The organism is Achromobacter sp. E1, from assembly GCF_037039475.1.
In the GTDB taxonomy this organism is placed as follows: domain Bacteria; phylum Pseudomonadota; class Gammaproteobacteria; order Burkholderiales; family Burkholderiaceae_B; genus Achromobacter; species Achromobacter mucicolens.
Genome location: NZ_CP146253.1, coordinates 4,697,342 through 4,809,101 on the forward strand (window position 1 = coordinate 4,697,342; position 111,760 = coordinate 4,809,101).

Sequence of the window (111,760 nt, forward strand, 5' to 3'; positions counted from 1 at the left end):
GTGCCGCTGTTTCACGGCGACGTCGTCGTGTGGGGCGGCGTGGACCGCCTGCGGTTTCATGGCGTGATGCCGCTGAAGGACCTGCCGCATCCGCGGCTGGGCAGCCAGCGCATCAACTTCACGATCCGCAAGGCGGGTTAGGCGCGCGGCGGCCATGACGTGGCCGCACGCCTTGCTGCGATGTGGCAGGATGCGCATGCTGGCCGTCCGATGCCTGCAACATGAGGGTTCACCATGTCTGGCGGCGGCTGCGCGGCGGCCCTACTATGGCGCACCCTCTGGCCCAACCGTCGGACACCCATGCGTACCCGCACCGCCATCGCCCTCTTCTGCACCCTGACCTGCGCGCCCGTTCTGGCGGCCACGCCGCCGGACATCATCGAGAACTCGCTGGGCATGACGTTCGTGCGCGTACCGGCGGGCACGTTCCAGATGGGCAGCGACGAAGACCCCCGCACGCTGGCCGCCGCCTATCCGCAGTATCCGCCGGAGCGTCACGCCCAGCTCTTTGACGAAGCGCCGGTGCACACCGTCCGCATCACGCGGCCGTTCTACCTGGAACGCACCGAAGTCACGGTGGGCCAGTTCCGCCGGTTCATCGAAGCGTCCGGCTACGTGCCGGAGTCCGAGGCCGACGGCACGGGCGGCTATGGCTACAACGCCGCCTACGACCCGGAAACGTCTGCCTCGGGCGACGCCTTCGAAGGCCGCGACCGCCGGTATTCGTGGCGCAACCCCGGTTTCGCGCAGGGCGACGATCACCCGGTCGTGAACATCAGCTGGAACGACGCCACCGCGCTGGCGCAGTGGCTGACGAAGACGGAGGGCCGCGTGTACCGCCTGCCCACCGAGGCCGAATGGGAATACGCCTGCCGCGCCGGCACGCGCACCCGCTACCAGAACGGCGACGACCCGGCCGCGATGCCGGACGTGGGCAACGGCTTCGATGCCGACGCCAGCCCGCTGTGGCCGAAATGGCAGGCCTTCGCCTCGCCGCGCCACGACGGCAACACCTTCACCGCGCCCGTCGCCAGCTACGCGCCCAATGCATTCGGCCTGTACGACATGCACGGCAACGCGTGGGAATGGGTGGCGGACTGGTACGGCGAGGACTACTACGCAAAGTCCCCCACGGACGACCCGCAGGGTCCGGACACCGGCAACGTGCGCGTGCGGCGCGGCGGCTCCTGGCACACCTGGGCGCTGTACACGCGCGCGTCGTACCGCAACTGGAACACGCAGGAAACGCGCTATCCGCTGGTCGGCGTGCGCCTCGTGCGCGAAGCCCACGCCGCCGACTGAAGAAAAAGACCGCCTGGTGGGTTAGCATGGCCGCACGATCCATTTGAAGAGAATCCTGACATGCACACGCTGGGCCGTCTCGTCCTGCTTGTAAACGACTACGACACCGCCATCGCCTTCTACCGGGACAAGCTCGGGATGGAGGTGTCTGTCGACATGCCTGTCGGCCAGCAGCGCTATGTGCACCTGCGCCTGCACGATCAGCCTTCGGTAGGCGTGTGGCTGCTGCAAGCCCAGACGCAGGCGCAGCGCGATCGCGTAGGCGACCAGACCGGCGGCCAGCCGGTCGGCGTGTTCTACACGGACGACTTGCTGCGCGATCATGCGCACTTCGCGGCCAAGGGCGTGCGCTTTACCCGCGAGCCCGTGCACGAGGAAACCGCCGCCTACGCGCACTTCATCGACCTGTACGGCAACGAGTTCGTGCTGGTGCAGTTGAAACAGCCGGCCTGAGCACGGACCCGCAGCCATGCCCCGCCATGCGCGCTGCAACGACTGGATCCGGCGCGCCGCGCCGACCAGCCGCCTCGAGCGCATCGAAGCGTATTTCGGGGGGCATGGCTACGACATGCACCGCCACGACACCTACGCCATCGGCCGCACGCTCGCCGGGGTGCAGAGCTTTCACTATCGGCGCGGGATGCAGCACAGCCTGCCGGGCGGCACCATCGTGCTGCATCCGGACGAGGCCCACGACGGCCAGGCGGGCACGGACGCGGGCTTTCACTACCGCATGATCTACGTCGAGCCGGCGCTCATCCAGCAGATCCTGGGCGGGCAAGCCCTGCCGTTCATTCGCGACGGCATCAGCGCCGATCCGCGGCTATACGCCGCAAGCGGCGCGCTGCTGCAGGCCACGGGCCAGGCCATCGATCCGCTGCAGGAAGACGACGCGCTGTTTGAACTGGCGCACGCATTGTGCGCCGCCGCGGGGCGCAGGACGGGCAGGCGCGCGCCTGACTACATTGCCGCCGAGCGCGCGCGGCATTACATCCTTGCGTCGCTGGACCAGCCGATCACCCTGGATGATCTGGCGCGCGCCGCGGACACGGACCGCTGGAGTCTGTCGCGCGATTTCCGCGCCCTGTTCGGCACCAGCCCGTACCGCTACGTGATGCTGCGTCGCCTGGACCTCGCGCGGCGGCTCATTGCCGCGGGCCATCCGCTGGCGCAGGCGGCCATCGACGCCGGGTTCACCGACCAAAGCCATCTGACGCGCCGCCACGTACAGGCCTACGGCATGGCGCCCGACCGCTGGCGGCGGATGCTGCACGCCTGAGGCGCGGCGTCGGCAGTAACCCGGCAAACCTGCTCGATCGTACAAGACGAGATGCCCGGCCCCGCCGTATCGTGGGGCTTTCCCATCCCGAGGCAACGCCATGTCCGCTCCCGCCCCCATCAATCTGGCCGCCAAGCTGGCCCTCATCGACGACCACTGGATGCCCAAGGTCATCGCCGAGATGAACGACTACCAGTTCAAGCTCGTCAAGCTGAAGGGCGACTTCGTCTGGCACGCGCACGCCGACACGGACGAGACGTTCATCGTCATCGCCGGCCGGCTGCGGATCGCGCTGCGGGACGGCGAGATCGACCTGGGCCCTGGCGAAATGACGGTGATACCCAAGGGCGTCGAGCACAAACCCTGTGCGCCGGACGAAGCACAAGTCATGCTGATCGAGCCGCGCGGGGTGGCCAACACGGGCGACGCGGGAGAGGAACGCCGCGCGCCCAACGACGTATGGATCTGAGCGTCCGGCTTTGCTAACGTGATGCCCCAACAGGAGGAAACCATGTCCAAAGTCATGCTGGTCACCGGCGGCAGCCGCGGCATCGGCGCCGCCATCGCCAAACTGGCCGCCCGCCGCGGCTACGCCGTCGGCGTCAACTACCACGCCAATGCCGATGCGGCGCAAGCCGTGGTGGACGATATCGCGCGCGGCGGCGGCAAGGCGGTTGCCATCCAGGCAGACGTGGCCGACGAAGATCAGGTGGTGCGCATGTTCCGCACGCTGGACGAGCGCCTGGGCCGCATCGGCGCGCTGGTCAACAACGCCGGCATCCTGGAAAAGCAGATGCGCGTCGAAGACATGGACGCCGCCCGGCTGCACCGGGTGCTGTCCACCAACGTGGTCGGGGCCTTCCTGTGCGCGCGCGAAGCGGTGCGGCGGATGTCGCCGCGCCACGGCGGCCAAGGCGGCGCCATCGTCAACGTGTCCTCGGCCGCGGCCCGTCTGGGATCGCCCAACGAATACGTGGACTACGCCGCGTCCAAGGGCGCGATGGACACGCTGACCATCGGCCTGTCCAAGGAAGTCGCCCCCGAAGGCATCCGTGTGAATGGGGTGCGGCCGGGCACGATCTACACCGAGATGCACGCCAGCGGCGGCGAACCGGGCCGCGTGGACCGCCTGAAAAGCGTCATTCCGCTGCGCCGCGGCGGCACGGTGGAAGAAGTGGCCGGGGCGGTGATGTGGCTATTTTCGGACGAGGCGGGCTATACCAGCGGATCGTTCATCGAGGTGTCGGGCGGCAGCTAGCGCGCCGCCCGGCAAGCTTGTGCCGGGCCGGCACCGGCATCCCGCGCGGCCTGCTATGCGGGACGGCTACTTGTCGTCCGTGGAAATCACGGACTTTGCCTGGCTTTCGGAAATGCGCGCTTCGACGCGCCGCAGCACGGCCAGCACGAAGAGCGCCATCAAGGTGCTGACGACAGCCGTGGCCTCGCGTCCCATGCCCGCCGCCACGCCGATGGCGGCCGTCATCCAGATGCTGGCCGACGTGGTGAGACCGTGGATTTCTCGCTCGGCGCCCAGCTTGATGATGGCGCCCGCCCCCAGAAAGCCGATGCCCGCGATCACGCCTTGCAGCACGCGGCTCAGGTCGCCGACGTCCATGCCGCCCTGCAACGGCACCAGCACGAAAATGGCCGCGCCCAGCGCGACCAGCATATGCGTGCGCAGGCCGGCCGCCTTGCCGCTGCGTTCCCGTTCGTAACCCAGCAGGCCGCCCAACAGGACGGCCATGCTCAAGCGCAGCACAATGCGCGTTGCCTCTGCCGCATCAGGAATATCGGCAAATTCAGTGCGCACGGCAGTCCAGATTTCCAGCCAGATTTGCGACATCGACGAGTCCTTGGATCCGAGGAGAAACCGAGCATAGCAGGCGGCGGGCAGTCCGCCACGCCCGGACGCGCGTGCGGCGCGGCCGTTGCGTATCAGGCGGCGGCTTGCCAACCCGCCAGCAGCGCCGGCAGCGCGCGCATGTCGGTAAAGACGTGCGCCACGCCCACGCTGCGCAGCGCCTGTGCGCCGCTGTGGCCGGGTTCGCCCGGGCTGTACCCGAACACGGTGGCCCCGGCGGCCACGCCCGCCGTGGCGCCGGTGACGGTGTCTTCCACGATCGCGCAACGCTTCGGATCCACGCCAAGCGCCTGCGCGGCCGCCAGGTATACATCCGGGAAGGGTTTGCTGCGCGGCATTTCATGACCGCTGAAGACGCGGCCCTCGAAGCAGTCGGCAATCCCGACCTTGACCAGTTGCAGCTCGACCTTGCGCCGGTCCGCCCCCGAGGCCACGGCAATGCGTCCGCTCAGCGCCTCGTGCAGCGCGCGCACGGCATGCGGCGCGCCGGGAATCTCGACCAGGTCGCGGTCCAGCGCGTCGTTGCGGCGCTGGCGGAACTGGTCGAACCACGCTGGCGTGATCGTGGCGCCGGTACGCGCCTGGATCAGGGGCAGTTCGTCCTTGACCGCCTTGCCCGTGAAGATCTCCATCGTCTCGGCGTGCGTGATGCCCCAGCCCAGCTCATTGAGCATCTCGGTCAGCACGCGGCTGGTGATGGGTTCGGAATCGACCAGCACGCCGTCACAGTCGAACAGCACGGCGTCAAAGGGAAAATCAGTCATTGGGGGCAGCGAAGGGAGTGTCCATGAAGCGGGTAAGCATACTGCACGGCCACTGCCGCCCCGGGCGGGCGGGGCGGCCACGCAGCAAGCCGCGGAGTGCCCGGGCGGGCGGGAGTGGCTAAGCTGTCGCTTCGACCTGCCCGCCAACTGACCATGACCACGCCCGATTCCCGGCCGCTCGGCCACTACGACTGGACTTACGTTGCCCAGGACCTGAACGCACAGGGCTGGACGATGCTGCCCGGGCTTTACGCGCCGGACGACGCCCGCGCGCTGGCTCAGGCTTTCCCGCAGTCCGGCCCCCTGCCCGACCCCTTGCCCGCGCCGCTTGCCCGCCTGCGCGCCGGCCTCTACGACCGCCTGCTTCCCATCGCGCGAGCCTGGGCTGCGGCGCTGGACCCGGACGCCTCGTACCCCGACGCGCTGGCCGCCTACACGCAAATGAACCGCCGGGCTGGCCAATCGCGCAGCCTGTCCGCCCTCCAGCGCATCCCCACGGACGGCTACCAGCCGCTGCTGCAGCACGCCGACGGAACCTGCGTATTTCCGCTCCGGCTGATTGTCCTGCTGTCCGAGCCCGGTGTTGACCACACGGGCGGCGAACTGGTCATGACCGAGCAGCGCCCTCGGATGCAGTCACGTCCCCTGGTGCTGCCGATGGGAATGGGCGACGCGGCGGTGATCGCGACGTCGCACCGGCCCGTGCAGGGCGCGCAGGGCATCTACCGCGTCACCGCGCGCCAGGCCATCAGCCGCGTGCGCAGCGGCGAACACGTCAGCCTGAGTCTGATGCTGCACGACGCGCCGTAGCGGCAGTCACCCATTGCACAGGGTGTTCGCCGGCCCCTAGAAGTCCATCGACGCCGACAGCATCACGGTGCGCGGCACGCCTTGCGAGATCGTGCCGTACGACGCCACGCCGGACCAGTACGCGCGGTTGAACACGTTGACCACATTGGCGCGCAGCGTGACGTCCCGGCCCTGCACCTTCAGCGCATACCGCGCGCCCAGGTCGAACGTGGTCCAAGACGGCACGGACTGCGTGTTGGCCTGGTTGATGTATTCGCGGCCGGTATAGACCATGCCGCCCGTCAAGGTCAGCCCGGTCACCCATGGCGTGTCCCACTCGGCGCCCAGATTGACCGCGACGGTCGGCACGCCCACCGGCCGGTTGCCCTGCGTGGCCGCGCTGCTGGTGCGCGTCAGCTCGGCATCCAGCAGCGTCACGCCGCCCAGGAGGCGCAGGCCGCGCAACGGCTCGCCGGACACATTCAGCTCCAGCCCGCGGTTGCGCTGCTCGCTGTCGGCGGCATACACCCCGTTCGTGAGCTGCCCGCTGGGCTTGGTGATCTCGAAGGCGCTCAGCGTCACCATCGCGCTGTCCAGCTCCACCTTGACGCCCACTTCCTTCTGCTTGGCCTTGTAGGGCTTGAAGACCTCTCCCGAATTGATGGCGGTGGCGGGCGCCACGTCGCCCTTGCTCAGGCCTTCGATGTAGTTGGCGTAAAGCGACACGTTTTGCCAGGGCTTGACGACCAGGCCCGCCAGCGGCGTGGTCGCGCTTTCGTCGTAGCTGACGGTGCGCGCGCCCGTCGCGCCATTGAAGTTGCGCGACTCGATGCGCTGGTGGCGCAGGCCCAGCGTCAGCTGCGCGCGCTCGTCCAGGATGCTGAGCGTGTCGGCCAGCGCCAGCCCGGACAGATCGGACGAGGACACCTTGGGCACGTTGGCCGGCGCGGGAATATGCTGCTCGGGACGGGTGATCGGACGGTAGATGTTGGACGTGAGCGGCGTGCCGTTCACGCTGGCCTGGCTGTTGCGGTCGCTGTACAGACTGCCCATGAAGCTGACGGCGTGGCGCACCGGCCCCGTGTCCAGTTTGGCGCGCAACCCGGCGTTGTAGGTGCTGCGGTCGACCTGGAAGCGGAAATTGTTGGGCGTCACCACCGTGTCGCCGGCCTCGTTCACGATGGTGGGCGTCTGGTCCGACAGGCGCGAGACGGCGGTGTCCGAACCGCCCGCGTCCGCAAAGACGGTCAGCCGGTCGCTGATGTCGTATTCCACGCGCAAGAGCGCCGACTGGCCGTCGGACTTCCACCATCCCCACGGCTGCGTGGCATTGCGGCGGCCGTCCGCCGCGCGGGGCACGGCAATGCCGGGCGCCACCAGGAACGGCCGCGTCGGGGCGTCGATCTTCTCGTGCTGCGTCAGCAGGTCCAGCGAGGCGCGCAGCCGTTCGCCCTGGTAATCCAGCGACAGCGCGCCGATCGTCGTGCGCGATGTCATGTTGTCCAGCGGCGTGTCGCCCTGCCGTTGCATGCCGTTGACTCGCACACCCCACTCGCCCGCCTCGCCAAACCGGCGGCTCAGGTCGACCCGGGCGCCGAACTGCGAGTCGCCGACGTAATCGGCCGACACGCGGGTCAGGTCCTCGGGCAGCGCGCGTTTGGGCACCATGTTGATCACGCCGCCCACGCCGCTGTTGGGCGACATGCCGTACAGCAGCGCCGCGGGCCCTTTCAACACTTCCACCCGTTCGATGTAGTCGGTGAAGACGTGGTAGTTGGGCGCCACGCCATAGACGCCGTCGAAGGCTATTTCACCGAGGTTGCCTTCCCCGATTGGAAAGCCGCGGATGTAGAACGAGTCGGTCACGCCGCCGATCTGGCCGGTAAAGCGCACCGACGGTTCGACGGTCAGCGCATCGGCCAGCGTCACGGCCTGGCGGTTCGCCAGCAATTCCGACGTATAGCTGGAGACATTGAACGGCGTATCCATCACGTCGCGATTGCCCAGAAGGCCCAGACGCGCCCCGCGCGCCACCTGGCCGCCCGCAAATTCGGCGGGCAGCGCGGACGGGCTCACGCCTGCCCCGGCGACGGTCACCGCGGGCAGCACGGTGGTCTCGCCAGCGGCCACCGGCAGCTTGCGCAGCGAGTACGCGCCGCCGCCTTGTTCCGACAGGGCATAGCCGGTTCCCGACAGCAGGCGGGCGAACCCTTCGCGCACGGTGTACGCGCCCAGCAGGCCGTCGCTATGCTGGCCCGCCACCAAGGCGGGATCGAACGACAGCGGCACCCCTGCGGTGGCGGCAAACTGCGCCAGCACGTCGCCCAGCGGTCCAGCCGCGATGGCGTAGGACTTGCGCGCGGCGGCAGCGGCGGGCTCGGCCGCGTACGCCGGCGCCAGCGTTCCCGTGGCCGCAATCAGCGCCAGCCCGAGGCCGGCGGCCCGGACCAGCGACGCCGCCGGCGATAGAACGGCAAGGCCGCGCGGCAGGCGGGGCGGACGGGAGAGTCGGGAAACCATCAAGCGATCCTTCGTGGGTATGGGGTGGCGCGCATGTCGCGGCGGTTCACCCGGTACACCGGACGAAGCGGAAAAAAGTGTCAGCCGTTCGGCGATTAATGTGTAACGGCGGCGCGCGGCGCGACCGTGATCCACCACGGCGTCACCTGACTCACCCGCACCGGCAGCGTCTTTTCCAGCAGGCGCAGGCTGGCGTCGATGTCGTTCAACGGGAACGCCCCCGACACCCGCAGGCCGGCCACCGCAGGATCGCAGCGCAGCACGCCGTGGCGGTATCGGCCCAGCTCGGCCACCAGATCGGCCAGCCGCCAGTTGCGCGCGGCCAGCATCCCGTCCGCCCACGATGCCGCCAGCGGATCGGCAGAGACGGGCGCGGCGGGCCCCTCAGCGGAAAAGACGGTCTGTTCGCCCGCGGCCAGCACCAACGGGTTTTCGCCTTCCCGGGCAGGCCGGACCTGGACCGCGCCCTCGTACACCGCCACGCGGACGCGGGCGCCCTCGTCGCGCACCATGAAGCGCGTTCCCAGCGCACGCAGCACACCCTGGGTCGTCTGCACAAGGAAGGGGCGCCGCACGGGCGCGGGATCCTGCCCCGTGGTGAGCAGGATTTCTCCCGCGCGCAGCCACAGCACGCGTTGGGCAGGGGTGTAGTCGACGTCCACGGCGCTGGCCGTGTTCAGCACCAGTTGCGTGCCGTCGGCCAGCGCGATGCGGCGCTGCTCGCCCCTGGCCGTGCGCAGGTCCGCGCGCCATTCGCGCCAGGGCAGTTCGCGCGCGCCCATCCAGGCCGCCGGTCCCAGCACCAGCAACCCGGCCAGCGCCCGCACGGCCTGCCGGCGCCCGGCGCGGTGCGCCTGGCGCAACGTCTGCCCGCCGATGTGCGGCGGGACCTGGCCGAAACTGCGCAACATCGTCTCGGCGCGTTGCCACGCGGCTTCGTGATCGGCGCTGCGGGCCCGCCAACGGTCCAGCGCCGCGCTATCGGCCGCCGACAGCGTCTCGGACTGCACGCGCACCAGCCAGCCGGCCGCCTCTTTAAGGATGGCGGGGTCGATGACCGCGTTCATGCCGCATCCGCCTGGTAGGCGATCAGGCAGGCGGCAAAAGCAGCCTGCATATGGCGCTTTACGGTCGAGAGCGACACGCGAAGCTGCCGGGCGATCTCGTCATAGCCCATGCCGTCGAACTGCGACAGCAGGAAGACCTCGCGAGTGCGGGACGGTAGCGCATGCAGGGCGGCGTCGATGGCGTGCAACGTTTCCAGGATCAGTGCGCGCGCCTCCGGCGAGGGGGCTTCGGCGGGCGGCACTTGCGCCACCGCGGCCAGGTAGGCGTCTTCGACCGACCGGCGGCGCCAGTGGTCCGCCACCAGGCCCTTGGCGATGTGGGCCAGCAGCGCGCGCGGCTCGGCGCCGGTGTCTTCCCGGCGCCGGCCGGCCATCAGCCGCACGAACGTGTCGTGCGCCAGGTCCGCGGCATCGAAGGAACTGCCCAGCTTCTTGCGCAGCCATGCCGAGAGCCAGCCGTGGTGTTCGCGATAGAGCTTCGTGACGTTGTCGGCGGATGGAATTAGCGGCGCAGGCAAGGCGCACCTCGGCTTTCATGCAAATAGGAATTGTTTTTATTCTATACGAGCCGTCCGCACCCGCGCGTGCTTCGGGGTGGTGCGATAGAATCGGACACCTTCCCGCCACAGCCACGAGTGCCATGCCGAACGACCCGTCCATGCCTCAGTTCCTTGCCAGCGGCGGGCAAATGGGCGCCCGGGTCGCCAGCCATGACTGGTCGGCCACCCCGCTCGGCCCCCTCTCCAACTGGTCCCCCTCCCTGCGCATCGCCGTCAGCATGGTGCTGTCGTCCCGGTTTCCGGCCTGTCTGGTGTGGGGCCCGGACCTGATTTCCATCTACAACGACGCTTTTGTGCCCATCCTGGGCGCCAAGCCCGATGCATTGGGCCGCCCGTTCAGTGATGTCTGGCGCGAAGCCTGGTCCCAGATCGGCCCCATCGCCGAACGCGCCTTTGCCGGCGAGGCCACCTTCATCGAGGACTATCCCGTCGAGCTCGCGCGGTACGGCCGCCTGGAGCTGGCGCACTTCACGTTCTGCTATAGCCCGGTGCGCGACGAACATGGCAAGGTCGTCGGCATGATCGACACCGTCATCGAGACCACCGCGCGGGTCGAGGCCGAAAAGGCCCAGGCCGAGGCGCTGCGCCTGACGGAAGAGGCCCTGCGGCAAAGCCAGAAAATGGAAGCCATCGGCCAGATGACCGGCGGCGTCGCGCACGACTTCAACAACCTGCTGACGGGGATTTCAGGCAGCCTGGAACTGCTTTCGCAACGTCTTGCGCGCGGCCACACCGAAGACCTCGACCGCCACATCGCCGTGGCAAAAAGCGGCGCCGAAAAGGCGGCCGTCCTGACGCGGCGCCTGCTGACCTTCTCGCGCACCCACCCGCTCGAGCGCACGGTGGTGGACATCAATGGCGTCATCGCCGGCATGGAAGCATTGATCGCGCGCAGCGCCGGATCCGCCGTCACGCTGGAAATGGACTGCGCGCCCCGGCTGTGGCCCGTATGGGTCGACTCGCACCAGCTCGAGAACGCCCTTCTGAACCTGTGCCTGAACGCGCGCGACGCCCTCGATGCGTGCGGCGTCTTGCGCATCGAAACGCGCAACGTCACGCTGGACGCGCAAGCCGCGCGCGACCGTGGCCTGCAGGCCGGCGACCACGTGCTGCTGCGCGTTTCCGACACGGGCTGCGGCATGACGGCCGAAACCGTGCAACGCATGTTCGAGCCCTTCTACACCACCAAGCCGGCCGACCGCGGTACGGGCCTGGGCCTGGCGCTGGTGCACGATTTCGTCCGGCAATCTGGCGGGCACGTGCAGGTGCGCTCCCAACCGGGCCAGGGCACCGACATCGACCTGTTTTTCCCGCGCCACGGCGGCGCCGACATTGACATGGCATCGGCCGTCGCGGCGGCGGCCCAGCCGCCCCGCGTCCTGCAAGGGGGCACTGTCCTGTTGGCCGAGGACGACCCGGCGGTACGCGAAGTCACGGCCGAAGTGCTCAGGGAAATGGGCTACGACGTGATCGAGGCCACCGATGGCGCCAGCGCCCTGCGGCAACTGACCGCCCTGCCGCGGATCGATCTGCTGGTCTGCGACCTGGCGCTGCCGGGCGGCGTGAACGGCCGGCGCGTGGCGGACACCGGCCGCGCGATGCGGCCCGGCATGAAGGTGCTGTTCATCACCGGCTACGGCGAAAGCGCCGAAGGCGCCAATGTTCCGGCCAGCGACGCGCCGGTACTGCTCAAACCCTTCATGCTCGATGACCTATCGAGCCAGGTGCATGCGTTAATGCGCTGACGGGCCGGTGCTCAGGGCTGCCGGCCGCGCGTCGTGCGGATCCAGAACAGGCCGGCCCCCGACAACAGCATGGCGCACAGCAGATACGCAAAGCAGATCAGCAGGCCGAAGAAATAGTAGCGGTCGTAGACGCTGGCGGCCCACCATGCCGTGCCGCCATACACGGCCATCACGATGAACGGCAGCCACAGCACCACGATGCCTGCGCGGCGCCAGCCCGGCGTGTTCAGACGGGGAAACCTGCCGGCCTTTGCGCGCAGCACCAGGGCCAGCGCCGACAGCGCCGGCAACAGGAAGGCCAGCACCGCCAGCACCAGCAGGCCCGCATCCAGGAACGTCGCCACAAACTCGCGCAAGATGTTCTCCCGAGGGCGCCCGACACGGGCGCCGGTTGGGACGTTATACACGAGCGCTACAACCGGCAGCCGCGGCCGGTCCTAGTAATCCATCGGCACGTGGCTCTGCGCGGCGCGGATCTCCTGCAGATGCCGTTCGGCCTCCTGGCGCTCGACGGCGGGGGGCAAGGCGCGCCAGCTCACCAGGTTGCCCGGTGTCTTCACGGGCATCCACCCCAATACGCTGTACAGCGAAATCGCGGTGCCGCCCGTGTCCAGCCGCGTCTCGTAATAACCCTGACGATCCGGCACGGTATCGCCGGGCGTCCAATCCAACTGAGACATCCAGGTCTCCTCCTGGTGAAGCGTGTGCGCTAGGCGCCGCCGTCTACGAAAGAGCGGCGTTCCTCCGATCGTATAGCGTCCGGCCAGACTTGTCCCCGGTCAAAAAGCCGGGACAACGCATTATTGACAGAGGGGAATCCCTAAGCCGACCGCATTTTTTTGGATTGCTAAAGCCCGAATTCAGGCGCTAGCATGCGGCAACGGATTTTTACCCGCCGGACGGACACGGGCCGCCCGCTCCCCCTGCGCCCCTACGACGGCAATGCCGAAATCGATCTTCCCGCAGTACCCGAGGGATCGGCTGGCCGCTTTGGCAAGCGCCAATTCCCTGCGCGCCATCCGCGAAGGCCTGCTTTGGGCCATGCCCTGCCTGCTGGTGTCCGCGCTGTTCCTGGTGCTGTCCGTCTGCGCCCGGCTGCTGGGTCTGCCGGGCGGCATTGCCGACGCCCTGGCCGATCTGCACGGCGCGCTGTCCGCCGTCATGCCCCTTCTGGCCGGCACGGCCATCGGCTACATGCTGTCGATCCGCCACCGGCTGCCGCACCTGCCCACCGCGTTGCTGTGCCTGTGCCTCGTGGTCATCGCCGAACGCCTGCTGGCGCCCTACCCGCGCGCGGCGTCCACGCTCACCCTGTTCATCGCGATCGTGATCCCGATCGCGGCCGTGCCGCTGATGGCCTGGCTGCACCGGCGCCGCTGGACGCAGCTTGCGCCGGACGGACTTATCGGCGAGAACGTGCGCGACTCGCTGAACATGATCGTCCCAGGCCTGCTGACCGCCGGCCTGGTGATGGCGGCGTTGTCCGCGGCGCTCTCGATCCCGGCGGTGGCGCAGGTCGACATCCCGCTCAGCATGGCGTCTCTGGACAGTCCGTACAGCGCGGGCGCGATCGTGGCCGCGTTGAATTCGATGTTCTGGTTTTTCGGCATCCACGGCGCGCACGCCCTGGCGCCGATCATGGACGTGCTGGACCAGGCCACGCGGCTCAACGCCACGAGCGTCGCCGCCGGCTACGAAGGCGTCTATGCGCTGAACGGCACGCTGCTGGGCGCCTTCGTCTTCATTGGCGGCTCGGGTGCGACGTTGTCGCTGGTGGTGGCGATCCTGCTGTTCTCGCGCAGCGATTCGCTGCGGGTCCTGGCGCTGGCGAGCATTCCCGTATCGCTCCTGAACATCAACGAGATCCTGCTGTTCGGCCTGCCCCTCATCCTGAACCCGCGGCTTCTGCTGCCTTTCGTGCTCACGCCCGTCATCAACGTGCTGATGGCGCTGGCAGCGGTGCAACTGGGTTGGCTTGCGCCCGCCACCGTGGCACTGCCGTTGACGTCGCCCGTGCTATTTAACGCCTATCTGGGCGCGGGCGAACAGGTGGCGGGGATCGCGTTGCAATGCGCGCTGGTGGCGTTGGGCGCGTGCATCTACGCGCCCTTTCTGATCGCGCTGGAGCGGCAGCGCAAGGCCGATTCCACCGTGTATTTCAAATCGCTGGACGCGACGTTTCCGCAACTGCAGGAAGAATCGCTGCTGTACGCGCACGACCCCGTCGCGTCCACCTACGCCACGCGCGCACGGCGCCGCGCCGAGGTCTCACGCATCCGCGCCATCAGCGAATACGACTTCTACCTGGAATACCAGCCGCAGGTCTCGCTGCGCACGGGCCTGTGCACCGGCTGCGAGGCGCTGCTGCGCGCCACCGGCCCCGAAGGCACGCAACAGGCGCCGCTGGAATTCCTGCGATGGCTGGCGCAAGCTGGCCTGATGGGCGAAGTGGATCTCTGGGTAGCGCGGCAAGCGGTGCGGCAATGCCTGGCTTGGCGCGCGCAGGGCTTCTCGCTGCCCATGACGATCAACGTCACGGGCGCCACGCTGACCTCGCCGGCTTACCTTGACCGGTTGATCAAGGTGCTGGACCAGACGCGGGGCCAGGTCTCGGTGGAGCTCACGGAAGATGCGCTGGTCGAGGACGCGCAGGCGCTGCACACCGCCTTCGACCGGCTCCACGGCATCGGCGCCCGAGTCTACATCGACGACTTCGGCACGGGTTATTCCGCGTTGAGCTACCTGCACCAGTTCCAGATCGATGCGGTCAAGATCGACCGCAGCTTCGTGATGGCGCAAAGCCATGACCGGGGCGCGCTGGTGATGAGCGGCCTCTTGCGGTTCTGCGAGGCATTGAACCTGCAGATCATTGTCGAGGGCGTGGAAACCGATGGTCAGTTGTCCGCGCTGGCGTCCAGCGCGGAGATCGTCGTGCAGGGCTGGTACTACAGCAAGGCGGTGTCGGGCGAGCTTGTCGTGGACTTCGCGCGCCGGCGTCAGGAAGGGCCCGCCCTGCCGGCGAACCTGCCCGAAGCAAAGGCTATTTGATGCCGATGAACGGCAGCGCCGCGCCCGGCACCTGGGTGGACGGCAGCACGCCATCCCATTTTTCCACGGCGTTCAGGCTGACGAGGTTGGTGTTGGCGGCCAGCGCCTCGGCCTTGGCGCGGATCGAGGCCGCCTCGGCTTCGCCGCGCATGCGGATGCCGTCGGCTTCCGCGGTGAACTGCTGACGGCGCGCGTCGGCTTCGGCCTTGGCCTTGACCACCTGGATCTCGGCGTTGATCATCGCCGTTTCCTTTTGCTGGCGCGTGGTTTCGATCTGCACCTGGGCCAGCATGCGCTGTTCGATCGAATGCTCGTAGGCCTGCGAGAAACCCACTTCCTCGATCTGAACGCCCACCACCTGGACCGGCGCGCCTTCCATCGTCTTGAGCACGGCGTTGTTCACATCCAGGCCAAGCTTCTGGCGTTCCTGGATGGCGCGCACGGCCGTGTACTGGCCAAATACGTTCTTCACCGCGTCCGGCGTCTTGCGCTCCAGCACGCGCATCTGCAGATTGGCGATGGTGCCGTATTCGGAATAGAGCTCTGCGACGTGCTCGGCCGGCACGCGGTAGGTCACCGACACGCGCAGCGTGGCCGGCTGCTGGTCATAGCTGTAGGCCTCGAGCTTTTCGAACACGAAGGTGTGGTCGCGCACGGACACCGTCATCACGTTGTCGATGAACGGCGTTTTGAAATCCAGGCCGGGTTCGGCCACGCGCACCAGCTTGCCGTTGCGCAGCACCACGCCGCGCTCGCCCTGATCCACCTGGAACCACGAGCCGAACGCGATGAACAGGATCAGCAGAAAGATCAGTGCGGTGCCAATGGCGAATGTCAGTTTGCGCGGCTTGACCGCGCCGATCGTCTTGACCATCTGGATATCTGTCGGCTTCACTTTCACTTCCAATCCCTGTCTGTTCTTTTGCGTTTACGGTCCGAGAGCACCGCTGCGATGCCGCGCGCGAGCAGATAGGCGATGACCGCCGCCCCCACCAAGATCAGGAAATACCGCATCGAGCGTCCCCCCCGGGAAAGAAGGACGGGATTCTAGCCCGCAGCGAGCGCGCTGCCGCAAGCGGGTGTCAACGTAATGTGGCGATACGTTTCTGAACGTTTCACCGGCCGCGATTTCGGCGGATTTACGCCCCGTACCAGCGCAATCCCAACCGGGAGAGCGGATCGGGATAGTCCCAGAACGCGTGGTCCAGCCTCTCCATCCCTTCCTGCTCCGCCTCGGTCATCGCCCCGTAGATATCGTTGAGCTGCACCACCTCGGGCGAGGCCTCGAAGCGGTCGATCAGCGCGCGCATGCGCGAGAGCACGTCCAGCATGTGCACGGCCCCGATCTTGCGCAGCGCCTGCAAGGCAAGCTGGCAGGTCTCGTCGCCCCAGTTGCACAGAAACTGCATGAAGCCGCCATTGTTGATGTCGGCCTCCATGCGCCACAGCGCAACCAGCTCCTGGTCGGTGGGCGACAAGCGGTCAAGCTTCCATCCGGCTGCCTGCAACGCCGCCATGGCCTGCTCGTATCGCAAGTCCCACAGCAGATCGTGCACATTGAGCATGCCTTGCGGCACCGGCGCGGCCAGCGCGGGCCACACGACGCCGTGCCCGTCATCCACCAGTTGCCACGCCTGCCGCGCCTCGGGCGTGGCCTCATGCAGGCGGATATGCCGCCGGATCGGCTCGCTGACCTCGCGGCCGTCTGCAAGCGTCAACAGCACGTGCGTATCGGTCAACGTCAGGGCAGTGATGCGGTAGTCGGGAGTCGGCATTGCAAGGGTCCGGCATGACAGGAAAGCGCAAGACCCTACCGGATCGGCGCGGCGCTGTCGAGGCGAGCCCGTTGCCGGGGCGCATCGCGCCGCATCCTGTTACGGCTCCCTGTTCACCCATCTGCTACGTTAAACAGGACCGCGCCGGGGTCCCATCCAGCGCGCTTGTCGGAGATCGACCATGCCCCGCCCTTCCGAGTCCGCTCCCCTCATCGGAGTGGTCCCGCCATACATGCTGGACCGGCTTGCGCAGCACACCGATGCGCGCGTCAGCATGCCTGCCGTCAAGACGATGATCATCGATCAGCAGCAGCGCAGCCTGCGCGAGATGGCGGGACAGCCGCCTCGCGCAACGCTCGCGCCGGCGCGCCAGGTGGCGCCGGCGGGCACGCCCGACCGCGCCGTGCACGACGCCGGCAACGGCACCACGCTGCCCGGAAAGCTGGTTCGCGCCGAAGGCGCACGACCCAGCGGCGACCCCGCGGTGGACGAGGCCTACGCGCATCTGGGCTCGACCTACAAGCTTTTCTGGAATGTGTACAAGCGGCACTCCATCGACGCGCATGGCCTGCCGCTGATCGGCACGGTGCATTACGGCGAGGACTACGAAAACGCCTTCTGGAACGGCGCGCAGATGGTGTTCGGCGATGGCGACGGCGAGATCTTCAACCGCTTCACCGTCGCGGTCGACATCATCGGCCACGAGCTCACCCATGGCGTGATCGACACCGAGGCCGCCCTCCTCTACCAAGGCCAGCCCGGCGCGCTGAACGAATCGCTGTGCGACGTGTTCGGCGCGCTGGTCAAGCAGTATTCGCTGGGGCAGACGGCCCGGGAGGCGGACTGGCTGGTCGGGCAGGGTCTCTTCACGGAAAACGTGCAAGCGCGCGCGCTGCGCTCGATGGCCGAGCCGGGCACCGCGTACGACGATCCCGTGCTGGGCACGGACCCGCAGCCCGCGCACATGCGGGACTACGTCGATACGCCGCGCGACAACGGCGGCGTGCACATCAACTCGGGGATTCCAAACCGCGCGTTTTATCTGGCCGCCACGGCGCTGGACGGCAATGCGTGGAACGGCGCGGGGCACGTCTGGTACGACACGCTGTGCGACAAGCGCCTGCGCCACGATGCCGCGTTCAAGGATTTTGCAGGCCTGACGCTGCTGGTCGCCGGCGAAAAACACGGAGCGGACGTGCGCCGCGCCATCGACGAAGCCTGGAAGGCCGTGGGCGTGCTGCCATGATCGAACTGCCGCCCCTCGACCTTGCCCAGCTCGTGCGCCTTAGCCGCGAGGGCGGCCTGGCATACCTGCCCGGCCTTGCCCAGCCGCGCCGTATCGACATGGCCACCTGCCCGCCTGGCGTGCGGCAGGAGGTCTGCGATGCGATCCTGCATGCCGCCCCGAAAGCCATGCCCGGCAGCGCCGGCGCGGGCGGCGATCAGCGCTACTTTCACGTGGAAGTGGAATTCGAAGGCGCGGATACCGCGCGGGTCACTTTTGACGTGCCGGAGGCCGATGCGCCGGAAACGCTGGTGCGTCTTTGGAAGCGCCCGCCCGGCCAATCTGAATAGCGCGCCCCGCATACAGCCCGGTCACCGCCATGACGGCGCACAACGCCGCGCACACGCCCAACGCGGCGCCCCACCCGCCCAGCTTGTCATGCAAGCCGCCCACCAGCGCGGGGCCGGTCGCGGCGAACAGGTAGCCGGCACACTGCGCCATGCCCGACAGCGCCGCGGCCTGCTGCGCATGGCTGGCGCGCAATCCCACGAACGCCAGGCCCAGGATGATGCCCGCGCCGGTGCCCAGGCCCAGCAGCGCGATCCACAACGCGCCCCACGTGGGCGCCGCGATCAGGCCCGCGAACGCGACGCACGACGCGCCCGCCGCGCAGAACGCCGCGACCCGCTGGTCCCTCAACCGGCGCAGTAGCGGCGCCATGAACAACGCGGGCGCCGCGGACGCGAGCTGCATGAATCCATGCAACGATCCGGCGCGTTCGGCCGAGTAACCCGCGTCGCGCAAAATGGCGGGCAGCCAGCTCACCGCCACATAGAACACGAAAGAATTGATGCCCAGGAACACGGTGACCTGCCAGGCCAGCGGCGAACGCCACAGGCGCACGCCGTGCGGCGCGTGGGCGGTGGTCGCGGCGGGCGGCGTGTGGCCCGCAAGCTGGGGCAGCCACAACAGCAGGCTGACCAGCGGCAGCGCCAACATGCACAGTGTCGAAAACCGCCAACCGCCCAGGGGCAGATTGGCAAGCGGAATCGCAATGGCCGAGGCCAGTCCCGCCGCAAGACCCATCGTCAGCACGTAGGCCGACGTCAGCCCCGCCAGGCGCTGCGGGAAGTCACGCTTCAACAGGCTGGGCAGCAGCACGTTGCCCAACGCAATGCCCGCGCCGATGATGGCCGTGCCTGCGTACAGCCCCGCCGCCGCGCCCATCGTGCGGATCACGATACCGCCAGCGACGAGCAGCATCGCCGCAAAGAGCGTGCGCTCCAGGCCAAACCGGCGCGCAAGCCCGGCGGCGAACAGCGACACCACCGCGAAGGCCAGCAGCGGCAGCGTGATGAGCATGCCGGCCGCCGCGGACGACAGGTCCAGCTCGGCGCGGATCAGGCCGATCAGCGGCGGCACGCCGGTGAACGGCGCGCGCAGGGCCATCGCAATGCAGAGAATGCCCAGGATCAGCAGCGCCGGGCGGCTGGGTGGCGTCGAAGGACGGGATACGTGCATGGTCACTCGGGCGTAGGCAAAGGGAAACGGAAAGGCCACCAGCTTACGCGCCGCGCGCCTTACCGAATTTCGAGATAATGACAACCTTTCCCCCAATTCGGCCACATTCGTCTTTGCAGCGCCGACGCCCATGCGCACGCCCGACACGCCGCCCGCCCCCTTCGATCCGGATTCCGCCACGCAATGGGCGTTCGCCATGCCCGTGCATGCGGCCGAGCAGGACAACGAATCGCCGACGCACCGGCATCACATGGGCCAGCTTGTCCTGGCGCTGCGCGGCGGCGTTACCTGCTCGGTGCCGCAAGGCCTGTGGATGGTGCCGCCGCAGTGCGCCGTCTGGATCCCCGGCGGCGTGCCGCACAGCAACCGGGTCACGGCCAATGGCCGCGTCTGCTTCCTGTTCGTGCCGGCCGACGCGCCGCGCCTGCCCACGGCATGCTGCACGCTGGCAATCACCCCGCTGGTGCGCGAACTGGTCGTGCACCTGGCCAACCTGGCGCCTGCCGATGCGGCGGCGCCCGCCAACCGCAGACTGGCCGACGTGCTGATGGACCAGCTGTCGCAGATGCCCACCGAGCACCTGCACCTGCCCATCTCGGATCATCCGCGCCTGCGCGAAATCGCCGGCGCGTTGAACGCGGATCCGGCGGACCGCAGCACCGTCGCACAGTGGGGCAAGCGCGTCGCCATGAGCGAACGCACGCTGGCGCGGCTGGTACAGCAGGAGGTCGGCATGAGCTTCGGCCGCTGGCGCCAGCAGCTGCACATCATCCTGGCGCTGCAACGGCTGTCGGCGGGCGTGTCGGTGCAGCGCACGGCCGAAGACCTGGGCTACGAGTCGGTCAGCGCCTTCATCACGATGTTCAAGAAAACGCTGGGCAAGACACCCGCGCGTTACTTCGCGGACAAGAGCGACCCGCAGGCCACGCCGCCATGAACGCGCGCGCGGGTCACGCCTGTCTGGAACCGGCCACGATGAAAAGGCGCGGAAACGGCAGCAGCACGGTGCCATCGGCCAGCGCCGGATAGGCCTGCTCGATCAACGACTGATAGCGCGCCAGAAAACTGGCCTGCTCGGCGGCATCCAGCTTGTCCAGATAGGGCCGCAAGGCCGTCCCCTTGAACCACTCGACCACGGCGGCGGCGCCCGCGATCGGATGGTGGTAGGTCGTGCGCCAGACGTCCAGCGTGCCGCAATGGGGTTTGAGAAGTTCGTAATACCAGGCCGCGCTGTGACGCGGCGGATGCTTGACGCCGCCAATCTTGGCCGCCCAGGGCGCCTCGCCGGCCACCTGCCTGGCCAGGCGATGCGCGGGTTCTTCCAGGTTGTCGGGCGTTTGTACCGCCAGGCTGCCGCCCGGGGCCAGCTTGGCCACCAGCGCGGGGTACAGCGTCTCGTGGTCGGGCACCCATTGCAGCGCGGCGTTGGCAAGGATCACGTCATAGCGCTGCGGCGGATTCCAGGTGGCGATGTCGGCCAGTTCGAACGACAGCGCCGGCAAGCGCTTGCGCGCCGCATCGATCATGTCCTGCGAGCTGTCCATGCCCGAGATCTCAGCGTCCGGATAGCGGCTGGCCAGCACTTCGGTGGAGTTGCCCGGCCCGCAGCCCAGGTCCACGGCGCGCTTGACGAGCAGATTGGGCAGGGCCGCCACCAGGTCCCGCACCGGGCGGGTACGTTCGTTTTCAAAGGCGGAATACTGCTTGGCGGACCAGCTGTTCATGATCGTTCCTTGCGTGGCGATGGGGGTAGCGCCGACTGTACGCCTCGCCTTTTCCGCTGACAAATTCACGATGGCGCCGCTTGCCATATCGGCTGCATATGGACTGCACTAAAAGGCCGCCATAAAAAAGCCCGCCGGTTGTCGCCGGCGGGCGGTTGGAAGGCGGGACGCCAGGGTTATTGCGGCTTCAGTTCATCCGAGCGGGTTTTCCACAGCGAGAACAGCACGCCGCCCAGGATCAGGCTGAAGGTCACGCCCAGCGAAATCGCGGGAGGCACCTTGCCGATGAAACCGACCAGGAAGATCTTCGTGCCGATGAACACCAGGACCAGAGCCAGCGCGTACTTCAGGTAATGGAAGCGGTGGATCATCGCCGCCAGGGCAAAGTACAGCGCACGCAGGCCCAGGATCGCGAAGATGTTGCTCGTGTACACGATGAACGGATCGGTCGTGATGGCGAAGATCGCGGGCACCGAGTCCACGGCAAACACCAGGTCGACAAACTCGATCAGCACCAGCGCCAGCAGTAGCGGCGTCGCATAACGCACCTTCTTGGACGTGGCCGGGTCAACCTCGGTCACCATGAACGCGTTGCCGCGCAGGTCGTCCGTGACACGCATGTGACGCTTGAGGAACTTCAGGATCGGATTCGTGGCGATGTCAGGCGTCTGGTCCGCGATCATCCACATCTTGATGCCCGTGAACACCAGGAACGCGCCAAACAGATACAGCAGCCAGCCGAAGTTGCTGACCAGGGCGGCGCCCAGGCCGATCATGGTGGCACGCAGCACGATCACACCCAGGATGCCCCAGAACAGCACCCGGTGCTGGTACTGGCGCGGGATCGCAAAGAAGCTGAAGATAAGCGCGATCACGAACACGTTGTCCATGGACAGCGATTTTTCGATCATGAAGCCCGTGTAGTAGGCCATGCCGCTTTCCGCGCCCATGTTCCACCAGACCCAGCCGCCGAACAGCACGGCCGCGGTGATGTAGCCGGCAGACAGCAACAGGCTTTCGCGCACGCCGATCTCGCGGTCTTCCTTGTGCAGCACGCCCAGGTCAAAGGCCAGGAGGCTGACGACGATACCGACAAAGAGCAGCCAGCTCCACGCCGGCGTGCCGAGAAAATCGGCGTTGAAGAAGGTGATCAGAGTGTCCATGGTTGACCCCGCTAGATTCGAAGGTGCCCATGATCCCGCTGTGCCTGGAATGGAGAAATCAGCCTGAAAGTGAGTTAAGGTTCGAAAAAACCGAAGTGAGCCGACACCCATGCTGAACTACCGCCACCTGTATTACTTCTGGATGGTTGCCAAGGAGGGCGGGTTTTCCCGCGCCGCCGAGCGCCTGGACATGGCCATCCAGACGATCAGCGCCCAGGTCCGCGAACTGGAAAAAAACCTGGGCCATCAGTTGCTCAAGCCAGCCGGGCGTGGCGTGGCGCTGACCGACGCCGGCCAGGCGGCGTTCGCCCGCGCCGAGGAGATCTTCCAGATCGGGCAAGTGCTGCCGCAGGAAGTGCGCGCGGCCGCCACCAAGCCCGTCGTGCGGCTGTCGGTGGGCCTGTCGGACGGCATCTCCAAGCTGGCGGCCCACGCCTTGCTGGGCCCCGTGCTGCACACGCCCGATCTGCACCTGACCTGCCATGAAGGCGAAGTGGAGGAGCTGCTGGGCGAGCTGGCGCGGCATCACCTGGATCTGGTGCTGGCCGGCCAGGGCGCCCCCGCCAACCCCAACCTGCGGCTGACCAGCGACCGCCTGGTGTCCTCGCCAGTGGACTGGTACGGCCCCGCCAAGCTGGTGCGCAAGTCGGACACGCTGGATTTTCCGCGCTGCCTGGAGCGGCTGCCGGTGCTGCTGCCCACGGGTCACTCGGTGCTGCGACAGACGCTGGACCGCTGGTTTGCCGAACAGAACGTGTATCCGAACGTGGTCGGCGAATTCGAGGACAGCGCGCTCATGTCGGTATTCGCGGCCCGCGGCCTGGGGGTGTTTCCCCTGAGCCGCCTGGGCGGGGACGACGTCGCGCTGTTGCGCGGCCTGCGGCCGCTGGCGCGCTGCGAGGACGTGCACGAGGAAATCCACGCCATCCGCAACCGCCGCGGCCAGCACCATCCCCTGGTCCGCGAGATTCTTTCCCAGGCCAAGACTTCGGTTTTATCTTAATGTTTCTCACATCCACTCTGGTTTTTCGGAAATAGAATCCCCGCTATCGTGGCGGTTCTTTTTGAGTCATCGGAGTACCACATCAATGAAGAAAATCATCTGGCTCGCTTTTGCCGTCCTCGCGGCGCTCTGGACCGGGCTGGTGGCGCTGACCCTGCAACTGACCGACTGGGTGCTGGCCACCATTGCCACGACGCAGGTGCCCGGCGCCGCCGTCGACACCTCGCAATGGGTTGCGCCGGCCTGGGCGGCCCCCTGGGTGGATCCGGCATGGCTGGAATCGCTGCAGGGCGGCCTGGTCTGGGCCGCGCAGGGTCTTAACCAGGTGCTGCCGTTCGCAGGCAGCCTCGGCACGCTGATCTCCGTGCTCGGCTGGATCTTCTGGGGCTTCATCATGGCCGGCCTGCTGGTGGTTGCCCTGATCCTGCACTGGCTGGCTGGCAAGCGCGAGCAGCAGGCCCCGGGGCGGCAAGTGGTGTAAAAAGGGGGCAGGCAACGCGCCGCCCGGTACGCTGCCCTTACCCGGAGCGTGCCGTGCTGTCTCGATCTACCCGCTGCCTGACCCTGCCGTTTTCGGCGCTGCTGGCCTGCGCCGGCGCGGCATCCGCCCAGGCAGCGTCTCCCCACGGCGTCGCGGTCTGCACCGTGACGGGAACATCGGGGCAGTACAGCGTGCGGGTGCGCAACACCAGCGACAGGACGCTCTCGCACGCCGACGTGGTGGGCGTGCACCTGGATGCCGCCGGCCAGGGCGGCGCGCAGGTCACCGTCAACCTGCAGGACGTGCCGCCCGGCAAATACAAGACCGCCGTGCTGGCGCGCCCTGGCGAATCCGCGGCGCTGGTCAGCATCGCCACCTACCAGACCATCGACGGCGTCGACACCCCCCAACAGGAACTCTACGCAGGCAAGGTCGCCCACGTCGCGCATGGCTCGGCCCTGCAATACACGTTGGCGCCGCTGGCCTTGCGCGGCTGGACGGTGGCCTATGGCACGGCGCAGAGTCCCAAGCTGGAACCCGGCAGCGCCGTGCTGCTGATCTATCCCGCCCGCACGGGCAAGACACGCGACGTCACGCGGCCCGACGCCGGGCGCGCGCCGGCGGACGTGGTGCCGCTTGCGCCCTGCCCCGCCGTTCGCGGGAACTGACTGCGGTCCTTGACCGCGATCACGTGCCGCTCAAGAGGTCGCGCTCGTTCAGGAGCGCATAGACGATCTCGGGCCGGTTATCGAAACCGCGCCGGATCGCGGCGGGCAGCGACGCCCGCGTCTTGCGGCACAGGCCGGGCAATTCTTCCAATTGAATCGAGATGCCGCGTGAGGTGCGCACCTCGTTTTCGCTGGGCGTGATGTGGATCACGATGCCAAGCTGAGCCTGGATGCGCCCCTGCATGGCCCGCAGGTCGTCCAGGCTGGTGATGTTTTCCAGCCGCGCGACCAGGCGTTTTTCTTCTTCCCGGGTCAGCCGCAGGACGCGCAGGTCGGAGGCCGGATTGGCCAGCAACCGGTCCCGGTCGCACACACAGGCGCCGGGAGGACATTCTTGGCGGATGGGAAACGGCAGGTTCATGGGGGACGGTGCGCCAGCCACGACGGCGCGGGGCGGTATCTTCCGGATTCTAACCAGGATGAACGACCGCCCGCCCACGCGCACTGCTCGTTTACCCGCAAGCGCGGGCCGCACCCGCCCCTTTTCCTCTACCAGTAATAGTTCATGCTCAGCATCGCCTCGCGCTCCATGCCGCGGAACGTGTAGGTGTAGTAACGCTTGTCGAATACGTTGTTCACGTTCAGGGCGATGCGGTAGCGCGGCGTTTCATAGGCGATGGCAACGTCGGCCAGCGTGAAGGCCGGGTTGTATTGCGTGGTGCCGTCCGCCGCGGTGTTCAGCGGCGCCTTGCCGCGATAGCGCAACCCGCCACCCAGCATCAGGCCCTGAACCTGCTGCGGCCGGTAATCCAGCCACAGGCTTGCCGTCTGACGCGCGGTCTGCGTGAGTTGGCGGCCCACGTCCTGCAGGCGGTTGCTCTTGGTCGTGCGCGGGTCGATGTAGGTGTAGCCGGCCATCACGCTGAGTTCACGCGAGAGCGGAAACTTGGCCTCCAGTTCGACGCCGGTGGAACGCACCTCGCCCGTCTGCACGCTGAATCGCGGATGGTCCGGATCCTGCGTTGTCACATTGGTCTGGCGGATGTCGAAGACGGCTGCGGTCAACAGCGCATCCGTGCCGGGCGGCTGGTACTTCACGCCGACTTCATACTGCTTGCCCTCGCGCGGCTTGAACGCCGTGCCGTCGAACTGCTTGCCCGTGATCGGATCGAACGCCGTCGAATAGCTGACGTACGGCGCCACCCCGTTGTCAAAGAGATAGAGCAGGCCCACGCTGCCGGTGGTGGCCGAGTCGCTGATGCGCGGTTGCGTGGTGCTGGTCTGGGTGGTGCGCACAAAGTCGCGGCGCAGGCTGACGTTGCCGACCCAATTGTTCCACTTGAGCTGGTTCAGCGTGTAGATGCCGGTCTGCTTCAGGTCCGTGCGCGACGGGTCCAACTCGGGATAATCGATGTTCTGGCCATAGACCGGCGCATAGATGTCCAGGTTGGGCACGTCCCAGCCAAAGCCCAGCGCATCGTTCTCCTTGTAGCGCAGGTAGTCCACGCCCAGCGCAAAGGTGTGCTGCAGGCCGCCCCACTTGAAGTCGCGAGACGCGCGGCTGTCCACGGCGAACGTCTTGCCGTTGGTGCGTTGGGCGAGGCTGCCGCGCGTGACCGTGCGCCGGTCATCCAGCAGGTCCATCGCGTAGATGTGCCGGTAGTCGATGTCGATCTCGGAATAGCGCAGGTTCTGGCGCAGACGCCAGCCGTTGTCCGTGTCGTGCTCGAAGGCGTAGCCGATGGACTTCGTGTCGCGGTCGAAGCGGTCGAAATCCGGATCACCCGCGGTGCGGCTGAGCGGCAGGTCGCCGATCTCCGGATAGGTATACAGATTGGGCCACCAGCTCTTGGGCGTCGCACGCTCCTTGGAGTATGTGCCCAGCAGGGTCACCCGGGTCTGGTTCGTGATGTTCCACAGGATCGAAGGCGCCACGGATATCCGGTCGTCGCGCGAACCGTCCGTACGGCCGTCGCTGTCGCGGCCCAGCACGTTCAGGCGATACAGCACCTTTCCTTCGCCGTCGAAAGCACCACCCAGGTCTGCCGTGAGCTGACGGCGGTTGTACGTGCCGTAGCTGGCGCCGACGCTGTTGACGTGATCCGCGGAGGGCCGCTTGGAGACCACGTTGATGACACCGCCCGGCCGCCCCTGGCCGAACAGCACCGACGCGGGCCCCTTCAGCACTTCGATGCTGTCGAGCTCTTCGATGTTGTCGTTCCAGGACGCATAGGTGCCGGTCGACAGCTGCTTCAAGCCGTCCTTGAAATAGGCGCTGCCGTCGCTGAAGCCGCGAATGACGGCGCCCGTCATCCGCGCATCGCTCGAGCCCGACACCTCCGTCTGCACGCCGGGCGTGTAGGCCAGCGCGCTTTCCAGGTTGCGCGGCGCCTGCACCTTCAACTGCTCCTGCGTCACGATCGACACCGAACGCGGCGTCTCGATCAGCGGCACGTCCAGCTTGCTGCTCTGGCTGGACAGGGCGACGTAGCTGTCCGCCGTTCCCACCGCCACGCCATGCACCGTCACCGGCTCGAGTTGCGCGGAGCCGCCGGACGGCGCGGTCAGGGATACATTGCGGCCATCCCGCTGGAAGGCAATGCCGGTGCCCGCGAGCAACCGGCGCAGCGCCTCGTCCGGCGTCAACTGTCCCGCTACCGCCGGCGCGGTGCGGCCGCGCACGGTCTCGGGCAGATAGAAGATCACCAGCGACGCCTGCTCGCCCAACTGCAGCAGGGCATCGCCCAGCGGCTGCGCCGTGATGCTGATCTGCACCGGCGCGGTCTGCGCCACCGCATCGTTGGGCATGGCACCCCACGCCAATGCCAGGGAAATCGCCAGCGCGCCGCCCGCGCCGTGCGCACCGCGCCTTGCGGCCTTACGCGCCGCTGCGCGCTGCTTAACTTGCTTGTCCATCATCAGAAGAAAATTCCGGTACAACTGCCCGCGCCGTGAGCGCCCGACACCCTTGGCCAAAGGTTGCTTCCAGGGTCGATCGGCCTCTCGCGTACGACCCCTTTCATCGGATAGACGCCGCAAGCCGGAAAAAACCGGAATGATTCTCGATAGAATATTTGAAACAAAATAATTCTGAACAGCGACGATCGCCCTTCCGCTTCTGAAAGCGGGAGTGGCCAGCAGCGGCGCTAGCGCGGCGCCAGGACTGCGCCGCCCCCCGCCGGATACAGCACGATCACCGGGGCGATGTGAGGCAGCACGTCCAGCACCGATTCGGGCTCGTCGATAGGCAGGGTGCCAGCCACGCGCAGCTGCGCAAGCTTGCGGTCGTCGATCCGCAACGGATTACGCAGATACCGGTTCAGCTCCGCCACCACCTGTGCCAGCGGCGTATCGCGGAACACGAGCCGGCCGCGCTGCCAGGCCGTGATCGCCGCCACGTTTTCCTGGTGCGGCGCATCCAGGGGCCCGCCGGGCGCGTAGCGCGCGGCGTAGCCTGCCGTCAGGTGGCGTGTGGTCCTGTTCCACCATGCGCCAGCGGATAACGCCACGCTGCCCTCGTCCACCGCCAGCGCCACGGCATCGCCCTCGCGCCGCACATTGAAACGCGTACCCGTTACCCGCACCTGTGCCGCCCCTGCTTTCACCGTAAAGGGCCGCGCCGCGTCCGGACTGACCGTGAACAACGCCTCGCCCGCCAGCAGTTCGACCTCGCGCCGGTCCGCGTACAGCGTCACCTGCAATTGCGTGTCGGTGTTCAGCTCCACCAGGGAGCCATCGGGCAAGGCCACGCGCTTGCGCTCGCCCCGCGCGGTCGCCAGCGATTGCGAGAAATCGGGCGACGGCGACCACAGCCGCGGGGCAATCACACCGGCAGCAAGCGTCAAGGCACAGGCCGCCGACAGCCCCGCGGCGAACCTGCGGCGGCCCGGCCGGGCGGACGCCTCGTCGGACCGCGCCAGGATCTCGCGCATCTCGTCTTGCGGCAGGCTATCCGCGACCCGCCACACGGCCAGCATCGCGCGGTACTGGCGCGCGTGTTCCGGGTCCGCCGCCAGCCACGCGTCGAACGCCCGACGTTCTGCCCCATCCAGCGCGCCCAGTCGCTCGCGCGCGAACCAGTGCGCCGCCTGGTCGCGCGGCGTCGCAGGCGTGCGGGAGGCGTCCGCGCGGGAATCAGTGCGGGGCATGATCTTGCAACCGGTCATGGATATGGGTCAGCGCGCGCTTCATGTGTTTTTCGACCATGCTCTGCGTCAACCCGAGTTTCTCGGCGATTTCGGCGTGGGTAAAGCCTTCGAGCTTGTTCCACAGGAACACCTGCTGGCATTTGAGGGGCAGCTCGGCCAGCGCCGACTTTAGCGCATCGGCAAGCTGCGCCGCGCGTATCGAGGACTCCGGATCCGCCTGGACGGGATGCTCGGCATCCGACAATGCATCCAGGCTCAGCACCTCGCGCCGCGACTGGCGGCGGAACTCGCCATTCAGACGGTTCTGGCTGGCGCCATACAGGTAGGCCTTCGGGTCCAGCACGGCGGATTCGCCATTGCGCAGCATGTTGGCCACGACGTCCTGCGCGGCATCCTCCGCGTCGTGCCGGCTCGTGCTGCGCCGTGTCCACGTCCCGATCAGCTCGCGGTAATGCGCGAGCCAACCTTTTTCGGAGGGCGGTGGACGGGACATGGAGAGCAGCAGAAAATCGCAGGCGGAAAGGGTCGCATTATCAATCATGATTCTCATTACGACAAATGAGACCTCGACGCCCTTTGCCGTAAGCTCCTGCCCTCGCCTTCTCTCCGGCATACGCCATGACATTTTCGATCTACCGATTTGCGACCCGCGCCGTGACGATTCTGGCCGCGCTGGTGCTGCTGGCGGCCTTTGCCCTGGCCGCGATTGGCCTGATGACCGGCGCACGCCACGCGGACGTGGCCGTCGTGCTGGGCAACAAGGTCGAACCCGGCGGCCAGCCTTCGCCGCGCCTGGCCGCGCGGCTGGACCGCGCCTACGACTGCTATGCCGCGTCGCAATGCCGCATTCTGTTCGTCAGCGGCGGCGTGGATCCGGCCGGCACGGACGAAGCCGCCGCCATGCGCGACTACCTGCTGGCGCGCGGCGTGCCCGCGGACCAAATCGTCGTCGACAGTGCGGGCGTGGACACGTGGGCCACCGCCCGTCACGCCAGCGCCTACATGCGCGAACACGGCTACACACGGGCCCTGGCCGTGACGCAGTATTTCCATGTGCCGCGCACGATGCTCGCGCTCAAGCGCCAGGGCGTGGCCGAGGTCAGCGGCGCTTATCCCGCATTTTTCGAAATGCGCGACCTCTATTCCGTTTTCCGTGAACTGCCCGCCGTGGCGCTGTATATTTTCCGGCCGCTATAAGGGCGAACCATCAGGGCGCATCCGCCCGCCTGATCCATCCAGGACTTCCCATCGTGCTGATCTTCCACAACCCCGTTCACAACAAACACAGCGGCCGCCACGAAATGTTCCGCGGCAAACTGGTGCCCTGCCATGAAACGCCGGCAAGGCTGGCGTTCGTGCTGGACGCGCTGCGCCAGCGCGGCATCGGCGAACTGCGCGTGCCCGGCAACCCGGACATGGATCTCATCAAACGGGTGCACACGCCGCGTTATGTGGATTTTCTGGCAAGCGCCTGGAACGAATGGGTGGCGCTGGATCCGGCCAATGCCGATATCGACGTGCTGCCGTCGATCTGGCCGGTGCGCGGATTTCGCCACGACATCGAGCCCACCAATTTCGCGGCGCGCGTGGGCCTGTTCTCATTCGATAGCGGCTGTCCGCTGACGGCCGGCACCTGGGAGGCAGCCACCGCGGGCGCCGCCTGCGCCATCGACGCCGCGCGCGCCGTATCCGCAGGCCAGGGCCCGCGCGCGGCGATGGCGTTGACCCGGCCGCCCGGCCATCACGCCGGCCCGGACTTCTTTGGCGGCTATTGCTTCCTGAACAACGCGGCCCTGGCGGCGCAGGCGCTGCGCGACGCGGGGGCACAACGCGTCGCGGTGCTGGACGTGGATTATCACCATGGCAATGGCACGCAAAGCATCTTCTATGACCGCAGCGACGTGCTCACCGTGTCGGTCCACGGCGATCCGACCACCGAGTATCCGTTCTATCTCGGCTACGCCGACGAACGCGGCGAAGGCGCGGGGCAAGGCTGCAACCTGAACCTGCCGCTGCCCGCCGGCAGCGACTTCGGGGCCTGGACGGCCGCCTTGCAGCAGGGGATAGACGCCGCGCGCGCGTTCAAGGCCGACGCGCTGGTCGTCGCGCTGGGCGTGGACACCTACGAAGGCGATCCGATTTCGAAGTTCAAGCTGAAAAGCGCCGACTATCTGCAGGTCGGTCAGATGCTGGCTGGGCTGGGGTTGCCCGTGGTGTTCACGATGGAGGGCGGCTATGCGGTCGCGGACGTGGGTGTCAACGTGGCGAATGTGCTGGAAGGGTATCTGGGCTGATTCGCCTGTAGGGTGTCCACCGCCTGTAAGGTGTCTGACACCCTATGCACACCGCGGCAAACCCGAGTCCATCTCCCCAGGGTGTCAGACACCGGTGAGAGACCGTCTGGAAGGTGTCTGACACCCTATGCACACCGCGGCAAACCCGAGACCGTCTCCCCAGGGCGTCAGACACCGCCGCAAAACCGCAGCACCCTTTTAATCGCGCGTCTCAAGCACCTTGTTGATCCGCAGCGCCAGCAGCGTGCACGCCACTCCCGACAGCAGGTACACGCTGACCGCCACCAGCCCGAATCGCGCGGACAGGCCCAACGCCACCACCGGCGCGAAGGCCGCCCCGACCAGCCATGCCATGTCGGACGTCAGCGCCGCGCCGGTATAGCGGAACCGGCGCGTGAAGTTGGCGGTGACCGTGCCCGACGCCTGGCCGTAGGACAGTCCCAGCAGCGCGAAGCCGATCAGAATGAACGCGTCCTGCGCCTTCGGCCCGCCGCCCAGCAGCCAGGGCGACACCACCGCAAATACGCCAATCAGCATGGCCAGCAGCCCCAGCGTCGTGCGCCGGCCGATGCGATCGGCCAGCCATCCGGAGGCGATCGTGCCCAGGATGCCGATCGCCGATCCAATGATCTGTACGATCAGCACATCCGAAATCTGTTGCGTGCCGCTGACAGCGATCCACGACAGCGGGAAAACGGTGACGAGGTGAAACAGTGCATAGCTGGCCAACGCGGCGAAGGCGCCGATGAAGAGGTTGTAGCCTTGCTGGCTGACGATTTCGCGGATGCTGATGGGTTCGAGTTCGCCCTCTTCAAGCAGCTGCGTGTATTCCTCGGTCACGACCAGCCGCAGCCGCGCGAACAGCGCCACCACGTTGATGGCAAACGCCACGAAGAACGGATAGCGCCAGCCCCACTCCAGAAAGTCCGACTGCGTGAGCGTCACGTGCAGATAAAGAAAAAGCGCGCTGGCCACCATGAACCCGACCGGCGCGCCCAGCTGTCCCATCATCGAATACCAGCCGCGGCGATTGGGCGGCGCGTTCAGCGCCAGCAGGGAAGGCAGGCCGTCCCACGATCCGCCGAACGCCAGCCCCTGCAGGCAGCGGAAGACGGCAAGCAAGGTGATCGCATGCACGCCGATGGATTCATAGCCCGGCAGAAACGCCATGCCCACGGTCGCGGTGCCCAATACGAACAAGGCAACGGTCAGCTTGGTGGCGCGGCCCCATCGGCGCTGAATCGCCATCGACACGGCCGTGCCGATGGGACGCATGATGAAGGCAAAGGAGAAGATGACGAAGGCCCAGAGCGTGCCTTCCAGCGGCGCTTCGAAGGGAAAGAACACCTTCGGAAAAACCAGAACGCAGGCGATGCCGAATACGAAGAAGTCGAAGTATTCCGAGGCGCGTCCCACCACCACGCCCACGGCGATCTCACCAGGCGCCACCTTGGCGTGGCTGGTCCCGCCGCTGATCGCCCCAGGTCCGGAAACGGGAGAGGGATGACCAGGATATTGCGTGGTGGTCGACATGGATTCGCTCGCAAAAAAAGGATCTGAATACGCCTTGTCTACGATCTTGCAACACACCTGCATGACAGTACGCGCATCATGCCGCACGCCGCAAGCCTTACGGCCCAGGACGGCTCCGCATGCGCGGCCGTGCATACTTTTGCTCTTTTTACCCTAGATTTTTCGCGGCTTCCAGCGTAGTGTTTCGTTTACTTCGCACGGTTACGTTTCGGGGTATGACTATGTCGTCCTTCGCAAGGCTTCGCGGATTGATCCTGTTTGCCGCCCTGCCGCTGCTTGCCGGGTGCAATGCGGTCTTGCTCTCGCCGTCGGGCGACGTGGCCGTGCAACAACGCAACCTGATCATCATCTCCACCGGCCTGATGCTTATCATCATCGTGCCGGTGATCATCCTGACCTTGCTGTTCGCATGGCGCTATCGCGCCAGCAACAAGGACGCGGCCTACGATCCCGACTGGAACCACTCCACCATGCTGGAGCTTCTGATCTGGGCCGCGCCGCTGCTCATCATCATCGCGCTCGGCGCCCTCACGTGGGTCAGCACCCATCAACTCGATCCCTACCGCCCGCTGGCGCGCCTGTCCGAAGGCCGCGAGGTGCCGCCCAACACCAAGCCTCTGGTCGTCGAAGTAGTGGCGCTGGACTGGAAGTGGCTGTTCCTCTATCCCGAGCAAGGCGTGGCGGCGGTAAACGAAATGGCCGCACCGGTGGATCGTCCCATCCAGTTCAAGATCACCTCGTCATCGGTCATGAATTCGTTCTTCGTGCCCGCGTTGGCCGGCCAGATCTACGCGATGCCCGGCATGCAGACCACGCTGCACGCGGTCATCAATCACCCCGGTGAATACGAGGGCCTGTCCGCCAACTACAGCGGATCGGGGTTTTCCGGCATGCGCTTTCGCTTCCATGGCCTGGACCAGAAAGGCTTTGACGACTGGGTCGGGCAGGCGCGCAAGTCGCAAGCCACGCTGGACCGCGCGGCGTACCTGAAACTTGAACAACCCAGCGAGCGCAACCCGGTGCAGCTTTACGCCACCGTTGCGCCGGGCCTGTTCGACGCCATCGTGAACCGCTGCGTCGAGCCCAACCGCATGTGCATGCGCGACGCGATGGCGATCGACGCGCAAGGCGGCGCCGGCATTCCGGGCGCGCATAACCTGACCACCCTGGATCCCCAGACGCGCGAGCGCCTGGGGCTCACGGACACGCCGCCGCGCAAGTACGTGGGCGCCATGTGCACGGCCTCCGAAGGTCTGGTGCTGTAGCGCGGCAGGTTTTTCGGCACGGCACGTGCGCCATGTAAACGCGGTCTTTTTGCTGGAATCGAGATGCCTGATCAACCTGACCTCACCAAGCTGATCTTTGGCCGTCTGACCTGGGACGCCATTCCTTTCCACGATCCCATCCTGCTGGGCACGTTCTTCGTGGTGGCGATTGGCGGCATCGTCGTGCTGGGCTCCGTCACTTACTACAAAAAGTGGGGATATCTGTGGCACGAATGGTTCACCAGCATCGACCACAAGAAAATCGGGATCATGTACGTGATTCTGGGCATCGTGATGCTGCTGCGAGGCTTTGCCGACGCCATCATGATGCGGGCGCAGCAGGCCGTGGCCTTTGGCGATTCCACCGGCTACCTGCCGCCGCACCACTACGACCAGATCTTCACGGCGCACGGCGTCATCATGATCTTCTTCGTGGCGATGCCGCTGGTCACGGGGTTGATGAACTACATCGTGCCGCTGCAGATCGGGGCGCGCGACGTCGCGTTTCCGTTCCTGAACAACTTCAGCTTCTGGATGACCGCTGGCGGCGTGATCCTCGTGATGATGTCGCTGTTCGTCGGGGAATTTGCCCGCACCGGATGGCTGGCGTATCCGCCTTTATCGGGGATACTGCACAGTCCGGATGTAGGCGTGGACTATTACATATGGGCCTTGCAGATAGCGGGCGTGGGAACACTGCTATCCGGGGTGAACCTGCTGGTCACCATCGTGAAGATGCGCGCGCCCGGCATGAAGATGATGCGCATGCCCATCTTCACATGGACGGCGCTGTGCACCAACGTGCTGATCGTGGCGGCCTTTCCGGTGCTGACGGCGGTGCTGGCCCTTCTGTCCATGGACCGCTATGTCGGCACCAATTTCTTCACGGCGGACTTTGGCGGCAACGCCATGATGTACGTGAACCTGATCTGGATCTGGGGCCACCCCGAGGTCTACATCCTGATCCTGCCGGCGTTCGGCATCTTCTCCGAGGTGGTGTCCACCTATTGCCGCAAGCGTCTCTTCGGCTATGCGTCCATGGTGTACGCCACGGTCGTGATCACCGTGCTGTCGTACCTGGTGTGGCTGCACCACTTCTTCACCATGGGGTCCGGCGCCAGCGTGAACTCGTTCTTCGGGATCACGACAATGATCATCTCGATCCCGACCGGCGCCAAGATCTTCAACTGGCTGTTCACCATGTATCGCGGGCGCATCCGCTTCGAAGTGCCGATGCTGTGGACGCTGGGGTTCATGGTCACCTTCGTGATCGGCGGCATGACGGGCGTGCTGCTGGCCGTGCCGCCCGCCGACTTTGCGCTGCACAACAGCCTGTTCCTGATTGCGCACTTTCACAACGTGATCATCGGCGGCGTGCTGTTCGGACTGATGGCCGGCATCACCTACTGGTTCCCCAAGGCGTTCGGCTACAAGCTAGATCCGTTCTGGGGCAAATGCTCGTTCTGGTTCTGGCTGGTTGGCTTTTACGTGGCCTTCATGCCGCTTTACGTGCTGGGCCTGATGGGCGTGACGCGCCGCGTGAACCACTTCGAGGACATGTCGCTGCAGATCTGGTTCCAGATCGCGGCCTTTGGCGCGCTGCTGATCGCGTGCGGCATCGCCAGCTTCATCATCCAGCTCGTGGTCAGCTATCGCCGCCGCGACCAGTTGCGCGACACCACCGGCGATCCGTGGGATGGCCGCACGCTCGAATGGTCCACGTCGTCGCCCCCGCCCGTGTACAACTTTGCGTTCACGCCGCGGGTGCATGACCTGGACGCCTGGTGGCAGATGAAGCAGCACGGCTACCAGCGTCCGCAGCAGGGCTTCATTCCGATTCACATGCCGAAGAACACGTGGGCGGGCATCGTGCTGGCCGGGATCAGCGTGGTGCTGGGCTTTGCGCTGATCTGGCACATGTGGCCGCTGGTGGTGCTGGCGTTTGCCGCGCTGATCCTGGTGTCGATCATCCATACCTTCAACTACAAGCGCGACTACTACGTGCCGGCCGAACAGGTCGTCGCCACGGAAGACGCCCGCACAAGGCTGCTAGCGCAACATGTCTGATACCCTCGCCCACCCCATGCCCGGCGGCGCCGCGCCGGCCCAGGAACCGGTCTTCTACGTTCCTGGCGAACACCATCCCAAGAACGGCACGCTGCTCGGGTTCTGGATCTACCTGATGAGCGACTGCCTCATCTTCGCGTGCCTGTTCGCGGTCTACGGCGTGCTGGGCCGCAGCTTCGCGGCCGGGCCGTCCGGCGCGGACCTGTTCGACCTGCCGCTGGTGGCGGTGAACACGACGCTGCTGCTGCTGTCGTCCATCACGTACGGCTTTGCCATGCTGGAGATGCGGCGCAACCGCATCGGCGCCACGCAACTGTGGCTGGCGGTCACCGGCATCCTGGGCCTGGGCTTTTTGTCGCTGGAAATCTACGAATTCTGGCACCTCATCCATCAGGGCGCGGGCCCGCAGCGCAGCGCCTTCCTGTCGGCCTTCTTCACGCTGGTCGGCACGCACGGGTTGCACGTCACCTTCGGCATCGTGTGGCTGGTGACACTGATGCTGCAGGTCCGCCTGCACGGCCTGATCCCGGAAAACCGCCGCCGCCTGATGTGCCTGTCGATGTTCTGGCACTTCCTGGACCTGATCTGGGTGGGCGTGTTCACCTTTGTGTACCTGATGGGAGTGCTGCCATGACGTCGCACATGGATAACCTGGCCGACACCGGCCACGGCGGCCATCACGGCCACGATCATCACGATGGCCACCATGACGATGACGACGCCGCCGCCCACGGCACCTTCAAGAGCTACATGACCGGCTTCGTGCTGGCGGCCATCCTGACGGCGATCCCGTTCTGGCTGGTGATGGACCGGGTCATCGACAGCTCGCGCGTCACGGGCCTGGTGATCCTGGCGTTCGCCGTCGTGCAGATCGTGGTGCACATCGTCTACTTCCTGCACATGGACACCAAGTCCGAAAGCGGCTGGAACATGTTGGCGTTAATATTCACGCTGGTGCTGGTCGTGATCACGCTCAGCGGATCCATCTGGATCATGTATCACTTGAACTCCAACATGATGCCCATGTCCCCGCATGACATGCGCAAGATGCCCTGATGGCAGCAGTCAAAGACATTTCTTCACGCGACACCTCCCGACATCCGCGCAGCAAGGCAACCCTGGTCATCCTGGGGTTGCTGGCGGTCGCCCTCTTTGCCGGGCTTTGCGCCCTGGGCACCTGGCAGGTGCACCGGCTGGCCTGGAAGCGCGCCCTAATCGCGCAGGTGGATCAGCGGGCCCACGCGCCCGCCACGCCCGCCCCCGGCAAAAGCGAATGGGCGCAACTGACGCAGGACAACGCGGAATACCGCCACGTCACCGCCGCCGGCACGTACCACTTCGACAAGCAGACGCTGGTGCAGGCTGCGACCGAACTGGGCAGCGGCTATTGGGTCATGACGCCGCTGCAATTGGCGGACGGCGGGACCGTGCTGGTCAATCGCGGCTTCGTGCTGCCGGCGTGGCGCAAGGACCCGGCCAATACCGCCCAGCCCGCCGCCCCGGGCCAGGTGACGGGCCTGCTACGCATGGGCGAGCCGGCCAGCGGCTTTCTGCGCAACAACGACCCGGCCGCCAACCTCTGGTATTCGCGCGATCTGCCCGGCATCGCGGCGGCGCGCGGGTTGACCGACGTGGCGCCCTACTTCATCGATGCGGATGCGGCGTCCAGCCCCGGCAAGGATCCCGCGCGGGAACCGGTGGGCGGCCTGACGATGCTCAACTTTCCGAACAACCATCTGACGTACGCCATCACCTGGTATGCGCTGGCGCTGATGGTGATCGTGGGCGTGGTGATCTTCGTGCGCGAGGAAAAGCGCGCGCGCCGGCCGGGCTGATCCGCCGGCACGCAAACACAACGGCGCCCCCAAGGCGCCGTTATTGTTTCCAAGACGGTGTCAGACACCCGGCGCAGATGGTCGTCAACTTGGGGGAACGGAGCAGTGGGTGTCAGACACCTTATGAGCACGTTGTGAGACACCCGGCGAAGATGGTCGTCAACTTGGCTTGCAAGGTGTCTGACACCCGTCAGCAACAACCGTCAAGTTGAGCAGGCGCCACATGGGTGTCTGACACCTTGCCCCACGAAGACCGGTATCGCCAACAACAACGGCGCCCGCTTGGGGCGCCGTTGTCGTTTGATCTCCCGTGCAACCGCCGGCGGGATCAGCAGGCCGGCCAGCGGATGCTGCCCGCCTCGGGGCATACCCACGATCCCTGCAGCCGCGCCCGGATTTCCGCCAGGCTTTGTTCGACCAGCAGCTCGCCGTCGCGGAACACAGGCACCAGCGCGCCGCCCGCCGCCTGCTCGGGCGTCTGCTGATCGTGCAGCACGTAGCCGCTTGGCGTCTCTTCCACGCGCAGCAGTCCCTTGGCGGACTTCTTCACGCCGGAGTCGGTGACCGGGTCCTTGACCAGTTCCTGCGGTTCGCCGTTGACTTCGGCATACGTGGCCTTCAGCGCCCAGCCGAAGGTGTCGCGCGTCAGGTACTGATAGGTGTATGACCCGATGCCCAGCACCACGTTGCCCGAGGCAAAGCCCTTGCGCTCCAGCCGCACCAGGATGTCGCGCGCCCGGGTCAGCGTGATGGAGTCGCCGTAGATCAGGCCGACGTGCGGATCCAGCAGCTTGTAGCCGCGCTCGGTCTCTACCCCGCCAAAGGTGTCCCACAGGCATTGCACGGCGCCCTTCACCTCGGCGGCGCGAAGGGCTTGCCGCGCGCTGGCGTCTTCACCCAGCAGCCAGTAGTTGCCGGTGGCCGCATCGCGCACGGCCTCAAAGCCCGCGGCTTGCGCCGCTTGTAAGGCAGCGCGGTCGTCTACGCCCGGCACATCGGTGCAGAAGTAGCCGGTCAGGATCTTCACGGGATCGCCCGAGTCCGGGCGGAACACGACCTTGGCGTTGCCCAGCGCATCGGGCTCGCGGCTCATGATCTCGGACTTGAGCGCCGCGGCAAAATCCGTGACCACCTGCCAGAAGTCCCAGGTGTCCGACACCACGGACACGATGCCCGCCGGATAGACCTGCTTGACCAGGCGGCGGATGGTCTCGATCTCGCCTTCCTTGCTGCCCAGGCACATCACGGAGTGTTCAGTTGCCGGCACCGAGCCGCCGATGAGTTCCCGATCTGAATCCGCGAGGTAGAGGTCTTCAAGGTAATCGATGGCCGGGATCGTGTCGGTGCCGGTGAAGGACAACAGGTGGCCCGCGCCGCACTTGCGCGCGTCGTACAGGCCGGCCATGCCGCGCATCGAAAAGTCGTGGCCCTGCCAGTCCACGAACGCCATCGGGCTGCCGGTCACCTGCGCGAAGTAGGTCAGCAGCTTGCGGTATTCGAAGGCGATGGTCGCGACCGTGGACGGCTTCCAGGATTCGCAGCTGAACAGGGTTTCGATGTAGGTCACCAGCCAGGCGAATTCCGGCTGGGTGTTGACGAAGGTGACGGGCGGCACGCGGATGTCCACGCGGGCGCCTTCGGGCACCGAGCGGATTTCCAGCGGCAGGTAGCCCAGGTCGTGCAGCGCCTGCAGGTGGTCCACCGTGACCGCGCCCTTGCCCAGCGCGTTGTCCACGCGGCGCTGGTACTGGCGCACCGCCGTCGCGGCCGGCTTGCCGAAGAACTCGCGGTTGAAAAGACCGATCAGGATTTCCTTGATGAAGCCCTGCAGGCCGAACCAGACGATCTTCTCGTCGAACAGTTCGGGCAGCACCGGCGCCAGGCGCGCGGAACGCGGCGTGAAGTTGGCAAGGATCTTGTTGGTGCCCTTGGGGTACTGGAAGGGGTGGCCGGTCTTGTAGAAATCCGCCTGCAGAAAGGGATTCAGGCCGTTCTTGAGCGCGGGGGCCAGGGTGTCGGGGGCATTCATGGCGTTTTCCTTCTAGGCTGCTTCGTTGACCAGGACGGCTGCGGCGGCGCCCGGCACAGGGGCGTCTTCGGTGCGAGTCCAGTCGTAGGCGGTGAAAATCTCGGCGTAGTTGGCCTTCAGTTCGGTCAGACCCTTGCTGAAGATGCCGTGCGTGACATACAGGTAAAGCGGCTGGCGGGTCTTGCCGCGCAGGGCGGCGGCCAGTTCCAGGAACGTGCGGCCCCCGTCGCAGATGTCGTCGACCACCAGCACCGGCTGGGCCGGGATATCGTCGGGCACGCGAGTTTCAGTAATGCGCCCGGTCTGCGGATCGCGGACCTTTTCCGCATAGCGCACATCCGCCACGCGCAGCGCCTTGGCCAGCGCCTGCACCCGCTTGCGCGCGCCGGCGTCCGGCGCCATCAGCGTGACACCCTGCGCGAAGGCCGGGGCGGCCAGCGCCTTTTTCAGGAAGGCGGCGGCATCGACCACCCGCACCCGCGCGAGCAGCGCGGGCGTGACGTCGCTGTGGGGTTCGACGATGGTGACGGTGGCGTACTGCTGGTCGTTGATCAGCTTGCAGAACACCGCGGCGCCCAGCGCCTCGCCCGGGTTGCACACGCGGTCCTGGCGGGCATACGGCACATAGGGCATGTCCAGGTGCACCGGCACGGCGGGGTTCAGGCGGCGCAGGGCATCTGTCAACAGCAACAACTGCATCACGTCGTCGGCCGACTTCAACAAGGCATGGATGCGAAATTCGCGGGCGGCGTCCGCCTGCTCGCGCAACCCGACCGGAATGGTGACCTGCATTTCGCCGCCCGGAAACCGGAACGCTGCCGGCGTATCGGTCAGGCGTTGTCCTTCAATGACCGCAGTGATGGTGAACATGATCGCCCCTTAGTGGCATTTCAAAACTAAGTGACGCCAGTATAAGCCTACTTATTGTCGTTGTGCAACTATCTTTGCATTTGAATGGGCGCGCTCGCGCATCACCCGACGCTACGGTCGAAAAACGTGAAGTCCTTCAGCCGGTACAGGCGCGCCGGCCGCTGCGCGCCGCCGACCTGTTCGTCGGTGGCCTCCAGCGCGCCCCACGCTTCCATCTTGCGGCGGAAATTGGATTTCTCGAGCCGGGTCTGCAGGATCGCCTCATAGGTGTGCTGGAGCTGAGTCAGCGTGAAGCGCTCGGGCAACAGGAAGAACGGCAGCGTGGAATAGGTGGACTTGCTGCGCAGGCGGTCCACGGCCGCCCGGACGATGGCGGCGTGGTCGAACGCCAGCGGCGGCAGCGCGTCCACGCTGACAAAGCGGAACTCGGCGCGCGTGGCGGCGGCCAGTTCGGCGGCGGGCACCAGGGCCACGTAGGCCACCGACAGCGACCACTGCCGGGGGTCGCGATCCATGCCCGAAAACACCTGCAACTGCTCAAGGTAGCGCGGCTCGAAACCGGTCTTTTCCCGCAACACGCGCCGGATGCTGTCTTCGGTGGACGCGTCCTCGTCGGCGTGCACCACGCCGCCGGGCAGCGCCATCGCGCCCAGAAAGGGCTCGCGATCGCGCTGGTGCAGCGCGACTTCCAGGCCGGATTCGCGCAGGGTGAGAAGGACAGCGTCGACGGTGACGAGCGGCTGGGGAAATTCCAAGACGAGGGTTCCAAGATTCGGGTTTTGGGCAAGATGCCACTATGACGGATCCAGGTCAATCCGGCCCCGATCCGCCTGCGCAGGTTTCGAGCGCGTGCGCCACTAGAACAACTTCGAATTTTGGCAAAAATTGACGGCGGATAACGACAATTAACGCAATGTTCTACACTATGCCCCGAGGAACACCGCCGGGTTGATGCTTGGCGCCGTGTTCCTTTTGCTTTTTCTTCAACTGCAACACAGGAGTTTTCCGGATGAAAAAGACGCTGCTCGCCGCGGCAATGCTGGCCTCTTTCGCAGGCGTTGCCCAGGCAGAACCGTCAGTCACCCTCTACGGTGTCATCGACACCGGCCTCGGCTACAACAAGATCAAGGGCGATGGCTACAGTGGTTCCAAAGTCGGCATGATCAACGGCATCCAGGCCGGCTCCCGCTGGGGCCTGCGCGGATCCGAAGATCTGGGCGACGGCCTGCGCGCCGTCTTCAAGCTGGAAAGCGGCTTTGACTCCGCCAACGGCAGCCGCGGCCAGTCGGGCCGCCTGTTCGGCCGCCAAGCCACCATCGGCCTGGCCAACGACGCCTGGGGTTCGCTCGAATTCGGCCGCCAGGCCACGGTCGGCTCCAACTACCTGGCCGACATCGATCCCTTCTACACCAGCTACACGCAGTCCAACCTGGGCCTGGGGTTCAGCGCGGCCAACACCATGCGCTGGGACAACATGGTCATGTACCGCACCCCGTCGGTGAACGGCTTTGAATTCGCCGTGGGCTACTCGTTCAGCGTGGACGACACCACGACGGACCAGACCGGCTTCAAGACCGCCGACAACACCCGCGGCATCACGACCGGCCTGCGCTACGTGCAAGGTCCGCTGAACGTGACGCTGACGTATGACCAGCTCAACGGTTCCAACCGCGGTTCCATCGACAACGGCGCCACGCCGCGCCAGTACGCCATCGGCGCGTCGTACGACCTGGAAGTGGTCAAGCTGGCCGCCGCTTACGGCCGCACCACCGACGGCTGGTTCGTCGGCCAGGACCTGCCGGCCGGCACGCCGTTCAGCGATGAATTCGGCATCAACCGTTTCGTGGACGGTTTCAAGGCCAATTCCTACATGCTGGGCGCAACGTTCCCCGTCAGCGCAGCCGGCAGCCTGTTCACTTCTTGGCAACACGTGGCCCCGTCCAACGACAAGCTGACGGGCGGCGACGCCAACATGAACGTCTACAGCGTGGGCTACACCTACGACCTGTCCAAGCGCACCAATCTGTACGCCTACGGTTCGTACGGCACGGATTACGCGTTCATCGACGGCGTCAAAAGCACCGCCGCCGGTGTGGGCATCCGCCACCAGTTCTAAGCGTGTGCCGGGCCGGTCCGCTTGCGCGGCGCCGGTCCACCCCGCCGCCCGGGCCGCTACCGCGCCCGGGCGCGCTCCAGCATCTGGACGATCTCTGTCTGCCCGCGCTGGCGGGCGTGCTGCAACGGCGTGCGGCCGTCCTTGTCCGGCAGATTCACGTCCGCGCCCCCTTCGATCAGCAGCGCCACGATGGCCTGATGGCGTGGTCCCCCGTCACTCAGGATGATGGCTTCCAGCAGCCCGGTCCAACCCAACCGGTTGACATGGTTCGGATCCACCCCGGCCTGAAGCAGACGCTTGACGACCTCGACATGGCCCCGCTCGCAAGCAGGTATCAGCGCCGTGCCGCCGTAGCGGTTGGTGCTTTTCAGGTCCGCGCCGTGCGTCAGCGTCAGTTCAAGGATCTCGCGATACCCCTGCGCGCCCGCCAATAGATAGGCGCTGTCCTGCATGCCATTCTTGGCGTTCACGTCCGCGCCGGCCTGGATCAGCGCCGCCGCGGCCGCTTCGTGGTTGCCCTGCGTGGCGCGCAGGAGCGGCGTGTTGCCCTGCCCGTCCCGCGCCTCGAGCGGCGCGCCTGCGGCCAGCAATTGGCGCACCCGCGCCGTGTCGCCCTTGCCGGACGCCTCCAGCAGTTGCGCGCCCTGGTCGTCCGCCGCCGCACCGAAGCCGATTGCACTGAGCGTCAGCGCGAAGCAGATGCGCCAGAAGTTGATGTAAGCCATTGCCGGCAGCCTCCCTGGTTTTTCCGGTATCGCGCCACGGTCCTGCGCCGGGCGCGCTGCCATTATCTCCCTGCTGCGGGCCGTGCAAGCTATGCTCCGTCAGATTCATGGTGACGTGCAATGCGCAGGAAACACGCGTCCGGCATGATCGGCCTCCCTCACTGATCGCAGCCCCCCCACGAACTGTCATGCCTTCTCGTTCCCCTTCCGAGTTCTCGCCCGTATTCCGTCCGCAAACGCGCCTTGCCCGCGCGCTGGCCCTGGCGTTGCTGCCGCTGGCCCTGGCCGCCTGCAATGGCGGCGGCGACGATGACGATGACGCCGTCCAGCCGCCTGTCGCCGAAACCCCGGCGCCGCCGCAGACGCCCGCCCCGGAACCGCAACCTGAGACGCCCCCGCGCAATACGGCCTACCTGCAGACCAAGCCGGGCGACGTGATCCAGGTCCGCATCGAGGAACTGCACCCCACGCAGGCCGCAATCGGCTATGACCAGATCTATTACAAGCTGGGCCGCTGGCAGGGCGACTTCGACCGCGCCACCTGGGCGGCCGATCCGGTGCTGCAACTGGATTACCTGAACCGCACGGTCGGCAAGAAGTTCGACGATTACTGCGAAGATGTGGGCGGCGCCGAGCGCGCGCAGAAGTTCCAGAGCATCGCCGAGGCCCGCGCCGCCCGCCTGGACCAGCCCGACACGTTCGCCTGCCTGGACGCGCCGGGCACCCGCGCCGCCAACCTGAAGACGGTGGTGGTGGGCTGGGACGGCAATCTGTACCTGACCGACGGCCACCACACGTTCTCGTCCCTGCGCGAGATCTTTGACGGCGGCCCCAAGCTGCCGGTGTGGGTGAAGGTCGACGCCAACTACAGCGACCTGACGACCGCGGCTGCCTTCTGGCAACGCCTGGTGGACGAGCGCCGCGCGTGGCTGCGCGACGGCCAGAATCAGCCCATCACCGTCGACCAGCTGCCCACGCGCCTGGGGCTGTCCCATGCGCAGGAACCCGGCGGCATGCAGGAAGACCGCTATCGCTCGCTGGTGTACTTCACCCGCGACATCGCCTACAGCAACGGCAACCTGCCCGAATTCGCGGAATTCCTGTGGGGCGACTGGCTGCGCCGGCAGGCCGCGGCGGGCCAACTGCCCGGGCTGGATCAGTACAAGATGCAGGCGCCGGCCACGCCCGCCGAGATCCTGGCGGTCAGCACGCTGAACAAGGACATCCTGCCGACCGGCGCCAGCGACAGCTACGCCGCCGCCGTGCGCGATGCCTCGTTGAAGATGAGCGCGTTGAACGACACGGATATCGTGTTCGAGGACCGCGATGCCGCCAGCCTGGGCCGCATCGTGCTGGCGCCCAACGCGGCCAGCGGCTCGCCCACCAAGACCGCGCGCGACACCTTGGAAGAACTGCCGCGCAACGACGTCAAGACGTCAGACGGCACGCCGCGCGGCGCGGGCAAGCTGTGGTTCGCGGTGAATTACCGCACCTGCGGCAAGCCGGCGGCGGGCACCTGCTGGGGATGGTGATGTGAAAAAGGCCCGCTTGCGCGGGCCTTTTCGCATTGGGCCGTCAGGACCTCAGAGTACTTCCTTCGTATTTTCGGCCTTGGCTAGCTGCTGCATTGCCAGGGACACCTTCTGGGCGACTTCCAGGCGTTCGGCGGCCGACATGGCGTCGTACTCTTCCTTGGAAATGCCCAGGCTTGCCAAGGCCGCGTAGAACATCTTGTCCTCGATCGACATCGCGGCGTAGTCCATCAACTCCTGCTCGGCCTGCGACGGCGCGGATTGCGCGGCGCCCGAGATGCCACGGCCCATGGCCGAACGGTTGCGCTCGGTGGCGTCGGCGAACGCCGCGCGAAAGGCCTCGCCGGCAGTGGCGTTGGCGTTGCGGGCGGACGCGGGTTGGCCGGCGCCGGCATTGATACCCAGGAAATTCACGCTGCTCATGGAGGCTCCAAAGGGAATGGCGGTCAGGGTGTCAACATACTCCCCGCCCGCGCCGCCGGAAGGCCCGGTCAGGCGCCCGATCGGCCCGCTTCTCGCGGGATTGCCGCGCGACCATTTTCAGCGTCCTTCGAGTATCTTGTGCCTCTTGCAAACCCTTCAGAGACCCCTCTCATGAGCATCGACCCCTCCGCCGCCAGCCAGACTGCTGCCGCCGCACCCACCGCGGACGCCTTCCTGCAGTTCCTGGTCAACCTGGTCAACAACGGCAGCCAGATCGAAAGCATTGGCGTGACCTTGCAGATGGGCGGCATGCTGGTGTCCGGTTCGATCGTCTCGGGCGCCGAGTACTTCGACACCTTCGCCGCCACCTTCTCCGGTTCGCTGGCGTCGATGGACGATGACACGCGCCAGACCGTGCACGCCTCGCTGGCCGAGCTGGGCGACGTGTTCCGCCTGCCGCAGCCCGTTGACCCGCTGCCCAACTACATCCACCTGGCCGACGCGCTGTTCTTCACCGCTGACGGCACGCCCATTGCTGGACAGCCGACCCTGTGGCGCGGCCGCACCAGCGCCGTGGACGGATTCATCCTGGGCCGCATGCAGTCCGACGCGTCGGCCTGATCCGCATGACGCAAACCGTACCGCCACCGATCGAGGGCCAGGACATCGACCGCAAGGCGATGCTGGCCCTGATCGAGGCTGCCCCGGGCGTCCCGCTGTCATTCGTCGATTGCGACTTCCAGGAGGCGGACTTTTCGCGCCTGGATCTGCGCGGCTTTCAATTCAGCGGCTGCGCGATCGCCGGCGCCTCGTTCCAAGGTGCAGACCTGACCGACACGCAATGGCTGCGCTGCCGCGGCGGGTCGGCCAATTTCGCCTCGGCCGACGCCAGCGAGGCCTCCTTCCAGAACTGCGACCTGAACAACGCCAATTGGCGCCGTGCGCGGCTGGCCAGCGCGCGCTTGCGGGCATGCAAGCTGACGGGCTCGGATTTCGATGGCATCGCGTGCCTGGGGTGGTCGCTCGAGGAATGCCTGCTGGTCGGCGCCCTGCTGCGCGGCGTGTCGTTTCGCAAGTGCAACCTGCTCCAGCTCGATTTCTCGGACGCGGATCTGTCGGGCAGCGATTTCCGCGAGACGGTCTTTCACGGCGGCAGCCTGCGCAACGCCACCCTGAAAAACGTTCACTTCGAAGGCGCGGACCTGCGCGAGGCCGATCTGGGCGGTCTGGACCTGACGGCCGCCGCCCGGCTGGCGGGCGCCACCATATCCAAGACCCAGGCGGCAGCGCTGCTGGCTGAACTGCGGATCAGCGTCGTCTGACGCCTTTCCGGTGCACCGCCCGCTTGCTCGGGCGCAGGCCGGCGTGCGCCGCCTTGATTCAGCCGGGACGCCGGAAGCGCGCCCGCGCCGCCTCGATCTGCACGTGGCAGACGCACCCGCTCATGTGCTCGTTCACCATCCCGACGGCCTGCATGAAGGCATGCATGGTGGTCGGCCCCACGAACGTCCAGCCTCGCCGCTTCAACGCGCGCGAAAGTTCGATCGACGCCTTGGAGGTGGGATTGTTGTCCCAGTAGTGCCGGTCCACGGCCGCCGGACGCGTCTGCGGCTGCGGCTCGTGCGACCATAGCCAGCCGGCGAGCGACCCGGTTTCATCGGCCAGTTCGCGCGCGCGCTGCGCGTTGTTGATGGCCGACACGATCTTGGCGCGGTTGCGCACGATGGCGGCATTGCCCATCAGGCGCTCCACGTCGCGCTCGGTATAGCGCGCCACGCGTTCCATGTCGAAATCGTCGAACGCCTCGCGAAACGCCTCGCGCTTGCGCAGGATGGTGATCCACGCCATGCCGGCCTGAAAGCCTTCCAGGCAGATCTTCTCGAACAGCCGCCGGTCGTCCGCCACGGGCCGGCCCCATTCATGATCGTGATAGTCCGGCATGGACGGCTGCCAGAAGCAGCGCGGCATGCCGTGCTCGTCGACGATCAGGCCAGGATCGGGGCTGCCGGCATCGGTGTTGCCGGCATCGGGGTTGCCGGCGTCCGGGCTGCCGGGGTCCGGCTTGAGCGGGTCCCCGCCAGTCTGCCTGGCGGCGCTCATGGCTTGCGGGGCACCGGGCAGCTGGTGTCGCCTTCCTCGCACGCGAGGTACGCGCGCAATTCCTTGGTGCGGGCCTGCGTGAGCTTGTCCAGGCACTGGCTCAGCACCATCGGATACGCGCTGCCGCCCGTAACGCCTGCTGACGAAAACGCGCATTCGGCATCGCGAAAGAACAGCCACGCCTTCTGCGCGGCCTGCAATTGCGTCAAGGCAGCCTTGCTGTCTTTCAGACGCTCGGTCACTTCCTTGTACGCGGCGTTCAAGTCGGCGTCGGACTTGCGATAAGCCTGGTCCGCGCACAGGTTCATGTCGGTCTGGGTCGACGCCTGGTCACACTTGAGCACTTGGGCCTGCGCCCCCGCTGCAAGCAGGAGCGCTGCGGCGGCAAACACGATACGCATGGGAGTTCCTCCTGTATCCGGTGGGTGGTGGGTTTGGGTGATTGCCGTGGGGTCGGCAAATGCTTGGGGGAAAGTGTCGCATGGATGCCGGCCCCGCGCAGCGCGTCCGCTCGTCGCCTAAGATAGGGCCCATGAAGATCCAATTGCTTTCCGATTTGCATCTTGAAACCGATCCCACCTTCGTGGCACAACCTGCGGCCGGGGCCGACCTGCTGGTGCTGGCCGGCGACATCGGTTCGTATCGCCAGGGCTCACGGCTGGAGCGGGACGATTTCGGCCTGGGCGACTATTCGCCCCGCCACGGCTGGCCCACGCCTGTTCTTTTCGTGCCGGGCAACCACGAATACGACAACGTCGATTTCGACGAGACGCATGAGCGCCTGCGCGACCTGTGCGAGACCCTGGGCATCCAATGGCTGGAACGGGAGACCACGGTGATCGGCGGCGTTCGGTTCGTGGGCACGACGCTGTGGACGGACTTCGACGCGCTTGCCGCGCCGGACGACGCGCTGGGGGAAGTCCTGAAAAAACGCGCCAAGGCTTTCCGGGCCGCGGACTTCTATCTGGAAAAGGCCGAAATGCGCCGCCACGGCGCACCCTTCATGGCCGAACAGATGCGCGAGCAGGGCCTGGCCTGCCAACAATGGCTGGACGCCGCGTTGCGCGTGCCCTTCGACGGCACGACGGTAGCGATCACGCACTTTGCACCCACGCTAGCCAGCGCCGATCCGCGCTACGGGGTCACGCCGGGGACAGCGGGATTCTGCAACGCGCTGGACGGGTTGCTGCCGCTGGCTGACGTGTGGATACACGGACATCTGCACTGTCCGCAGGACTACGTGAAGGACGGCTGCCGGGTGATTGCGAATCCGCTGGGGTATGCGAAGAAGGGGGAACAGGAGGGCTTCGCGCCGGGGAAGTTGTGGGAAGTGCCGGCCTATCGCCGGTCGTGATCGGCAATATTGCAGGGCTCACTTGGCGACGTGAACCGCGCAAAAAAGCCATGTCGAATGGCGGTTCGTTGCACCTTCGCATCCGGACCCACGTACACATCCACTCGGCTGAACGGGCCGTTTACTTCCACATAATCCCCGCTTTCCGCTGGCAAGCTGACCGAGGTCCAGTAGTCGGAAGCGTGATGCCAATCGGTGTAGTACATCGCCGACTCACCGGGGTGTAGCGTTCTTCTAGCGAGGTACACGTCGGTATCGTAGACATAGCCTATCGGGGAACCTCCCGCAGCCGAATAGTGAATAACCACGACCGGTCGGCAGAAATACCAAAACAGCGTCAGCGCGCAAAGCAATCCTGCCACCGTGGCGCAGCCAATCTGGATGTAGGAAGAAAACCCCTCCATCACCGTGCCGCCATGGGTTGTCCTGTCGCCTACACGAATGATCGGGCGCCCTGTCATCATGGCTCCTGGCAATTGCTGATGCACCGGAGTTTGAGCGCCGAAGAAAGCGGCTTGAATCAGAGAAACACGAAAATGGCCCGACGCATTGGCCTCCCCTCATGCAAAGCAAAAAGCCCACCGCTTTCGCAAGTGAGCTTTTGCACGTAGACCACTACGGAGATCGATAGCGTCCGATCAGGGCATTGAATTCTTTCTGCCCTTCACGCCTTGTTCGTCTCAAGGCGCCGGATTCGGATGCCGCGTGTGGATCTGGTTGATCGCGTCCAGCACGTCTGCCGGCAAGGTCACGTCGACGCTGTCGATGTTTTCCTTGAGCTGTTCCAGCGACGTCGCGCCGATCAGGTTGCTGGTGACGAAGGGGCGCTGGTTGACCCAGGCGAGCGCCAGGTGCGTCGGCGAGATGCCGTGTGCGCGGGCCAGTTCCACGTATTCGCGCGTGGCGGCTTCGGCCTGGGGGTTGCTGTAGCGGGTAAAGCGCGAGAAGACCGTCAGGCGGGCGCCGGCCGGCTTGGCGCCGTCCAGGTACTTGCCGCAGAGCATGCCCATCGCCAGCGGCGAATACGCAAGCAGGCCCACGCCTTCGTGGTGCGTGAATTCCGACAGGCCGATCTCGAACACGCGGTTCAGCAGGCTGTAGGCGTTCTGGATCGAGGCAATGCGCGGCAGGTTCTGGTTTTCGGCGTGGCGCAGGAACTGGCTGACACCCCACGGCGTTTCGTTGGACACGCCCACGTGACGCACCTTGCCAGCGCGCACGAAGTCCTGCAGCACGGACAGGGTTTCCTCGATCGGCACGGTGTGCTCGTCTTCGACCCACGGGTAGTTCAGCTGGCCGAACGTGGCCGTGGTGCGGTCGGGCCAGTGGAGCTGATACAGGTCCAGGTAGTCCGTCTGCAGCCGCTTCAGGCTGGCGTCCAGCGCCGCGGTCAGGTTCTTGCGGTCCAGGAAGGTCTTGCCGTCGCGGATGTGACCGGGACGCTTGGGGTCGCGCACGGGGCCGGCGACCTTGCTGGCCAGCACGATGTCGTTGCGGCGGCCCGTGTTGGCCAGCCACGTGCCGATGTAGGTTTCGGTCAGGCCCTGCGTTTCGGGCTTGGGCGGCACCGGGTACATTTCGGCCACGTCGACCAGGTTGACGCCGCGCTCCAGCGCGTAGTCCAGTTGCTGATGCGCATCAGCTTCGGTGTTCTGCTCGCCCCAGGTCATGGTGCCCAGCCCGATCAGGCTGACGTCCAGGTCGGTACGGCCGAGTTTGCGGTATTTCAAGTTCTGCTCCGTGCGGGGTCTTCAAGTTGGGAAGCGACACCTTACTCCAAGATGTTGGCATTTCGCTGACGGGCGGGGCGTCAGGGCCACGCCCGATTGCCGCCGCCGCGCAATCGGCTTACGCTGATGCGCACATCCAAACCGGGGGAAGACGGCATGCTGCGGGAAGTTGACGAAGTCATCATCTTTTTCGTCGTGCTCATCATTTTCCTGGCCGTCATCGAGCTTTCCTACCGGCTCGGCCGCCGACTGCGCAAGCCGGCCGACGAGGCCGCCAAGACACACATCACCGCGCTTCAGACCGCGCTGCTCGGCCTCTTGGCCCTGCTGCTTGGGTTTACGTTCGCCATGTCGGTCACGCGTTTCGAGACGCGCAAGAACCTGGTGCTGGAAGAGGCCAACGCCATCGGCAACGCCTATTGGCGGTCGCAGCTCATTCCCGCCGAACACCGGCCTGCGGTGGCCAAGATGCTGCATGAATACGCCTCGGCGTCGCTGGACTACCACCTGGCCGATCAGGATTCGCCGCGCTTTGCCGCCGCCAACGCCACCGCGCGCCGCATCGAACGCCAGATCCGGGCGGCGGTCGCGGCCCGGGCAGAGAACCCGCCGACCATCTCCACCATCATGTTCATCCAGGCCATCAACGAGATGGCGCAGATCAATGAAAAGCGGCGCGTTGCGCTGGAAAACCACGTGCCGGAGCCGGTGTATTACCTGCTCTTCATCGTGGCCGCCGGTTCGATGGCCTACATCGCCTACGGCACTGGACTGCATGGACGGCGGCGGCCCGTGTCGACCGGCATGTTCGCCGCGCTGATCGCGCTGGTGCTGACCTTCATCCTGGACATCGACCAGCCGAGCGGCGGCTTGATCGAGGTGGGCCAGGAAAGCATGGAACGCATGCGGGACACGCTGGCCGATGAAATGCGGCAGCAGCCCTAGCCGAGTTCAGGGAAAGTATTCCAGCACCTCGTCGTTCCTGTCGTCGAACGTGCCCGTGGAACGCCAGCCCAGGTGCCGGTAAAAGCCATAGGAACGCACGGCGGGGTCGCGGGCGCACCCCAGGGTCAGCCGTTCAAAGCCAAGCGCCGTCAGATCGCGCACCACCAGGTTCAAGAGCGTCTTGCCCACGCCCTGCCCCTCGTAGTCAGGCAGCAACGCCAGGACCACGATTTCGCCGGCCTGCCTGTCGCCAAAACAGTAGCCCGCGATCTTGCCGTCAGACGTGGCCACGTAGCCGGGCAGCGAACCGTCGTCGATTGCCGCCGCCCAGGACGCACGGGTGACGCCCGCCGCGGCCAGGTCTTCGGCTGAAAACGCGTTCTCGCGGGTTTTGCCGCGGATGTCGATGCAAGCCGCCACGTCCTCGGCGCGGGCGGGCCGGTAGATCAATTCCATGTTTCCTCAATCAAAGAAGGGGCGCAGAAACTGCGCCGTGACGCCGGCGTTGCCGCGGCTGACCGCCTGCGGCGTGCCGGCCGCCACGATCGCGCCGCCCGCCTCGCCGGCGCCGGGTCCGACGTCCAGCATCCAGTCGCTGCCCGCCACCACGCGCAGGTCGTGTTCCACCACGACCACGGTGTTGCCGGCGTCGACCAGGCCGTGCAATTGCGTCATCAGTTTGTCCACATCCGCCGCGTGCAGGCCCGTGGTGGGCTCGTCCAGGACGTACAACGTGTTGCCGCGCTGGCTGCGTTGCAGCTCGGTCGCCAGCTTGATGCGCTGGGCCTCGCCGCCGGACAGTTCCGTGGCGGGCTGGCCCAGGCGCAGATAGCCCAGGCCGATTTCAGAGAGCAGCGTCAGGGGACGCGACACGACGGCCTCGTCCTTGAAGAACGCGCGCGCCTCGTCCACGGTCATGTTCAGCACCTGCGCAATGTTGCGGCCGTTCCATTCGACTTCGAGCGTCTTGGCGTTGTAGCGGCTGCCGTGGCACGTGGGGCACGGCGCATACACGCTGGGCATGAACAGCAATTCGACGTGGACGAAGCCTTCGCCCTCGCAGGTCTCGCAGCGCCCTTGCGCGACGTTGAAGGAAAAGCGGCCGGCGCCGTAACGCCGCGACCGGGCGGCCTTGGTGCCGGCAAACAGCTTGCGCACGTGGTCAAAGAGGCCGGTATACGTGGCGAGGTTGGATCGCGGCGTGCGGCCGATGGGCTTCTGGTCCACATTGACCAGCCGCTTGATAGCTTGCGCGCCGGCAGACAGGCGGCCCGTCGTGCGCGGCAGGTTGCCGGGCTGCGGCAGGTCGCTGTCGGATTCCTCGGCGGGCAGCTCCTGGCCCAGATGCTCGCCCACCAGTTCGACCAGCGCCTGGCTGACCAGGCTGGATTTGCCCGACCCGGACACACCCGTCACCGCCGTGAACGCGCCCAGCGGAAAGCGCGCGTCCACGCCATGCAGGTTGTTGCGGTGGATGCCGCGCAGCTCAAGCCACCCGGTGGGCTCGCGCGGCGTGCGCCGGCTGGCGGGCCGCGCATCGAATAGATATTTAGCAGTGACCGATTCCCTGACCTTGCGCAGGCCGTCTGGCGGACCGCTGTACAGCACCTGCCCGCCATGCTGGCCGGCGCCGGGCCCCACGTCCACCAGCCAATCGGCGCGGCGCAGCGTGTCCAGGTCGTGCTCCACGACGAAGAGCGTGTTGCCGCCCGCCTTGAGCTGGTCCAGCGCGCGGTGCAGCGCCTGGCCGTCCGCGGGGTGCAGGCCCGCCGAGGGCTCGTCCAGCACGTACACCACGCCAAAGAGGTTGGAGCGGATCTGCGTGGCCAGCCGCAAGCGCTGCAATTCGCCGGGCGACAGCGTCGGCGTGGACCGGTCCATCGCCAGATAGCCCAGGCCCAACGCCTGCAGCGTGCCGATGCGCTCGACCAGGTCGTGCGCGATGCGCTGCGCGGCAATGCGTTTCTCGGGCGATGCGTCCGGCGTGCGGCGCACGTCGCTGCTGCCCGCATGCGACAGCCCGCCCGCCGCCACGCGGCGCGCGTTGGCGCGCACCCCGGCGGCCTTGCTGCGGGTCGTGCCGGCCTTCCCGGCCACGTCGTCGAAGCGGCCTTCGGCGGCGGGCGTCAGGATCTCGGCGATGCGGGCCAGCGGCAGTTGAGACAGGCTGCCGATGTCCAGGCCCGCAAAGGTCACGGACAACGCCTCCCGTTTCAGACGCCGGCCCCCGCATTCCGGGCAGGGCGCGCCGGTCATGAAGCGGGCCACGCGCTTTTTCATCATGGCGCTCTGCGTGGTGGCGAACGTGTGCATGACGTACCGGCGCGCGCCGGTGTAGGTGCCCATGTAGCTGGGCTCGGCCTTGCGGCGCAGCGCGGCGCGCGTCTCGGCGGGTGTGAAGCCCGCGTAGACGGGCACCGTGGGCTGCTCGTCGGTGTAAAGGATCCAGTCGCGATCCTTCTTGGGCAGGTCGCGCCACGGCTTGTCCACGTCGTAGCCCAGCGTCACCAGGATGTCGCGCAGGTTCTGGCCGTGCCAGGCGGGCGGCCACGAGGCAATGGCCCGCTCGCGAATGGACAGCGACGGGTCCGGCACCATGGACGCCTCGGTCACGTCGTACACATAGCCCAGGCCGTGGCAGTGCGGGCAGGCGCCCTGCGGCGTGTTCGGCGAAAAGTCCTCGGCGTACAGCATGGGCTGGCGCGCGGGATACGTCCCGGCACGCGAGTACAGCATGCGCAGCATGCTCGACAGGGTCGTCACGCTACCCACCGTGGAGCGCACGTTGGGCGTGCCGCGCTGCTGCTGCAATGCCACCGCGGGCGGCAGGCCGTCGATGGCGTCGACGTCGGGCACGCCCACCTGATCGATCAGGCGGCGGGCGTATGGCGACAGCGATTCCAGGTAGCGGCGCTGCGCCTCGGCATACAGGGTGCCGAACGCGAGCGAGGATTTGCCCGACCCGGACACGCCGGCGAACACCACGAGCGCGTCGCGCGGGATGCTGACGTCGACGTTCTTCAGATTGTGTTCCCGCGCGCCTCGCACGCGGATGCAGGCATCGGGGCCCGGCTTCGAAGGTGTCTTGCGCTGGCTCATGGCCCAAATAGTAATAGACCGAAGATCGAGCTGGGCGTGATCGACCTGGAACTTGCTGGCAGCCGCCATCCCTTGAACACCGGCCTGCAGGATGCCTTCAATCTGGGCAGGAAGCTGGCGCTGGCCTGACAGGGGCGTGGTTCGCCGGCCTGATGGGAAAGCCCATCGCGACCTAGGGAAATCCCCAGCAAAATGCTTGTCGATCCGGGTGTTGGCGGTTCGTCGTAGTCATGCACCCACCCTCACTTCAAGGCGGACTACACCATGACTACCGGAACCGTACGACACCTACGCGTCCTGCGCACCACCCCCGAACGCGTCTATCGCGCCTTCATCGAACCCGATGCGATAGCCAAGTGGCTTCCGCCCTATGGCTACACCTGCTCGGTCCAGGAACTGGACGCGCGCGTGGGCGGCCGCCACAGGATGGCTTTCCGCAACTTTGCCACCGGCCATGACGAGCCGTTCGGCGGTGAATATCTGGAGCTGGTTCCGGGCAAGAAGATCCGCTATACGGACCGTTTCAACGATCCCAACCTGCCAGGCGAGATGACCACCACCGTCACCCTGCGGCAAGTGTCGTGCGGCACGGAATTGGTCATCGTGCAGGAAGGCATACCCGAGGTCATCCCGACCGAGATGTGCTACCTGGGCTGGCAGGAGTCGCTGCTGCAACTGGCGCAGCTGGTCGAGTCCGATGCGCCCGACGGCCCCGTGCGCGACTGACGCCGCCACCGCGGGCGGCGCCCACTCCGATACGTTTGTTCATGTTTTGACACCATCAGGTCGCGCGTAACGGTGCGACTGCCTACAAAATGTGGCGCGCCCCCGGAGGCCGTTGCGCGGGGCCGTAACATACGGCCCCGCGCGCATCCCACAAGAAGGAAGAATCGTGTCAAAAGTGCTTGCCCTGCTGCTTTGCGCCGCCCTGCCCGCCGCGGCCATGGCTGCCCCCGATACCGAGCCCTTGAAACTCAACGCGGACAACAAGCTGTACTGCAACGCCCAGACCGACTGGTGCGTGGGCATCAAGACGGATGGCGCTTTCGGCGAAAACGGTCCCTTTGCCACCAGCAGGACCCTGCGTGCCGACTACCGGTTCTGGGACTCGCCCGACATCCCGGACTTCAAGGATTTCACCGTGTGGCCGGAACTGATCCGGCTGAGCGAAGAACGGGCGCTGGTGGGCGTGGTCGGCCCGGCCGAGCCGGACTTCGAGGCGTCCACGCCGTTCTCGGGCGGCGGCTTCTCGCGCCGCGACCTGTATCTGTACGACGTCAACCTGGGCGAACAGACCGGCGCCAGCCTGGTGCTCGTCATGCCGTACACGGCCGACGCGTCGATCCGCGCGTGCTTCAACGAGGCCGACCAGCAAAAGCGGGCCGGCCAGTGCAGCGACATCTACGCGTTCAAGGCGTCGCTGAAGGCCGTGCCGGGCAAGGAACTGCCCGATCTGCAGGTCAAGACGCAGGCGACGCGCTCGCCGGCGGGCGCCAGCCGTTTTGAAGATTCCAGCACGCGCCCCCCGCTGACCCAGGCCCAGCTTGCGCCGCAGACCGACAGCCAGTGCAGCTACACCGTGACCTACGCGTGGCAACCGGGCACATCGTCCTACGAGCCGTCCAAGCCGCTGCCTGACTGCACGGAATTCCTGTCCGCCGACCCGACCGCGAAAAAATAGTCGCGCTTACTCGGCATACCCCGGATTGCGCCGGTCCAGCCGGCGCAGCAGGCCCGGCCACGCAAGTTGGGCCTTGCGGGCGCGGTCGGCGGGCGATTCCACCGCCGCGCGGGCCAGGATGTCGGCCGGAATGTGGGTCAGTTCGCCGCCCGCCTGCGCGCGCACCTGCACCATGCAGGCCGCTTCCAGGCGGTGCATGGCCTGGAAGGCTTCCGCCATGCTCTGGCCGACGGTCAAGAGGCCGTGATTGCGCAGGATGAGGTAGTTGTTGGCGCCCAGGTCGCGCACCAGGCGCGGCTGCTCGTCGGGGTTGAGCGCCAGGCCCTCGTAGTCGTGATAGCTGAGCGAGCGCAGCACGATGAACGCGAATTGCGACAGCGGCAAGAGGCCGGCCTTCTGCGCCGACACGGCCACGCCGTTGATCGAATGCGTGTGCAGCACGCACATCGCGTCCTTGCGGGCCGCATGGATACAGCTGTGGATGGTGAAGCCCGCGGGGTTGATGTCGTATTCCGACGCCATCACCTTGTTGCCGTGCAGGTCGATCTTGACCAGGCTGGACGCGGTGATTTCGTCGAACATCATGCCGTAGGGATTGATGAGGAAATGCTCCGTGCCCGGCACCTTGGCCGTGATGTGCGTGAAGATCAGATCGTCCCACCCAAAAAGCGCCACCAGCCGGTACAGCGCCGCCAGATCCTTGCGGACCTGCCATTCCGTCTCGCCGACCTGTTCGCGCACGCTGGCGCCCTGCTTGCCTGCCGTATCCATCCTGTCTCCGTATTGTTGGTGTCTGCCCGAGGCCACTGCCCCGGGATCCGTCATGCACTGTATTCCTTTTCGCGCGCAACGCGCAGCGGGGCGCCGGACACGCGTCCGTCTGGTGAAACAGCCCCGGACCCATTAACCTGTGGGCCACGCCCCAGGAGACGTCGAGCATGCTGCCTGCACTTTACGGTCATCCCTTTTCCTCGTACACCCAGAAGGTGCTCGTCGCGCTGTACGAAAACGCGACGCCCTTCGAATTTCGCGGCATCGGGCCGGACTCGCCCCAGCATGGCGCCGACTGGCTGCAGCGCTGGCCGCTGCGCAAGTTTCCGCTGCTGGTGGACGGCGGCCGCAACATCGCCGAATCCAGCATCATCATCGAGTACCTGCAGCTCGCCCACCCCGGGCCGGTCCGGCTGATTCCCGACGACCCGATGGCCGCGCTGGACGTGCGCTTTCTGGACCGCTACTTCGACCTGCACGTCATGTTCTGGATGCAGCACGCAGTCAACGGCGCGCTGACCGGCGACCCCGCCAAGCGCGACGAGGCGCTGGCGCTGACCGCGCAGAAGCTGGAACCGGCGTACGCCTGGATAGACGCGCTCCTGGCCACGCGCACGTGGGCCGCGGGCAGCGGCTTCACCCTGGCCGACTGCGCGGCGGCCCCCGCGCTCTTCTACGCCGATTGGACGCATCCGATCGCCGATGCCTATCCGCACCTGCGGGCCTACCGCGCCCGGCTGCTGGCGCGGCCGTCTTTCGCGCGGGCGGTCGATGAAGCCCGGCCGTACCGGCCGCTGTTTCCGCTGGGCGCGCCCGACCGCGACTGAAAACGCCGCGCCCCCCGCGGCAACATGCGAGAATCCCCGCCATTCCCTCCCCGATGAGGACGCACCGTGCAGCAGACCTTGCATCGACACCTGCCTTCCTTCTTCCGGTCGCACCTGGAATCCCTCTCCGGCGTCGGCCTCATGCTCGGCACGTTGTTCTTCGCCGCGGCGCTGACGCCCACCCTCATTCCCCGAACGCACGTCACCCAGGGCGTCCTGGCGGGCGCCTGCCTTGCGGCCGGGTATGGCCTGGGCGTGCTGTGGCATTGGCTGTGGACCTACCTGGAACTGCCCTCGCCCCGCGGCCGCGCCGCGTGGGTCATCAATGCCGTCATCGGCCTCTTGTGCGTGGCGGTGGCGATCGTGTTTCTTGGCCGCGCCGCCGAATGGCAGAACACCATCCGCGCGCTGATGCAGATGGACCCCGTGACCAGCGCCCATCCCATCAAGGTCAGCCTGATCGCGCTGGCCACCTTTGCCGTGCTGCTGGCGCTGGCGCGGCTGTTCAAGCTCATTGCCCGCTACCTTGCCCGGCAGGTGCGGCGCGTCGTGCCGCGGCGCGTGGCCAACGTGACGGGCGCGCTCATCGCCATCCTGATCTTCTGGCTGCTGGCGACCGACGTGTTCTTCCGCGGCGCGCTGCACGTGCTGGACGCGTCGTTCCGCGAATTCGACGCGCTGCTCGAGCCCGAACGCCCGCAGCCCACCGCCGACCTGAAGACAGGGGGGCCCGCCTCGCTGATCCGCTGGAACGAACTGGGCCGCGCCGGCCGCGAATACATCGCCTCCGGCCCCACCGCCAGTGAAATCCAGACGCAGTCGGGACGCATGGCGCTGGAGCCCATCCGCGTCTACGTTGGTCTGCGCGGCGCGGCCACCCCCGAGGCGCGCGCGCGGCTCGCGCTGGACGAGATGAAGCGCGTGGGCGCCTTTGACCGCTCGGTGCTGGTCGTGATCACCCCCACGGGCACGGGGTGGGTCGACCCCGCCGCCGCGGACTCGCTGGAATACCTGCTGAACGGCGACGTGGCCAGCGTGGCCATGCAGTATTCGTACCTGTCCAGCCCGCTGTCGCTGCTGGCGCAACCCGAATATGGCGCGGAAGCCGCGCGCGCCCTGTTCCAGGCGGTGTATGGCTACTGGACCACGCTGCCCAAGGACCGGCGGCCGCGGCTGTACCTGCACGGCCTGAGCCTGGGCGCGAAGAATTCCGCGGGGTCGGCCGAACTGTTCGAGATGATCGGCGACCCGATCCAGGGCGCGCTCTGGAGCGGCCCGCCCTTTGAAAGCCGCGTCTGGCGCACCATTACCGATGCCCGCAATCCCGGCTCGCCCGCCTGGCTGCCCGAACTGCGCGATGGCGCCTTCGTGCGCTTCATGAACCAGAACGGTTCGCCGGTGCCGGCCGACGCGCCGTGGGGGCCGATGCGCGTCGTCTACCTGCAATACGCGAGCGACCCGGTCACCTTCTTCGACTATCGCGACCTGTATCGTCCGCCCGCGTGGATGAACGCGCCGATGGGCCCAGACGTGTCGCCGGAACTGCGCTGGTATCCCGTGGTGACCATGTTGCAGCTTGCGCTGGACATGGCGGTGGGCACCGCGACGCCGATGGGGTATGGACACGTCTACGCGCCGCAACATTATGTCGACGCCTGGGTCGCGGTGACCGGCGTGTCCGGCTGGACGCCCGACGCCCTCGAAGGCCTGAAGGCCTATCTGCTGGAGCGCGCGCAGGCGGCAATGGAAGACGAAGACGGCGACGAAGGCGCCTACGAGGGACGCGGAGGCTAGGCGCGGAAGGCGCGGCTCATGAATCACCCCATGCAGGATCGATTGACGTCGTTCTTCTTTTCGCGCGATGACGCCTTGCGCAGCCGCAGCGTCAGCGCGCGCCTGCTGGCCGCTAACCTGGACGTGCCTGCGCCGCCCGCGCGCCTTACGGCCGATTGGGACCGCGAAATCCGGACCCGGCTGGCGCTGGAGCCGGGCGACGTCGAGCAGATGCCGCTGTCGCGCACCCGCGCCCGCTGGCCGGAGTTCGGCCTGTGCGTGCAGGCCATGCGCGACTGGACGCGCGCGCTGGGAATGGGCGACGTCCTGGCGGCCAGCGACATGGCGCTCATGGCCTGCCGCGGCGCGCGCTATCACCACGACGGCAACCAATACGGCGGCGCCGCGTTCTGCAATCTGTTCCTGTCCGACGACAAAGGCCTGGACGTGCACTTTCCCGGCACCGGGCACCGCATCCCGCTTACGCGCGGCGTCGCCATCGTCTTTGACACCTGCCAGCCCCACGCCGTCATCGCCCGCCACGCCAGCGGCTACGACGAAGCGGACTTCCCGGATGCGCGGGATCTGTCGCAACTCTTTCTGACCTGGGAACTGCCCATCGAAGACCCGGCGGTGGCACAGGCGCTGGGGATCGCCTTCGATATCGAGCCGGGACTGGCGTCGCGGCTGGACGAAGAAGCGGTGTGGGCGGGCGGCCGCCGCGTCAGCGTGAACCCCGAGCACGGCCATTGGCAACCCGCGGCGCGGGACCCCTGACGCGTCGGGTATATTGACCGGCCCACGTCTCAGGGTCCCCACACAGATGTCCATTCCCTTTGCACGCACGCGCCCGTTCCGGTTTGGCGTCCTGACGCTGGCCATGCTGTGGCAGGCAGGCCACGCCGGCGCCGCCGAGCGCACCGTCTACACCGGCACGCTGCAAGGCGTGGGCGACATCGTGATGGAACTGGAAAGCGCCGCGGCCCGCGTCCCCTACGACACGCTCAAGCTTGCCGGTCACGCCGTGCCCGTGGGCGCCGACGTGGGCAGCGCCACCGTCGCATATCGCATGTGGCGCGACCCGCGCACCCAGTTCAGCTATCCGCGCCTGTCGCGCCATCCGGACCCTCAGGTCATGGCGCGCGTCAATCACCTGCTCGAGCAACGCCATTGGCGCATGAGCCACGCGGCGTTGGCCTGCAAGGCCTCGGCCTACACCAGCGGCAGCCCGTCGGCCGGCACACTGGCCAACTACGAGGAAGAAGTCGTGGCCGTGCCCTGGCTGTCCCGCGCCATGATGACGGTGACCGAATCCGGCAGCCTGGACTGCGGCGGCGCGCATCCGAACAACCACTTCGATCTCTACACGTTCGACTTGCTGCGCGGCGAAACCCTGGATTGGAACCGCGTGTTCGACGCCTACCAGCCGGGCAGCCGCGAGCCTCGCCCCGCGCTGACGGCACTCGTCGGCCAGGCGCAGAAAACCCTGGCCGCGCGCGACGAGGCCGGACTGACCGAGGACCGTTCCAAGGAAGGTTGCTGGGACCTGTGGCCGGCCTACCTTGCGCTGGGCGCCACGACGCCCGGCGCGCTGAGCCTGTCGGTATCCGGCGTGGGCCACGCGTCGGGCGTGTGTCTGGGAACGCTGGCGCAGGTGCCTTTCGACGACCTCGCGCCGTACCTGAAGCCGGGCGGCGAGGCGTATCTGATACAGGACTGAACGAGACGCTCAGCGCCTGAATCCGCCGCCGCCCCTGAATCCGCCAAACCCGCCGCCAAAGCTGCGGCCCTCCATCCCGCGCCCCTGCCATCCGCCTTCGCCACGGCCTTGCCAGCCGCCCGCGGATTCGCCCATGCGGTTCTGCCAGCCGCCGTTCATGCCGCCCGCCGGCTGCGTCGAATAATCACGCGCCTGGCGCTGCGCGTTCAGGTAGTTGGACTGCGTGTTCGGCTGGACCGGCTGCCAGCCCGAGGACGTGTGCTGCTGCCAACCGTTGTCGTTGTGCTCATAGACGTTGCCGTTGTGGTCCGCGTACACGTTGCCGTTGTTCCACGCCATGCCGCTGCCGGTGTTGCGGTTGTAGGTGGCGCCGCGCCGGTCGACGCTGTCCGCGCCCTGCCCCGCCGTGCCGGTCGCGCCGGCGGCGGAATACGTGGTGCGGCCGGTGTCGGCATTGGTGCGCACGTTCTGCCGGCCCGCAGCCCATTGGCCGTCGTCGTTCTCGACCGCGCCCGCGCGGCCCGCGCCCGATGCACCAGTGACCGGGTCGGTGTAGGCGCCCCGGCGGCCCGCCGCGGCATTGCCCGTGTATTCGTTGTAGGCCGCGCCGCGCGTGCCTTCGAAGGCGGCGCCGGTTTGCGGGTTGTAGCCTTCGGCGTGCGCGCCCTGCCATTCGGTGCCCGTCCAGCCATTCCACCCGGCCGCGTGGGTGACCGTGCCGGAACCGCCCCACGCGCCGTAGACGTCCACCTTGTTCACGTCGACGCCGCCCCAATAGGGCGCGCCGTAATACGGGCCCCAGTAAGGCGCCGCCCCGCCCCAGGCTTCGGCCGCGGCAAACCCGAAGGCAAAGCCCGCCGCGGAATCGAAGGCGGCGTTGTAGCCGTAGCTGGGCGGATAGCCGACCCAGGTGTTTTGCACGATCGTGGGCGGGTAGGAATAGCCTGTGCCGTAGACGACCGTGCCATCCGGCGCGACGACCACGCCCATGTAGCCCGGCGAATAGCCGAACACCACGCTTTGCGGCGTCGAGCCATAGACCTGCACGTAGGTCACGTAGTGCAACGGCGAAGTGGCGGGAATGGCGTAGATCGCTGCGGGCACATGGTCGGCCACGCGCCACGGTCCGGTGGGCGAATCCGACACGAACCACACCGCATGCGACAACGCGTAGTAACGGCCTTCGGCCTGGATGACCGGCACCTGCGAATTGGCCGCGTAATGCAGCGTGGTGCCCTCGATGGGCCGCAGCACCGGCGCGCCGCCGGCGTACTCGACCTGCAGCCTGGCGGCGCTGCGCGACACGGTTGCGGTCTGCGGAATGGTCGATGCGATGACGGCTTCGCGGGCCTGCGGCGTACCGGGCACCGACACCAGCACGCCGCCCTGCGGATCGCGCGCCGGAATGCGCGCGAAGTCGCGCGGCAGGTCCTTGCCGGGCACATACGACCACGGTCCTTCAAGCCGGGGGCCGCGGAACCAGCGGCCCGACACGAGCAGGTAATAGCGGTTGTCGCCCGGATTCATGAACACGGCGTGGTCGGCATTGGTGACCGACAGCAGCGAGGTCCCGGGCACCGGCCGCAACTCGGCCTGGCCGATCGTGATCAGAAGCTCCGCCGGCACCGTGGACACTTCGATATCGGGCGCGCGATGCGGCGCCTTGCCGTCATGCGGCATCAAGGGGTCCGCCGCAGGGCCGCGCCGTGCGGCGTCGGCGGCGGCCAGCAGCGCGGGTGACGGTTGCGCCACGGTGCGCCAGGGCCCGTTGATGTCGCCCGCGTCATACCAGTGGCCTGCCGCCTGCAGGTACAAACGTCCGGCGTTGTCGCCCAGGATCAGCGCGCGGGTGTTGACGACCCGGCGCCAGCCCGGCGTGCCGGGCAGCGCCGTCCACGCGGGCGGGCCATCGACCAGCACCAGGATCGCCGGGACGGTGCGGTAGATGATGCGCGGCGGCGTGTTGTCCACAGGCACCGTCTTGGTAGCCGGGTTGTTCTGCGACAGCGCATAGCTCAGCTGCAACCCGTCCAGCGGCGTGACCACGCCGTTGGGTGGAATGCGGGCCTCCAGCTCGCTGCGCAGCCGCGCGGCCTCTTGGGGCGCCGTCGGCACCTGCACGCGTTCGATGCGGATGTCCGACAGGCGCACCAGCCCGGCGGGCTTGTTCACGTCGGCGCGCGCGGAGAATTCCGCGACGCCGTAGGTCGGATTGCCCTTGGCCGGCCCCACGGCGACGGCCATGCGGCCGGACAGGCGGTCGGCGGTCCAGGTGTCGATCTGCGGCTGGTAGAGCTCGACCCGCGCGCCATCCGGCGCGGAAAAACTGCGCGGCCATTGCAGCGCGCGCGCGGCGGACGAGTCGGATTGGGGTTGGCCGGCGCCGGGCTGCGCGGCGGTGGACTGGACCGCGCCCGGCGGGGTCGCGACCGAGGCGCCGGGCTGGCCGGGATTTTGCGGCTGCGCGGCGGCGCCGAAGGCCAGCGTCGTTCCAGCCGCCACGCCCACCATCAGGCGTGCGATGCGCCGGCGGCGGCCGGTAGCGCGGGACGCGGCGGGCAAGCGGAAAAACCAGGCATGCAGGTGCAGCAATCGGGACACGCAATGCATATCACGCTCCTTGAGGTTCGGACCGCCTGCACAGCCGGCCGGGGTGTCCCGCTGCGCAAATGAGCAAGCGAGAAAGCGGGTGCCGCCGCTTCGGGTTATACGCCAGCGGGCCCCGGCATTCAATTGCCGGAAGACCCGAGCTGACCGCACCCTGAATAAGAAACAGATCGTTAATGCCGCTAAAAAGCTATTGATCGCATCAGGCAGAAATTCTATAACTCGTTCCTACCAGGGCTTGCTGCTTTTGCCCGATTGCCTTTCCGCTGCAATCCAACTAGAGCGGCGCAACGCCCGCCACCCCGCGCAAGCCTCGCGCGAATCGCCAGCCCTTCCTGCCGCTCTCAAGCGGCGCGCTGGCGGCTCTCTAAGCCTCTCCTGCGGCATGGACCTCCCGTCCGGACAGCCGCGCGAAGGAGCAGCTCATGGCCCTTACCCTGTCCCATCCCGGGGTTTACATCCAGGAAATTCCCAGCGGCGTTCGCACGATTGCCGGGGTCGCGACCTCGGTTGCCGCCTTCCTGGGCGCGGCCCCGCGCGGTCCCGTCAACAAGGCGGTCCGGATATTCAGCTTCTCCGACTATGAGCGCGCCTTTGGCGGGCTTGCCGACGACTCCGAGCTTGGTTATGCGGTGCGCCAGTTCTTCGTGAACGGCGGCACGGATGCCTGGGTCGTGCGTGTGGTCAAGGAGGCATCGCCCGCGCAGCGCGTCCTGCGCAGCGCCACGGCGGTGGACGTGCTGACGGTCCGGGCGCTGGACCCCGGCGTGTCCGGCAACAGCATCCAGGTGCGGGTGGACCACGCCACTGCCGTGCCGTCCAGCACCTTCAACATCCAGTTCATCCGCGCCAGCGATGGGCGGGCGGAAAGCTATGCCAACGTGTCTCTGAACGCCAAGGACCCGCGTTATCTGCTGGACCTGGTGCAGGGCGTGTCGCAGCTTGTCAGGCTGGAGCGGATGCTGTCGCAGGGCGCGCTGGACGCGCTGCCGGCGGGCACCAGCGTCAGCGGCACGTTGGGCGACGTGCAGACGCTGCTGGACGCGACGCACACCGATTTCCGCGTGGCCGTGAACGGACTGGAGCCCGTCGGCGTCAGCATCGCGCTGCCCGGCGACATCGCGGGCGGCACCGCAACGCAGCGCCTGACGGCGCTGGCCGCCGCGATCCAGGCCAAGGTGCGGGCGCAGGCGATGGGCCGTCCGGCGCTGGCCAATTTCACGGCGGCGCGCAGCGGCAACACCCTTGTCATGACGTCCGGCGCGGGCGGCGAAAACGCCAGCGTGCGCGTGCTGCCCGGCGCGCGCAACAACGCCGCGGGCGTGCTGATGCTGGGGTCGCTGGCAGGCGGTGTCGAGACCGATGGCGCGGCCATCATCCGCCCGGCGCCCACCCCCGACGCGGCCACGCTGACGAGCGACACGTTCGGCGCGACCGATCTGGACGCGCTGCCCGACGCCACCCACACCAGCCTGCGCATCACCCTGGATGGCCTGGGCCCGGAACTCGTGAGCGTGGGCGACGCCGCCGCCGCGGGCGGGTCGCTGGCCGCCAAGCTGGAAGACGTGGCGGCGCGATTGCAGGCCGCGGTGCGCGCGCTGCGCCCGGGCACGCCCGCCTTCCGCGACTTCACGGCGCGGGTGCAGGGCAGCACGCTGGTGCTGGCCAGCGGCTCGCGCGGCATGGGCTCCACCATCGCGGTGGCAGCAGCCCCGGCCAACGATCTGGCGGCGTCGCTGCATCTGATGGCGGGCGCCGTCGCCTCGCCCCCGCCGGTCGACGCGCTGCTGGAAGGCGGCACCGAAACGCCTTACGGGCCGGACGACGTCTATGCCGCGTTCATCGGCAGCCGTGCGCTGCGCCAGGGGCTGTATGCGCTGGAAGACGCCGACATCTTCAACCTGCTCTGCCTGCCCGCCATCACGCACGGCGGCGTCCTGGCCAACGCCGCGTCGTACTGCGAGGAGCGGCGCGCCTTCATGATCGTGGACGCGCCGCCCACGGCGACCGACCCCGCCTCGATGGTGTCGGTGGCCAACGGCACCGCGCTGCCCAAGTCCGATCACGCGGCCGTCTACTACCCGTGGACGTACGTGTCCGATCCGCTCAAGAACGGCAAGCCGCGCCTGGCGCCGCCCTGCGGCACCGTTGCCGGCCTGTATGCGCGCACGGACGGCAACCGGGGCGTATGGAAGGCCCCCGCGGGCACCGACGCCAACCTGACCGGCGTCGTCTCGCTGGCCACGACACTGACCGATGGCGAGAACGGCAGCCTGAATCCGCTGGGGGTCAACTGCCTGCGCACGTTCCCGGTGTACGGCGCGGTCTGCTGGGGCGCGCGCACGCTGCGCGGCGCCGACCAGCTCACCTCCGAGTACAAGTACGTGCCCGTGCGGCGCCTGGCCCTGTACCTGGAGGAATCGCTCTACCGAGGCACGCAGTGGGTGGTGTTCGAACCCAACGATGAGCCGCTGTGGGCGCAGATCCGCCTGAACATCGGCGCGTTCATGAACACGCTGTTCCGCCAGGGCGCCTTTCAGGGCAGTTCGCCGCGCGAGGCCTATCTGGTCAAGTGCGACCGGGAAACCACCACGCAGGACGACATCAATCGTGGCGTGGTCAACATCCTGGTGGGGTTTGCGCCGCTCAAGCCCGCCGAGTTCGTCGTCATCAGCATCCAGCAACTGGCCGGCCAGATACAGGCTTGAGCCCGGCGGGCGGCGGCGCCGCTTGCGGCCCGCAACGCCCGCCGACCAGGGTTACCAGGAGATTGCCATGGCGCAGTTCACCGTCAATCCGCAGCGCTTCGACCCGTACAAGAATTTCAAATTCCGGGTGAAGTGGGATGGCCGCTATGTGGCCGGCATCAGCAAGGTGTCGGCGCTCAAGCGCACCACCGAAGTGGTCGAGCACCGCGAAGGCGGCGACCCGTCCAGCGGGCGCAAGTCCCCCGGCCGCAGCAAGTACGAGGCGGTGACGCTGGAGCGCGGCGTCACGCACGACCGCGAGTTCGAGCAGTGGGCCAACAAGGTGTGGAACTTTGGCTCGGGGCTGGGCAGCGAGGTGTCGCTGAAGAACTTTCGCAAGGACATCATCATCGAGGTCTACAACGAAGCCGGGCAACTGGTGCTGGCCTACAAGGTGTTCCGCTGCTGGGTGTCGGAATACCAGGCCATCCCGGATCTGGACGCCAACGCCAACGCCGTCGCGATTCAGACCATCAAGCTGGAAAACGAAGGATGGGAGCGCGACTACGAAGTTGCCGAGCCGTCCGAACCGAGCTTTGTCGAGCCGGCTTGATGGAGCGCCGCGATGAACGCCCTGATCGAATCGCAGATTCTTGCGCTGTGGGAGGCAGGCCGTGACCGCCACCCGATAGATCGTGGCCTGCGCGCGCTGGCCGTGGCGATGCCCGGCGAGGAGGTGGCGTCACGGCCGGTCGGATGGCGGACGCTGGCATTGCTGCGCCTGCGGCGCGCGACATTCGGCGCGCGGCTGCCGGCCTGCGCCGATTGCCCGGCGTGCGGCGCGGCGATGGCGTTCGACCTGGATCTGGCCGCGCTGATCGAGACCCTGCCCGCGCCGCCGGAGCGCGGGTCCGCCGAACCCATGTTCGACGCGCACGGCGCCGCTTGGCGCCTGCCCAGCAGCCGGGACCAGGCGCACGCGGCGATGGCCGCCGACAGCGAAGCCGCGCTCGCCCTGTTGCTGCGCGCGTGCCGCGTCGGCGCACCGCCCGAGGCCAGCCTGCCGCAAGGCGCGGCGCTGGACGACATCGAGGCGCGCATGGAGGCGCTGGACCCCGCCGCCAACATCGAGCTGTCATTGCGCTGCACCGACTGCACGCACGCCTGGACGGCGGCGTTGGATGCCGACATCTGCCTGTGGGACGACATCAGCCTGTGCGCGCGCGGCCTGTTGCGGGACGTGCATCGCCTGGCGCGCGCCTACGGCTGGACCGAGCCGCAGGTGCTGGCGCTGGGCCCGGCCCGGCGCGCCGCCTACCTGGCGATGGCCGACAGCGAGGCCATGCCATGAGCGGATTCCTGCGCCAGCTGGCCAGCCGCAGCCTGGGCACCGCCCCGCGTCTGCGCAGCGCGCCTTCGCCGCTTGCCGCGGCGCTGCATGGCGTCGTGCCGCGGGATCCGTTGGGCGCCGACGCGCAGGATCAGGACGGTCACCTTGCCGGGCACGATCCGGCCGCGCAGGCCGGCAGTGGCTTGGCGGACACCGGGAACCGTCTGGAGCATAGGTTTTCACAAGGATCGGCCTTCGCCGCACACGCACATGCCGACGAGGCGGCGGACGTGCATGCACGTGCCTCCGGGCGCGAAGCGGCGATGCCGCAGCGGCACTTCATTGCGAACGCGCCAGTAACCGATGCCGGTATGCGAACGTCCGGCGCGCCGCAGCGCTCGGTCGCGGCGCCCCCGCCGTTACGCAGCGCGTTCCTGCCCGATCCGGGCGATCAGGATTCAATCTCCATTGAGGCGCAGCGGCCCGTTTCCGCAAGCGTGGCGCCGCCCGATCGCGCCGAGTCCGCAACACCGGTGTTCGCCGCGCAGGCGGTCACCGATGCCGCCCACGCACCGGGCGCCCTCAATGCGGCCGACGCAGAATCGCTACCCTTCCCTGCCGCACGGCGCGACGCCCCATCCCCTGCGCCTCGTCCCGCCGCGCAATCGTCCGCGCCCGACGTGCACATCACCATCGACCGCCTTGAGGTCGCGCCCCCGCCGCCCCCGCGCGCGGCGGCTGCCCCGCGATCGTCCGCGCTCTCGCTGCGCGACTACCTGGCCGCGCGGCGCGCGGGGCTGCCATGAGCAACGCGCTGGCCATCGCGGCGGTCACTGCCGTCATCAAGGACCTGCTCGACTCGGGCATGATCGACCACGCCGTGACGGACACGCTGGGCGCGGGCGTCAAGGTGTCCGCGCTGGCCCCCGACGCCGTGTCGCTGGACAACCAGGAAGACCCGCAGCTGAACCTGTTCCTGCATCAGGTCACGCCCAACGCCGCATGGCGCAATGCGGCGCTGCCGTCGCGCGATGCCGCCGGCGACCGCATCGCCAATCCGCCGCTGGCCCTGGATCTGCACTATCTGCTGACAGCCTATGGCCGCGCCGAACTGCAGGCCGAAGTGCTGCTGGGCTACGCGCTGCAACTGCTGCATGAGTCGGCCGTGCTGCCGCGCGAGGCCGTGCGCCGCGCGCTGGATCCGGACGTGGTCGACGGCGCCATCCTGCCCACGGTGTACCAGAGCCTGCGCGGCGCGGACCTGGCCAGCCAGATCGAACTGTTGAAGATCACGCCCGCGGCGCTGGGCGCCGAAGAGATGTCGCGCCTGTGGTCCGCGCTACAGGCCCACTACCGGCCGACCGCGGCGTTCCAGGTGTCGGTGGTGCTGATCGAATCGCGCCGGCCCGCGCGCGGCGCCCTGCCCGTGCTGACCCGCGGCGAGGCTATTCCCGGCACGCCGCGCGACCGGGGCGTGCTGGTCTTTCCCGGCCTGACGCCGCCGCTGCCCACGCTCTTGTCCGTGCAACCGGCGGGCAGGCAACCGGTTGCTGTGCCCGGCGGATCCGTGACGCTCGTGGGGCATCATCTGGACGGCCTGGCGCGGCGGGTGACGCTGCGCCACGCCACGCTGGACGCCGAGCGCGACGTACCCGTCGAGGCCGGCACGGATACCTGGCTGCGGCTGACGATGCCGGCAGACCTGCCTGTCGGCCTGTACCGCGTGCATGCCCACGTGCAGGCCGCCGACACCGGCCTGCCGCGCGACAGCAATCAGCTTGCGCTGGTGCTGGCGCCCGAACCCGTGCTGCCGCCGGCCTCGGCCACGCGCAACGGCGGCACGGTACGCATGACGCTGGGCATCGCGCCCCCGCTCTTGCCCGGCCAGGCCGCCAGCCTGCTGTTGGGAGACCGGGAACTGCCCGCCGAACCCGCCGCCGCGCCCGCCAGCGCGCTCATCTTCGAATGGCGCGACGCGCCGCCAGCAGGTACGCGCTTTCTGGCGCGACTGCGGGTGGACGGCATCGAAAGCCCGCTGGTGGACCGCGAGTCGGTCCCCGTCCGCTACCTTGACCGCCAGATCGAGCTGCCATGAACGCGCGCGCGCCCACCGGCTGGACCGAAACCAACCAGCAATTGCTGGCCGCGGAGTTCACGCGGCTGCGCGCTCGGCTGCGCAAGCCCGGCAGCCGGCCGCCCCGGCACGGCGCGCAACAGCTGGCCCAGGCGCGCGCCGCCATGGACGGCGACGCCGCCATCGACCAGCTGACGGCCATCTTCGGCCTTTCGGCGTTCGAGCGCGACCTGCTGCTGTTGTGCGCCGGCATCGAGATGGACGCGGTGCTGGCGGACCTTTGCGCCCACGCCAACAGCCGCAGCGGCGGCCAGCGCCACGCCAGCTTCGCGCTGGCGCTGGCCGAGCTTGAAGGCGCGCACTGGAGCGCGCTGTCGCCGCAACGCCCGCTGCGCCGCTGGCGTCTGCTGGACGTGGACGACACCACCGACTTGAGCACCGCGCGGTTGCGCATCGACGAACGCGTGCTGCACTACCTGGCCGGGTTGAACGAACCCGACGCGCGCCTTCGCCCGCTGTTGCGTCCGGCGCTGCCCCTGCCCCACGCCGCGCCCGCGCACGCGGAGGCGTCGCAGCAGATCGCCGCGCAGGTGTCCGCCGCGCAAGGCACGCCATTGCCGGTGTTCGTGCTGGAAGGCGACGATGCCGGCGCGCACGAGGACGTGGCGGCGCGCGCCGCGCATGCCGCCGGGCTGGCGTGCCTGGCGCTGGCCGCCGAAGACGTGCCGGCGGACGCGGCCGAGCGCAACGCCATGCTGACGCTCTGGCAGCGCGAGGCCGTGCTGCTGGGCGCCGGCCTGTATGTCGACGCGTCCGACGGCTTGCCGCCCGCGGCGCGGCATCTGGTGGAACAGGCCGGCGGCCTGTGCCTGGTGGGAGTGCGCGAGCCGGTCGCCTTGCGCGCCGCGTCGCGTCACTACCCCGTGACCCGGCCGCAGGAGGCGGACCGCCGAACCTTGTGGCGGCAGGCATTGGGTCCGCAGGCAGCCGCGCGTGCGGGCCAGGCGGTGGACCATGCAGCCAGCCAGTTTGGACTGGACTCGCGCACCTTGCAGCTCACCGCCGCGGCGCTCGCCCCCGCGCTGATGGCGGACGGCGCCGATCCGTCCGCCGTGCTGTGGCAGGGTTGTGCGCAGGCCAGCCGCCGCCGGCTGGACGGGTTGGCGCAGCGCCTGACGCCCGCGGCAGGCTGGAACGACCTGGTGCTGCCCGAGCCGCAGTTGGCGGTATTGCGCCAGATCGCGGCGCATCTGCGCCAGCGCTACCGCGTTCACCAGGATTGGGGATTTGCCGCCGCGCAGTCGCGCGGCCTGGGCCTTGCCACCCTCTTTACCGGCGAAAGCGGCACCGGCAAGACCATGGCCGCCGAAGCGCTGGCGCGCGAGACGGGGCTGGACCTGTACCGCATCGACCTGTCCGCCGTCGTCAGCAAGTACATCGGCGAAACCGAAAAGAACCTGCGGCGCCTGTTCGAGGCCGCCGAGGACGGCGGCGCGATCCTGCTCTTTGACGAAGCCGACGCGCTTTTCGGCAAGCGGTCGGAGGTCAAGGACAGCCATGACCGCTACGCCAACATCGAGATCAGCTACCTGCTGCAACGCATGGAGTCCTACCGCGGCCTGGCGGTGCTGACCACCAACCTGAAGTCCAACCTGGACAGCGCATTCCTGCGGCGGCTGCGCTTTGTCGTGCAGTTTCCGTTTCCCGACCAGGACCAGCGAGCGCGCATCTGGCGCGGCGTGTTCCCGACCGCCACGCCCACCCGCGACCTCGATCCGCGCCAGCTGGCGCGGCTGAACCTGACGGGCGGCAGCATCCGCAACGTCGCGCTGAACGCGGCCTTCCTGGCCGCCGACGCCGGCTCCGATGTCACCATGGCTCACGTGCTGCAAGCCGCGCACGCCGAAGCCGCCAAACGCGAGCGGCCCCTGGCCGACGCCGAAACGAGGGGATGGCCATGAAATCCGCAATCCATCTGCATATCCGCGCGCTCAGCGTGCCGAGCCACGACGCCGCCCAGCGCAATGCGTTCGTGGCTGCCCTGGTGCACGAACTGGTGCGGCGCGCCGCGCAGCACAACGGCGCCGCCGCCGATGGCAGCGCCGATCAGGTGCGCACCGTGGCGGACGGCCCGCAGCCGGAGCAGGCCGGCGCGCAAGCGGGGCGCGCCATCGCCGACACGTTCCACCTCAAGCATTGAGCTGGCCATGAGAACGGCTTTGTTCACGCCGCAACCTGACACCGCGCCGCCGCGCTCGCGCCTGGTGCTGCGCCGCTGCGCCTGCGGATGCGGTGGCAAGAGCGGCGGCAAGTCCGGCTGCGCGGCCTTGCCGCTGGGCGGGCGCGCGAAGACGGCGGTGCCCGATCAGGTCGAGGACGTGTTGCGCAGCCCCGGCGAACCGCTGGCCGCCGCCGACCGCGCGGAATTCGAGCAGCGCTACGGCCACGACTTCGGCCGCGTGCGCATCCACGCCGATGCCCGGGCCGCGGACTCGGCGCGCGCGCTGCATGCGCAGGCCTACACCGTCGGCCCGCACGTCGCCTTCGGCGCCGGACGCTATGCGCCGCGCACGCGCCAGGGCCGCGAACTGCTGGCGCATGAACTGGCCCACGTGGTGCAGCAGCAGGCACGCTACCGGCCCGGGCTGCCGCTGGAACTGGGTGCGGCCAACTCGCCGCTTGAGGCTCAGGCCGACCGCGCGGCGCACAGCCTGTCCCAGCCCATCGCCGCGCCAGGTCTGGCGCAAACCGTGCAGCGCGCCGGCATGGGCGACCTGCGCGTGGCCGAGGCCGAAGCACGCAAATGCCCCGGCACGCACACCATGCCGGACGACGTGTACGACGCGGTCAACGAGGCCTGGTCCAAGTCCGGGCACGGCGGCGACACCGTGCAGGAGCATGGCGGCCGCATCGTGTCCGACAAGGACGGCAAGCGCGTCATTCGCACGGGCTCGGGCGGCGGCGGCAGCATCAGCCTGCCCGCCGAGAAAAAGGGCGACTACACCCTCGGCACGTACCACACCCATCCTTACAGCAGCTCGGAAGGATCCAAGCTGGGCGTGGCGTTTTCCGGCGCGGACGTGGCCAACTTCATGGCCGGCAACCAGGGCTGGGTCAAGTACATCGGGGCGGGTAGCTGCCACTACGCGCTGAACATCCAGGACTACGAAGCGGTGTACGACTGCCGCAAGCGCAACGTCGATTTCAAGACGCGCTGGAACGACGCCTTTGCCGCCGCCACCGGCACGTTCCAGGCCAAGGTCGAGACCGCCGTGCGGGCATCGATCGACGGCTGCGGCGTCTGCTTTTACCGCGCCTGCCGGCCCGACGCCGCCAGCGCGGTCCCCAAGAACATGAGCCTCATCTAGGAGCCGTCATGCAAGACTGGATTGGCAAGACCGTGGGAGAGGTGCTCGACCTGTGCCAGACGCGCTATGCCGACGTCACCATGGTCGACGAGCCGCCGGGCAAACTGCGCGCCGTCGAGATCGATTGCGTGGCGCGCGTGCCGGTATCGCGCTTCGTGCTGGAGTTCGACTACCGCCCGGATCTGTTCAGCGCGGCGCGCAACTGGCCCGAATCGCTGGTGGGCGCGCAGCGCATCACCGCCGTGCGCAACGCCGCCGAGCCGCAGGCCTACCCATGAGCGGACCGCTTTCGCCCCGCCTGCTGCGCGGCGGCATCATCCTGATCGATCCGTCCAGCGGGGCGGTGCAGCGCGTGATTTCGCTGCAGTACAACCCCGAGACGCTGACGCGATCGCTGCAGCCGCAAAGCGTGGACGACGGCGGCGCGGCGGGCGAACCGCTGCGGCTCAAGGGGCCGCCGGCCGAGACGATCCGGCTGGACGCCGAGCTGGACGCGACCGACCAGCTGGAGTTTCCGGACGAACACCGCAACGCGCGCGACACCGGCATCCACGCGCAGCTGGCGGCGCTGGAGACCATCGTCTACCCGGACAGCGCCGCGCTCATCCGCAACAACCAGATCGCGAATCTGGGCACGCTGGAGATCGCGCCCACGGTCGCGCCGCTGAGTCTCTTCGTCTGGAGCCGCGAACGCGTGGTGCCGGTGCGCGTGACCGATTTCTCGATCACCGAAGAGGCCTTCGACGCGCGCCTGAATCCGATCCGCGCCAAGGTCTCGCTGGGCCTGCGCGTGCTGCATGTCGGCGACCTGGGCTTCGGCGACAAGGGCGGTCATCTGTACCTGGTGTATCAGCAGCGCAAGGAACGGCTGGCCGCGCTGGCGGGGCTGGGCGACCTGGGCTCCGTCGGACTGGAGTCCCTGCCATGAGCGTCGAGCGCTTTTCCGCCAACAGCCGGTATCACGGCGTGCCCACGGCTGAAATGCCGGGGCCCGACGGCCGGCCCCTCGTCTACCTGCGCCGCCGCTTCCTGCCGGACCCGGCGGCGCTTACCGCGGTCGGCGAGGTGGCCGTCGCCCCCGGCGACCGGCTGGACCGGCTGGCGGCGGCTGCGCTGGGCGATCCGCTGCAGTTCTGGCGTCTGGCGGACGGCAACGACGCGCCGCGCCCGGCCGCGCTGGAGACACCCGGCCGCAGCCTGCGCGTGACGCTGCCCGCCGCGCTGGGCGCGCCTTTCAATGGCCAATTCGGAGGCGGCGATGCTTAGCGGCGTGCACCTGACGCTGCTGGTGGGGCCCGGCCTGCCCGTGCCCGCGCCGCGGCCCATCATGGACGGCCTGGAGCGCGTCGAGGTGTCGTCGTCGGCCGACGGCCCGGGGGGCTTTCAGCTCTCGTTCACCGTCAGCAACCGCTCGCCGCTGCACACGCTGCTGGTGATCGCGGGGGGCCAGGTGCCGTGGCTGCGGGTCATCCTGATCGCCACGCTGAACGGGCTGCCCACCGTGCTGATGGACGGGCTGGTCACGCGCCAGGAAATCACGGACGGCAACGCCCCCGGCCAATCGCGCCTGACCGTCACGGGCGAGGACCTGACGGTGGCGATGGACAAGCAGGACATGAGCGGCCTGCCCTACCCCGCGATGCCGCCGCCCGCGCGTGTCGCGGCCATCATCGGCCGCTACGCGCTGTACGGCATGCTGCCGCTCGTCGTGCCGTCGCCGTTCACCGATGTGCCGATCCCCGTCGAACGCATTCCCCTGCATGAAGGCACGGACCTGGCCTATGTGCGCCAGCTGGCCGCGGAAGTCGGCCACGTGTTCTACATCGAACCCGGCCCGCTGCCCGGCGCCAACGTGGCGTACTGGGGCCCCGAAATCCGGCTGGGGCCGGTGCAGCCGGCGCTCAACCTGGGCATGGACGTGCACAGCAATGTCGAGTCGCTGTCGTTCTCGGTGAACCAGTCGGACGCCGCGCTGCCCGTCATCTTCATCCAGAACCCCCTGACCAAATTCCCGATTCCCCTGCCCGTGCCCGACATCAGCCTGGCCAGCCCGCCGCTCGGTCTTTTGCCCCCGCTGGCCAAGGGGCTGACGCTGCTCAAGGACACGGCCAAGCTGTCCCCGGCTGCCGCGCTGGGACGCGGCCTGGCCATGGCCGCCGGCACGACCGCCGACGCGGTCACCGCCGATGGATCGCTGAACGTGCTGCGCTACGGCCACGTGCTCAAGTCGCGCCAGCTTGTGGGCGTGCGCGGCGCGGGCTTGGCGTTCGACGGCCTGTACTACGTCAAGCGGGTGGACAGCACGCTCAAGGCGGGCGAGTTCCGCCAGCAATTCTCGCTGGCCCGCAATGGCCTGATCTCGACCCTGCCCCTGGTGCCGCCATGACAGACCCCCAACGCCACTACGGCAAATTCCGCGGCGTGGTGATCAACAACGTCGATCCCATGCAGATGGGCCGCATCCAGGTGCAGGTGCCCGACGTGCTGGGTCTGGGCGTCTCAAGCTGGGCCATGCCCTGCGTGCCGTTCGCCGGCCAGCAGAGCGGCGTCTTCGTGGTGCCGCAGGTCAGTTCGGGCGTGTGGGTGGAGTTCGAACAAGGCAAGCCCGACTACCCGATCTGGGTCGGCGGATTCTGGGGGTCGGCGGCCGAAGTGCCCGCGCTGGCGCTGGCGGGGCTGCCCGTGTCGCCCAGCATCGTGCTGCAGACGGGTGGACAGAACACGCTGATGATTTCCGACCTGCCCGGCCCCACGGGCGGCATCCTGCTCAAGACCAAGACCGGCGCGATGATCTCGATCAGCGACGTGGGCATCACGCTGTCCAACGGCCAGGGCGCGACCGTGATGCTTGCCGGTCCGGCCGTCAACATCAACCAGGGCGCCCTGACGGTGACCTGACTTTGCATCACAGGAGGCGCAGCCATGCCCGGACCCTTGCTGCATCTAGGCGCCACCGTGCAGTGTTCGCACGGCGGCCAGGCCGTTCCCCTGTCGCCCAACCCGCGCGTGCTGCTGTCGGGCCAGCCGGCCGTGACCATCCTGTCGACGTATTCGATCGCGGGCTGCGCCTTTCCGCCCCCGCCCCCGGGCAACGGGCCCTGCGTCACCGGCATGTGGTTAAGCGGCGCGACGCGTGTGCTGGTCGGCGGACAGCCGGCCGCGCTGCAGGCCGGCGCGTCGATCTGCACGCCCACTGGCACGCCCATGCTGGCGCTGCAGGCGCAGGCGCGCGTCGTGGGCATGTAAGGCGCACCGCCATGGCCATCCTGCGCTTTCCGTTCGAGCCCGACGCGCGCGGCCGCAGCCGCGATGCCGATGACGCCGAGCACGTGCGCGACATGATCGAACAGGTGCTGTTCACGGTGCCCGGCGAACGCGTCAACCGGCCGGACTTCGGCTGCGGCCTGCTGCAACTGGTATTTGCGCCCAACAGCGATACGCTGGCCGCCGCCGTGCAGATGAGCGTGCAGGGTGCGCTGCAGCAGTGGTTGGGCGAGCGAATCGCGGTGGAGTCCGTCAACGTCGCGCATCGCGATGCCACCCTGCAGGTGGACGTGCAGTACGTGCTGCGCCAGGGCCAGCAACGGCGGCTGGCGCGCTTTACCCGGGACGTGCCATGAACCGCCAGTTCCGCAGCGCCAATCCCCGCCGCCTGCAACTGCTGCGCGCCCAGCAGCCGCCCGGCGACAACGGCATCGCCTTCGTCGAGATCGATGCGGCCGACCAGCGCACGCTGCGCGTGGTGTGCGTGCATCCGGTGTCCGGCATCGGCCGCGCCCACGTGCGCATCGAAGGCGGCACGCGCATCCGCGGCATTGCGCTGGCTGCTGACCCGGTACTGTCCGGCAACGAGATCCGGCTGAGCGTGGACAAGGCCGGCGACTTCTCGTGGTACACGCTGGCGCTGGTGAACCCCGCCGATCCCGACGCGCCCGCGCCGGGCTTTGACCTGTGCCTGTCCACCATCGAGATCAACTTCAAGGCCGGGTGCCCGTCGGAATTCGACTGCGCCGATACGCGCGCGTGCGATGCGCCCGTGCCGTCCGAGCCGCTGATCGATTACCTGGCCAAGGACTACGAAAGCTTCCGGCGGCTGATGCTGGACCGCCTGTCGCAAAGCATGCCCGACTTCACCGAGCGCAATCCCGCGGATTTCACCGTGGCGCTGGTGGAAACGCTGGCCTATGCCGCCGACCACCTGTCGTACGCGCAGGACGCCGCCGCCACCGAAGCGTACCTGGACACCGCGCGCCGCCGAACCTCATTGCGCCGTCATGCGCGCCTCTTGGACTATCCCTTGCATGACGGCTGCAACGCGCGGGTCTTCGTCACTGTCCAAGCCCACGCGGCGGGCGAAGGCAAGGTCATCCCGGCCGGCACGCCGCTATTGACCAGTTCCCAGGAAGCCGCGCTTGCGGCCCCCGTGCGCCGCCGCGAAGCGCTGGACGGGCTGCCCGCGCCCGGCATCGAAGTGTTCGAGACGCTGCACGACCTGCTGTTGCACGCCGCGCACAGCCGCATTTTCCTGCATGACTTCGCCGACCCGGCGTACTGCCTGCCGCGCGGCCGGACGCAGGCGGCGCTGGTGAACGATCCGCCGCTGGCGCTTGCGCCCGGCGACGTGCTGGTGTTCGAAGAGACGATAGACCCGTTGACGGGCCGCAAGGCCGATGCGGACCGCACGCATCGCCACGCCGTGCGCCTGACCGAAACGCGCACCGGCCGCGACGACCTGACCGGCACCGACCTGCTGCTGATCGCCTGGCATCCGGACGATGCGCTGCCGTTCCCGCTGTGCGTGAGCCAGGAGTTCGACGAGGGCGGCGCGTTGGTCAAACGCGCGGTATCGGTGGCGCGCGGCAACGTGGTCCTGGCCGATCACGGCATGCAGCGCGATTGGACGCCGTTGCTGCCGGACACCGCGACGGCGCGCGATGCGTTTGCCGCGCGGCCCTACCGGCCGCGCCTGCCGGATGCCGGCCTGGCCTGCGCCGAGCCCTACCGGCATGAGCTTGCCGTGGCGGGGCCGCTGCCCGCCAGCGCGGCGCTGGCCCAGGACCCGCGCCGCGCGCTGCCCAGCGGCATGTCGCTGCAGGCCGACGACGCCGATCAGCCCGGCGACGTGCCCGCCCCGGCCAGCCCGCCGTGGTCGCCCCAGCGCAGCCTGCTGGTCAGCGCGCGCGACGCGCGCGAATTCGTCGTCGAGATGGAACACGACGGCGCGGCCTGGCTGCGCTTTGGCGACAACCGCTATGGCGCCGCGCCCGCGCCCGGCGAACGCCTGCTGGCGCGCTATCGGCTGGGTGGCGGGCCGCAAGGCAACGTGGGCGCGGACGCCATCGGCGCGCTCGTCACCGACGATCCCGACCTGATGCTGGGCGTGGCGCGCGTGCGCAATCCCCTGCCCGCGCAGGGCGGCGCGGCGCCGGAACCGGCCGATGCGATCAAGCTCAACGCGCCCGAGGCCTTCCGGGTGCAGGAGCGCGCGGTCACCGCGGACGACTATGCGCGGCTTGCGCAGCGCCATCCGCAGGTGCAGCGCGCGGCGGCCCGCCTGCGCTGGACGGGCAGCTGGCACACCGTCTTCCTGACCGTGGACCGGCGCGGCGGGCTGGCAGTCGATGCGCCGTTTCGCGCCGCGCTGCGCGCCTTCATGGAACGCTTCCGGCTGGCCGGACAGGACCTGGAGTTCTCGGACCCGGTGCATGTGCCGCTGGACATCCTGGTGCGCGTCTGCGCCGCGCCCGGCCACTTCGCCGCGGACGTCAAGGCGGCGCTGCGCGACGCCTTCTCTGCGGGCCAGGACCGCGCGGGCCGGCCGGGCTTCTTTCATCCCGACCGCTTCACCTTCGGCACGCCGCTGGCGCTGTCGGCGCTGATGCGCGCCGTCATGGCCGTGCCGGGCGTGGCGTCGGCGCGGGCAGAACGCTTTCAGCGCTGGGGCCGCGACCCGGCGGGCGAACTGGACACTGGCCGTCTGCTGGCCGCGCCGCTGGAAGTGCTGCGCGCCGACGGCGATCCGAACTTCCCGGAGAACGGCCGCATCGACTTCATCGTGGAGGGCGGATCATGACGACTCGCGACGACTGCGGCTGCTGCGCCGGGCAGCCCGCGCTCACGCCGTCGGACCTGACCAATCCGCCCGGCCAGCCCGCCTTGCGCCTGCGCATCGGCACACACGGCCGCTTTCTCGCCAGCCTGACGGCGGATCTGGCGCGCTCGCCCGCCCTGGCGGCGCTGACGACGCGCGATCGCGATGACCCCGTCATTGCCCTGTTCGACGCCTGGGCGGCGGTGCTGGACGTGCTGGCGTTCTATCAGGAGCGGATCGGCAACGAGGGCTACCTGCGGACCGCGACCGAGCGCCGGTCGGTGCAGTCGCTGGCCCGGGCCATCGGCTATGAACTGCGGCCGGGCGTGGCAGCGACGACGTGGCTGGCGTTCTCGCTGGAAACCGCGCCGGGCGCGCCCCCGCGCGCCCGCATCGAGCCCTGGACCCGCGCGCAAAGCGTGCCCGCGCAGGACGAACGCGCGCAGACCTTTGAAACCCTGCAGGCCGTCGAGGCGCGCGCCGCCTGGAACGCGCTGGAACTGGCGTGGCTGGAACCGGCGCCGCCGCGCTTTGGCGCGCGCACGCTGTGCCTGGCCGGCGCGGCCACGCGCCTGAAGGCCGGTGACGCCGTGCTCGTCGTCGGCGACGAACGCACGCGCGATCCGGGCAACGAGAATTGGGACTTCCGCCGCCTGACGCAGGTCCGCGAATACGTGCCCGGTCCCGGCGAAGACGGCGCGCCCGCCTATACGCTGATCTCGCTGGAGCGCGGTCTGGGCAGCGCCGCGCCGCACGTGCAGCCCGCCGGGCGCAACCCGCGCTGCTTCGCGCTGCGCGCGCAGGCCCGCCTGTTCGGCTACAACGCGCCCGATTGGCGCGCCATGCCCGCCACGCTGCGCGCGGCTTACCTGGGCATGCCCGACGACGCCAAGCCGTCATTCAGCCAGTTTCCGCAGTGGCCGGGCTATACGTTGGCCGAGGTGTCCGATCCGCCCGGCGCCAGCGGCCCCGGCTCCGGGCTGTACGGCGAGTATCACCGTGGCCGCACCTTCAGCCAGCGCGTGATGACCCGCACCGATCCGCAGCTGGATTTTCATTGGGCCGCGGGCGGCCCCGGCGACGGCGTGCCCGCGGACAACTTCTGCGTGCGCTGGACGGGCTGGGTGCGCGCCCCGGACAGCGGCAGCTACACCTTTCACGTCACGGCCGACGATGGCGTGCGGCTGTGGGTGGATGGCAACCTGCTCATCGACCAGTGGCGCGAACAATCGCCCACCGAATATAGCGCCAGCGCGCGGCTCGTGGCGGGGCGCAAGCACGACATCCGCATCGAATACTACGAGGCGGGCGGCGACGCCACCTTCGTGCTGGCGTGGTCCGGACCGGGCCTGGCGCGCCAGACGATTCCCGCGGCCAGCCTGTACCCGGGCGACGTGCACGGCGTGCACCTGGACGCCTCCTATCCCAAATGGGTGGCCGGCGGCTGGACCGTGCTGTCGATGCCGGGCTATGAAGAGCTGTACCGCATTGCCGACGCGGGCCCCGACGCGCGCACGGGCTTTGCGCTGGCGGGACCGACCACGCGCCTTACGCTGCGGGGCGAGCGCGTGCGCGAGCAGTTCAACGACGCCCTGCGCGAGACCACGGCCTACGGCGAATCCGACCCGCTGGACTGGGGCGTGCGTCCGGCCTCGGGGCTGACGCAAGGCCACACGCTGGTGCTGGCGTCGTACGAGCCCGACCTGCCGCAAGACCGCGTGCTGGCGGTGTCGGGCCTGATCCTGACCGAAACCGATGCCGCCAACGTTGCGCCGCGCGAGCGGCTGTTGCGCGGCGACGCCGTGGCCAACGTGCGCGTGGCGCGCGACCGCGCAAGCGCCGACCTGGAATTCGAGGATGGCGCGCGCGCCACCGTCACGCTGGCCGACGCCAGCGACATTGTGCGCATCCAACGCAACGACAGCGCTGGCGGCCGCACGACGCTCGTGCTGGACGCCGACCTGGCGCACGCCTATCTGCCCGCCACGGTGCGCATCAACGCCAACGTCGCGCCCGCCAGCCACGGCGACAGCCGGCAGATGCGCATCCAGCCGGAGGTGCTGGGCAGCGGCGCCGGCAACCGCGCGTTTCAGCGTTTCACGCTGCAGCAAAAGCCGTTGACGTTCGTGCCCGCGCCCACCGCCAGCGGCGCGGCGAGCAGCCTGGAAGTCCGCGTGGACGGCCTGCTGTGGGACGAGGCGCCGCGCATCACCGCGCTGGCGCCGGACGACCGCGCATATCTGCTGCGGGTGGACGACAGCGGCGGGGCCACCGTGCAGTTCGGCGACGGCCTGCATGGCGCGCGTCTGCCGTCCGGATCGGGCAACGTCCAGGCGCGTTACCGCGTGGGCCTCGGCCGCGAAGGCAACGTTGCGCCCGGCCAGTTGAGCGTGCTGCTCACGCGCGCGCCCGGCGTCAAGGCGGTCGTCAACCCCGCGCCCGCGACCGGCGGCGTGGACCCCGAAGCGGGCGACGCCGCCCGCCGCAATGCGCCGCTGCGGGTGCGCACGCTGGACCGCATCGTGTCGCTGCGCGACTTCGAGGATTTCGCCGCCGCCTTTACCGGCATCGGCAAGGCGCAGGCCGTATGGCAGTGGGACGGCGAGCAACGGCTCGTGCACCTGACCGTCGCGGGCGAAGATGGCGCCGCGCTGGATTCGGCCGGCGCGTTGTATCGCAACCTGCTCGCGGCCATCGACGCGGCGCGCCCGCCCTACCAGCCGCTGAAGGTGGCGCCGTGCCGCTACCTGGATTTCGGCCTGCGGGCGGGCCTGGGCATCGATCCGCGCTTTGAAGCGGCGGCCGTGTTGGTCGCCGCCCGCGCGCGCGTCCTGGATGCCTTCGGCTTTGCCGCGCGGGCGTTCGGCCAGCCGGTGCACGGCGCCGAGGTGCTTGCCGTCTTGCAGGACGTGCCGGGCGTCGCGTGGGTGGATCTGGACGCACTGGTGCTCAATGCCGGTCTGGACGGCGCGGGCGCGCGGCGCAGCAACGGTCCGGACGCCCTGCTACCGGCGCGCACCGCGCGTTGGCAGCAGGGCGCCCTGCAGCCTGCCGAGCTGCTGCGCCCGGATCCCGCCGGCATCGACTTGTCGGAGCGCACATGAACACCCGCCTGGATGCCGATGCCCTGATGGCCCTCTTGCCGGCGTTCTACCGCGAACGCGACGCCGCCGCCGGCGGGCCGCTGCGCGCGCTGCTGGACGTGCTGGCGCGTCAAGGCGCGCTGGTGGACGCCGACGTGGACCGGCTCTACGACAACTGGTTCATCGAAACCTGCGAGGACTGGGTGGTGCCTTATCTGGGCGACCTGCTCGGCGTGCGCGCGCTGTATCCCGTGGACGCCGCCTTTTCGCCGCGGGCGCTGGTGGCCAACACGCTGCGGCTGCGCCGCCGCAAAGGCACGGCGCTGGTGCTGGAAGAACTGGCGGCCAACGCCACCGGCTGGCCAAGCCGCGTGTCCGAGTGCTTCGAGCGCGTCGCCACCACGCAGCACGTCAATCATCCCCGCGCGCACGCGCTGCGCACGCCCGACCTGCGCGATTCGCGCGCGATGGAACGCGTGGACGGCCCCTTCGGTGCCGAGCTGCACACCGCCCACGTGCGCGCGCTGCCGGCCGGACGCTACAACCTGCCCAACGTCGCACTCTTTCTTTGGCGGTTGCAGTCGTACACCGTGCAGCGCGGCGATGCGGCGCGCGCCACCACGCACGACGGCTTCTACACCATCGATCCGCTGGGCCGCGACCAGCCCTTTTTCAACCGGCCGCGCACCGAGACCGACATCGACCACCTGGCCGAGCCGATCAACGTGCCCGAACCGCTGTCCTGGCGCGATCTGCATGCGGAACTGCAAGCGCGCCGCCAGGCCCTGACCGATGGCGACGCGCCCCCGCAAGGCTGGTTTGCCGACAGCGCCGCCGGCCCCGCCGTGCAGGTGTGGCTGGACGGCCAGCCGGTTCCCGCCGAGCATCTGGTGATCTGCAATCTTGCGCCTATCCCCGGCGTCGCGCCCGAACAGTGGCGCCGGCCCGACACCGCCCTGTTGTTCAAGTCGCGCAAGCCCGGGCGGCCGGACCGCAGCTTTCCCGGCGCGGGCGGCGTGCTGGTCGGCCTGGATCCGCACCGCGGTCGGCTGGCCCTGCCGCCGGGCGTCACCGCGCAATCGGTGCAGGTGCGCCATGCCTACGGCTTTCCCGGCGACATCGGCGCGGGCCCCTACGCCCGCAGCACGACCGACGGCGATGACGCGTTCGACAACGCGTTCGACACCCTCCTGCGCGTACCCTCGTCGGCCACGCCCACGCTGACGGCGGCGCTGGCCGCGGTGCTGGCGGGCCAGCGGGTGCGCATCGTGATCGACCACGATGGCACCGAGACCTTGGCCCCCGATCTTGTGCTGCCCGACACGCGGTTGTCGATCGAGGCCGCGCCGCTGCGCCGTCCCGTGCTGCAAGGCGATTGGCGCGTACGCGGCAACGCCAGCACCCGCATCCGGCTCGACGGGCTGCTTGTGGATGGGCGCCTGCGGCTGGAAGGGGCGCTGCGCGCCGTTGCGCTGCGCCACTGCACGCTGGTGCCGGCGCGCGGCGGCGTGCGTCACACGGGCGCCGCGCCCGAACTGGAACTGCGGTTGACGCGCTGCATCTGCGGGCCCGTGCGCTGCGCATCGCCGCTTGCGTCGGTGGAGATCGACGCAAGCCTCATCGATGCGCAAGGCAGCGCCGCGGCCGCGGTCGATGTGGACGACAGCGCCCTGCGCATCCTGGCCAGCACGCTGTTCGGGCGCGTGGCCGCCGGACGGCTGGACGCGTCCAACACGTTGTTCGGCGGCACGCTTGCCATCAACCGCCGGCAAGAGGGTTGCGTGCGCTATTGCCACGTGCCCATGCCGTCCGTCACGCCGCGCCGCTACCGCTGCCAGCCCGATCTGGCCATGCAAGACCTGACCGGCGCGGCCGCCAAGCGCGCGGCGGCGCGTGTCGCTCCGTCGTTCACCGCCACCACGTTCGGCTCACCGTCGTATGGCCAACTGGCCCGCAGTTGCGCGACCGAGATCCGCGAGGGCGCGGACAACGGCGCCGAGATGGGCGCCTGGAATTTCCTGCTGCAGGCCCAGCGCGAAGCCAATCTGCGGCAGGCGCTGGACGAGTATCTGCGCTTCGGCCTCGAAGCGGGATTGATCCCTGTGAACTGAGCCCTCTGTCTTCGGGAACAACATCATGAAAGCCGATCTCAGCCGCCTCACCTTCGACCCCGCCCGGCGCTACCGGGCCGTCCGCATGCAGCAGGGCCGCGTGCAGATGGATTCGGACTGGAATGAGCAGCAGGACATCCTGAACCGGCGCATCGAAACCGAAACGGCGGACACCGTGGGCCCCGTGGGCGTGCCGCTGGCCGCGCCCGGCTTCGCACTGGCGCCTGCCGGCAAGGACCTGTCGCTGTCAGCAGGCCGCCTGTATCTGGACGGCCTGCTTTGCGAAAACCCGCAGCCTGCCACCGTGGCCAAGCAGCCCGACATGCCCCTGACGGCATCGCCCGTGCTGCCCGCCGGCGCGTCCGTCCTGCCGCTGCCGCCGCCCGCGCTGACACCCGCCGACATCGACGGCATCGTCGTCTTCGGCTCGGGCGGCCAGGCCGCCCCGCCGCCCGAAGGCCTGTACCTGGCCTATCTGGAAGCGTGGCAGCGCCACCTGTGCACGCTGGACCTGCCGGCCGGCGACGCCAGCATGCGCGAAGTCGCGCTGGGCGGCCCCGACACCGCGACGCGCGAAAAGACGGTCTGGCAGGTCAAGCTGATGCAGGTGGGCGCGCCGGACGCCGCCCTGACCTGCCTGTCCGCGCTGCCCGCGTGGGACGCCCTGACCGCCGCGCCCGACGCCCGCATGGCGGCGCGCGCCGAGGCCAGCGTGCCGCCCAAGACGCCGTGCCAGCTGCCGCCCGACGCCGGCTACCGCCTGCTGGAAAACCATCTGTACCGCATCGAGATCCACCAGGACGGCGCGGGCGCTGGCAAGGCGCGCTACAAGTGGTCGCGCGAAAACGGCAGCATCCTTTCGCGCGTCGTGCGCTGGCTGGACGATCCCGTGGCCAACGAGTTCGAAGTCGCCAGCATCGGCCGCGACGACGTGCTGGCCATCACCGCGGGCTGCTGGGTGGAGTTTCTGGACGACACGCACGAATTGCTGGGACAGCCGGGGCCGCTGGCGCAGGTCGTGCGCACCGACGGCAACACGGTCATGATCGACCCGGCCAGCCTGATCGGCCACGCGCTGGACGCCGCCCGCTTTCCGGCCAACCCGCGCGTACGCCGCTGGGACGGTGTTGCGGAGATCACGCCCGCGCCCATCAACAGCGCCAACGCCGGCTGGGTGGAACTGGAACAGGACGGCATTGAGATCAAGTTTTCGCCCGGACGCCTGCGCGTGGGCGACTACTGGCTCATTCCCGCGCGCACCGCCACCGCGTCGATCGAATGGCCGCAACTGCCCGACGGCAAGCCCGCCTTCAACGCGCCCGCCGGCGTGCTGCGCGCATTCGCACGATTGGCGCTGCTGCGCTGGCAGGCCGGCGCGTGGACCGCCGTCAGCGACTGCCGCCCCCTCTTTCCCGCGTTGACGGAACTGACGCAGCTTTACTACGCGGGCGGCGACGGCCAGAGCGTCAAGCCCAACCCCGCGATGACCCCGGACGTGGTGGCGTTGCCGTCGGAACTGCGCGCGGGCGTGGCCAACGGCAGCCTGCCGGTGACGGGCGCCGTCGTGCGCTTTACCGTGGATGCTGGCCGGCTGCCCAATGGCGCCGTCACCCAGGACGTGACGACGGGCGCCGACGGCATCGCATCGATCGCCTGGTCGCTTGCGTGCGACGCGGCCCGTCCCGTGCAACGCGCCACCGCGCAATTGCTGCGGGCGGGCCAACCCGCGCCCGACCACTATCTGCCGCTGCGCTACACCGCCACCCTCGCCCTCGCATCCGAGGTCGCCTACGACCCGAGCAACTGCGCGGACCTGCTCGCGGAGCAGGCCTATTCGGTGCAAGAAGCGCTGGACGCGTTGTGCCGGCGCACGCATGGCGGCGGCTGCTGCCTGACCGTCGGCCCGGCGGGCGATTTTCCAACGCTGGACAAGGCGCTGCGCACGCTGATCGGTCAGGACCGCATGGACATCTGCCTGTGCCTGACCCCGGGCGAGCACAAGCTGGACGACGACCTCATCATCAAGGGGCCGCGCGTGCGCCTGATGCTGCATGGCTGCGGATCGGCCAGCCGGCTGATGCTGGACGAGCGCCTGTTCAGCCTGGATGGCTTTGCCAGCGTATCCATGGCCGACCTCGCGATCGCGCGCCGCGGGCAGCCGGGCGCCATCGCCTTCAACCAATGCGCCGACCTGCGGCTCTCTCGCGTCGATTGCACCGGTCCGGCCGGTCCCGGCAACAGCCTGGTGCGCGTCGACGGCAGCCGGCGCGTGCACATCGAGGCATGCCGCCTGTATGCCGCCGGCCGCGGCGCCGCCGAACGTCTTGACCAGCTCTTTACCCGCGCCCCCACGCTGGCCGCGCTGAAGCGGGCGCTGGCGCCCGACGCGCTGCTGGACGATGACGACAATCGCGCCGCCCTGGCGCTGTCGCGCCAGCCCATGGACGCGCGCAAGGCGATGACCGCCGAGATCGCGGCCTTGCTGCGCGCGGGCACGACCGGCAATGCGTTGATGATGACGCCGCGCGTCCAGGCGGCGCTGACCACGCTGGCAACGCAGGTCGGCCGCGAGACGCCGGTGGCCAAGCGCCTGCGCCCGGCCATCGCCGCGCTGGCCGCCGCGCTGCTGGCCGATCCGCTGTCGTGCGCGCTGGCGCTGCTGGACAACGATGCCGACACCACCGTGCGCGACAACCGCCTGCGCGGCGGCATTGCGCTCTTTGCGGAATCAGAGGATTTTCCGGAATTGACGATGGACCAATTGAAGCTGCTGGGCGGCGGCATCCGCACCGGCAAGATGGTGCCGGAAGGCGACGGCACGCTGACCCTGCAAAGCAATCACCTGCCCAGCATGCGGCTGGGCGCCGAGGCCGCGCGCGCCATGCTCACCATCATCCAGACCGGCGGCGAGTTTGCCGCGTGGCGCTGCCTGCGCGCGGCCGACAACGCGCTGGAGGCCTACAGCCATTTCCCGGCGTTCGACGCGGCGGTGACGGGCAACGACCTTCTGACCAACGGCGATGCGGGCGCGCTCATCGCCACGCAGGCCAAGGTGATCGGCAACTTTGCCCACAACGATTTCCGGTTGTTCGTGTCAGGCGCCAATCCGGAAAGCCTGGCGAACGGCGGGTTGAACGTGGTGACGGTGTGAGCGTGGACCGAGGCGTCGTCACCACTGCATCGAGGCCCCGACACCGGCCGTGGGGCCGCCCGAGGCAATGCCCACGCCGGCCTTGAGCTTGACGCGGTCATTGACGCGCGCCGATGCGCCGATCGCGACGGCCTGGTAGCCGCGATACGTGGCCGCGCCCACGCCCAACGCGAACCGCTTGCCGGGGTCGACTTCCGGAACCATTGTCAGCGCCGTCGTGGCGGCGATGCCCGAGTAAGCATTGCGCGCCACTTCATCGATGGCGCGGTTGGTCTGGTCGATGCGATTGTCCAGGCGGGCCAGGCCTTCGCGGTTGCGCTGCACGCCGGTATCCAGCGAACCCAGCGCGTCGCCCACGTTGTAATACGTCTGGCCGTCCAGCTGATACGACGGACCGGTGACGGCGCCCGTGGACGCATCGACATGCGCGCCGCCGCCCAGGCTGGCTACCACGGGGTTCAGTTGCCCCACGTTCACGGCATCGGTGCTTTGCGTGCCCGCGGCCACGTGGGTCACCTGCCGTTCGGCGCCTTGCGCGCCCATGGACACCGTGTTCGCGCGGTCGGCCACCGAGCCCGCGCCGAGCGCAACGCTATTTGCCGCGGTGGCCGATGCGTTGGCGCCGACTGCCACGCCGTTGGACGCAGTGACGGTGGCGTTGGCGCCCAAGGCCGCGCCCTGCGTGCCCGCGCCGACCACGGCGTCGTCGCTGCCATCGTTGGCGCCATCCGCCCGCACGTAGGCGTTGGCGGCATTGAGCTGACCGACCTGTTGGGAAATTGCATAAAGCTGGCTGCCGTTCACGGCGTCGGTGCTGGTTGCCGAGATGACGCCGTTGGCCACGCCCGTGACGGTGCGCGTACCGTCCGTGCCAGCCATGTCGATCACGTTGCCGCCCTTGCTGGCGGCAATGGTGATGGCGCCGCTGACCGGGTCCTGCCGGACCAGGCCGACCTCGCCGTTGTTGAGGCTGGTGGTCAGGGTGTTCAGCGTGGCCGTGTTCTGCGCGACCGTTGTGCCCAACGTCGTGATGGCTGCGCTGTTGGACTGCACTAGCTGGTTGGTGGCGTAAAGCTGCGAACCATTCACCGCGTCCAGGCTGGTGGACGACAACACGCCCGCGCCCACCTGGGTGATCCGGTTTCCGTTCATGTTGACGGTGTTCAGCATGGAGATGCCGTTCTCGCCCTTCAGTTCCAACGTGCCATCGGCGTAGCCGGTGACCCGGGCCGTCGCGGCGGTTAGACCGTCAAACGTAGTGGCGCCATAGATGTTCTGCAGGGTAAAAAGCGGGCTGCCGTCGGGGCAGTCCAGCAAATAGACTGGAGTGCCGGAATTGAGGGACCTTCCCGACATTGTGTCGGCACTGCATAGCTGCAATTGGCCGTTTGCATGGGTATTCGTCGCCAATCCCAGGCCGCCCGCGCAGGCTAGCGCAACAGCTGCAGTAGAGGCCGCACGCTGCACCCTACCGGGCTTACGCCGGCGGCGCGTGGCGCAAGGCAAGGCTTGCTGCGTGGTTCGCATAGTGATTGGCGTTGCATTCAGGACGGTCGAAAAGATGTGGTTCATGGCGTGTCCACCCAGCGCTGGTGCGCGCTCGTTGTCAAAAAATCGGCTTCAAGAAAATCACCTAAGCAATTGAGGCATAAGGAGTTTTCTTTCAATCTAATTAGCGCCTGACACCCGGGCCATCGAAACTTTTCTAATGTTCGACCGTGTAATGCAACAAATATCAATAAATGCAAAGATCCTCGCGAGGCGCCCGCCAGACCTTTCCGCCGGATGCCGTTCACACCGCACGGACATGCCGCAACGACCCGACATGCAAATGACAGGTTCGGCCCTCTACAATGCCGCTGTTGCATCGCAGCATTCCGCCATTCCTCTTCTGTAGTCTCCATGTCCCATACCGTTTCCGCGCAGCACCGGCCCGCCCTGGTGCTGCTGGCGCTTGCCATTGGCAGTTTCGCGATCGGCACCACCGAATTCGCGACGATGAGCCTGCTTCCGTATTTCTCGCAGTCGCTGGGCATCGATGCCCCCACCGCCGGCCATGTGATCAGCGCCTACGCGCTGGGCGTGGTGGTCGGTGCGCCGATCCTTGCGGTGCTGGGCGCGCGCATGCCGCGCCGCCGGTTGCTGATCGCCCTGATGGGCCTCTTTGCCATCGGCAACGGCCTGAGCGCCATCGCGCCCAACTATCACTGGATGCTGGTCTTCCGCTTTCTGAGCGGCCTGCCGCACGGCGCCTACTTCGGCATCGCCTCGCTGGTGGCCAGTTCCATGGTGCCGGCCAACCGCCGCACCATGGCCGTGGGCCGCGTGTTCCTGGGCCTGACGGTGGCCACCATCATCGGCGTGCCGATGGCCAACTGGCTGGGCCAGGTCATCGGCTGGCGCTGGAGCTTCGGCCTGGTGTCGCTGCTGGCGGTGCTGACCATGCTGAGCGTGCGCGCCTACGCCCCGGACACGGCCGCCGATCCGCACGCCAGCCCGCTGCGCGAACTGAGCGCGCTGGGCCGCGGCCAGGTCTGGATCACGCTGGCGATTGGCGCCGTCGGATTCGGCGGTCTGTTCTCCATCTACACCTACCTCGCGGACACGCTGACCGCCGTCACCCAGGTGTCGCCCGCGACCGTGCCGCTGGTGCTGAGCGCCTTCGGCGTCGGCCTGACCGTGGGCAACATGGTGGTGCCGGTCTTCGCCGATCGCGCCGTCATGCGCACGGCCGGCCTGCTGCTCTTGTGGTCGGCCGTGGTGCTGGCCCTCTTTCCGCTGATGGCCCACAACGTCTGGCTGATCACGCTGAACGTGTTCCTGGTGGGGGTGGGCGGCGCGCTGGGCACCGTGCTTCAGACGCGCCTGATGGACGTCTCGGGCGACGCGCAGGGGCTGGCCGCCGCGCTCAACCATTCGGCCTTCAACACCGCCAACGCGCTGGGCCCATTCCTGGGCGGCCTTGCCATCGCGGCCGGGTTCGGCTGGACCTCCACCGGCTGGGTGGGCAGCCTGCTTGCCATCGCCAGCATGCCGCTGTGGCTATGGGCCGTGATGCTGGAACGCCGGGCGCGCACCGCGCGGGCGGACAAGCTGGTCGTCAGCACCGAATCGGCCCGCTGAGCAAATGGGGGACACGGTAGGTGTCTGACACCCAACGAGCACGACGTCATTCTGCAATGTCGTCTCAAGGGTGTCAGACACCTGCCGTGTCCCCCATTTAGCCTGTCACAAACCGTCGGCCCCGCGCCACACCGGGCAAGCGCCTATTGCAGCCCGCGTTCACGTCGCAGCTATACTTTCCGCACTCTTTACCACCTCAAGACGCGCTGCACCTCCACCATGCAGCGCTTTTTTTATGCCCGCTTTGACTGCCTTGCTGCGCCCGTTGTGCCAGGCGCTTTGCTGCCTGGCCGCAGCCCTCTTTTCCGCCCAGGCCTGGGCCGCTCCCCCGACGCTGGCCCAGTGCCATGGGATCAAGGACCTGGCCTTCGTTGCCCATCTGGATGACGACCTGCTTTTCATGAACCCGGACGTCGCCTCCAACATCGAGGCGGGCGGCTGCGTGCGCGTCGTCTATCTGACCGCCAGCGACGCGGGCGAAGGCGAAGGCTACATGCTGGGCCGCGAGCGCGGCGTGCGCGCCGCCTACGCCTACATGGCGCGCGAACCCGACGCCTGGAAGGAAGATACCGGCATCGTCGCTGGCCGCCAGATCGCGCGCTTCACGCTGCAGGGCAATCCGCGCGTGCAGCTCTGGCACATGCGGCTGAAAGACCCGTGGCTGGGCAAGGGCTGGGGCAGCCTGACGCCGCTGAGCCGCACCGAATCCGAACCCGGCCAGAACGTGGACACGCTGGGGCCGCACGCCGAGGTCTATACCCGCGAACAACTCGTCGACACGCTGGCCGAGATGATCCGCCAGTACGGCCCCACCACGGTGCGTCACCTGGACGACACGATCAGCGTGCCCTACACCCAGCTGTGCTGGCGCTGCGCCGGCCACGGCCACCCCGACCACATCGCCAGCGCGCGGCTGGCGCGCGAGGCCATGTTGCGCGCGCCCGGCAACTACGCCGAGACGGGATACATCGATTACCCCAGCCAGGAACGCGCCACCAACCTTGCCGATGCGGAAATCGCCAGCAAGTCCGTGATCTTTCAGCACTACGCCTGGAACGACTACCACTATTGCGCCGGCCCCACCGGCTGCAAGGAACCGGCCGGCCCCGCCGCCGCGTGGGTCCAGCGCGCCTACTACGTGTCGCGTCAGGACGTCGCGCCGCAGGTGTACCCGGACGGGCGGGGCGGACTCGTCGTGTTTGCCGCCGGCGAAACCAATGCGGCCGTCAACAGCTGGGATTCGGCCGAAAAGCGCTGGCACACGCTGGGCGGACGCACCACCGGCCCCGTGGTCTCGTTTGCCCACGCCGACGGCACCGCCGGCCTGATGGCGCGCGATCCGCTGGGCGGCGTATGGGCCAACAAGCAGCGCCATGACGGCACGTGGCAGGGCTGGCAGGCGCTGGGCGGTTTGCGCGTCACGCAGATCCCGGCGGTGGCGCCCCGTGGCGAAGCCGCCGCCGTCGCGCTGGGCTACGACGGGCTGCTGCACTGGATCACCCCGTCCGGCATCGACGGCAGCTGGAGCACGTGGCAAGCGCTTCCGCCACTAGAGGGCGTCACCGGTTCACCGGCCGCCGCGCGCGGCGCCGACGGGCGCTATGTCGTCTTCGCCATTGCCGCCAGGGGCGAGCTTTTCTATACCCGCCAGTTGCCAGCCGCCAAGGGCCACCGGTCGGAATGGCAAGGCTGGCGCCGCGTGGCCGCACCGCAAGCCGCGGGCGGCCTGGCTGCCATCCGCAACCATGAAAACCGGGTCGAGCTTTATTTCCGGCAGCGCGCCAACAACCACCTGACCAAACTGGTGGAAGCGGGCGACACCACCGACCTGGACATGGACTGGAGCGCACCGGCGGACTTGGGCGTGCCCTTCATCGGCCGACCGGCCATTCAGGCCGATACCGCCGGCAACGTCGTGCTTGCCATCCTGGAGCGCTCGGGCGGACACCTCTGGCTGCTCGAACACGGCAAGCTCGCCAAGATGGATGCCGAAGCGGCATCGCCGCCCGCCATCAGCCTCATCGACGGCGCGCTGTACGTTGTCGCCCGCGCCGCCGGCGCGCCGCAGCGCTACGAGGTGCTCTCGCGCCGCGGAGGCACGTGGTCCGCCAGCCTGACGCTGGACGGCGTGCCCGCCACCGGCGGCGGCCCGTTCGCGTCCGTGGCGGCGCGGCCGGCCGACCTGCCCAACCTGGGCGCGGCCAGTGCCGGCAAAGCCGTGGTTGTGCGCCCGTCCGCGTCGGAACCGGATGCGCTGACGGTCGAGCGCATGCCCGCGCAAACCTCACGCGTGGCCACGCCAACCCGCGTGCAGTGATAAGGCGGGCGCGACGCGCAGGCACGCCGCTTGCTGCCCTCCGGGCGTTACAACCCGGAGGATCCAACCATGTCAGACGACCTGAGCAAGCGCGGCCCGCAGGACCGCTCCCGGATCAACGTGAACGAGCCGCATGAGCTGCGCTACTGGACCCAGGCGCTTGGCGTCACCGAGGCCCAACTGCGCGAGGCGGTCAAGGCCGTCGGACCGTCGGCTACCGCGGTGCGCGAACATCTCGGTAAATAGCCGGACCCGGGGCCCGTACTCGGGCCCCGGCAAGCCGTGATTGGCCCGCGCGGCATCCGGCCAGATGCCGCGCGGGCCGTAGCCGCTCAAGCGGCCATCTTTCCGCACATGTCGGCGCATTCTCGGCATGTGCGCGCACAGTCGGCCATGCCGTCCATGCCCTCGCAACTGGCCGCGCAGTCATCGCAAATTGCGGCGCAGGCGCCGCAAACCACCTTGTGGTTTTCAACGCCCACCAGCATCGCGTGCGCTGCCGTGCGGCAGATCTCGCTGCACCCCATCATCAGCCTGAAATGTTGAGGCTCAACGTGCTCGCCGCCGGCCTCCAGGCAATGGCTCATGGCGGTCTTCACGCACATTCGATAGCAGGCCAGGCAGCTATCGATGCAGCGTTCCATATCGTTCGTTTCGGCATTCATGTCGGCTCCTTGCGTAGTGACAGTCCTTGCGGGTCAGCACGCGACGTTCCCGCAAGGTCGTGCATCAAGGAGCCCCACTAGGGCTATTGCGGTTCGATCTTCGCGTCAATGGCCCGCTGCGTCCACACCTTGCGCTGCGCCTGAGCAAACGACTGATGTTCGGCCACGGTGTTGGGCGAGACCTGCATGCCCAGCGATTCAAACCGCTGCAGCACGTCGGGTTCGCGCAAGATGGCGGTGACTTCCTGATTGAGCTTCTGCACGATCGCATCGGGCGTCTTGGCGGGCGCCGCGACGCCGACCCACACGATCAGGTCAAAGTGCTTGTAACCCAGCTCGGACAGCGTCGGCACCTGCGGGAATTCCTTGGCCCGCGCCTGCCCCGTGTAGGCCAGCCCGCGCAATTTGCCCGCCTGCATGAAGGACGTGACGACAGACAGGTCCGCGAACAGGTAGTCGACATGGCCGCCCAGCAGATCGGTCACCGCTGGCGGCTGGCTCTTGTACGGCACGCCGTTGGCGGCGGCGCCCGCCACCGTGTTGAACGTCGCGCCGGCGATCTGGCTGGTGGGCGACCCATAAGCATAGTTCAGCGGCTTGGCCTGCGTTGCCTTCACCAGTTCCTGCAGGCTCTTGTACGGCGCGTCCTCGCGCACCACCAGCATCATCGGGATGGTCGCGATGCGCACGACGTGAATGAAGTCGCCGGTGGGATCGAAGGGCAGCTTGCGAAACAGCGCGGGCGTGGCCGAGTGCGTCGAGCTGCTGGTGAGGATCAGGGTATAGCCGTCCGGCTGCGCGCGCGCCGTGAACGACGACCCGATCGTGCCCGATGCGCCCGGCTTGTTCTCGATCACCACGGGCACGTTCAGGCGCGGCCCCAGCTTTTCGGCGATGATCCGGGCGCTGGTGTCGGTGGCGCTGCCGGGTGAAAACGGCACGACGATGGTGATCGGCTTGTCGGGATAGGCGGCCTGCGCGGGCATGGGGCCCGTCAGCGCGCCCGCCAACATCAATCCCCCAGCAGCCAGCAGGCGGCGGCGCAGCGCGCCGAACGGTCGAGTCATGCTTGTCTCCTGTCGGGGCCGCGGATCGGCCCTCTTGAACTGAACCGTATGATGCTCGTGCAGCGCTTATCCCAACAAGGGACTAATTTTCATAGACTCATTCCACAACGGGATTAATCGTCCGTTTGCTCGCGTTCGCGCAGGTAATCCTCGGTGGCTTGCAGGAAGGCGCTGGCGGCCATCGACAGGCGCGCGTTGCGGCGCTGGATAAGCCACAGTTCGTGGCCGTGCCGGCGCGCGCCATCAATGGCCAGCACGCGCAGCCCCAGTTGCCGCGCCAGATCGCAGGCGTAGCCGGGCACCACCGTGATGCCCAGGCCCGCGCCGACCAACTTCAGGGCCGAGATCAGCATGCCCGCCTCGATGCCATACCGGAACGTCAGGTTCTGATCGGCCGCCACCCGGTCCAGGCTGCGCCGCACGCTGTAGACACTGCGCAGCATGATGTGGTCGTACGCCGCCACGTCGCCCCATGACACATTCCGCCGGCGCGTCAGCGCATGCCTGGGCGCGCACACCGCGTACAGCGTGTCCCGGTAGATGACGCGCGCCACCAGCTCATCGGTAGGGGTATCGACCGAGACCATGCCAAAGTCCGCGCGCCCGTTACGCACATGCTCGATGGTTTCATCGGTGTTCAATTCAAACAGGTCCAGCTTCACGCTCGGGTGCGCCCGGTGATAGCGCGCCACCACGTCGCCCAGCAACCCGGCCATCATCAACGGCGATGTCGCCACGCCGACCGTGCCGCGTTCCAGCGTGCGCAGGCCCGACATGCTGCGCTCGGCGGCGCGCACGGTCCCCAGGATTTCCTGCGCATAGGCATAGAAGTCGGCCGCGCCATCGCAGGGCGTGACGCTGCGCGTAGATCGTTCGAACAGGGGCTGCCCGACTTCCGCCTCGAGTTCGGCGCACAGTTTGCTGACGGCGGACTGCGTCACGAAGGCCGCGCGCGCGGCGGCCGTGAAACTGCGCAGTTCGTAGAGCGCGCAGAACACGCGCAATTGCTTGAGTGTGATGTTCATGGTCGAAGTCGCCGCAAGGCGCCGCCGCCCATGCCGGGTCAGCGCGCAGGCTCGAGCATATCGCGATCGGCATCCTGCGGCGGCGCGGCGCGCCGGATGGCGCCGGGCGTGCGAGAAAAGCGCACGGGAATGCCGCAGGCCGTCATTGGACCCTCGGTGGGATGATCGACGCGCTGAAAAAATCCCGTCGCCCGCAAGTGCGGATCGTCGAACAGCGACTCCGGCGTGTTGACGCGCGAATGGGGGATGTCGGCGTCCGCCAGCAGCGCCAGCCATGCGTCCGTGCCCTGCTGCGCCACGATATCGGCCAGATCCTGATACAGCGCGTCGAAATGGCGCGCGCGCGCCGCCGCGTCGGCGTAGCGTGCATCGCCGGCCAGGTCAGGCCGCCGCGCCAGGGCGAAAAAACGCCGCCATTGCGCGTCCGTGTAGGGCAGCAGCGCCAAAAAGCCGTCGCGCGTGCGATAGGGCCGGCGCTGCGGCGAGAGCACGCGGCTGTAGCCCATCGGGCCCAGCGGCGGCTCGAAGCTGTGCCCGGCCAGGTGCTCGACAAGATTGAACGACACCAGCGTCTCGAACATGGGCACCTCGATCGCCTGACCTTGCCCCGACCGCTCGCGCTCGTACAGGGCCATCGGGATGGCATACGCCAGCGTCAGGCCCGCGACCTTGTCGGCCAGGATCGTATTCACGTAGGCGGGCGCGCCGCTGTTGCGGCCCTGCAGGTCCGCCAGTCCGCTCATGGCCTGGATGATGTCGTCGAAGGCCGGACGCGCCGCGTACGGTCCATCCTGCCCGAAGCCCACCGCCGCGCAGTGGATAAGGCGCGGATTGCGCGCGCACAACGCGGCCGCATCCAGGCCCAGCCGCGCCAGCGCGGCTGGGCGGACATTGGAGACAAACACGTCCGCCCCGTCAATCAGGCGCAGCAGGCTGGCGTGGTCCTGCGGCGTCTTCGCGTCCAGCGTCACGCTGTGCTTGTTGCGGTTCAGGTTCAGGTACGCAGGCCCCATGCCCGCATGCGCGGCGGGCGCCGAGGTGCGGAACACATCGCCCTCCGGCGCCTCGACCTTGATGACCTCGGCCCCCATGTCGCCCAGGATCTGGGTGGCATACGGCCCCATCGCCACCGCAGTCATGTCGATGACGCGAACGCCTTGCAGCGGTCCCGCCATTACCTGGCCTCCCGATGCGATTTGCGCGCCAGGAACGGCGCCATGTAGCGGCGCGGCTCATCGGTGGTGAAGGCCTCGCCAAAGGCGTCCACGCTGCGGTCCAGACCGGCCTGGATCGAGGACTCGGTCCAATAGCGCAGCAAGGCCTTCTGCGAGCGCACCGCGGCCGGCCCGCTTGCCGCGATCGGGGCCACGGTGCGTTCGACCAGCGCGTCCAGCTCGCCGGCCTCGCACAGGAATTCCAGAAAGCCCCAGTCCCGCGCCTGCGCGGCGTCCACCGTCTCGCCCGTCAGCAGCAGCCAGTTGGTCGGGCCTTGACCGATGAGCGCGGGCAGCAGCACCGCATGGATCACCGAGGGAATGCCGACGCGCACTTCAGGCATGCCGAACACGCCGTCCGCCGAACCCAGGCGGATGTCGCAGGCGGCCGCCAGCTCCATGCCGGCGCCCAGGCAAAAGCCCGGCAACCGTGCAATGGTCGGCACCGGAATGTCGGCCACGGCGTCGCACAGGTCGCGCAGCCGCGTGATGAACGCGCGCGCACCCTGCGGGTCCAGCTCGGCCATCTCATAGATGTTGGCCCCGCCCACGAAGGCCTGGTCGCCCGTGCCGCGGATGACCACCGCGCGCGCGTCGTCCTGCGCCGCAATCCAGCGCGCGGCCTCGGTCAAGCCGAGCGTGACCGCCGAGGCCAGGATGTTCAGGCGCTTCGCGTCGTGGATCTGCAGGGTGTAGACGCCGCGCGGATCGCGCGTGACGCGGGCGTGGGGAAACGTGGGGATGGGCGCAGTCATGAAGTCTCCGGCTAGATAGGTTTGCCGTCGATGCTACCGGCGGCTTTTGATGACAACAAACAAGGAATTTTCATGGAATGAGTCCGGAATGGAATAAATCGCGGTCTGGCGTCGCGATGGCTGCCCGCGCATTCCTCTCGTACACTTGCCGCATGCTACGACTCGACAACCTCAGCAAGCGCTACGGCGACCATATCGTGTTCCAGGGCCTCTCGCACGCCTTCGCGCCGGGCTGCGTGGCGCTCTGCGAAGAAGACAGCACCGGAAAATCCAGCCTGCTCGCCATCATTGCCGGCACGCTGGCGCCCGACAGCGGCGACGTCCTTATCGACGGCCACTCGCTGCGAGACGCGCCGCTTGCGGCGCAGTCCCGACTGGCCTATGTGCCGGACAACTGCATGGTATTTCCCGAGCAGACGGGCCGCAGCCTGCTGCAGCAGGTGGCGGCAGCCAGGCACGTTGCGCTGGACGACGCCGTGCTGGACCTGGCCCATCGGCTGGGATTGGAGCCGCATCTGGACAAGCGTTTCGAGCAGATGTCCACGGGCACGCGGCGCAAGGTCTACCTGACGGCCGCCGCGCTGGGCGACCCGGCGGTTGTCGTGGCCGACGGTCCCAGCAACGGGCTGGATGCCCAGGCGCGCGGCGTGCTGGTCGACGTCTTCAAAACCTGGGCGCAGACGCGCGTCGTGCTGTTCGCCAGCCATGACCCCGAACTGGTGCAGGCGTGCGGCGCCCGCACCGTCAACGTGGCCGACCTGCGCTGAGCAACCGGTTGCCCGGCGCTGCCGTCAAAAGCGGATCGTCACCCCCGCAATGGGCCCCTGCAGCACCACGTCGTATTTGAAGCCGTTGCGCTCGTAGTCCACGCCCATTGCCCGGTAGCCGACCGTGGCGGACACCGATTTGTTGAAGCTGTAGCCCACGCCCAGCCCCAGGTCCCAGTCCGCCTGCGCGCCCCCGGCGCCGATCATGCCCCAGCCCGTCAGATAGGCCTTGGGATGAAAGTTGTAGGTGCCTCGCACGCCCACCATGGCGTCGACCCACGTGGCGCTTTCGCTGTGCTTGCGGCCGTCAGCAAGCCGCCCTTTGAACGTGATGTCCGTGTCCACCGACCACACCCGCAACCCCGCGACCACATCCAGGTTGTGTTCGGACCGGTCCAGCACGGAATAGCCCCCTCCGATCAGACCGGTGAACGACGTGCTCTTCACATCCGCGCTGGAGGCCAGAATTCCTCTGGGTGTATCGCCTTGCGCGCCCACCTTCACGTACAGCAGGTCGCCAATGATGCTGTAGCGGCCCTTGCGCGCGTCGCCCATCAGCATGGCGGCGAAATCCAGGTTGTCGAAGATCTTGTCGAAGCTGGCGCCGATGTCGACCGTCGGAAGGCGCCCATGCGTGACTTTTCCCGACAGCGCCGGCGCCCACAGATACGGCGAGACCGAGAATTGCCATACGTCGGAAACCGCAGCGTCCAGCACGGGCGCTGGCGTCGTCTCGGCCGCGTCGGCGGCCCCTAATGGCAACGCCGCGCATGCCAGGCAGACAGTGATGTGCTTTCTCATCGCGAGATCCCCGAGGCCCGAAGGCATGTCGAAAAAAAGGCGCAGCGCCCCGCCCAAACGCGGGGCGCGTCATGCCGCCCTGACCGCGTCAGCTCACCCGCCGCACCGGCGGCACCGTCCACGACCCGTTGATGATCGACGGGTCGCTTTCGTTGGGCCAATACAGGCGCATCATCAGGATGAATCGGCCCTTGGGCGCCGGCAGCCAGTTCGACTCGTGCTCTGGGCCCGGCGATTCGTTCTGGATCAACAGATCGATCGTGCCGTCGGGTTTTCGCTTGAGCGGCTGGCGTTCGCTGATGGAATAGCGATTCAGCGGGTTATCGACAAAGAAGTAGTTCTGGTCATACATGGTCAATGACCAGAACCCCGACACGGGCGGCGTCAGGCCCTTCTTGAACGTCAGCACGTACTTCTCGGACCCGTTGTATTCACGCAGGATCGCCCCATTGGCCGACCGGAGCGATGTCGGGTAGATGGCGTCCTGCGGCCGGTTCGCGCCCAGCCCGATGGCGGTGACCAAGGCCCGTTGCAGGTAGTTGGTGCCGTAGATCCCCGTCTTGGTCGTGAAGCCCCACCCGTCGATATGCTGGATGTCGCCATCGGTGGACCGGAAATGCGCCATGATCCGCGCGAATCCCGTCTCGGGCACCCGCCTGGCAAATTCGGCAGGCAACTTGGACTTGTCGAAATCCTGCCCTGGCACGACGCCGATGGCGGCCATCTTTTCGACCATGGGCGCGTCCGCCGCGGTCGGCGGATTGCGCTTGAGCAACTGCGCAAACAACGCGAAGTACTCGTGGACATCCATGTTGTTGACCTGATCGCGCACCGGCGTCTTCATGTCGATGGCCGGATCCACCTTGCCCTGCGGCGCTGTCCACGCCTTGCCCCAGCCGCTCAGCGGCGCGATCTTCACCTGGTCCTGCAGTTTGTGCACCTCGGCATAGTCCTCCGGCGTGCCCGTGCAATAGATGCGGCCCAGCAGCCAGACGATGCTCGTGGGCGACTTGTATTGCTTCATGCCCTGCGGCACGGCGCCTTCCCAGCCCGGCCCCGTCACGACGAAGGTCTGCGCGCCGGTGCCCGTCGTGCGCTTGCCCGGCACATCGAACACGGTTGTCCATCCATCCAGCAGCGGAAACAGCGCGTAGCGGCCGTTCATGTCGGGCAGGCTGATGACCCAGGGCTCGTCGCCGACATCGAAAAAGGCGGTGGTGTACAGGGTGTCGGCGTTCGGCGCCGTCACGTCGCGGAACTTGGCGTCCGGATACTCGCGCAGTTTGATGAGCTGGCCCATCGGGGCGCGCGTGCCTTTAGGTTCGGCGACGTTGGTGATCACCCGGCGGGTCATCTCCATGGTCACCAGCGGGTAGGCGTAGATGTAGGCTTCGGTGGCCAGGACGAAACGGTCGTCGGCTTCCGGCAGGTTTGCCACCAGCCCTTCGGAGGCTGCTGCCGAGGCCCGAAACGCCGGTCCCAGCGATCCTGCAGCCAGCAGGGCCAATCCCCCTGCGTTCAGTTTGCGGCGAGTTAGCTTCATTGTTATCGCTCCAATGGATGGGTCTGACGAAGTTCACTTCGGGGACTTCCAACAAGCACGACGATGTTCTTCAAGCTAATGCGCGTTCGGTGTCGATGTGGCGGGGCACGCTCCACAGATCAGGATCAGGGAAACCACGGCAAACGGCCGGCAGCGTGCCGCCGAAGGGCGGAGCTGCCTTTGTGCGCATGGCCAAGGGGAAAGCACGGGTGCGCGAGCGCGCACGCGTGGGGAAGGCGGGGTGGACGTCCAAGAATGGGCTCCCTGAAGAAATCAGAGCAAACGCACCACTGAAGGAACTGGGCTACGGACCATCCATTCGACCGGCTCGCGCGAAGACGAAGCGGTTTCGGTCAATCTATGCGCAGTTTTTTAGCTGCTCAAGTAGCCGGAATGACTACGACCATCCGCCATTGGTCGCAATCCGCTGCCCTATTTGCCCTTGCCGATCGACAGGGGCACGCCCCACACCGGATCCTGCATGCCCTGCTTGCCCAAGGGCGTGATCTGCATTGGCTTGAGCTTGGACAGCAATTCGCGCTGCGCGTCGGTCAGGTTCGTGCGCTGCGCGAAGTACTTCTGCGCAAAATCCATCGGCGCCGGCCACGTGTAGACCGTGAAGTCTTCCAGCGGGCACTCGATCATCTTCGGGTCCACCGCGCGGCAGGCGGACTGCTTGAACTTGTAGCTGGGCGTCTTCATGTGCATGCGCTGGCTCAGCACCAGATCCCCGCCCTTGAGCGTGAAGCTGGCCAGCGCCAGCTTGGGCAGCACGCGCGACTGCACCTTGATGGCCGGGATGTCGCGCGACGTGGTGTCTTCGTAGTAACCGGCGCGCGATCCCGGCGTGGTTTCGGTGACCTGCTGCTCGCCCCAGGCGACGCAGGCGCCCGACCCGCGATGCACGGCCGTGCAGACTTTCTGCGTGCTGGTCCGCGAGCCCGAGGTGCCTTCGTGCCAGTTCGTTTCCTTGTAGAACTCGCGGTACAGCTCGGGCGACAGATACGCGGTGCCGTTGGCGCCCCGGCCCGAACCTTCAGCGCCGGGGCGTGCGCCGATCTGATTCAGCGTGGCATTGAGCTTGTAATCGTCTCCACCCGTGAGCAGGTACTTGCCCGGCGGCAGGATGTGGACTTCAAACGCCTTGAAGAGGTAGGTCGTGTCCTTGTCCCGCTGCAGCGAGTTGTTCTGGAACTTGCGGCCGAAGGTGATGCGCGGGTCCGGTTCGAACATCCAGACGGTGTTGCCGGTCCAGGTCGTCATCATCATGGCGTCCTTCAGCGAGGCGTGCGGCATCAGGTCCGCGACCAGCACCACGGCCATGTTCGCCTTCATCGCCTCGCCGATCAGGTCGACCAGCTTGCCGTATCGCGGATCGTCCGCCGTGCCCTCGCCGTTGGACGACGGAATGGTGACGCAGCCCGACAGGGTCAGGGCAAGCGTCAGGGCAGACAGGGCAAGGCGCGGGCGCGGCAGGGACATGGGATCGATCCTTGGGTCGGTAAGACGGCAATGTGCGCGCATCCTACCGGCTTGGGAACGGTTCGCAACATCCGGTTTTGCCGCTGAAACAGTTGGTGGCAGGCAGCGTGACGCAGAACCACGCCGACAGAGCGCATTCGACAGAGCGCATTCCGTGCAAACCAGCCGTAATGGGTTGTTTCGAATGTTTCGCTTGGGACCCGCCGACGCTGCCCGGCCCCCGCCTCGTCCGCCAGTAACTTCGCCGTTATGCCCGCGCATGGCGGCAAGGCATCACGCGTGGCCGGGCATCCCGTCCAGCAACTTGTCCAGCGTCACCGGATAGTTCCGCACGCGCACGCCGGTCGCGTTATACACCGCGTTGGCTATGGCTGCCGCCACGCCGCACAGGCCCAGCTCGCCGACGCCCTTGGCCTTCATCGGCGACGACACCGGATCGTCCTCGTCCAGGAAGATGACCTCCTGACGCGGAATGTCGGCATGAACGGGAACCTCGTAGCTTGCCAGGTCGTGGTTGACGAAATAACCCAGGCGATGGTCGACGGCCAGCTCCTCCATCAACGCCGCGCCCACGCCCATGGTCATGGCGCCGATGACCTGGCTGCGCGCGGTCTTGGGATTGAGGATGCGGCCCGCGGCGCAGACCGCCAGCATGCGGCGCACGCGGGTCTCGCCGGTGGCGGCGTCCACGGCCACTTCCACGAAGTGCGCGCCGAAGGTGGACTGCTGGAATTTCTTGTCCAGGTCGCCGAACTCTATCGCGTCTTCCGCGACGAGTTCGCCGCCCGACGCCGCGCGCACCAGGGGCGCGGAGCGTCCGCTGGCGTCGGTGACCGTGCCGTCCGCGAACACCGCGCCCGCGGCATCGAATCCCAGGCGTTCAACGACCAGCCCCCGCAACTTCTCGCACGCCGCATAGACGCCCGCGGTCGAACTGTTCGCGCCCCATTGGCCGCCCGAGCCCGCCGACACGGGAAAGGATGAATCGCCCAGGCGCACGACCACGCGCGACAGCGGCACGCCCAGCATTTCGGCCGCCGTCTGCGCAATGATGGTGTAGCTGCCGGTGCCGATGTCGGTCATGTCGGTCTCGACGATCACGCGGCCCGTCGCGTCCAGCCGCACGCGCGCGGCCGACTTGGTCACCAGGTTGTTGCGAAAGGCGCTGGCCACGCCCAGCCCGATCAGCCACTGCCCTTCCCGCCGCGCACCGGGTTTGGGATCCCGCTTGTCCCAGCCGAAGTGGCGGGCGCCGGTCTGCAGGCATTCGACAAAACGCCGGCGCGAGAACGGCCGCGACGGATCCGTGGGATCGACCTGGGTGTCGTTCACCACGCGGAACTGCACGGGATCCATGTCCAGCGCCTCTGCCATCTCGTCGATGGCGATCTCCAGCGCCATCATGCCTGGCGCCTCGCCGGGCGCACGCATCGCGTTGCCTTCGGGCAGGTCCAGCGTCATCAGGTTCAGCGCGGTGTGCTGGTTGGCGCCGGCATACAGCAGCTTGGTCTGCTGCACGGCCTCTTCCGGCTGGCCGTCCGGCAGGTCGCCGGACCAGCTTTCGTGCGAAATCGCCGTCAGCTTGCCGTCCCGCCCCGCGCCCAGCCGGATGCGCTGGATCGTGGCGGGCCGGTGCGTGGTGTTGTTGATCACCAGCGGACGCGGCAACGCCACCTTGACTGGCCTGCCCGCCTCGCGCGCGGCCAGCGCGGCCAGCAAGGCGTCCGCGCGCACGAAAAGCTTGCCGCCGAAACCGCCGCCGATGTAGGGCGACACCAGGCGCACGTTTTCCTTGGGGATACCCAGCGTGCGCGCCACGTCCGACCGCCCCCACGCGATCATCTGGTTGGACGTCCACAGCGTAAGCTTGTCGCCCTTCCAGACGGCAAGCGACGCGTGCGGCTCCATCATGGCGTGCGACTGATCTGGCGTGGTGTAGGTGGTGTCGATCTTGACAGGCGCTTCTGCAAAAGCGGCATCGAAGTCGCCCGTATCCGTCTTGGGAATGTGCTTGCCCGAGGCGCCGTTGTCCCGTAGTGCCGCCAGGTCGTATTCGCCCGGGGCCCGCGCATACTGCACGCGGATGAGCTTGGCGGCCGCGCGCGCCTCCTCGAACGTGTTGGCCACCACCACCGCAATGGCCTGGTGATAGTGCTGGATTTCCGGCCCGCCCAGCAGCGTGGCCGTGTTCATCTTGCCCTTGCCCAGCTTGCCGGCGTTCTGCGCGGTCACGATGGCCAGAACACCCGGCGCGCGGCGCGCAAGATCGGTGTCCATGGCGGTGATGGCGCCCTTGGCGATTGCCGCGCCCACCACGTAGCCGACCGCCGCGTTCGGCGCGATGTCGTGATGCTCGTAGGCATACGGGGCCTGGCCGCTCGTCTTGAGCGGCCCGTCGATGCGATCGACGGGCTGGCCCACGATCTTGAGCTGGTCGATGGGATTCTGTGTCGCGGGAGTCTCGAATTTCATGGCCTTACGTCCTTGCTTGCGTCAAGACGGCGCCAAGCGCGCGCCGCGCCAGGGTCAGCTTGAAGGCGTTGTCTGGCGTGGGCGCGGCGCCGGCCAGCAGCGCATCGGTCACGCGCGCCGCGCCGTCCGGCAGCTGCGCTTCCGCCGACGCATCGCGCCACGGCTGAGGCGCCACGCCGCCCAGCGCCACGCGCCCGGCGCCATCGTCCTGCACCACGGCGGCGACCGACACCAGCGCAAACGCATACGACGCGCGGTCGCGCACCTTGCGGTAGAAGTGCTTGCCGCCCAGGGGCTTGGGCAGCACCACCGCGGTGATCAGTTCGCCCGCGTCCAGATGGGTCTCGATGTGCGGCGTGTCGCCGGGAAGCCGGTAGAAGTCGGCAATGGGAATGACCCGCCGCGTCGCATCCGGGCGCACCGTCTCGACCTTCGCGTCCAGAACGCGCATCGCCACCGCCATGTCGCTGGGATGCGTGGCGATGCAGGCCTGGCTGCCTCCGATCACGGCTAGCTGCCGCGTCACGCCGCCGATTGCGGAACAGCCGCTGCCGGGCACCCGTTTGTTGCAGGGCTGATTGGTGTCGTAGAAATAGGGGCAGCGGGTGCGTTGCAGCAGATTGCCGGCGGTCGTGGCGCGATTGCGGATCTGTCCCGAGGCGCCCGCCAGCAGGGCGCGCGCCAGCACCTCGTAATCGCGGCGCACGGTCTCGTGGGCCGCCAGATCCGCATTGCGCACCAGCGCGCCAATGCGCAGACCGCCGTCGCCGGCCGGTTCGATCCGGTCCAGATCCAGGCCGTTGACGTCGATCAGATGCGAAGGCGTTTCCACCTCGATCTTCATCAGGTCCAGCAGATTGGTGCCGCCGGCGATGAACCGGGCGCGCGGCTCGCGCGCGGCGCTGGCGGCCGCTTCGGCGTCGGTCCGGGGACGCTCGTACGTGAAGGCTCTCATGCCTTGCCCTCCGCAACGTCTTCGATGGCATCCAGGATGTTGGCGTAGGCGCCGCAGCGGCAGATGTTGCCGCTCATGCGTTCGCGGACTTCCTCGGGTGACAGCAGCGGGCGTTCGTTTAGCGATCCGGTCACGTGGCTGGGCATGCCGCGCGCGGCCTCGTCCAGCATGCCCACCGCCGAGCAGATCTGCCCCGGCGTACAGTAGCCGCACTGGTAACCGTCATGCTTGACGAATGCAGCCTGCAGCGGATGCAGCGCGCCCGGCGAGCCCAGCCCCTCGATGGTGGTGATCTGCTGGCCGTCGTGCATGACGGCCAGCGTCAGACAGGAATTGATGCGCTTGCCGTCCAGCAGCACCGTACAGGCGCCGCATTGCCCGTGATCGCAGCCCTTCTTGGTGCCGGTCATGTGCAGGTGCTCGCGCAGCGCGTCCAGCAGGCTGGTGCGCAGGTCCAGCGCCAATTCGTGGGTGTTGCCGTTCACGGTCAGCGTGACGGGGGCCTTCAGGCTTTGCGGCGGCGCGGTGTTCTGGGCAGCGGACATGGCAGGCGTTCCGAATGCGGTGGCAGACGCGGCGCCCGCCTTGAGCAGGTTGCGCCGCGAAATATTGATATCAGTGGGATTTTCCAAGGTTGGAACTCCTGTAAGCGTCCGGCGGGCCGAAGCCCGGACATCCGGGGCGGGTTCCCAGCAAGCGGTGTGCCTGGCCGCGAGCCGCGGGCGTGACAATGCGCACGGCCGCGTGCATGGCCTCCTGGAATTCCCGATAAGATCGGCTTCAACAATCGATGATAGCGACGGCAATCGCCCGGCCGCCACGCCAACCTGACAAGAAAATGTTCAATCTCGAAACCAATCCGGACAACGCGGCGTCACCGCGCTGCATGGGCATCCTGCTTGCTGCCGGGCGCGGCCGGCGTTATGCCGGCGCCGCCGGGGGGCAGGACAAGCTGCTTGCGCCTCTTGCGGACGGCGTGCCCGTGGTGGCCGCCGCCGCGGCGGCACTGCGGGCGGCCACCGCGCACGTCGTGGCGATCACCCGTGCGGATAACGACCGCGTCGCCGCGCTACTGGCGCAGGCCGGATACGAGATCGTGACGATCGATCCGCGCGCCGACGGCATGGGCGACAGCCTGGCAGCCGCCGCGCGCCACGTCATGCAGACCGCCGGCGCGGACATCCAAGCCTGCCTAGTCGCGCTGGGCGACATGCCGTGGATCCGCCCGGACACCTGCCTGCGGGTCGCGCAGGCAGCGCTTCTGCATCCGATCGTGGCGCCGGCCTGGCGCGGGCAGCGCGGCCATCCGGTCGCTTTTCAGCGGTCCATCTGGCCGGCGCTGGCAGCGCTGTCGGGCGATGTGGGCGCGCGCGCCGTGCTGGCGCGTCATGGCGTGACCGAACTCGCGGTCGAGGACGCAGGCGTGTGCGCGGATGTGGATACGCCGGACGACCTGGCGGCCGTGCGGCGGGACAGCCAATAAACCGGCAATCAGGCCGGCGTCGCGTTGCCGACGCGCTGGCCGATCACCGGCGCCCCAGCCGGCTCGGCATGCCGCGGCAGGGCCACCCGGAAACTCGTCACGTCGTCGCGCGAATCGACGCTGATGCACCCGCCATGCGAGGCCACGATCTGTTGCGCAATGAACAGGCCCAGGCCCAGGCCGTGATGACCGCCGGGGCGGCGCGCGCCGCTGCGAAACGGGTTGAACAGGTGCGGGAGCAGCTCGGGCGCAATGGTGCCGCCATTGGACACCGTCACGACCACCTCGCACGGGGCCTCGCCATTGACCTCCACGCGAACCGGCGCGGTCTTGCTGCCATGATGCAAGGCGTTGCCGACCAGGTTGGCGATGACCTGGGAAATGCGCGCGCCGTCCCATGAACCGGCCGCGTCGCCGCGGCTAAGCGACTCCACGTGGCGCTCGGGAAAGCCCGTGCGCACTTCGTCCAGCGTGCGCTCGACCAGCGCATCCATGCGCAGGGCTTCCGGCGACAGCGCAAGGCCGCCCGCCTGGCGGATGCGCGTCACATCGAGCAGGTCTTCGATCAGGCACGACATGCGCTCGCTGCTTTGCAGCATGCGCCGCGCCAGGCTGGCCACACGCTCGTCGTCGCCGAGGCGCTGCAGCACCGTGGCGCCCATGATGATGGCCTGCAGCGGCGTACGCAGGTCGTGGCTCAGCACCGCCATGAACATTTCGTTCACCCGCAGCGCCTCGGTGCGTTCTTCCAGTTGCTGCGCCAGCGCACGCTTGCGCTCGTGCAACTCGAAGAACACGTTCGCCTTGCTACGCAGCATGTACGGGTCCACCGGCTTGTACAGGAAGTCCACCGCGCCGCTCTCGTAGCCGCGGAACTGCCAGTTCTGCTCGCGCGAGCCGGCGGTGATGAAGATCAGCGGAATGTGGCGCGTGCGCTCGCTGCCCCGGATCAGTTCGGCAAGCTCGAAGCCGTTCATGTCGGGCATCTGCACGTCCAGCAACGCCAGCGCGACGTCGCCGTGGCGCAGCAGCAGCTCCAGCGCCTGCGGGCCGGATTGGGCCTTCAGCACCTCGACACGGTCGCTGGCAAGCAGCGCCTCGAGCGCAATCAGATTCTCCGGAATGTCGTCGACCAACAGGCATTTGATGCGGTCGTCGTGGGAAGGGGCTGATGTCGGGATCATGGTGTCAATGCGGTAGGGTTTCAGGGCAGCCGCCTCGTGGGCAACTGCGCGAAAACGGCGGCAATCTCGTCGGGCGTCAGGGCCCGCGCCGCCGGAACCAGCGCCAGCGCGGCATCCGGCATGGTGCGCACGGGGGCCGACTCTGGCGACTGCACCAGCGTGCGGCCGCCGGCAGCCTGGATGGCGGCCAGGCCTTCGGCGCCGTCCTCGTTGGCGCCCGACAGCAGCACGCCCAGCAGCCGATCGCCATAACAATCGGCCGCTGATTGAAAAAGCACGTCAATGGACGGGCGCGAAAAATTCACCGGCGGGTCGATCGACAGCGCCAGGCGCGGCCCCCGATCCACCAGCAGGTGGTAGCCGGGTGGCGCGAAATAAAGATTCCCGGGCTGTATCGGCTGCTGGTCCTGGGCTTCCAGCACGGTCAACGCGCAGCGGTAGCCAAAAATTTCCGGCAGCAGGCTGCGCCGGTCGCACGGCAGATGCAGCACCACCACCACACCGGCGCGCAGGCCGGCCGGAAGCGCCGGCAGCAAGACATTCAAGGCGTCGATTGCGCCCGAGGATCCGCCGATGACGATCGCATCCCAGGAGGCCGCGGCCTGCGCATCGGCACGAGGGTCCGGTGCGCGCGCGGTCACAGGTCGGCCTTCTTGCGGTAGATGCGGTCCGCCAGCACGAAATCGTCAAAGCCGTCGGCCTGCGCCGAGAACCTGACAGATTCCCGGGACCCCAGTCCCAGGAATCCGCGATGCACCAGCGCATCGTGGAAGAGTCCCAGCGCCCGGTTCTGCAGGTCGCGCTCGAAGTAGATGAGCACGTTGCGGCACGACACCAGATGCACTTCGGCAAACACGCTGTCCGTGGACAGGCTGTGGTCGGAGAACACCATGTGTTCGCGCAGCGACTTGTCGAACACCACCCGGCCATAGCGCGCCGTGTAGTAGTCGGACAGCGAGCTGCGCCCGCCGGACTGCGCGTGGTTGGCCGTGAAGGCCGCCGCCCGGTCCAGGTCGAAGACGCCCTGCTCGGCCGCGCGCAGCGCGTGCGGATTGATATCGGTCGCATAGATCAGCGACCGGTCCAGCAGGCCTTCCTCGTGCAGCAGGATGGCCAGCGAATAGACCTCTTCGCCGGCGCTGCAACCGGCCACCCACACCTTGATCGAGGGATAGGTGCGAAGGATGGGCAAAACCTCGCGGCGCAGCGCCAGAAAGTAGCTGGGGTCGCGGAACATGTCGCTGACCTGCACCGTCAGGTATTGCAGAAGGCCCGTGAAGACGGCCGGATCGTGCAGCACGCGATCCTGCAGTTGCGACAGCGTCCTGCAATCGAACTCGCCCAGCGCGGTGCGCAGGCGGCGTTTCAGCGAGGCCTGCGCATACTCGCGAAAGTCGTAGTGATAGCGGTGATAGATGGCATCGAGCAGCAGCCGCTGCTCGATGTCTTCGATGTGCGCCTTGTTCTGTGTCGGCATGGGCGTGATCGCTGTGTCCTGATCCGGTCCGGCCTACTTGCGCATCCAGACGCGCACCAGCGACAAGAGGCGCTCGACGTCCAGCGGCTTGGATATGTAGTCGTTGGCGCCCGCGGCCAGGCATTTCTCCTGATCGTCCCTCATGGCCTTGGCCGTCAGGGCGATGATGGGCAGCCGGCGCCACTCGGGCCGCGCGCGGATCTCGCGCATGGCCGTGTAGCCGTCCATCTCCGGCATCATGATGTCCATCAGCACCAGGTCGACCGCGCGGTGGCCGTTCACGCCGGCGCGGCCCAGCGCATCCAGCGCCTCGCGTCCGTTGCGCGCGATCTCCACATGCAGGCCGGTCGGCTCCAGGATGCTGGACAGCGCGAACACGTTGCGCACGTCGTCTTCCACCACCAGTACGGTGCGGCCTTCCAGCGTGGTGTCGCGGCTGCGCGCCAGCGCAAGCATCTGGCGCTGCTGCGGCGGCAGCTCGGCTTCCACCTGGTGCAGGAACAGCGTCACCTCGTCCAGCAGGCGCTCGGGCGAGCGCGCGTCCTTGATGATGATCGACTTGGAGAAGCGGCGCAGCTGCTGTTCTTCGTCGCGCGACAGCGCGCGGCCGGTGTACACGATCACCGGCGGGAACGACACGCTGTCCTGCTCGGCCATTTCGCGCAGAAGTTCGTAACCGCTCATGTCGGGCAGGTTCAGGTCCATCACCACGCAGTCGTAGGTGGTGTCGCGCAGCAGCGTCAGCGCATCGCCGGCAGTGGCGGCCAGCACGATCTCGACGTCGTCGCGCGCCAGCAGTTCGCGCACGCTGTCGCGTTGGCGGTCATCGTCCTCGACGACCAGCACGCGCCGCACGTTCTGCGTGAACTTGGCTTCCAGCCGGTGCAGCGCGTGCACCAGTTCCTCGCGCTTGACCGGCTTGAGCGCGTAGCCTACCGCGCCGCGGACCAGCGCTTCCTGCGCGTAGTCCGCCACCGACACGATGTGGACCGGGATGTGCCGGGTGGCCGGATTGCGCTTGAGCTGGTCCAGCACGCCCAGGCCGGAAAAGTCGGGCAGATTCACGTCCAGCACGATCGCGTCGGGCCGCCGCTGGGACGCCAGCGCCAGGCCATCCGTCGCGGTGTGCGCGGTCAGGCAGCCAAAGCCCATTTCGTGCGCCAGATCGGCCAGGATGCCGGCAAAGCGCTCGTCGTCCTCGATGACGAGGATGGTGCGGGCATACGTTTGCGCGGGTTCCGGTTCGGCGGCCTCAGCCGGCGCTTGCGGGTCGGCCTGAGTGGTGGCGGGAACGGCGGGCGTGGCCGGGGCCGGTTGCGCCGGGATCGCGGGCATCGCGGGCGCATCGGTCCGGTCGTTGGCCGCCGGCGCGGGCGAAACAACCAGCAGGTTCATCGGCAGCAGCAGCGTGAACACGCTGCCCTGCCCGGGGGTGCTGGTCAGCGACAGCGTGCCGCCCAGCAGCTTGGCCAGGTCGCGCGAAATCGACAGGCCCAACCCGGTGCCGCCGTGCTTGCGGTGCGTGCTGCCGTCGGCCTGGCGGAATGCCTCGAAAATCAGTTCGTGCTGTTCGGCGGGCACGCCGATGCCGGTATC

General features: G+C 67.9%; 105 protein-coding genes (2 of these 105 cut by a window edge). 59 read left to right on the forward strand and 46 right to left on the reverse strand.

Annotation, left to right across the window (positions count from 1 at the left end):
• The 6 genes from alkB to V6V88_RS21895 all read left to right on the forward strand — a co-directional run.
• Window positions 1-141, forward strand: partial view of a DNA oxidative demethylase AlkB gene (alkB, locus tag V6V88_RS21870; protein ID WP_280002547.1) — the final stretch only. The gene continues 519 nt to the left of window position 1, outside the view; 141 of the gene's 660 nt are visible here — the last part of the coding sequence; the start codon falls outside the window, past its left edge; its stop codon occupies window positions 139-141.
• 159 nt (window positions 142-300) lie between these two features.
• Window positions 301-1,302: a formylglycine-generating enzyme family protein gene (locus V6V88_RS21875; RefSeq protein WP_082586390.1), complete on the forward strand. Its 1,002-nt coding sequence runs from the start codon at window positions 301-303 to the stop codon at window positions 1,300-1,302.
• 60 nt (window positions 1,303-1,362) lie between these two features.
• Window positions 1,363-1,755: a VOC family protein gene (locus tag V6V88_RS21880; protein WP_223572577.1), complete on the forward strand. Its 393-nt coding sequence runs from the start codon at window positions 1,363-1,365 to the stop codon at window positions 1,753-1,755.
• A gap of 16 nt (window positions 1,756-1,771) precedes the next feature.
• On the forward strand, window positions 1,772-2,581 hold the full coding sequence (locus tag V6V88_RS21885; protein ID WP_175235036.1) for an AraC family transcriptional regulator: 810 nt from the start codon (window positions 1,772-1,774) through the stop codon (window positions 2,579-2,581).
• Between the two features lie 100 nt (window positions 2,582-2,681).
• Window positions 2,682-3,050, forward strand: a complete 369-nt coding sequence (locus V6V88_RS21890) for a cupin domain-containing protein (RefSeq protein ID WP_223572579.1) — start codon at window positions 2,682-2,684, stop codon at window positions 3,048-3,050.
• Window positions 3,051-3,092: 42 nt separating this feature from the next.
• On the forward strand, window positions 3,093-3,839 hold the full coding sequence (locus tag V6V88_RS21895) for an SDR family oxidoreductase (protein ID WP_223572581.1): 747 nt from the start codon (window positions 3,093-3,095) through the stop codon (window positions 3,837-3,839).
• 66 nt (window positions 3,840-3,905) lie between these two features.
• Here V6V88_RS21895 and V6V88_RS21900 read toward each other — a convergent pair whose 3' ends face one another.
• The gene (locus V6V88_RS21900; protein ID WP_062839706.1) at window positions 3,906-4,424 is read right to left on the reverse strand and encodes an MgtC/SapB family protein; all 519 of its coding nucleotides are present in this window, start codon (window positions 4,422-4,424) and stop codon (window positions 3,906-3,908) included.
• A 92-nt stretch (window positions 4,425-4,516) separates the two neighbouring features.
• Entirely contained in the window at window positions 4,517-5,206 is a 690-nt protein-coding gene (locus V6V88_RS21905) for an HAD family phosphatase (protein WP_056326271.1), read from the reverse strand.
• A 153-nt stretch (window positions 5,207-5,359) separates the two neighbouring features.
• Between V6V88_RS21905 and V6V88_RS21910 the strand changes: the two genes are divergently transcribed.
• On the forward strand, window positions 5,360-6,016 hold the full coding sequence (locus V6V88_RS21910) for a 2OG-Fe(II) oxygenase (RefSeq protein WP_280002553.1): 657 nt from the start codon (window positions 5,360-5,362) through the stop codon (window positions 6,014-6,016).
• Window positions 6,017-6,052: 36 nt separating this feature from the next.
• Here the strand turns inward: V6V88_RS21910 and V6V88_RS21915 are convergent, their stop codons facing one another.
• The 3 genes from V6V88_RS21915 to V6V88_RS21925 form a co-directional block, all read right to left on the reverse strand.
• Complete coding sequence (locus V6V88_RS21915) at window positions 6,053-8,515, reverse strand: TonB-dependent receptor (RefSeq protein WP_338616321.1); 2,463 nt, start codon at window positions 8,513-8,515, stop codon at window positions 6,053-6,055.
• Window positions 8,516-8,610: 95 nt separating this feature from the next.
• On the reverse strand, window positions 8,611-9,582 hold the full coding sequence (locus V6V88_RS21920; RefSeq protein WP_338616323.1) for a FecR domain-containing protein: 972 nt from the start codon (window positions 9,580-9,582) through the stop codon (window positions 8,611-8,613).
• Complete coding sequence (locus tag V6V88_RS21925) at window positions 9,579-10,100, reverse strand: sigma-70 family RNA polymerase sigma factor (protein ID WP_223572592.1); 522 nt, start codon at window positions 10,098-10,100, stop codon at window positions 9,579-9,581. Before V6V88_RS21925 ends, V6V88_RS21920 begins: the two co-directional genes overlap by 4 nt.
• A 140-nt stretch (window positions 10,101-10,240) precedes the next feature.
• Here V6V88_RS21925 and V6V88_RS21930 point away from each other — a divergent pair, with 140 nt between their 5' ends.
• Window positions 10,241-11,887 carry an ATP-binding protein gene (locus tag V6V88_RS21930; RefSeq protein ID WP_338616325.1) on the forward strand — a complete coding sequence of 549 codons (1,647 nt, stop codon included), beginning with the start codon at window positions 10,241-10,243 and terminating at the stop codon, window positions 11,885-11,887.
• Window positions 11,888-11,898: 11 nt separating this feature from the next.
• Here V6V88_RS21930 and V6V88_RS21935 read toward each other — a convergent pair whose 3' ends face one another.
• Both V6V88_RS21935 and V6V88_RS21940 read right to left on the reverse strand, forming a co-directional pair.
• A complete protein-coding gene (locus V6V88_RS21935; protein WP_062839711.1) occupies window positions 11,899-12,243 on the reverse strand; it encodes a hypothetical protein in 345 nt (114 codons plus the stop codon).
• 81 nt (window positions 12,244-12,324) lie between these two features.
• Window positions 12,325-12,567: a hypothetical protein gene (locus V6V88_RS21940; protein WP_056326242.1), complete on the reverse strand. Its 243-nt coding sequence runs from the start codon at window positions 12,565-12,567 to the stop codon at window positions 12,325-12,327.
• A gap of 262 nt (window positions 12,568-12,829) precedes the next feature.
• Between V6V88_RS21940 and V6V88_RS21945 the strand changes: the two genes are divergently transcribed.
• Window positions 12,830-14,935: an EAL domain-containing protein gene (locus V6V88_RS21945; protein ID WP_338616327.1), complete on the forward strand. Its 2,106-nt coding sequence runs from the start codon at window positions 12,830-12,832 to the stop codon at window positions 14,933-14,935.
• On the opposite strand, the gene V6V88_RS21950 is transcribed toward V6V88_RS21945, so the two are convergent.
• Window positions 14,928-15,809 carry a prohibitin family protein gene (locus V6V88_RS21950; RefSeq protein WP_142056038.1) on the reverse strand — a complete coding sequence of 294 codons (882 nt, stop codon included), beginning with the start codon at window positions 15,807-15,809 and terminating at the stop codon, window positions 14,928-14,930. The two genes, V6V88_RS21945 and V6V88_RS21950, sit on opposite strands and share 8 nt — an antisense overlap.
• Window positions 15,810-16,074: 265 nt before the next feature.
• Window positions 16,075-16,710, reverse strand: coding sequence for a DUF4375 domain-containing protein (locus V6V88_RS21955; RefSeq protein WP_338616329.1), 636 nt, complete (start codon window positions 16,708-16,710; stop codon window positions 16,075-16,077).
• Between the two features lie 181 nt (window positions 16,711-16,891).
• Here V6V88_RS21955 and V6V88_RS21960 point away from each other — a divergent pair, with 181 nt between their 5' ends.
• The gene (locus V6V88_RS21960) at window positions 16,892-17,956 is read left to right on the forward strand and encodes a M4 family metallopeptidase (RefSeq protein ID WP_180097978.1); all 1,065 of its coding nucleotides are present in this window, start codon (window positions 16,892-16,894) and stop codon (window positions 17,954-17,956) included.
• On the forward strand, window positions 17,953-18,285 hold the full coding sequence (locus V6V88_RS21965) for a protealysin inhibitor emfourin (protein WP_063952390.1): 333 nt from the start codon (window positions 17,953-17,955) through the stop codon (window positions 18,283-18,285). The genes V6V88_RS21960 and V6V88_RS21965 overlap by 4 nt, the downstream gene beginning before the upstream one ends.
• Here V6V88_RS21965 and V6V88_RS21970 read toward each other — a convergent pair.
• Window positions 18,206-19,456, reverse strand: a complete 1,251-nt coding sequence (locus tag V6V88_RS21970; protein WP_223572603.1) for an MFS transporter — start codon at window positions 19,454-19,456, stop codon at window positions 18,206-18,208. The two genes, V6V88_RS21965 and V6V88_RS21970, sit on opposite strands and share 80 nt — an antisense overlap.
• Window positions 19,457-19,586: 130 nt before the next feature.
• On the opposite strand from V6V88_RS21970, the gene V6V88_RS21975 reads away from it, so the two are divergent.
• Entirely contained in the window at window positions 19,587-20,393 is an 807-nt protein-coding gene (locus V6V88_RS21975) for a helix-turn-helix transcriptional regulator (protein WP_062839716.1), read from the forward strand.
• Window positions 20,394-20,406: 13 nt separating this feature from the next.
• Here V6V88_RS21975 and tam read toward each other — a convergent pair whose 3' ends face one another.
• Both tam and V6V88_RS21985 read right to left on the reverse strand, forming a co-directional pair.
• The gene (gene tam, locus V6V88_RS21980; RefSeq protein WP_338616335.1) at window positions 20,407-21,180 is read right to left on the reverse strand and encodes a trans-aconitate 2-methyltransferase; all 774 of its coding nucleotides are present in this window, start codon (window positions 21,178-21,180) and stop codon (window positions 20,407-20,409) included.
• A 176-nt stretch (window positions 21,181-21,356) separates the two neighbouring features.
• Complete coding sequence (locus V6V88_RS21985) at window positions 21,357-22,343, reverse strand: TerC family protein (RefSeq protein WP_062839718.1); 987 nt, start codon at window positions 22,341-22,343, stop codon at window positions 21,357-21,359.
• Between the two features lie 109 nt (window positions 22,344-22,452).
• Between V6V88_RS21985 and V6V88_RS21990 the strand changes: the two genes are divergently transcribed.
• The 3 genes from V6V88_RS21990 to V6V88_RS22000 all read left to right on the forward strand — a co-directional run bounded on the left by V6V88_RS21990 (window position 22,453) and on the right by V6V88_RS22000 (window position 24,495).
• A complete protein-coding gene (locus V6V88_RS21990) occupies window positions 22,453-23,346 on the forward strand; it encodes a LysR family transcriptional regulator (protein WP_062839719.1) in 894 nt (297 codons plus the stop codon).
• An 85-nt stretch (window positions 23,347-23,431) separates the two neighbouring features.
• Complete coding sequence (locus tag V6V88_RS21995; RefSeq protein ID WP_062839720.1) at window positions 23,432-23,827, forward strand: hypothetical protein; 396 nt, start codon at window positions 23,432-23,434, stop codon at window positions 23,825-23,827.
• Window positions 23,828-23,880: 53 nt separating this feature from the next.
• Complete coding sequence (locus V6V88_RS22000) at window positions 23,881-24,495, forward strand: hypothetical protein (protein ID WP_338616339.1); 615 nt, start codon at window positions 23,881-23,883, stop codon at window positions 24,493-24,495.
• A 19-nt stretch (window positions 24,496-24,514) separates the two neighbouring features.
• On the opposite strand, the gene V6V88_RS22005 is transcribed toward V6V88_RS22000, so the two are convergent.
• The 4 genes from V6V88_RS22005 to V6V88_RS22020 form a co-directional block, all read right to left on the reverse strand.
• The gene (locus tag V6V88_RS22005; protein WP_056326215.1) at window positions 24,515-24,916 is read right to left on the reverse strand and encodes a hypothetical protein; all 402 of its coding nucleotides are present in this window, start codon (window positions 24,914-24,916) and stop codon (window positions 24,515-24,517) included.
• Between the two features lie 128 nt (window positions 24,917-25,044).
• Window positions 25,045-27,414: a TonB-dependent siderophore receptor gene (locus V6V88_RS22010; protein ID WP_056326212.1), complete on the reverse strand. Its 2,370-nt coding sequence runs from the start codon at window positions 27,412-27,414 to the stop codon at window positions 25,045-25,047.
• A gap of 227 nt (window positions 27,415-27,641) precedes the next feature.
• On the reverse strand, window positions 27,642-28,643 hold the full coding sequence (locus V6V88_RS22015; protein WP_223572609.1) for a FecR family protein: 1,002 nt from the start codon (window positions 28,641-28,643) through the stop codon (window positions 27,642-27,644).
• On the reverse strand, window positions 28,630-29,184 hold the full coding sequence (locus V6V88_RS22020; protein ID WP_223572610.1) for a sigma-70 family RNA polymerase sigma factor: 555 nt from the start codon (window positions 29,182-29,184) through the stop codon (window positions 28,630-28,632). Before V6V88_RS22020 ends, V6V88_RS22015 begins: the two co-directional genes overlap by 14 nt.
• Before the next feature lie 77 nt (window positions 29,185-29,261).
• On the opposite strand from V6V88_RS22020, the gene V6V88_RS22025 reads away from it, so the two are divergent.
• Window positions 29,262-29,840 (forward strand): YdcF family protein, encoded by a 579-nt coding sequence (locus tag V6V88_RS22025; RefSeq protein WP_280002575.1) that lies wholly within the window; start codon window positions 29,262-29,264, stop codon window positions 29,838-29,840.
• Window positions 29,841-29,893: 53 nt separating this feature from the next.
• Window positions 29,894-30,937 (forward strand): histone deacetylase family protein, encoded by a 1,044-nt coding sequence (locus V6V88_RS22030; protein WP_280002577.1) that lies wholly within the window; start codon window positions 29,894-29,896, stop codon window positions 30,935-30,937.
• A gap of 198 nt (window positions 30,938-31,135) precedes the next feature.
• Here the strand turns inward: V6V88_RS22030 and V6V88_RS22035 are convergent, their stop codons facing one another.
• Complete coding sequence (locus V6V88_RS22035; RefSeq protein WP_062839828.1) at window positions 31,136-32,470, reverse strand: MFS transporter; 1,335 nt, start codon at window positions 32,468-32,470, stop codon at window positions 31,136-31,138.
• A 221-nt stretch (window positions 32,471-32,691) separates the two neighbouring features.
• On the opposite strand from V6V88_RS22035, the gene cyoA reads away from it, so the two are divergent.
• From cyoA to V6V88_RS22060, 5 genes are all read left to right on the forward strand, one after another.
• Window positions 32,692-33,735 carry a ubiquinol oxidase subunit II gene (cyoA, locus tag V6V88_RS22040; RefSeq protein WP_338616345.1) on the forward strand — a complete coding sequence of 348 codons (1,044 nt, stop codon included), beginning with the start codon at window positions 32,692-32,694 and terminating at the stop codon, window positions 33,733-33,735.
• Window positions 33,736-33,798: 63 nt separating this feature from the next.
• A complete protein-coding gene (gene cyoB, locus V6V88_RS22045) occupies window positions 33,799-35,802 on the forward strand; it encodes a cytochrome o ubiquinol oxidase subunit I (RefSeq protein WP_062839727.1) in 2,004 nt (667 codons plus the stop codon).
• A complete protein-coding gene (gene cyoC / locus V6V88_RS22050; protein ID WP_063952400.1) occupies window positions 35,795-36,436 on the forward strand; it encodes a cytochrome o ubiquinol oxidase subunit III in 642 nt (213 codons plus the stop codon). Before cyoB ends, cyoC begins: the two co-directional genes overlap by 8 nt.
• Window positions 36,437-36,444: 8 nt before the next feature.
• On the forward strand, window positions 36,445-36,858 hold the full coding sequence (gene cyoD, locus V6V88_RS22055; RefSeq protein WP_056326972.1) for a cytochrome o ubiquinol oxidase subunit IV: 414 nt from the start codon (window positions 36,445-36,447) through the stop codon (window positions 36,856-36,858).
• Window positions 36,858-37,637: an SURF1 family protein gene (locus V6V88_RS22060; protein ID WP_223572614.1), complete on the forward strand. Its 780-nt coding sequence runs from the start codon at window positions 36,858-36,860 to the stop codon at window positions 37,635-37,637. Before cyoD ends, V6V88_RS22060 begins: the two co-directional genes overlap by 1 nt.
• Before the next feature lie 328 nt (window positions 37,638-37,965).
• Here the strand turns inward: V6V88_RS22060 and V6V88_RS22065 are convergent, their stop codons facing one another.
• The 3 genes from V6V88_RS22065 to V6V88_RS22075 all read right to left on the reverse strand — a co-directional run bounded on the left by V6V88_RS22065 (window position 37,966) and on the right by V6V88_RS22075 (window position 41,291).
• On the reverse strand, window positions 37,966-39,666 hold the full coding sequence (locus V6V88_RS22065; protein ID WP_223572615.1) for a nicotinate phosphoribosyltransferase: 1,701 nt from the start codon (window positions 39,664-39,666) through the stop codon (window positions 37,966-37,968).
• A gap of 12 nt (window positions 39,667-39,678) precedes the next feature.
• Complete coding sequence (prs, locus tag V6V88_RS22070; RefSeq protein WP_338616346.1) at window positions 39,679-40,536, reverse strand: ribose-phosphate diphosphokinase; 858 nt, start codon at window positions 40,534-40,536, stop codon at window positions 39,679-39,681.
• A 101-nt stretch (window positions 40,537-40,637) separates the two neighbouring features.
• Window positions 40,638-41,291: an NUDIX domain-containing protein gene (locus tag V6V88_RS22075; RefSeq protein WP_338616348.1), complete on the reverse strand. Its 654-nt coding sequence runs from the start codon at window positions 41,289-41,291 to the stop codon at window positions 40,638-40,640.
• 254 nt (window positions 41,292-41,545) lie between these two features.
• Here V6V88_RS22075 and V6V88_RS22080 point away from each other — a divergent pair, with 254 nt between their 5' ends.
• Window positions 41,546-42,652 carry a porin gene (locus V6V88_RS22080; protein ID WP_128827217.1) on the forward strand — a complete coding sequence of 369 codons (1,107 nt, stop codon included), beginning with the start codon at window positions 41,546-41,548 and terminating at the stop codon, window positions 42,650-42,652.
• 56 nt (window positions 42,653-42,708) lie between these two features.
• Here V6V88_RS22080 and V6V88_RS22085 read toward each other — a convergent pair whose 3' ends face one another.
• Entirely contained in the window at window positions 42,709-43,377 is a 669-nt protein-coding gene (locus V6V88_RS22085; RefSeq protein ID WP_280002585.1) for an ankyrin repeat domain-containing protein, read from the reverse strand.
• A 188-nt stretch (window positions 43,378-43,565) separates the two neighbouring features.
• Between V6V88_RS22085 and V6V88_RS22090 the strand changes: the two genes are divergently transcribed.
• Window positions 43,566-44,909 (forward strand): ParB/Srx family N-terminal domain-containing protein, encoded by a 1,344-nt coding sequence (locus V6V88_RS22090; protein ID WP_280002587.1) that lies wholly within the window; start codon window positions 43,566-43,568, stop codon window positions 44,907-44,909.
• A 51-nt stretch (window positions 44,910-44,960) separates the two neighbouring features.
• Here the strand turns inward: V6V88_RS22090 and V6V88_RS22095 are convergent, their stop codons facing one another.
• Window positions 44,961-45,332, reverse strand: coding sequence for a hypothetical protein (locus V6V88_RS22095; protein WP_280002588.1), 372 nt, complete (start codon window positions 45,330-45,332; stop codon window positions 44,961-44,963).
• 171 nt (window positions 45,333-45,503) lie between these two features.
• Between V6V88_RS22095 and gvpU the strand changes: the two genes are divergently transcribed.
• Window positions 45,504-45,953, forward strand: a complete 450-nt coding sequence (gvpU, locus tag V6V88_RS22100; RefSeq protein ID WP_280002590.1) for a gas vesicle accessory protein GvpU — start codon at window positions 45,504-45,506, stop codon at window positions 45,951-45,953.
• Between the two features lie 5 nt (window positions 45,954-45,958).
• Complete coding sequence (locus V6V88_RS22105) at window positions 45,959-46,654, forward strand: pentapeptide repeat-containing protein (RefSeq protein ID WP_142053561.1); 696 nt, start codon at window positions 45,959-45,961, stop codon at window positions 46,652-46,654.
• A 58-nt stretch (window positions 46,655-46,712) separates the two neighbouring features.
• Here the strand turns inward: V6V88_RS22105 and V6V88_RS22110 are convergent, their stop codons facing one another.
• Window positions 46,713-47,300, reverse strand: a complete 588-nt coding sequence (locus V6V88_RS22110) for a DNA-3-methyladenine glycosylase I (protein ID WP_280002626.1) — start codon at window positions 47,298-47,300, stop codon at window positions 46,713-46,715.
• A gap of 128 nt (window positions 47,301-47,428) precedes the next feature.
• On the reverse strand, window positions 47,429-47,833 hold the full coding sequence (locus V6V88_RS22115) for a lysozyme inhibitor LprI family protein (RefSeq protein ID WP_056326179.1): 405 nt from the start codon (window positions 47,831-47,833) through the stop codon (window positions 47,429-47,431).
• A gap of 131 nt (window positions 47,834-47,964) precedes the next feature.
• On the opposite strand from V6V88_RS22115, the gene V6V88_RS22120 reads away from it, so the two are divergent.
• Window positions 47,965-48,786 carry a metallophosphoesterase gene (locus V6V88_RS22120; protein WP_338616350.1) on the forward strand — a complete coding sequence of 274 codons (822 nt, stop codon included), beginning with the start codon at window positions 47,965-47,967 and terminating at the stop codon, window positions 48,784-48,786.
• Here the strand turns inward: V6V88_RS22120 and V6V88_RS22125 are convergent.
• Both V6V88_RS22125 and V6V88_RS22130 read right to left on the reverse strand, forming a co-directional pair.
• Window positions 48,771-49,250, reverse strand: a complete 480-nt coding sequence (locus V6V88_RS22125) for a hypothetical protein (protein ID WP_338616352.1) — start codon at window positions 49,248-49,250, stop codon at window positions 48,771-48,773. The genes V6V88_RS22120 and V6V88_RS22125 overlap by 16 nt on opposite strands.
• Before the next feature lie 216 nt (window positions 49,251-49,466).
• Window positions 49,467-50,516, reverse strand: coding sequence for an NADP(H)-dependent aldo-keto reductase (locus tag V6V88_RS22130; RefSeq protein WP_338616353.1), 1,050 nt, complete (start codon window positions 50,514-50,516; stop codon window positions 49,467-49,469).
• 126 nt (window positions 50,517-50,642) lie between these two features.
• Here V6V88_RS22130 and V6V88_RS22135 point away from each other — a divergent pair, with 126 nt between their 5' ends.
• Window positions 50,643-51,461, forward strand: coding sequence for a hypothetical protein (locus tag V6V88_RS22135; protein ID WP_223572627.1), 819 nt, complete (start codon window positions 50,643-50,645; stop codon window positions 51,459-51,461).
• Between the two features lie 6 nt (window positions 51,462-51,467).
• Here the strand turns inward: V6V88_RS22135 and V6V88_RS22140 are convergent, their stop codons facing one another.
• Together V6V88_RS22140 and V6V88_RS22145 are read right to left on the reverse strand one after the other, a co-directional pair.
• Complete coding sequence (locus V6V88_RS22140; RefSeq protein ID WP_142053548.1) at window positions 51,468-51,917, reverse strand: GNAT family N-acetyltransferase; 450 nt, start codon at window positions 51,915-51,917, stop codon at window positions 51,468-51,470.
• A 6-nt stretch (window positions 51,918-51,923) separates the two neighbouring features.
• Complete coding sequence (locus V6V88_RS22145) at window positions 51,924-54,560, reverse strand: excinuclease ABC subunit UvrA (protein ID WP_338616354.1); 2,637 nt, start codon at window positions 54,558-54,560, stop codon at window positions 51,924-51,926.
• A gap of 36 nt (window positions 54,561-54,596) precedes the next feature.
• On the opposite strand from V6V88_RS22145, the gene V6V88_RS22150 reads away from it, so the two are divergent.
• From V6V88_RS22150 to V6V88_RS22160, 3 genes are all read left to right on the forward strand, one after another.
• On the forward strand, window positions 54,597-54,689 hold the full coding sequence (locus V6V88_RS22150; RefSeq protein WP_223572632.1) for an FAD-dependent monooxygenase: 93 nt from the start codon (window positions 54,597-54,599) through the stop codon (window positions 54,687-54,689).
• Between the two features lie 135 nt (window positions 54,690-54,824).
• On the forward strand, window positions 54,825-55,286 hold the full coding sequence (locus tag V6V88_RS22155; protein ID WP_062839743.1) for an SRPBCC family protein: 462 nt from the start codon (window positions 54,825-54,827) through the stop codon (window positions 55,284-55,286).
• A gap of 166 nt (window positions 55,287-55,452) precedes the next feature.
• Complete coding sequence (locus V6V88_RS22160) at window positions 55,453-56,241, forward strand: hypothetical protein (protein WP_223572634.1); 789 nt, start codon at window positions 55,453-55,455, stop codon at window positions 56,239-56,241.
• Window positions 56,242-56,247: 6 nt separating this feature from the next.
• Here V6V88_RS22160 and V6V88_RS22165 read toward each other — a convergent pair whose 3' ends face one another.
• A complete protein-coding gene (locus V6V88_RS22165) occupies window positions 56,248-57,012 on the reverse strand; it encodes a class II aldolase/adducin family protein (protein WP_063952416.1) in 765 nt (254 codons plus the stop codon).
• 167 nt (window positions 57,013-57,179) lie between these two features.
• Here V6V88_RS22165 and V6V88_RS22170 point away from each other — a divergent pair, with 167 nt between their 5' ends.
• From V6V88_RS22170 to V6V88_RS22185, 4 genes are all read left to right on the forward strand, one after another.
• Window positions 57,180-57,839: a glutathione S-transferase family protein gene (locus V6V88_RS22170; RefSeq protein ID WP_062839746.1), complete on the forward strand. Its 660-nt coding sequence runs from the start codon at window positions 57,180-57,182 to the stop codon at window positions 57,837-57,839.
• A 66-nt stretch (window positions 57,840-57,905) separates the two neighbouring features.
• Complete coding sequence (locus tag V6V88_RS22175) at window positions 57,906-59,633, forward strand: alpha/beta-hydrolase family protein (RefSeq protein ID WP_142053540.1); 1,728 nt, start codon at window positions 57,906-57,908, stop codon at window positions 59,631-59,633.
• Between the two features lie 18 nt (window positions 59,634-59,651).
• Window positions 59,652-60,389: a hypothetical protein gene (locus tag V6V88_RS22180; RefSeq protein WP_223572640.1), complete on the forward strand. Its 738-nt coding sequence runs from the start codon at window positions 59,652-59,654 to the stop codon at window positions 60,387-60,389.
• Between the two features lie 46 nt (window positions 60,390-60,435).
• On the forward strand, window positions 60,436-61,332 hold the full coding sequence (locus V6V88_RS22185) for a hypothetical protein (RefSeq protein WP_223572642.1): 897 nt from the start codon (window positions 60,436-60,438) through the stop codon (window positions 61,330-61,332).
• Window positions 61,333-61,341: 9 nt separating this feature from the next.
• Here the strand turns inward: V6V88_RS22185 and V6V88_RS22190 are convergent, their stop codons facing one another.
• Window positions 61,342-63,933, reverse strand: coding sequence for a carbohydrate-binding family V/XII (locus V6V88_RS22190; RefSeq protein ID WP_338616355.1), 2,592 nt, complete (start codon window positions 63,931-63,933; stop codon window positions 61,342-61,344).
• Window positions 63,934-64,364: 431 nt separating this feature from the next.
• Between V6V88_RS22190 and V6V88_RS22195 the strand changes: the two genes are divergently transcribed.
• From V6V88_RS22195 to V6V88_RS22285, 19 genes are all read left to right on the forward strand, one after another.
• A complete protein-coding gene (locus V6V88_RS22195; protein WP_338616356.1) occupies window positions 64,365-66,647 on the forward strand; it encodes a phage tail sheath subtilisin-like domain-containing protein in 2,283 nt (760 codons plus the stop codon).
• A gap of 67 nt (window positions 66,648-66,714) precedes the next feature.
• The gene (locus tag V6V88_RS22200; protein ID WP_056326957.1) at window positions 66,715-67,239 is read left to right on the forward strand and encodes a phage tail protein; all 525 of its coding nucleotides are present in this window, start codon (window positions 66,715-66,717) and stop codon (window positions 67,237-67,239) included.
• Window positions 67,240-67,251: 12 nt separating this feature from the next.
• Entirely contained in the window at window positions 67,252-67,977 is a 726-nt protein-coding gene (locus V6V88_RS22205) for a hypothetical protein (protein WP_280002600.1), read from the forward strand.
• Complete coding sequence (locus V6V88_RS22210; protein WP_338616357.1) at window positions 67,974-68,762, forward strand: hypothetical protein; 789 nt, start codon at window positions 67,974-67,976, stop codon at window positions 68,760-68,762. The genes V6V88_RS22205 and V6V88_RS22210 overlap by 4 nt, the downstream gene beginning before the upstream one ends.
• Entirely contained in the window at window positions 68,759-70,051 is a 1,293-nt protein-coding gene (locus V6V88_RS22215) for a DUF4255 domain-containing protein (protein ID WP_223572652.1), read from the forward strand. Before V6V88_RS22210 ends, V6V88_RS22215 begins: the two co-directional genes overlap by 4 nt.
• Window positions 70,048-71,991 carry an ATP-binding protein gene (locus tag V6V88_RS22220; RefSeq protein ID WP_338616358.1) on the forward strand — a complete coding sequence of 648 codons (1,944 nt, stop codon included), beginning with the start codon at window positions 70,048-70,050 and terminating at the stop codon, window positions 71,989-71,991. Before V6V88_RS22215 ends, V6V88_RS22220 begins: the two co-directional genes overlap by 4 nt.
• On the forward strand, window positions 71,988-72,230 hold the full coding sequence (locus V6V88_RS22225; protein WP_338616359.1) for a hypothetical protein: 243 nt from the start codon (window positions 71,988-71,990) through the stop codon (window positions 72,228-72,230). The genes V6V88_RS22220 and V6V88_RS22225 overlap by 4 nt, the downstream gene beginning before the upstream one ends.
• Before the next feature lie 7 nt (window positions 72,231-72,237).
• Window positions 72,238-73,398, forward strand: coding sequence for a DUF4157 domain-containing protein (locus tag V6V88_RS22230; protein ID WP_338616361.1), 1,161 nt, complete (start codon window positions 72,238-72,240; stop codon window positions 73,396-73,398).
• Window positions 73,399-73,406: 8 nt separating this feature from the next.
• A complete protein-coding gene (locus tag V6V88_RS22235; protein WP_056326128.1) occupies window positions 73,407-73,676 on the forward strand; it encodes a hypothetical protein in 270 nt (89 codons plus the stop codon).
• Window positions 73,673-74,326, forward strand: coding sequence for a hypothetical protein (locus tag V6V88_RS22240; RefSeq protein ID WP_338616363.1), 654 nt, complete (start codon window positions 73,673-73,675; stop codon window positions 74,324-74,326). The genes V6V88_RS22235 and V6V88_RS22240 overlap by 4 nt, the downstream gene beginning before the upstream one ends.
• The gene (locus V6V88_RS22245; protein ID WP_338616364.1) at window positions 74,323-74,664 is read left to right on the forward strand and encodes a LysM domain-containing protein; all 342 of its coding nucleotides are present in this window, start codon (window positions 74,323-74,325) and stop codon (window positions 74,662-74,664) included. Before V6V88_RS22240 ends, V6V88_RS22245 begins: the two co-directional genes overlap by 4 nt.
• Entirely contained in the window at window positions 74,636-75,784 is a 1,149-nt protein-coding gene (locus V6V88_RS22250) for a hypothetical protein (protein ID WP_227741290.1), read from the forward strand. The genes V6V88_RS22245 and V6V88_RS22250 overlap by 29 nt, the downstream gene beginning before the upstream one ends.
• Complete coding sequence (locus tag V6V88_RS22255) at window positions 75,781-76,296, forward strand: phage baseplate assembly protein V (protein WP_056326117.1); 516 nt, start codon at window positions 75,781-75,783, stop codon at window positions 76,294-76,296. The genes V6V88_RS22250 and V6V88_RS22255 overlap by 4 nt, the downstream gene beginning before the upstream one ends.
• Window positions 76,297-76,320: 24 nt before the next feature.
• Window positions 76,321-76,644, forward strand: coding sequence for a hypothetical protein (locus V6V88_RS22260; protein WP_338616365.1), 324 nt, complete (start codon window positions 76,321-76,323; stop codon window positions 76,642-76,644).
• A gap of 11 nt (window positions 76,645-76,655) precedes the next feature.
• Complete coding sequence (locus V6V88_RS22265; protein WP_128827156.1) at window positions 76,656-77,018, forward strand: GPW/gp25 family protein; 363 nt, start codon at window positions 76,656-76,658, stop codon at window positions 77,016-77,018.
• Window positions 77,015-79,471, forward strand: a complete 2,457-nt coding sequence (locus V6V88_RS22270) for a putative baseplate assembly protein (RefSeq protein WP_338616366.1) — start codon at window positions 77,015-77,017, stop codon at window positions 79,469-79,471. The genes V6V88_RS22265 and V6V88_RS22270 overlap by 4 nt, the downstream gene beginning before the upstream one ends.
• Window positions 79,468-82,593 carry a putative baseplate assembly protein gene (locus tag V6V88_RS22275; protein ID WP_338616367.1) on the forward strand — a complete coding sequence of 1,042 codons (3,126 nt, stop codon included), beginning with the start codon at window positions 79,468-79,470 and terminating at the stop codon, window positions 82,591-82,593. The genes V6V88_RS22270 and V6V88_RS22275 overlap by 4 nt, the downstream gene beginning before the upstream one ends.
• On the forward strand, window positions 82,590-84,683 hold the full coding sequence (locus V6V88_RS22280) for a phage tail protein (RefSeq protein ID WP_338616368.1): 2,094 nt from the start codon (window positions 82,590-82,592) through the stop codon (window positions 84,681-84,683). Before V6V88_RS22275 ends, V6V88_RS22280 begins: the two co-directional genes overlap by 4 nt.
• Before the next feature lie 25 nt (window positions 84,684-84,708).
• On the forward strand, window positions 84,709-87,834 hold the full coding sequence (locus V6V88_RS22285; protein ID WP_338616369.1) for a DUF6519 domain-containing protein: 3,126 nt from the start codon (window positions 84,709-84,711) through the stop codon (window positions 87,832-87,834).
• A gap of 18 nt (window positions 87,835-87,852) precedes the next feature.
• Here the strand turns inward: V6V88_RS22285 and V6V88_RS22290 are convergent, their stop codons facing one another.
• The gene (locus V6V88_RS22290) at window positions 87,853-89,190 is read right to left on the reverse strand and encodes a YadA-like family protein (protein ID WP_338616370.1); all 1,338 of its coding nucleotides are present in this window, start codon (window positions 89,188-89,190) and stop codon (window positions 87,853-87,855) included.
• Between the two features lie 546 nt (window positions 89,191-89,736).
• Between V6V88_RS22290 and V6V88_RS22295 the strand changes: the two genes are divergently transcribed.
• The 3 genes from V6V88_RS22295 (at window position 89,737) to V6V88_RS22305 (ending at window position 93,520) form a co-directional block, all read left to right on the forward strand.
• The gene (locus tag V6V88_RS22295) at window positions 89,737-90,957 is read left to right on the forward strand and encodes an MFS transporter (protein ID WP_338616372.1); all 1,221 of its coding nucleotides are present in this window, start codon (window positions 89,737-89,739) and stop codon (window positions 90,955-90,957) included.
• Window positions 90,958-91,192: 235 nt separating this feature from the next.
• Window positions 91,193-93,274, forward strand: a complete 2,082-nt coding sequence (locus V6V88_RS22300) for a PIG-L family deacetylase (RefSeq protein ID WP_223572677.1) — start codon at window positions 91,193-91,195, stop codon at window positions 93,272-93,274.
• Window positions 93,275-93,343: 69 nt separating this feature from the next.
• Window positions 93,344-93,520, forward strand: coding sequence for a DUF3606 domain-containing protein (locus tag V6V88_RS22305; RefSeq protein WP_081100949.1), 177 nt, complete (start codon window positions 93,344-93,346; stop codon window positions 93,518-93,520).
• Between the two features lie 86 nt (window positions 93,521-93,606).
• On the opposite strand, the gene V6V88_RS22310 is transcribed toward V6V88_RS22305, so the two are convergent.
• From V6V88_RS22310 to V6V88_RS22330, 5 genes are all read right to left on the reverse strand, one after another.
• Complete coding sequence (locus tag V6V88_RS22310) at window positions 93,607-93,939, reverse strand: four-helix bundle copper-binding protein (protein ID WP_062839767.1); 333 nt, start codon at window positions 93,937-93,939, stop codon at window positions 93,607-93,609.
• 83 nt (window positions 93,940-94,022) lie between these two features.
• A complete protein-coding gene (locus V6V88_RS22315; RefSeq protein WP_062839768.1) occupies window positions 94,023-95,006 on the reverse strand; it encodes a tripartite tricarboxylate transporter substrate binding protein in 984 nt (327 codons plus the stop codon).
• A gap of 113 nt (window positions 95,007-95,119) precedes the next feature.
• Window positions 95,120-96,031, reverse strand: coding sequence for a LysR family transcriptional regulator (locus V6V88_RS22320; RefSeq protein WP_338616376.1), 912 nt, complete (start codon window positions 96,029-96,031; stop codon window positions 95,120-95,122).
• Window positions 96,032-96,069: 38 nt separating this feature from the next.
• A complete protein-coding gene (locus V6V88_RS22325; protein WP_062839770.1) occupies window positions 96,070-97,206 on the reverse strand; it encodes a CoA transferase in 1,137 nt (378 codons plus the stop codon).
• Entirely contained in the window at window positions 97,206-98,000 is a 795-nt protein-coding gene (locus tag V6V88_RS22330) for an enoyl-CoA hydratase (RefSeq protein WP_062839771.1), read from the reverse strand. Before V6V88_RS22330 ends, V6V88_RS22325 begins: the two co-directional genes overlap by 1 nt.
• 152 nt (window positions 98,001-98,152) lie before the next feature.
• On the opposite strand from V6V88_RS22330, the gene V6V88_RS22335 reads away from it, so the two are divergent.
• Window positions 98,153-98,767, forward strand: coding sequence for an ATP-binding cassette domain-containing protein (locus V6V88_RS22335; RefSeq protein WP_338616379.1), 615 nt, complete (start codon window positions 98,153-98,155; stop codon window positions 98,765-98,767).
• A gap of 24 nt (window positions 98,768-98,791) precedes the next feature.
• On the opposite strand, the gene V6V88_RS22340 is transcribed toward V6V88_RS22335, so the two are convergent.
• From V6V88_RS22340 to paoA, 6 genes are all read right to left on the reverse strand, one after another.
• Complete coding sequence (locus V6V88_RS22340; protein WP_338616380.1) at window positions 98,792-99,568, reverse strand: hypothetical protein; 777 nt, start codon at window positions 99,566-99,568, stop codon at window positions 98,792-98,794.
• Between the two features lie 88 nt (window positions 99,569-99,656).
• A complete protein-coding gene (locus V6V88_RS22345; RefSeq protein ID WP_338616381.1) occupies window positions 99,657-101,111 on the reverse strand; it encodes a DUF1254 domain-containing protein in 1,455 nt (484 codons plus the stop codon).
• 432 nt (window positions 101,112-101,543) lie between these two features.
• Entirely contained in the window at window positions 101,544-102,593 is a 1,050-nt protein-coding gene (locus tag V6V88_RS22350; protein WP_338616383.1) for a hypothetical protein, read from the reverse strand.
• A 273-nt stretch (window positions 102,594-102,866) separates the two neighbouring features.
• Entirely contained in the window at window positions 102,867-105,065 is a 2,199-nt protein-coding gene (gene paoC / locus V6V88_RS22355; protein ID WP_338616384.1) for an aldehyde oxidoreductase molybdenum-binding subunit PaoC, read from the reverse strand.
• A gap of 4 nt (window positions 105,066-105,069) precedes the next feature.
• Complete coding sequence (locus V6V88_RS22360) at window positions 105,070-106,020, reverse strand: xanthine dehydrogenase family protein subunit M (RefSeq protein ID WP_175155217.1); 951 nt, start codon at window positions 106,018-106,020, stop codon at window positions 105,070-105,072.
• On the reverse strand, window positions 106,017-106,652 hold the full coding sequence (paoA, locus tag V6V88_RS22365) for an aldehyde dehydrogenase iron-sulfur subunit PaoA (RefSeq protein ID WP_338616387.1): 636 nt from the start codon (window positions 106,650-106,652) through the stop codon (window positions 106,017-106,019). Before paoA ends, V6V88_RS22360 begins: the two co-directional genes overlap by 4 nt.
• A gap of 206 nt (window positions 106,653-106,858) precedes the next feature.
• Here paoA and V6V88_RS22370 point away from each other — a divergent pair, with 206 nt between their 5' ends.
• Entirely contained in the window at window positions 106,859-107,503 is a 645-nt protein-coding gene (locus V6V88_RS22370) for a nucleotidyltransferase family protein (protein WP_062839778.1), read from the forward strand.
• A gap of 8 nt (window positions 107,504-107,511) precedes the next feature.
• Here V6V88_RS22370 and V6V88_RS22375 read toward each other — a convergent pair whose 3' ends face one another.
• The 4 genes in view from V6V88_RS22375 to V6V88_RS22390 are tightly spaced (at most 33 nt apart) and all read right to left on the reverse strand, a layout consistent with a single transcriptional unit that may run on beyond the window.
• The gene (locus V6V88_RS22375; RefSeq protein WP_223572701.1) at window positions 107,512-108,687 is read right to left on the reverse strand and encodes a response regulator; all 1,176 of its coding nucleotides are present in this window, start codon (window positions 108,685-108,687) and stop codon (window positions 107,512-107,514) included.
• Window positions 108,688-108,707: 20 nt separating this feature from the next.
• Window positions 108,708-109,328, reverse strand: a complete 621-nt coding sequence (locus V6V88_RS22380) for a chemotaxis protein CheB (RefSeq protein ID WP_338616389.1) — start codon at window positions 109,326-109,328, stop codon at window positions 108,708-108,710.
• Window positions 109,325-110,164, reverse strand: coding sequence for a CheR family methyltransferase (locus tag V6V88_RS22385; protein ID WP_142053486.1), 840 nt, complete (start codon window positions 110,162-110,164; stop codon window positions 109,325-109,327). Before V6V88_RS22385 ends, V6V88_RS22380 begins: the two co-directional genes overlap by 4 nt.
• A 33-nt stretch (window positions 110,165-110,197) precedes the next feature.
• A protein-coding gene (locus V6V88_RS22390; protein WP_338616390.1) for a response regulator crosses the window boundary here: on the reverse strand, window positions 110,198-111,760 show its final stretch. The gene runs 1,863 nt beyond the window's last position; the window shows 1,563 of its 3,426 coding nt (coding positions 1,864-3,426); its start codon lies off the right edge, out of view; its stop codon occupies window positions 110,198-110,200.

What these genes read in the sequence shown, in the direction of transcription:
- V6V88_RS21890 (WP_223572579.1), top strand. Translation starts at nt 2,682, where the DNA reads ATGTCCGCTCCCGCCCCCATCAATCTGGCCGCCAAGCTGGCCCTCATC.
- V6V88_RS22145 (WP_338616354.1), bottom strand. Translation starts at nt 54,560, where the DNA reads ATGAGCCAGCGCAAGACACCTTCGAAGCCGGGCCCCGATGCCTGCATC.
- V6V88_RS22260 (WP_338616365.1), top strand. Translation starts at nt 76,321, where the DNA reads ATGCCCGGACCCTTGCTGCATCTAGGCGCCACCGTGCAGTGTTCGCAC.
- V6V88_RS22385 (WP_142053486.1), bottom strand. Translation starts at nt 110,164, where the DNA reads ATGCCGACACAGAACAAGGCGCACATCGAAGACATCGAGCAGCGGCTG.
- V6V88_RS22345 (WP_338616381.1), bottom strand. Translation starts at nt 101,111, where the DNA reads ATGAAGCTAACTCGCCGCAAACTGAACGCAGGGGGATTGGCCCTGCTG.
- V6V88_RS22210 (WP_338616357.1), top strand. Translation starts at nt 67,974, where the DNA reads ATGAGCGGATTCCTGCGCCAGCTGGCCAGCCGCAGCCTGGGCACCGCC.
- V6V88_RS22215 (WP_223572652.1), top strand. Translation starts at nt 68,759, where the DNA reads ATGAGCAACGCGCTGGCCATCGCGGCGGTCACTGCCGTCATCAAGGAC.
- V6V88_RS22080 (WP_128827217.1), top strand. Translation starts at nt 41,546, where the DNA reads ATGAAAAAGACGCTGCTCGCCGCGGCAATGCTGGCCTCTTTCGCAGGC.
- V6V88_RS21960 (WP_180097978.1), top strand. Translation starts at nt 16,892, where the DNA reads ATGCCCCGCCCTTCCGAGTCCGCTCCCCTCATCGGAGTGGTCCCGCCA.
- V6V88_RS22155 (WP_062839743.1), top strand. Translation starts at nt 54,825, where the DNA reads ATGACTACCGGAACCGTACGACACCTACGCGTCCTGCGCACCACCCCC.
- V6V88_RS21920 (WP_338616323.1), bottom strand. Translation starts at nt 9,582, where the DNA reads ATGAACGCGGTCATCGACCCCGCCATCCTTAAAGAGGCGGCCGGCTGG.
- V6V88_RS22165 (WP_063952416.1), bottom strand. Translation starts at nt 57,012, where the DNA reads ATGGATACGGCAGGCAAGCAGGGCGCCAGCGTGCGCGAACAGGTCGGC.
- V6V88_RS22095 (WP_280002588.1), bottom strand. Translation starts at nt 45,332, where the DNA reads ATGAGCAGCGTGAATTTCCTGGGTATCAATGCCGGCGCCGGCCAACCC.
- V6V88_RS22065 (WP_223572615.1), bottom strand. Translation starts at nt 39,666, where the DNA reads ATGAATGCCCCCGACACCCTGGCCCCCGCGCTCAAGAACGGCCTGAAT.
- V6V88_RS21955 (WP_338616329.1), bottom strand. Translation starts at nt 16,710, where the DNA reads ATGCCGACTCCCGACTACCGCATCACTGCCCTGACGTTGACCGATACG.
- V6V88_RS21895 (WP_223572581.1), top strand. Translation starts at nt 3,093, where the DNA reads ATGTCCAAAGTCATGCTGGTCACCGGCGGCAGCCGCGGCATCGGCGCC.
- V6V88_RS22320 (WP_338616376.1), bottom strand. Translation starts at nt 96,031, where the DNA reads ATGAACATCACACTCAAGCAATTGCGCGTGTTCTGCGCGCTCTACGAA.
- V6V88_RS21975 (WP_062839716.1), top strand. Translation starts at nt 19,587, where the DNA reads ATGCGCACGCCCGACACGCCGCCCGCCCCCTTCGATCCGGATTCCGCC.
- V6V88_RS21910 (WP_280002553.1), top strand. Translation starts at nt 5,360, where the DNA reads ATGACCACGCCCGATTCCCGGCCGCTCGGCCACTACGACTGGACTTAC.
- V6V88_RS22140 (WP_142053548.1), bottom strand. Translation starts at nt 51,917, where the DNA reads ATGGAATTGATCTACCGGCCCGCCCGCGCCGAGGACGTGGCGGCTTGC.
- V6V88_RS21885 (WP_175235036.1), top strand. Translation starts at nt 1,772, where the DNA reads ATGCCCCGCCATGCGCGCTGCAACGACTGGATCCGGCGCGCCGCGCCG.
- V6V88_RS22360 (WP_175155217.1), bottom strand. Translation starts at nt 106,020, where the DNA reads ATGAGAGCCTTCACGTACGAGCGTCCCCGGACCGACGCCGAAGCGGCC.
- V6V88_RS22280 (WP_338616368.1), top strand. Translation starts at nt 82,590, where the DNA reads ATGAACACCCGCCTGGATGCCGATGCCCTGATGGCCCTCTTGCCGGCG.
- cyoA (WP_338616345.1), top strand. Translation starts at nt 32,692, where the DNA reads ATGTCGTCCTTCGCAAGGCTTCGCGGATTGATCCTGTTTGCCGCCCTG.
- cyoB (WP_062839727.1), top strand. Translation starts at nt 33,799, where the DNA reads ATGCCTGATCAACCTGACCTCACCAAGCTGATCTTTGGCCGTCTGACC.
- V6V88_RS22330 (WP_062839771.1), bottom strand. Translation starts at nt 98,000, where the DNA reads ATGACTGCGCCCATCCCCACGTTTCCCCACGCCCGCGTCACGCGCGAT.
- V6V88_RS22170 (WP_062839746.1), top strand. Translation starts at nt 57,180, where the DNA reads ATGCTGCCTGCACTTTACGGTCATCCCTTTTCCTCGTACACCCAGAAG.
- V6V88_RS22185 (WP_223572642.1), top strand. Translation starts at nt 60,436, where the DNA reads ATGTCCATTCCCTTTGCACGCACGCGCCCGTTCCGGTTTGGCGTCCTG.
- V6V88_RS22250 (WP_227741290.1), top strand. Translation starts at nt 74,636, where the DNA reads ATGGCCAATTCGGAGGCGGCGATGCTTAGCGGCGTGCACCTGACGCTG.
- V6V88_RS21875 (WP_082586390.1), top strand. Translation starts at nt 301, where the DNA reads ATGCGTACCCGCACCGCCATCGCCCTCTTCTGCACCCTGACCTGCGCG.
- V6V88_RS22310 (WP_062839767.1), bottom strand. Translation starts at nt 93,939, where the DNA reads ATGAATGCCGAAACGAACGATATGGAACGCTGCATCGATAGCTGCCTG.
- V6V88_RS21995 (WP_062839720.1), top strand. Translation starts at nt 23,432, where the DNA reads ATGAAGAAAATCATCTGGCTCGCTTTTGCCGTCCTCGCGGCGCTCTGG.
- cyoD (WP_056326972.1), top strand. Translation starts at nt 36,445, where the DNA reads ATGGATAACCTGGCCGACACCGGCCACGGCGGCCATCACGGCCACGAT.
- V6V88_RS22340 (WP_338616380.1), bottom strand. Translation starts at nt 99,568, where the DNA reads ATGAGAAAGCACATCACTGTCTGCCTGGCATGCGCGGCGTTGCCATTA.
- V6V88_RS22200 (WP_056326957.1), top strand. Translation starts at nt 66,715, where the DNA reads ATGGCGCAGTTCACCGTCAATCCGCAGCGCTTCGACCCGTACAAGAAT.
- V6V88_RS21940 (WP_056326242.1), bottom strand. Translation starts at nt 12,567, where the DNA reads ATGTCTCAGTTGGATTGGACGCCCGGCGATACCGTGCCGGATCGTCAG.
- V6V88_RS22300 (WP_223572677.1), top strand. Translation starts at nt 91,193, where the DNA reads ATGCCCGCTTTGACTGCCTTGCTGCGCCCGTTGTGCCAGGCGCTTTGC.
- V6V88_RS21990 (WP_062839719.1), top strand. Translation starts at nt 22,453, where the DNA reads ATGCTGAACTACCGCCACCTGTATTACTTCTGGATGGTTGCCAAGGAG.
- V6V88_RS22085 (WP_280002585.1), bottom strand. Translation starts at nt 43,377, where the DNA reads ATGGCTTACATCAACTTCTGGCGCATCTGCTTCGCGCTGACGCTCAGT.
- V6V88_RS22325 (WP_062839770.1), bottom strand. Translation starts at nt 97,206, where the DNA reads ATGGCGGGACCGCTGCAAGGCGTTCGCGTCATCGACATGACTGCGGTG.
- V6V88_RS21905 (WP_056326271.1), bottom strand. Translation starts at nt 5,206, where the DNA reads ATGACTGATTTTCCCTTTGACGCCGTGCTGTTCGACTGTGACGGCGTG.
- prs (WP_338616346.1), bottom strand. Translation starts at nt 40,536, where the DNA reads ATGTTCACCATCACTGCGGTCATTGAAGGACAACGCCTGACCGATACG.
- V6V88_RS22315 (WP_062839768.1), bottom strand. Translation starts at nt 95,006, where the DNA reads ATGACTCGACCGTTCGGCGCGCTGCGCCGCCGCCTGCTGGCTGCTGGG.
- paoC (WP_338616384.1), bottom strand. Translation starts at nt 105,065, where the DNA reads ATGAAATTCGAGACTCCCGCGACACAGAATCCCATCGACCAGCTCAAG.
- V6V88_RS22105 (WP_142053561.1), top strand. Translation starts at nt 45,959, where the DNA reads ATGACGCAAACCGTACCGCCACCGATCGAGGGCCAGGACATCGACCGC.
- tam (WP_338616335.1), bottom strand. Translation starts at nt 21,180, where the DNA reads ATGAACAGCTGGTCCGCCAAGCAGTATTCCGCCTTTGAAAACGAACGT.
- V6V88_RS21985 (WP_062839718.1), bottom strand. Translation starts at nt 22,343, where the DNA reads ATGGACACTCTGATCACCTTCTTCAACGCCGATTTTCTCGGCACGCCG.
- V6V88_RS21950 (WP_142056038.1), bottom strand. Translation starts at nt 15,809, where the DNA reads ATGGTCAAGACGATCGGCGCGGTCAAGCCGCGCAAACTGACATTCGCC.
- V6V88_RS21965 (WP_063952390.1), top strand. Translation starts at nt 17,953, where the DNA reads ATGATCGAACTGCCGCCCCTCGACCTTGCCCAGCTCGTGCGCCTTAGC.
- V6V88_RS22060 (WP_223572614.1), top strand. Translation starts at nt 36,858, where the DNA reads ATGGCAGCAGTCAAAGACATTTCTTCACGCGACACCTCCCGACATCCG.
- V6V88_RS22205 (WP_280002600.1), top strand. Translation starts at nt 67,252, where the DNA reads ATGAACGCCCTGATCGAATCGCAGATTCTTGCGCTGTGGGAGGCAGGC.
- V6V88_RS22180 (WP_223572640.1), top strand. Translation starts at nt 59,652, where the DNA reads ATGAATCACCCCATGCAGGATCGATTGACGTCGTTCTTCTTTTCGCGC.
- V6V88_RS22290 (WP_338616370.1), bottom strand. Translation starts at nt 89,190, where the DNA reads ATGTCGGGAAGGTCCCTCAATTCCGGCACTCCAGTCTATTTGCTGGAC.
- V6V88_RS22125 (WP_338616352.1), bottom strand. Translation starts at nt 49,250, where the DNA reads ATGATGACAGGGCGCCCGATCATTCGTGTAGGCGACAGGACAACCCAT.
- V6V88_RS22020 (WP_223572610.1), bottom strand. Translation starts at nt 29,184, where the DNA reads ATGATTGATAATGCGACCCTTTCCGCCTGCGATTTTCTGCTGCTCTCC.
- V6V88_RS21915 (WP_338616321.1), bottom strand. Translation starts at nt 8,515, where the DNA reads ATGGTTTCCCGACTCTCCCGTCCGCCCCGCCTGCCGCGCGGCCTTGCC.
- V6V88_RS22255 (WP_056326117.1), top strand. Translation starts at nt 75,781, where the DNA reads ATGACAGACCCCCAACGCCACTACGGCAAATTCCGCGGCGTGGTGATC.
- V6V88_RS22225 (WP_338616359.1), top strand. Translation starts at nt 71,988, where the DNA reads ATGAAATCCGCAATCCATCTGCATATCCGCGCGCTCAGCGTGCCGAGC.
- V6V88_RS22295 (WP_338616372.1), top strand. Translation starts at nt 89,737, where the DNA reads ATGTCCCATACCGTTTCCGCGCAGCACCGGCCCGCCCTGGTGCTGCTG.
- V6V88_RS21930 (WP_338616325.1), top strand. Translation starts at nt 10,241, where the DNA reads ATGCCTCAGTTCCTTGCCAGCGGCGGGCAAATGGGCGCCCGGGTCGCC.
- V6V88_RS22010 (WP_056326212.1), bottom strand. Translation starts at nt 27,414, where the DNA reads ATGATGGACAAGCAAGTTAAGCAGCGCGCAGCGGCGCGTAAGGCCGCA.
- V6V88_RS22245 (WP_338616364.1), top strand. Translation starts at nt 74,323, where the DNA reads ATGAGCGTCGAGCGCTTTTCCGCCAACAGCCGGTATCACGGCGTGCCC.
- V6V88_RS22305 (WP_081100949.1), top strand. Translation starts at nt 93,344, where the DNA reads ATGTCAGACGACCTGAGCAAGCGCGGCCCGCAGGACCGCTCCCGGATC.
- V6V88_RS22230 (WP_338616361.1), top strand. Translation starts at nt 72,238, where the DNA reads ATGAGAACGGCTTTGTTCACGCCGCAACCTGACACCGCGCCGCCGCGC.
- V6V88_RS22115 (WP_056326179.1), bottom strand. Translation starts at nt 47,833, where the DNA reads ATGCGTATCGTGTTTGCCGCCGCAGCGCTCCTGCTTGCAGCGGGGGCG.
- V6V88_RS22110 (WP_280002626.1), bottom strand. Translation starts at nt 47,300, where the DNA reads ATGCCGCGCTGCTTCTGGCAGCCGTCCATGCCGGACTATCACGATCAT.
- V6V88_RS22350 (WP_338616383.1), bottom strand. Translation starts at nt 102,593, where the DNA reads ATGTCCCTGCCGCGCCCGCGCCTTGCCCTGTCTGCCCTGACGCTTGCC.
- V6V88_RS22240 (WP_338616363.1), top strand. Translation starts at nt 73,673, where the DNA reads ATGAGCGGACCGCTTTCGCCCCGCCTGCTGCGCGGCGGCATCATCCTG.
- V6V88_RS21900 (WP_062839706.1), bottom strand. Translation starts at nt 4,424, where the DNA reads ATGTCGCAAATCTGGCTGGAAATCTGGACTGCCGTGCGCACTGAATTT.
- V6V88_RS21945 (WP_338616327.1), top strand. Translation starts at nt 12,830, where the DNA reads ATGCCGAAATCGATCTTCCCGCAGTACCCGAGGGATCGGCTGGCCGCT.
- V6V88_RS22025 (WP_280002575.1), top strand. Translation starts at nt 29,262, where the DNA reads ATGACATTTTCGATCTACCGATTTGCGACCCGCGCCGTGACGATTCTG.
- V6V88_RS22120 (WP_338616350.1), top strand. Translation starts at nt 47,965, where the DNA reads ATGAAGATCCAATTGCTTTCCGATTTGCATCTTGAAACCGATCCCACC.
- V6V88_RS21970 (WP_223572603.1), bottom strand. Translation starts at nt 19,456, where the DNA reads ATGCACGTATCCCGTCCTTCGACGCCACCCAGCCGCCCGGCGCTGCTG.
- cyoC (WP_063952400.1), top strand. Translation starts at nt 35,795, where the DNA reads ATGTCTGATACCCTCGCCCACCCCATGCCCGGCGGCGCCGCGCCGGCC.
- V6V88_RS22035 (WP_062839828.1), bottom strand. Translation starts at nt 32,470, where the DNA reads ATGTCGACCACCACGCAATATCCTGGTCATCCCTCTCCCGTTTCCGGA.
- V6V88_RS22370 (WP_062839778.1), top strand. Translation starts at nt 106,859, where the DNA reads ATGTTCAATCTCGAAACCAATCCGGACAACGCGGCGTCACCGCGCTGC.
- V6V88_RS22015 (WP_223572609.1), bottom strand. Translation starts at nt 28,643, where the DNA reads ATGCCCCGCACTGATTCCCGCGCGGACGCCTCCCGCACGCCTGCGACG.
- V6V88_RS22265 (WP_128827156.1), top strand. Translation starts at nt 76,656, where the DNA reads ATGGCCATCCTGCGCTTTCCGTTCGAGCCCGACGCGCGCGGCCGCAGC.
- V6V88_RS22195 (WP_338616356.1), top strand. Translation starts at nt 64,365, where the DNA reads ATGGCCCTTACCCTGTCCCATCCCGGGGTTTACATCCAGGAAATTCCC.
- gvpU (WP_280002590.1), top strand. Translation starts at nt 45,504, where the DNA reads ATGAGCATCGACCCCTCCGCCGCCAGCCAGACTGCTGCCGCCGCACCC.
- V6V88_RS22335 (WP_338616379.1), top strand. Translation starts at nt 98,153, where the DNA reads ATGCTACGACTCGACAACCTCAGCAAGCGCTACGGCGACCATATCGTG.
- V6V88_RS22135 (WP_223572627.1), top strand. Translation starts at nt 50,643, where the DNA reads ATGCGCACATCCAAACCGGGGGAAGACGGCATGCTGCGGGAAGTTGAC.
- V6V88_RS22220 (WP_338616358.1), top strand. Translation starts at nt 70,048, where the DNA reads ATGAACGCGCGCGCGCCCACCGGCTGGACCGAAACCAACCAGCAATTG.
- V6V88_RS22270 (WP_338616366.1), top strand. Translation starts at nt 77,015, where the DNA reads ATGAACCGCCAGTTCCGCAGCGCCAATCCCCGCCGCCTGCAACTGCTG.
- V6V88_RS22005 (WP_056326215.1), bottom strand. Translation starts at nt 24,916, where the DNA reads ATGAACCTGCCGTTTCCCATCCGCCAAGAATGTCCTCCCGGCGCCTGT.
- V6V88_RS22375 (WP_223572701.1), bottom strand. Translation starts at nt 108,687, where the DNA reads ATGATCCCGACATCAGCCCCTTCCCACGACGACCGCATCAAATGCCTG.
- V6V88_RS22275 (WP_338616367.1), top strand. Translation starts at nt 79,468, where the DNA reads ATGACGACTCGCGACGACTGCGGCTGCTGCGCCGGGCAGCCCGCGCTC.
- V6V88_RS21880 (WP_223572577.1), top strand. Translation starts at nt 1,363, where the DNA reads ATGCACACGCTGGGCCGTCTCGTCCTGCTTGTAAACGACTACGACACC.
- V6V88_RS22285 (WP_338616369.1), top strand. Translation starts at nt 84,709, where the DNA reads ATGAAAGCCGATCTCAGCCGCCTCACCTTCGACCCCGCCCGGCGCTAC.
- V6V88_RS22235 (WP_056326128.1), top strand. Translation starts at nt 73,407, where the DNA reads ATGCAAGACTGGATTGGCAAGACCGTGGGAGAGGTGCTCGACCTGTGC.
- V6V88_RS22090 (WP_280002587.1), top strand. Translation starts at nt 43,566, where the DNA reads ATGCCTTCTCGTTCCCCTTCCGAGTTCTCGCCCGTATTCCGTCCGCAA.